The sequence below is a fragment of the Myroides indicus genome (genome assembly GCF_004364575.1).
Classification (GTDB): Bacteria; Bacteroidota; Bacteroidia; order Flavobacteriales; family Flavobacteriaceae; genus Flavobacterium; species Flavobacterium indicum_A.
This window is the reverse complement of sequence record NZ_SOAG01000015.1, coordinates 1-81,601: the sequence shown is the minus strand read 5'-3', so window position 1 is coordinate 81,601 and position 81,601 is coordinate 1. Positions and strand designations below refer to the sequence as shown.

At 33.8% G+C, this 81,601-nt stretch carries 82 protein-coding genes, 1 other RNA gene and 1 pseudogene; 36 read left to right on the top strand and 48 right to left on the bottom strand.

All coding sequences use genetic code 11. From position 1 onward, the window contains the following. The coding region (locus C8P70_RS07695; RefSeq protein ID WP_166666184.1) for a transposase at positions 1 to 234 on the top strand (234 nt) is incomplete at its 5' end. A 198-nt stretch (positions 235 to 432) separates the two neighbouring features. Here the strand turns inward: C8P70_RS07695 and rho are convergent. Continuing rightward, positions 433 to 2,250 carry a transcription termination factor Rho gene (gene rho / locus C8P70_RS07690; RefSeq protein WP_133712760.1) on the bottom strand — a complete coding sequence of 606 codons (1,818 nt, stop codon included), beginning with the start codon at positions 2,248 to 2,250 and terminating at the stop codon, positions 433 to 435. Between the two features lie 203 nt (positions 2,251 to 2,453). Here rho and C8P70_RS07685 point away from each other — a divergent pair, with 203 nt between their 5' ends. Continuing rightward, entirely contained in the window at positions 2,454 to 2,870 is a 417-nt protein-coding gene (locus C8P70_RS07685) for a DUF4293 domain-containing protein (protein ID WP_133712759.1), read from the top strand. 41 nt (positions 2,871 to 2,911) lie between these two features. Here C8P70_RS07685 and C8P70_RS07680 read toward each other — a convergent pair whose 3' ends face one another. Beyond that, positions 2,912 to 3,421, bottom strand: coding sequence for a metallophosphoesterase family protein (locus C8P70_RS07680; RefSeq protein ID WP_133712758.1), 510 nt, complete (start codon positions 3,419 to 3,421; stop codon positions 2,912 to 2,914). Positions 3,422 to 3,442: 21 nt separating this feature from the next. After that, complete coding sequence (locus C8P70_RS07675) at positions 3,443 to 4,711, bottom strand: M64 family metallopeptidase (RefSeq protein WP_133712757.1); 1,269 nt, start codon at positions 4,709 to 4,711, stop codon at positions 3,443 to 3,445. A gap of 151 nt (positions 4,712 to 4,862) precedes the next feature. Here C8P70_RS07675 and truA point away from each other — a divergent pair, with 151 nt between their 5' ends. The 4 genes from truA (at position 4,863) to C8P70_RS07655 (ending at position 9,362) form a co-directional block, all read left to right on the top strand. Further along, positions 4,863 to 5,603: a tRNA pseudouridine(38-40) synthase TruA gene (gene truA, locus C8P70_RS07670; RefSeq protein ID WP_133712756.1), complete on the top strand. Its 741-nt coding sequence runs from the start codon at positions 4,863 to 4,865 to the stop codon at positions 5,601 to 5,603. After that, a complete protein-coding gene (locus tag C8P70_RS07665; RefSeq protein WP_133712755.1) occupies positions 5,600 to 7,354 on the top strand; it encodes an ABC transporter ATP-binding protein in 1,755 nt (584 codons plus the stop codon). Before truA ends, C8P70_RS07665 begins: the two co-directional genes overlap by 4 nt. Before the next feature lie 107 nt (positions 7,355 to 7,461). After that, positions 7,462 to 8,853 carry a dihydrolipoyl dehydrogenase gene (gene lpdA, locus C8P70_RS07660; protein ID WP_133712754.1) on the top strand — a complete coding sequence of 464 codons (1,392 nt, stop codon included), beginning with the start codon at positions 7,462 to 7,464 and terminating at the stop codon, positions 8,851 to 8,853. A gap of 110 nt (positions 8,854 to 8,963) precedes the next feature. After that, positions 8,964 to 9,362: a DUF4377 domain-containing protein gene (locus C8P70_RS07655; RefSeq protein ID WP_133712753.1), complete on the top strand. Its 399-nt coding sequence runs from the start codon at positions 8,964 to 8,966 to the stop codon at positions 9,360 to 9,362. A 111-nt stretch (positions 9,363 to 9,473) separates the two neighbouring features. Here C8P70_RS07655 and C8P70_RS07650 read toward each other — a convergent pair whose 3' ends face one another. From C8P70_RS07650 to C8P70_RS07630, 5 genes are all read right to left on the bottom strand, one after another. Continuing rightward, positions 9,474 to 10,034 carry a helix-turn-helix domain-containing protein gene (locus C8P70_RS07650; RefSeq protein WP_133712752.1) on the bottom strand — a complete coding sequence of 187 codons (561 nt, stop codon included), beginning with the start codon at positions 10,032 to 10,034 and terminating at the stop codon, positions 9,474 to 9,476. 84 nt (positions 10,035 to 10,118) lie between these two features. Next, on the bottom strand, positions 10,119 to 10,319 hold the full coding sequence (locus C8P70_RS07645) for a hypothetical protein (RefSeq protein ID WP_133712751.1): 201 nt from the start codon (positions 10,317 to 10,319) through the stop codon (positions 10,119 to 10,121). 159 nt (positions 10,320 to 10,478) lie between these two features. Continuing rightward, the gene (mnmD, locus tag C8P70_RS07640) at positions 10,479 to 11,141 is read right to left on the bottom strand and encodes a tRNA (5-methylaminomethyl-2-thiouridine)(34)-methyltransferase MnmD (RefSeq protein ID WP_133712750.1); all 663 of its coding nucleotides are present in this window, start codon (positions 11,139 to 11,141) and stop codon (positions 10,479 to 10,481) included. 3 nt (positions 11,142 to 11,144) lie between these two features. After that, positions 11,145 to 11,600, bottom strand: coding sequence for a hypothetical protein (locus C8P70_RS07635; RefSeq protein ID WP_133712749.1), 456 nt, complete (start codon positions 11,598 to 11,600; stop codon positions 11,145 to 11,147). Continuing rightward, on the bottom strand, positions 11,587 to 12,102 hold the full coding sequence (locus C8P70_RS07630; RefSeq protein ID WP_133712748.1) for a DUF4920 domain-containing protein: 516 nt from the start codon (positions 12,100 to 12,102) through the stop codon (positions 11,587 to 11,589). Before C8P70_RS07630 ends, C8P70_RS07635 begins: the two co-directional genes overlap by 14 nt. Positions 12,103 to 12,362: 260 nt before the next feature. Between C8P70_RS07630 and C8P70_RS07625 the strand changes: the two genes are divergently transcribed. Together C8P70_RS07625 and C8P70_RS07615 are read left to right on the top strand one after the other, a co-directional pair. Continuing rightward, entirely contained in the window at positions 12,363 to 13,445 is a 1,083-nt protein-coding gene (locus tag C8P70_RS07625) for a branched-chain amino acid aminotransferase (RefSeq protein WP_133712747.1), read from the top strand. Positions 13,446 to 13,846: 401 nt separating this feature from the next. Then, positions 13,847 to 14,770, top strand: a complete 924-nt coding sequence (locus C8P70_RS07615; protein ID WP_166666192.1) for an SRPBCC family protein — start codon at positions 13,847 to 13,849, stop codon at positions 14,768 to 14,770. Between the two features lie 26 nt (positions 14,771 to 14,796). On the opposite strand, the gene kdsB is transcribed toward C8P70_RS07615, so the two are convergent. After that, positions 14,797 to 15,543: a 3-deoxy-manno-octulosonate cytidylyltransferase gene (gene kdsB / locus C8P70_RS07610; protein WP_133712744.1), complete on the bottom strand. Its 747-nt coding sequence runs from the start codon at positions 15,541 to 15,543 to the stop codon at positions 14,797 to 14,799. Between the two features lie 98 nt (positions 15,544 to 15,641). Then, positions 15,642 to 17,075: an ATP-dependent DNA helicase gene (locus C8P70_RS07605; RefSeq protein ID WP_133712743.1), complete on the bottom strand. Its 1,434-nt coding sequence runs from the start codon at positions 17,073 to 17,075 to the stop codon at positions 15,642 to 15,644. A 126-nt stretch (positions 17,076 to 17,201) separates the two neighbouring features. Here C8P70_RS07605 and C8P70_RS07600 point away from each other — a divergent pair, with 126 nt between their 5' ends. Then, positions 17,202 to 17,993, top strand: coding sequence for a DUF3822 family protein (locus tag C8P70_RS07600; protein ID WP_133712742.1), 792 nt, complete (start codon positions 17,202 to 17,204; stop codon positions 17,991 to 17,993). Then, the gene (gene rsmD / locus C8P70_RS07595; RefSeq protein WP_133712741.1) at positions 17,990 to 18,544 is read left to right on the top strand and encodes a 16S rRNA (guanine(966)-N(2))-methyltransferase RsmD; all 555 of its coding nucleotides are present in this window, start codon (positions 17,990 to 17,992) and stop codon (positions 18,542 to 18,544) included. Before C8P70_RS07600 ends, rsmD begins: the two co-directional genes overlap by 4 nt. On the opposite strand, the gene rnpB is transcribed toward rsmD, so the two are convergent. Further along, an RNA gene (rnpB, locus tag C8P70_RS07590) (RNase P RNA component class A) lies at positions 18,545 to 18,858 on the bottom strand. Between the two features lie 123 nt (positions 18,859 to 18,981). Here rnpB and murQ point away from each other — a divergent pair. Genes murQ through C8P70_RS07570 form a run of 4 tightly spaced genes read left to right on the top strand, consistent with a single transcriptional unit; the run spans position 18,982 to position 21,229 of the window. Beyond that, positions 18,982 to 19,800, top strand: coding sequence for an N-acetylmuramic acid 6-phosphate etherase (gene murQ, locus C8P70_RS07585; RefSeq protein WP_133712740.1), 819 nt, complete (start codon positions 18,982 to 18,984; stop codon positions 19,798 to 19,800). 2 nt (positions 19,801 to 19,802) lie between these two features. Continuing rightward, a complete protein-coding gene (locus C8P70_RS13990) occupies positions 19,803 to 20,033 on the top strand; it encodes a DUF6095 family protein (protein ID WP_133712739.1) in 231 nt (76 codons plus the stop codon). A gap of 13 nt (positions 20,034 to 20,046) precedes the next feature. Beyond that, positions 20,047 to 20,427, top strand: a complete 381-nt coding sequence (locus C8P70_RS07575) for a DNA topoisomerase IV (RefSeq protein ID WP_133712738.1) — start codon at positions 20,047 to 20,049, stop codon at positions 20,425 to 20,427. Positions 20,428 to 20,440: 13 nt separating this feature from the next. After that, on the top strand, positions 20,441 to 21,229 hold the full coding sequence (locus C8P70_RS07570) for a TerC family protein (RefSeq protein WP_133712737.1): 789 nt from the start codon (positions 20,441 to 20,443) through the stop codon (positions 21,227 to 21,229). A 36-nt stretch (positions 21,230 to 21,265) separates the two neighbouring features. On the opposite strand, the gene C8P70_RS07565 is transcribed toward C8P70_RS07570, so the two are convergent. After that, entirely contained in the window at positions 21,266 to 21,949 is a 684-nt protein-coding gene (locus C8P70_RS07565; RefSeq protein ID WP_133712736.1) for a TrmH family RNA methyltransferase, read from the bottom strand. A gap of 40 nt (positions 21,950 to 21,989) precedes the next feature. Here C8P70_RS07565 and C8P70_RS07560 point away from each other — a divergent pair, with 40 nt between their 5' ends. Further along, positions 21,990 to 22,691: an SIR2 family NAD-dependent protein deacylase gene (locus tag C8P70_RS07560; protein WP_133712735.1), complete on the top strand. Its 702-nt coding sequence runs from the start codon at positions 21,990 to 21,992 to the stop codon at positions 22,689 to 22,691. Between the two features lie 245 nt (positions 22,692 to 22,936). Here C8P70_RS07560 and C8P70_RS13795 read toward each other — a convergent pair whose 3' ends face one another. From C8P70_RS13795 to C8P70_RS07525, 7 genes are all read right to left on the bottom strand, one after another. Then, positions 22,937 to 23,086 (bottom strand): hypothetical protein, encoded by a 150-nt coding sequence (locus C8P70_RS13795; protein WP_166666191.1) that lies wholly within the window; start codon positions 23,084 to 23,086, stop codon positions 22,937 to 22,939. Between the two features lie 201 nt (positions 23,087 to 23,287). Next, positions 23,288 to 24,637 carry an adenylosuccinate lyase gene (gene purB, locus C8P70_RS07550; RefSeq protein WP_166666190.1) on the bottom strand — a complete coding sequence of 450 codons (1,350 nt, stop codon included), beginning with the start codon at positions 24,635 to 24,637 and terminating at the stop codon, positions 23,288 to 23,290. Positions 24,638 to 24,737: 100 nt separating this feature from the next. Beyond that, entirely contained in the window at positions 24,738 to 25,583 is an 846-nt protein-coding gene (locus C8P70_RS07545; protein WP_133712733.1) for a DUF2911 domain-containing protein, read from the bottom strand. A gap of 23 nt (positions 25,584 to 25,606) precedes the next feature. Beyond that, complete coding sequence (locus C8P70_RS07540) at positions 25,607 to 27,592, bottom strand: protein-disulfide reductase DsbD family protein (RefSeq protein ID WP_133712732.1); 1,986 nt, start codon at positions 27,590 to 27,592, stop codon at positions 25,607 to 25,609. Further along, positions 27,589 to 28,899 carry a tRNA lysidine(34) synthetase TilS gene (gene tilS / locus C8P70_RS07535; protein ID WP_133712731.1) on the bottom strand — a complete coding sequence of 437 codons (1,311 nt, stop codon included), beginning with the start codon at positions 28,897 to 28,899 and terminating at the stop codon, positions 27,589 to 27,591. The genes C8P70_RS07540 and tilS overlap by 4 nt, the downstream gene beginning before the upstream one ends. A gap of 120 nt (positions 28,900 to 29,019) precedes the next feature. Then, a complete protein-coding gene (locus C8P70_RS07530; RefSeq protein WP_133712730.1) occupies positions 29,020 to 30,063 on the bottom strand; it encodes an RluA family pseudouridine synthase in 1,044 nt (347 codons plus the stop codon). An 11-nt stretch (positions 30,064 to 30,074) separates the two neighbouring features. Further along, positions 30,075 to 30,668: a PASTA domain-containing protein gene (locus C8P70_RS07525; RefSeq protein WP_133712729.1), complete on the bottom strand. Its 594-nt coding sequence runs from the start codon at positions 30,666 to 30,668 to the stop codon at positions 30,075 to 30,077. Positions 30,669 to 30,794: 126 nt separating this feature from the next. Here C8P70_RS07525 and C8P70_RS07520 point away from each other — a divergent pair, with 126 nt between their 5' ends. Next, a complete protein-coding gene (locus C8P70_RS07520; protein WP_133712728.1) occupies positions 30,795 to 31,781 on the top strand; it encodes a D-alanine--D-alanine ligase in 987 nt (328 codons plus the stop codon). Between the two features lie 7 nt (positions 31,782 to 31,788). After that, a complete protein-coding gene (gene coaD, locus C8P70_RS07515; RefSeq protein WP_133712727.1) occupies positions 31,789 to 32,244 on the top strand; it encodes a pantetheine-phosphate adenylyltransferase in 456 nt (151 codons plus the stop codon). A 6-nt stretch (positions 32,245 to 32,250) separates the two neighbouring features. Here the strand turns inward: coaD and C8P70_RS07510 are convergent, their stop codons facing one another. The 8 genes from C8P70_RS07510 to C8P70_RS07475 all read right to left on the bottom strand — a co-directional run bounded on the left by C8P70_RS07510 (position 32,251) and on the right by C8P70_RS07475 (position 39,741). Continuing rightward, on the bottom strand, positions 32,251 to 32,883 hold the full coding sequence (locus C8P70_RS07510; protein ID WP_133712726.1) for a DEAD/DEAH box helicase: 633 nt from the start codon (positions 32,881 to 32,883) through the stop codon (positions 32,251 to 32,253). Between the two features lie 24 nt (positions 32,884 to 32,907). Continuing rightward, positions 32,908 to 34,080 (bottom strand): sigma-54-dependent transcriptional regulator, encoded by a 1,173-nt coding sequence (locus C8P70_RS07505; RefSeq protein ID WP_133712725.1) that lies wholly within the window; start codon positions 34,078 to 34,080, stop codon positions 32,908 to 32,910. 22 nt (positions 34,081 to 34,102) lie between these two features. Further along, positions 34,103 to 35,413, bottom strand: coding sequence for an ABC transporter permease (locus C8P70_RS07500; RefSeq protein ID WP_133712724.1), 1,311 nt, complete (start codon positions 35,411 to 35,413; stop codon positions 34,103 to 34,105). A gap of 1 nt (position 35,414) precedes the next feature. Next, positions 35,415 to 36,335, bottom strand: a complete 921-nt coding sequence (locus C8P70_RS07495; protein ID WP_133712723.1) for an ABC transporter ATP-binding protein — start codon at positions 36,333 to 36,335, stop codon at positions 35,415 to 35,417. Positions 36,336 to 36,534: 199 nt separating this feature from the next. Continuing rightward, entirely contained in the window at positions 36,535 to 37,662 is a 1,128-nt protein-coding gene (gene dnaJ / locus C8P70_RS07490) for a molecular chaperone DnaJ (protein WP_133712722.1), read from the bottom strand. 34 nt (positions 37,663 to 37,696) lie between these two features. Next, entirely contained in the window at positions 37,697 to 38,248 is a 552-nt protein-coding gene (locus C8P70_RS07485) for a nucleotide exchange factor GrpE (protein ID WP_133712721.1), read from the bottom strand. A 130-nt stretch (positions 38,249 to 38,378) separates the two neighbouring features. Next, complete coding sequence (locus tag C8P70_RS07480) at positions 38,379 to 39,278, bottom strand: TIGR01777 family oxidoreductase (protein ID WP_133712720.1); 900 nt, start codon at positions 39,276 to 39,278, stop codon at positions 38,379 to 38,381. Between the two features lie 7 nt (positions 39,279 to 39,285). Beyond that, positions 39,286 to 39,741, bottom strand: a complete 456-nt coding sequence (locus tag C8P70_RS07475) for a DUF4442 domain-containing protein (protein ID WP_133712719.1) — start codon at positions 39,739 to 39,741, stop codon at positions 39,286 to 39,288. A gap of 150 nt (positions 39,742 to 39,891) precedes the next feature. Between C8P70_RS07475 and C8P70_RS07470 the strand changes: the two genes are divergently transcribed. After that, positions 39,892 to 40,233, top strand: a complete 342-nt coding sequence (locus tag C8P70_RS07470; protein ID WP_133712718.1) for a PadR family transcriptional regulator — start codon at positions 39,892 to 39,894, stop codon at positions 40,231 to 40,233. Continuing rightward, on the top strand, positions 40,226 to 41,764 hold the full coding sequence (locus C8P70_RS07465; protein ID WP_133712717.1) for a PspC domain-containing protein: 1,539 nt from the start codon (positions 40,226 to 40,228) through the stop codon (positions 41,762 to 41,764). Before C8P70_RS07470 ends, C8P70_RS07465 begins: the two co-directional genes overlap by 8 nt. A 174-nt stretch (positions 41,765 to 41,938) precedes the next feature. On the opposite strand, the gene C8P70_RS07460 is transcribed toward C8P70_RS07465, so the two are convergent. Both C8P70_RS07460 and C8P70_RS07455 read right to left on the bottom strand, forming a co-directional pair. Next, positions 41,939 to 42,643 carry an OmpA family protein gene (locus C8P70_RS07460; protein ID WP_133712716.1) on the bottom strand — a complete coding sequence of 235 codons (705 nt, stop codon included), beginning with the start codon at positions 42,641 to 42,643 and terminating at the stop codon, positions 41,939 to 41,941. Positions 42,644 to 42,659: 16 nt separating this feature from the next. Continuing rightward, a complete protein-coding gene (locus C8P70_RS07455; protein ID WP_133712715.1) occupies positions 42,660 to 43,118 on the bottom strand; it encodes a lipocalin family protein in 459 nt (152 codons plus the stop codon). Between the two features lie 164 nt (positions 43,119 to 43,282). Between C8P70_RS07455 and htpG the strand changes: the two genes are divergently transcribed. The 11 genes from htpG to bshC all read left to right on the top strand — a co-directional run bounded on the left by htpG (position 43,283) and on the right by bshC (position 55,225). Next, positions 43,283 to 45,139: a molecular chaperone HtpG gene (htpG, locus tag C8P70_RS07450; protein WP_133712714.1), complete on the top strand. Its 1,857-nt coding sequence runs from the start codon at positions 43,283 to 43,285 to the stop codon at positions 45,137 to 45,139. 129 nt (positions 45,140 to 45,268) lie between these two features. Next, complete coding sequence (locus C8P70_RS07445; RefSeq protein WP_133712713.1) at positions 45,269 to 46,240, top strand: EamA family transporter; 972 nt, start codon at positions 45,269 to 45,271, stop codon at positions 46,238 to 46,240. Positions 46,241 to 46,369: 129 nt separating this feature from the next. Continuing rightward, the gene (locus tag C8P70_RS07440) at positions 46,370 to 46,642 is read left to right on the top strand and encodes a DUF2805 domain-containing protein (protein WP_133712712.1); all 273 of its coding nucleotides are present in this window, start codon (positions 46,370 to 46,372) and stop codon (positions 46,640 to 46,642) included. Between the two features lie 75 nt (positions 46,643 to 46,717). Continuing rightward, complete coding sequence (locus C8P70_RS07435) at positions 46,718 to 49,321, top strand: toxin-antitoxin system YwqK family antitoxin (protein ID WP_133712711.1); 2,604 nt, start codon at positions 46,718 to 46,720, stop codon at positions 49,319 to 49,321. A gap of 134 nt (positions 49,322 to 49,455) precedes the next feature. Continuing rightward, the gene (locus C8P70_RS07430; protein ID WP_133712710.1) at positions 49,456 to 49,737 is read left to right on the top strand and encodes a DUF2089 family protein; all 282 of its coding nucleotides are present in this window, start codon (positions 49,456 to 49,458) and stop codon (positions 49,735 to 49,737) included. Continuing rightward, the gene (locus C8P70_RS07425; RefSeq protein ID WP_243832686.1) at positions 49,730 to 50,347 is read left to right on the top strand and encodes a hypothetical protein; all 618 of its coding nucleotides are present in this window, start codon (positions 49,730 to 49,732) and stop codon (positions 50,345 to 50,347) included. The genes C8P70_RS07430 and C8P70_RS07425 overlap by 8 nt, the downstream gene beginning before the upstream one ends. A 19-nt stretch (positions 50,348 to 50,366) precedes the next feature. Beyond that, positions 50,367 to 51,755, top strand: coding sequence for an alpha/beta hydrolase family protein (locus tag C8P70_RS07420; protein ID WP_133712709.1), 1,389 nt, complete (start codon positions 50,367 to 50,369; stop codon positions 51,753 to 51,755). A gap of 241 nt (positions 51,756 to 51,996) precedes the next feature. Beyond that, positions 51,997 to 52,233 (top strand): hypothetical protein, encoded by a 237-nt coding sequence (locus tag C8P70_RS07415; RefSeq protein ID WP_133712708.1) that lies wholly within the window; start codon positions 51,997 to 51,999, stop codon positions 52,231 to 52,233. 63 nt (positions 52,234 to 52,296) lie between these two features. After that, on the top strand, positions 52,297 to 52,575 hold the full coding sequence (locus C8P70_RS14240; RefSeq protein ID WP_394346293.1) for an SdpI family protein: 279 nt from the start codon (positions 52,297 to 52,299) through the stop codon (positions 52,573 to 52,575). A gap of 515 nt (positions 52,576 to 53,090) precedes the next feature. Continuing rightward, entirely contained in the window at positions 53,091 to 53,429 is a 339-nt protein-coding gene (locus C8P70_RS07405) for an SdpI family protein (protein ID WP_133712706.1), read from the top strand. A gap of 206 nt (positions 53,430 to 53,635) precedes the next feature. After that, positions 53,636 to 55,225 (top strand): bacillithiol biosynthesis cysteine-adding enzyme BshC, encoded by a 1,590-nt coding sequence (gene bshC, locus C8P70_RS07400; RefSeq protein ID WP_133712705.1) that lies wholly within the window; start codon positions 53,636 to 53,638, stop codon positions 55,223 to 55,225. Positions 55,226 to 55,420: 195 nt separating this feature from the next. Here bshC and C8P70_RS07395 read toward each other — a convergent pair whose 3' ends face one another. From C8P70_RS07395 to C8P70_RS07360, 8 genes are all read right to left on the bottom strand, one after another. Next, complete coding sequence (locus tag C8P70_RS07395) at positions 55,421 to 56,116, bottom strand: sulfite exporter TauE/SafE family protein (protein ID WP_133712704.1); 696 nt, start codon at positions 56,114 to 56,116, stop codon at positions 55,421 to 55,423. Between the two features lie 7 nt (positions 56,117 to 56,123). Further along, complete coding sequence (locus C8P70_RS07390) at positions 56,124 to 56,573, bottom strand: FixH family protein (RefSeq protein WP_133712703.1); 450 nt, start codon at positions 56,571 to 56,573, stop codon at positions 56,124 to 56,126. Positions 56,574 to 56,591: 18 nt separating this feature from the next. After that, positions 56,592 to 58,013, bottom strand: coding sequence for a cytochrome c oxidase accessory protein CcoG (gene ccoG / locus C8P70_RS07385; RefSeq protein WP_133712702.1), 1,422 nt, complete (start codon positions 58,011 to 58,013; stop codon positions 56,592 to 56,594). 196 nt (positions 58,014 to 58,209) lie between these two features. Then, a complete protein-coding gene (locus tag C8P70_RS07380) occupies positions 58,210 to 59,151 on the bottom strand; it encodes a cbb3-type cytochrome c oxidase N-terminal domain-containing protein (RefSeq protein WP_133712701.1) in 942 nt (313 codons plus the stop codon). Next, positions 59,148 to 59,354 carry a CcoQ/FixQ family Cbb3-type cytochrome c oxidase assembly chaperone gene (locus C8P70_RS07375; protein ID WP_133712700.1) on the bottom strand — a complete coding sequence of 69 codons (207 nt, stop codon included), beginning with the start codon at positions 59,352 to 59,354 and terminating at the stop codon, positions 59,148 to 59,150. The genes C8P70_RS07380 and C8P70_RS07375 overlap by 4 nt, the downstream gene beginning before the upstream one ends. 19 nt (positions 59,355 to 59,373) lie before the next feature. After that, on the bottom strand, positions 59,374 to 61,557 hold the full coding sequence (ccoN, locus tag C8P70_RS07370; protein WP_133712699.1) for a cytochrome-c oxidase, cbb3-type subunit I: 2,184 nt from the start codon (positions 61,555 to 61,557) through the stop codon (positions 59,374 to 59,376). 6 nt (positions 61,558 to 61,563) lie between these two features. Then, complete coding sequence (ccoS, locus tag C8P70_RS07365) at positions 61,564 to 61,773, bottom strand: cbb3-type cytochrome oxidase assembly protein CcoS (protein ID WP_133712698.1); 210 nt, start codon at positions 61,771 to 61,773, stop codon at positions 61,564 to 61,566. Between the two features lie 82 nt (positions 61,774 to 61,855). Beyond that, positions 61,856 to 64,264: a heavy metal translocating P-type ATPase gene (locus C8P70_RS07360; protein WP_133712697.1), complete on the bottom strand. Its 2,409-nt coding sequence runs from the start codon at positions 64,262 to 64,264 to the stop codon at positions 61,856 to 61,858. 111 nt (positions 64,265 to 64,375) lie between these two features. On the opposite strand from C8P70_RS07360, the gene C8P70_RS07355 reads away from it, so the two are divergent. From C8P70_RS07355 to C8P70_RS07340, 4 genes are all read left to right on the top strand, one after another. Next, positions 64,376 to 65,059, top strand: coding sequence for a Crp/Fnr family transcriptional regulator (locus C8P70_RS07355; protein ID WP_133712763.1), 684 nt, complete (start codon positions 64,376 to 64,378; stop codon positions 65,057 to 65,059). Between the two features lie 76 nt (positions 65,060 to 65,135). After that, positions 65,136 to 66,158, top strand: coding sequence for a DHH family phosphoesterase (locus tag C8P70_RS07350; RefSeq protein WP_133712696.1), 1,023 nt, complete (start codon positions 65,136 to 65,138; stop codon positions 66,156 to 66,158). Then, positions 66,151 to 66,708 (top strand): gliding motility-associated peptidyl-prolyl isomerase GldI, encoded by a 558-nt coding sequence (gene gldI / locus C8P70_RS07345; protein ID WP_133712695.1) that lies wholly within the window; start codon positions 66,151 to 66,153, stop codon positions 66,706 to 66,708. The genes C8P70_RS07350 and gldI overlap by 8 nt, the downstream gene beginning before the upstream one ends. A gap of 1 nt (position 66,709) precedes the next feature. Then, the gene (locus C8P70_RS07340; RefSeq protein ID WP_208293391.1) at positions 66,710 to 67,795 is read left to right on the top strand and encodes a peptidylprolyl isomerase; all 1,086 of its coding nucleotides are present in this window, start codon (positions 66,710 to 66,712) and stop codon (positions 67,793 to 67,795) included. Between the two features lie 115 nt (positions 67,796 to 67,910). On the opposite strand, the gene C8P70_RS07335 is transcribed toward C8P70_RS07340, so the two are convergent. The 11 genes from C8P70_RS07335 to C8P70_RS07285 form a co-directional block, all read right to left on the bottom strand. Beyond that, positions 67,911 to 68,531 carry a WbqC family protein gene (locus tag C8P70_RS07335; RefSeq protein ID WP_133712693.1) on the bottom strand — a complete coding sequence of 207 codons (621 nt, stop codon included), beginning with the start codon at positions 68,529 to 68,531 and terminating at the stop codon, positions 67,911 to 67,913. A 9-nt stretch (positions 68,532 to 68,540) separates the two neighbouring features. After that, positions 68,541 to 70,112, bottom strand: coding sequence for a signal peptidase I (gene lepB, locus C8P70_RS07330; protein ID WP_133712692.1), 1,572 nt, complete (start codon positions 70,110 to 70,112; stop codon positions 68,541 to 68,543). 28 nt (positions 70,113 to 70,140) lie between these two features. Continuing rightward, positions 70,141 to 70,845 carry a 4-hydroxy-tetrahydrodipicolinate reductase gene (gene dapB, locus C8P70_RS07325; RefSeq protein ID WP_133712691.1) on the bottom strand — a complete coding sequence of 235 codons (705 nt, stop codon included), beginning with the start codon at positions 70,843 to 70,845 and terminating at the stop codon, positions 70,141 to 70,143. 17 nt (positions 70,846 to 70,862) lie between these two features. Continuing rightward, positions 70,863 to 71,435, bottom strand: a complete 573-nt coding sequence (locus C8P70_RS07320) for a DUF5683 domain-containing protein (protein ID WP_208293390.1) — start codon at positions 71,433 to 71,435, stop codon at positions 70,863 to 70,865. After that, complete coding sequence (locus C8P70_RS07315) at positions 71,435 to 72,337, bottom strand: ParB/RepB/Spo0J family partition protein (RefSeq protein ID WP_133712690.1); 903 nt, start codon at positions 72,335 to 72,337, stop codon at positions 71,435 to 71,437. Before C8P70_RS07315 ends, C8P70_RS07320 begins: the two co-directional genes overlap by 1 nt. A gap of 25 nt (positions 72,338 to 72,362) precedes the next feature. After that, positions 72,363 to 73,133: a ParA family protein gene (locus C8P70_RS07310; RefSeq protein ID WP_133712689.1), complete on the bottom strand. Its 771-nt coding sequence runs from the start codon at positions 73,131 to 73,133 to the stop codon at positions 72,363 to 72,365. 166 nt (positions 73,134 to 73,299) lie between these two features. After that, positions 73,300 to 74,172, bottom strand: a complete 873-nt coding sequence (locus C8P70_RS07305; protein WP_133712688.1) for an SDR family oxidoreductase — start codon at positions 74,170 to 74,172, stop codon at positions 73,300 to 73,302. A 162-nt stretch (positions 74,173 to 74,334) separates the two neighbouring features. After that, a complete protein-coding gene (locus C8P70_RS07300; RefSeq protein ID WP_133712687.1) occupies positions 74,335 to 75,402 on the bottom strand; it encodes a phytase in 1,068 nt (355 codons plus the stop codon). Next, positions 75,402 to 76,400 (bottom strand): metallophosphoesterase, encoded by a 999-nt coding sequence (locus C8P70_RS07295; RefSeq protein WP_133712686.1) that lies wholly within the window; start codon positions 76,398 to 76,400, stop codon positions 75,402 to 75,404. The genes C8P70_RS07300 and C8P70_RS07295 overlap by 1 nt, the downstream gene beginning before the upstream one ends. A 67-nt stretch (positions 76,401 to 76,467) precedes the next feature. Next, a complete protein-coding gene (locus tag C8P70_RS07290) occupies positions 76,468 to 79,305 on the bottom strand; it encodes a TonB-dependent receptor (protein ID WP_133712685.1) in 2,838 nt (945 codons plus the stop codon). 248 nt (positions 79,306 to 79,553) lie between these two features. After that, entirely contained in the window at positions 79,554 to 79,730 is a 177-nt protein-coding gene (locus C8P70_RS07285) for a hypothetical protein (protein WP_172462211.1), read from the bottom strand. 143 nt (positions 79,731 to 79,873) lie between these two features. Between C8P70_RS07285 and fumC the strand changes: the two genes are divergently transcribed. Together fumC and C8P70_RS07275 are read left to right on the top strand one after the other, a co-directional pair. Beyond that, a complete protein-coding gene (gene fumC / locus C8P70_RS07280) occupies positions 79,874 to 81,259 on the top strand; it encodes a class II fumarate hydratase (RefSeq protein ID WP_133712684.1) in 1,386 nt (461 codons plus the stop codon). 129 nt (positions 81,260 to 81,388) lie between these two features. Then, a pseudogene (locus tag C8P70_RS07275) lies at positions 81,389 to 81,601 on the top strand (IS5/IS1182 family transposase); the annotation flags it as partial.

Below are 81,601 nucleotides of genomic sequence, written 5' to 3'. Positions count from 1 at the left end.
AATCAAAAGGATTATAAACCACAATTTTATTTGTTCAAAAAACAACGAAAGAGAATTGAAACCTTGTTCTCGCAATTGTGCGACCAATTTATGATGAGACGTAATTACGCCAAGACATTTGAAGGTTTCAAAACCAGATTATTAGCTAAAATAACGGCGTTAACAGTTGTACAATTCATCAACAAAGAATATTTCAATAGGAATATCAATAACTTAAAAGTGTGTATTATTTAAAATGCACAACGGGTATTATAATATCAAAAATATTACAGAAGGCGCTACTATTCTACATATAAAGCTTTTCAGAAAACTCTCTTTTGGATCGCTTACTGCTATTTACTTGGTAACAGCTATCAAAGAATGGTTATAAAAAAAGTTACCTGATAATCTCAAGTAACTTTCTTTGCTTTTTTATGATTTTAAAATTAACTTTTAATCACTTAGTGTTTTTAAAAACTCATCATTATTTCTTGTTGATTTTACATTGTCAATGATGGACGTCATGGCTTCTACGGAATTCATATCATCAATATATTTTCTAACTGCCCATAAACGCTGTAAAGCTGCTGCATCTAACAATAAATCATCTCTTCTCGTACTTGATGAAGTAACGTCAATAGCAGGATAAATACGTTTGTTTGACAATTTTCTATCTAGTTGAAGCTCCATATTTCCGGTTCCTTTAAATTCTTCAAAAATAACTTCGTCCATTTTTGAACCGGTATCTACTAAAGCAGTAGCAAGAATACTTAAAGAGCCTCCTTTTTCTATATTTCTGGCAGCGCCAAAAAAGCGTTTTGGTTTTTGCAGGGCATTGGCATCTACTCCTCCGCTCAATACTTTTCCTGATGCTGGTTGAACTGTGTTGTAAGCCCGGGCTAAACGAGTGATGGAATCCAGTAAGATTACTACATCGTGTCCGCATTCTACTAAGCGCTTTGCCTTTTCCAAAACAATATTAGCAACTTTTACGTGTCTGTCTGCTGGTTCATCAAAGGTAGAGGCAATAACTTCAGCATTTACACTCCTTTGCATATCCGTCACCTCTTCAGGACGCTCGTCAATCAATAAGACAATAAGATAAACTTCAGGATGATTGGCAGCAATTGCATTGGCAACATCCTTAAGCAACATTGTTTTTCCAGTTTTTGGCTGAGCTACGATCATCCCTCTCTGTCCTTTTCCAATCGGTGCGAACATATCCATAATACGAGTAGAAACTGTACTGCGCCTTTCGTCCAGCTTAAATTTTTCTTTTGGAAATATAGGTGTCAGGTGTTCAAAAGAAACTCTGTCTCTGACCGTTTGCGGGTCATGACCGTTAATTTTAAGAACACGAACAAGCGGAAAAAATTTTTCTCCTTCTTTTGGAGGTCGGACAACTCCTTTTACGGTATCTCCTGTTTTTAATCCAAATAATCTGATTTGTGATTGTGACAAATAAATATCATCCGGAGAAGACAAATAATTGTAATCTGCTGAGCGCAAAAACCCATATCCGTCCGGCATCATTTCTAAAACCCCCTCACTTTCAATAATTCCGTCAAATTCATAATCAGGCTCTCTGTAGGTATTTTTTTTACCATTTTTTCCATTCTGATTATTATTGTGATTTTTTTTGTTTTCAGAATCTGTTTGAACAGGGGCTTTATCTTTATTGTTATTTTGTTCAACTGCCGCAATCTCGCGATCAGAATCTGTACTTTCAGCTTCTTTGCTTTTTGCTGATTGCTGTTCTTTCGCTTCCTTTGGAAAATTGTTGTTTTCCTTTGTATGGTTTCTTTTTGCAAAGACTTCTTTTTTATTGTCTTTACTGAATTTTTTTTGATCGGAAGAGACCACTTTTCTATCAACAACAACTTCTTTTGTATCAGGTTCAGAAGAAGAAGTTAAGCTTTCTTTTTCTAAAACAGTCTTATTTTCAAACCTTAAATTATCTGCTTTTTTAGCTTCAATTTGCGATTTTGTTGTTCTTGGTCTTTTTATTTTCTCTTTTCCTACTGAGTTTTTTTCTTCTAAAGATTTTTCTTCTGTTTTCACATTTTTTTGTTGCTCCACAGATGTAGCAACCTCTTTAGCATGTTCATTTTCAGCAGTTTTTACGGCATGCGGGTTAATTGCTTGGTAGTCCAAAATTTTATAAATCAATTCATCTTTTTTCAAGGATGCTATCTTAGCTATTTTGGCTTTCTTAGCAATTTCCTGAAGGTCTGTTACCTTCATTTTTTTTAATTCAGAAATATCAAACATAAAAATGTTTATAGATTATATGAAATATTGAGTTTTGTAATTTAAATTTAAGATTGGAAAAATTTAAAAAATAGAATTGCCGTATTATGAAGAACTTACGGCAGAACTTGTGCAATATTACGAATTAATTTTAATAAACAATAGGTTTTTCCAAAAAAGAAACATTATTTTTGTGATCGAAATCAAAATACAGCTGTATCGTTATGTTACAAAGAATCCAGTCGATTTATTTGTTTTTAGTATTTGTAGCTATGGGAATTTTACCCTTTGTCTTTCCTTTATGGAAAGATGGAGAAGGTAATAGCTTTTATTTTATGGCGGTTCCCTTCTATACAATTCTCTTCGGGCTATCTACTGCTTTGAGTGTAATTACTGTATTGGGGTACAAAAACAGACAACGACAATTTGTATTGAACCGATTGAATATAATATTAAACTTTATACTAATAGGATTATTCGTTTACCGCTCTCTAAATTTATCTGGAGAAGTCACGGAGTTGATTTCTGAGAAAGGTATTGGGATGTTCCTCCCGATTGTTTCTATCCTGTTTCTTGTATTAGCAAACAGAGCCATCAAAAAGGATGAAGATCTTGTGAAATCTGTAGATCGATTGCGATAAACCTAACATCTTAGTTTATTAGTGCGTTAAAAAGCCGAACTTTAAAGTTCGGTTTTTTTACTTTTTGACCACTCTATAATTTCAAGATTACTTATTTTTCCTTTGTCAATCTCAAATCTTAACATGGTTCGCACATGATGAAATCCGGAAATACCGGCAGCTCCCGGATTTAAATGTAACACCCTATTTATTTGATCATATTGCACTTTTAGAATATGGGAATGTCCACAAATATAAATATCCGGCTTTTTTTCAACAATTTGTTTTTTTACATGGGCTTTGTATTTTCCAGGATATCCTCCAATGTGTATCATGTAAACTTTCATTCCTTCACAATCAAAAAACAGTTCTTCGGGAAAATCTAACCGCACTTTATTATCATCTATATTTCCGTAAACTGCTTTTATCGGCTTTAATTTTTTAATCGTATCCGTTACAATTACATCTCCTATATCTCCGGCATGCCAAACCTCATCAGCTTGTCTCACGTATTTTAGAATAGATTCATCTATACAGCCATGCGTATCAGACAACAATAATATTTTCTTCATTTTTAAGTTTTAAAACAACAACTATTCTGTATAAAACAGTATTAAATCTTCTATTGCATTTTGGCAAACGGGACAAAACTCTGGATATTGATTAGTTTTCATTCTGCAATCTAAAGTTGCCTTATATATTTTTTCTCCCTTTAGTCCCTCATATACTCCTATTTTATATTTATCTGCATCTTTTTCGGGAGTTGGCACAGGTGTATCCTTTTTTAACCTGTTTTTCCATTTGCTGTCAAAATCTACTAAAGTGGTAATGTTTTTTTCCCAAGGTTCGGATCGGATAGAAATAAAATCACTTAGCACATCATTTGAGTAAAAGTATTCATCTGCCAATCCTGCAAAGCTATGACCAAATTCGTGTACTACAACGGGCTTAAAATCTTTATGTCCTGTTGTGGTTAATGTATAGGAGTTGTAGATGCCACCACCGCCATACACATCTGTATTAGCTAAAATAATAATGTGTTCATATGGGATCCCAGCTAAAATATCGTGTAATTTTTTTATTCGGTTCGTCGTTAAATATCGTTCTGAATAAAAAGTATCAAAATTAGATTCTACAGCTGTTTTTCTCCAATCGCCGGTTCGAGGCACACTGACACCTGAATCTGATGATTCACTTTTTACAGCAATAAAATTAAAGTTATTCGCATATCTGTCAAATGGTTTATGCTGCAAAATTTGTTCAATTGATATTTTTACTGCATCCATAAACTTATCCATTTCGCTTTTTGTAAAACCTTCGGCAACAAATACCACATTTATTGCTTTTGTATGATCAGTTGCTTGCTGTACATATTCGTAGTCTGTGATATCTTTTATTCCTTTCCGATGAATTAATATATCTTTTGGATTAATCTCGTGTACTACTTTGTTTTTTTCTTTTCCGTCTCTATCAAATAAAACGAGTTCTATTTTTACTTTATCTTTTGGAAACGGAACTAAAAAAACATTTTCAAAACTTTTATTCCCTTTAACCGCTTCATCTGTAGAAAGCCATTCTTGAAATAAAGTACTAAAGCTGGTGGTATAAATCAACTTATCTGTAATTTTATCAAAAACCCGTACTTGTCCATTTCCACGTAAAACATTTTGGTTTAAATGATGTGTACGCCCCGCCCATAAAGGATAAGAAGACAATTCGTCCAATAAGATAAACTGCTCTTGATTATTTCCTCCAAAAACATAATCTAACCTCAATGTCTTATGCTCAAAATACTGATTAAAATCCTGGGCTTGTACAGCAATTACAAAACACCATACAATGGCTAAAAATATTTTTTTCATCTTTTGATTTAATTTGCCAAAAGGTAAAAGTAGAGATTTTTGTTGATTTAACTGTTGATAGTTTCTGTCTTTTCGCATAGATTTTTATAAAGTCTGAAACAAGAGGACTTATAAAAATGGAGTATATTTGTACTTTATAAAACACTTCATTTTGAGATATTTTTTGGAATTTGCTTACAACGGTTCACAATATCACGGCTGGCAAACACAACCCAATGCTAAAACAGTGCAGGAAACGCTAACACAAGCAATCTCTACATTGCTTAAAACGCCTATTGAGTTGGTAGGTGCCGGCAGAACTGACACAGGAGTACATGCCAAACAAATGTTTGCTCATTTTGATAGTAATATTTCTTTTGACAATGCTGTGCTCATCCAAAAACTGAACTCTTTTTTACCTGCAGATATCGTCATCTATCATATTCATCCCGTTGCAAAAGATGCACATGCTCGTTTTGACGCTATATCCAGAACTTATGAATATCACATTCACTTTTTTAAAGATGCTTTTTGTAACACGCTGAGCTATTATCACTTTCGTCCATTAAATATAGAACTGATGAATGAGGCCGCAAAAATCTTGCTGGGATATGAAAATTTTGAATGTTTTTCTAAAAAGCATACTGATGTTTTTACATTTAACTGCACCGTTTTTAAAGCGGAATGGACAACATTGCCCAGTCAAAATCAACTAGTATTTACTATTTCTGCCAATCGCTTTTTGCGCAATATGGTTAGAGCCATTGTGGGAACATTAATTAACGTTGGCTTAGAAAAAATTACTATTTCAGATTTTCAGAAAATTATAGAAAGTAAAGATCGCAGTCAGGCTGGTTTTTCCGTTCCGGGAAAAGGCTTATTTTTAACAAAAATAGAGTACCCTTATTTATGAAACGTATAAAGTCTATATCACTCCAAAAAGTATTGCAATATGCCAAACCTTATCAAAAAAGGTTTAACTGGGTTATTGTCTTTGCTATTTCTCTTTCAGCATTTGCCGCATTGCGTCCTTATATGCTCAAGCAAACCGTAGACAGCTACGTCCAGCATCAGGATAAATATGGTTTATTAATCTATGTGGGATTAATGGGGCTCGTGCTTATTTTTGAAGTTGTATCTCAATTCTTTTTTACTTATTGGGCTAGCTGGCTAGGACAAGATATTGTAAAAGACATGCGCCAGAATCTATTCAATAAAATTTTAAGTTTTAGAATGCGCTATTTTGACAATGAACCTGTTGGTAAATTAGTAACAAGAGCAGTTTCCGATATTGAATCTATTGCCAGTATATTTAGTCAAGGGTTATTTATGATTGTAAGCGATCTGCTAAAAATGTTGGTGGTGTTGGGAATTATGTTTTACATGAATTGGAAATTGAGCTGTATCGTTATTATAGGAATGCCCGTTTTAGTTTACGCTACCCGTATTTTTCAACTCAAAATGAAATCAGCTTTTCAGGAAGTTCGCACCCAGATTGCCAATCTCAATACGTTTGTACAAGAACGCATTACAGGTATGAAAATCGTTCAGCTTTTTACACGAGAAGATATTGAATATGAAAAATTTAAAGAAATAAACGAAAAACACAATAAAGCCTGGCTTAAAAATATTCTTTATAACTCGATATTCTTCCCTATTGCAGATATTATTTCATCGCTAACCTTAGGTTTTGTAATTTGGTACGGAGGCATGTCTATCGTTGAGGGGGATAATTTAACTTCTTTTGGAGATTTGTTTGCTTACACAATGCTTATCAGCATTTTGTTTAACCCCTTGCGCCAGATTGCTGATAAGTTTAATGTAATGCAGATGGGAATCATCGCGGCAGAACGCGTTTTTACAGTATTGGAAACAGAAGAAAATATGGATGAGAGAGGCACGCTGGAAGCTTTTCAATTTAGAGGAAATATTGAATTTAAAGATGTCCGCTTTAGCTATATCAAAGATATTGAAGTATTAAAAGGAATCAATCTCCAAATTGAAGCTGGGAAAACAATTGCGATTGTAGGTTCCTCTGGAGCCGGAAAATCAACCATCATTAACTTGTTAAATCGCTTTTACGAAATTGACAGTGGTGAAATAAAAATAGACAATATCAACATTGACCATTTTACCTTATCATCACTTCGAAAGCAGATAGCAGTTGTGTTACAGGACGTTTTTTTATTTAGCGATACTATCTACAACAACATTACCCTACACAATCCTGATATTTCCAAAGAGCAGGTAATAGCAGCCGCTAAAAAAATAGGAATACATGACTTTATAAAAAGTTTACCCGAAGGGTATAATTACAACGTTAAAGAACGGGGAGTTACATTATCATCCGGACAGCGACAGCTAATTGCTTTTTTACGAGCATATGTCAGCAATCCAAGCATTTTAATATTGGATGAAGCTACTTCTTCAGTCGATACACACTCGGAAGAATTAATACAAAAAGCAACCGATTATCTAACGAAAGACAGAACTTCCATTATCATTGCACATCGTTTGGCAACCATTATTAACGCTGATGAAATTATAGTTATGGATAAGGGACAGGTAGTTGAAAAAGGCTCTCATAAACAATTATTGGAAATAGAAACCGGATATTATAAGAATCTTTACGAAGCACAATTTAAAATTGCTGAAGGAGCATAATCACAAAGTCAAGGTTTGATCTTTTTGAGGCAAACTTTAAAGAGTAAAATTTTAATAACGAAAATAAAATGATTATTTTCGTACCTTAAATATAGAAATATACATTTATGAAATTCGATATTATTGTTTTAGGAAGCGGTCCGGGAGGGTACGTAACAGCAATTAGAGCATCACAATTAGGTTTTAAAGTAGCAATTGTTGAAAAAGAAAATTTAGGAGGAATCTGTTTAAATTGGGGATGTATTCCTACCAAAGCACTTTTAAAATCGGCTCAAGTATTTGAATATTTAAAACATGCTTCTGATTATGGTCTAACCCTTAATGGTGATGTAGATAAAGATTTTGATGCTGTTATTTCCCGTTCCAGAAATGTTGCTGAAGGAATGAGCAAAGGAGTTCAATTCTTGATGAAAAAAAACAAGATCGAAGTTATTGATGGTTTTGGAAAAGTAAAACCTGGCAAAAAAGTACAAGTTACCGATAAAGACGGAAAAGTGTCTGAAATTTCTGCTGATCATATTATCATTGCTACAGGTGCCCGTTCAAGAGAACTTCCAAATCTTCCTCAAGACGGTAATAAAGTTATCGGATATCGTCAAGCTATGACTTTACCCCAACAACCTAAAAAAATGATTGTAGTAGGATCGGGAGCTATCGGGGTAGAGTTTGCTTATTTTTATAACTCGATGGGAACCGAGGTGACCATTGTTGAATTTATGCCAAATATTGTTCCCGTAGAAGACGAAGATGTTTCCAAACAATTTGAGCGCTCTTTGAAAAAAGCAGGAATAAAAATTATGACAAATGCATCTGTCGAGAAAGTTGATACCAGCGGTGAAGGTGTGAAAGCAACTGTAAAAACGGCAAAAGGCGAAGAGGTACTGGAAGCTGATGTTGTTTTATCAGCAGTGGGAATCAAAACTAATATTGAAAATATAGGCTTAGAAGAAACAGGTATTGCAACTGACAAAGATAAAATTTTAGTCAATGAGTTCTATCAAACTAATATACCTGGGTATTACGCTATTGGTGATGTTGTACCGGGACAGGCTTTAGCTCACGTTGCTTCTGCTGAAGGAATTTTATGTGTGGAAAAAATAGCTGGGCATCATGTAGAGCCTTTAGACTATGGCAATATTCCAGGGTGTACCTATGCTACTCCTGAAATAGCTTCAGTAGGAATGACCGAGAAAAAAGCCAAAGAAGTCGGATATGATATTAAAATAGGAAAATTTCCGTTCTCTGCTTCTGGAAAAGCAAAAGCTGCAGGAACCCCTGACGGCTTTGTAAAAGTTATTTTTGATGCTAAATATGGTGAATGGCTTGGATGCCATATGATTGGCGCCGGAGTTACGGATATGATTGCAGAAGCGGTAGTAGCTCGAAAACTAGAAACTACAGGATATGAAATTTTAAAAGCTGTACATCCACACCCAACTATGAGCGAAGCTGTAATGGAAGCAGTAGCTGATGCATACGGAGAAGTTATTCACTTGTGATTTTATTGTGAACACTCCTTTTGAAGTCGAAAAGGAGTGTTCATATAAGGTAATTATTATTTAGCTTAAAGTATTGTTTTTTTTAATTTACTAATAATATTTATAAGACAATGAAAAAACATATCATTACAACTATATTACTATCAATTACCTATTTAATTTCATGTAAATCTGATAAAACTAATCACGATAATCTAATCACGACAGAAGAGCAATTAATTGAAGATAATTCAATTCAAAAAATTGGTGAATTGGAAGATATTTTAACGTTGATTATTGCAGATCATCTAGAAGATTGTATCGGCGTAGCTAAAGGAAAGTGTTTATTGGTTAAAGAAAATGACGACGACGAATGGCAGTTAATGTATCAGAATATTGAAAATTTTGAATACGAAGAAGGTTTCGAATATAAATTAGAAGTCAAACGTGAAGAAATTCCCAACCCTCCGACAGATCATTCTTCTATCAAGTATATTTTAATAAGAGTAATCTCTAAAACTAAAAAGTAATATAGTTATCTTGGTTAATATTTAGTCCTGATTGGTAATTGTTGTAGCTCTATTTGTCAACCCTCATTAAGACTATAAAGCACTATTAGTTTTTGGTAAATCTTATTACTTTTATAATTTATCAATCAACTTTCTTCGTTGGCTCCCTGTTGCTTTAAAATAAGTAGGGGTTAGACCTGTTGTTTTTTTAAATTGTTTGCTTAAATGAGCTACACTGCTATAATTCAAACGATAAGCAATCTCCTTCAGATTCAATTCATCATAAACTAATAATTCTTTGACTTTTTCTATCTTTAATAAAATAAAGTATTGTTCAATAGTGAGGGACTCCAATTGAGAAAACAACTGACTAAGAGTATTGTAATCCTGATTTATGTTATCGGTTATAAATATTGACAACGGAACATCTAAACAAGCATCTCTATTTTGGACAAGATCAATTAAAATACTCTTAATTTTAGTTACTATCTGACTTTTTCTATTATCCAAAATCTCAAAGCCCAGAGTCTGTAGTTTTTTATTAAGCTCTTCCACCTGTTTAGATGTTAGTTCTTCACCTATCTCTACCTCTCCCAACTCTACTTTTTCAAGTTTATACCCCAAAGAATGTATAATGTCTTCAACAGCCATTTTGCACCTGGTGCATACCATATTTTTGATATACAAATACATCTTATAAATTTTATCAAAGATATTAATTATTAAGGAGGTTTCATATAAAAAAGCCATTTTGAAGTTTCAAAATGGCTATCTGTTTTATTGATCTATTAAGTTTAAAGATTCATACAATTCTGGTTTTTCCTGTACAAAACCATTAACCCATTTAAAAAGTCGATCTAAGTCGTAAGGTAACATCTGATGAATTGCTTTTTCTAATTCTTTGTAAAACAATTTAGGATCAAAGCTTACATTTTCTAAAATCGTTTTTGCGTAATCAAACATTAGTCTGGTTTTCATATTTACTAATTTTTAATTATTATCACTAGGTAAATATATACTCTTTTTTAGATCAAAAAAAACATACAATCGAATTTTATATTTTTTTTAATAGTATATTCATATTTTCACTCTTTTTCATTTAAAAAATACAATAAATATTTTCAAATATCGTTTATACTATTTACGGGCAATTATCATCTCCCTTTTCCCTGGAGGTCCAGGGCAAACTTCAATCAATAAGCCTGCATTCTGCATTGCTTTTTTTATCGGACTTCTACAAGCATATGTTGTTAATATTCCTCCTTGCTTTAAAGCTGCATACATTTTTTTAAAAATTTCAACAGACCATAATTGAGGCTGATAGGGATAGCCAAACACATCAAAATATATCAAATCAAAATGATCATTTGCCAGATTAACTTCTTCAAACAGACCATGAATCTTATTCAGCGTAAATTCTTGAGTAAGCCTAGTTTTTTTATTCCAAGGTGAAGTATGAAGTGCTTCAAAAATTTGTTGTCCTTCTTTTGTTTTTACTAAATCAATATAATTTAACTTTTCGGTTTCTTCAGTAGACAAAGGAAATCCTTCTACTGTGTGATATTCTATCTTTTTTTGATCCTTTTTTGCTTTCAAAGCAGTTAAAAAAGCATTTAATCCCGTTCCAAATCCCATTTCCAGAATTTTGACATTATTGTTTGCCAACCTTTCTAACCCATTTTTAATATATACATGTTCAGCTTCTCGAACAGCTCCATGTATAGAGTGATAAGTTTCTCCCCATTCTTCAATTTGTATTGTTGACGAGCCATCAGAAGTAGTAATTAATTTTCTCTTCACTTTTTAAGGTATAAACAATTTTTTAATACGAGGGATAGGTCCTCCGCATTTACTTTTATGACATTCTAAACATGAATTAACAATAGCGTTAAATTGCGATTTTTTATCTGTTTCTTTACTTTGATAAAAAGCTTTTTCAACTTCAATAAAATAACGAGCCTGCCACTCAAAAAACTCATCCTTATCAGATGGGTCAGTTAATTGAGAGCTAAAAATACTTTCGTGAATTACAGGAAATTCTCCAAAATCTGTTTCTCCTGTCAAAAGTTTAGATTTAATTCGCATATTATCAACATACATCTGTTCCATCAGCATTGCCATAGGTGAGAGTTCATACATATCAAATGGAGGCGAATTAGAATCTTGCTGTTCATCTTTCTTCTCTTTACATCCTGACAAAAATATGCTCAGTACTAAAAACAGCAGCAATAAAATTTTCTGATGTTTATTCGATCTCATCCGTTTGAGTCATTTTTTCAATTGCAATTCCATCTGCCATAAATGCATATGAAATTTTAGGTTCGGATATTTGGGCTATTTCTTCTTCACTTTTACCGGCATCTTTGGCATAATGCTTTAATTCATCAACGGAAACTACTGACAAAAAAGCTTTTCCGTCCACTATAACTTTATGTCCTGCAGCATTTTTAGGTGCAAAAAAGCCATAATCAGTAAAACGCACAAAACTTTTATGCCCTTCCCCTAAATCTACATTCATCCAACAACCCTTTTTCTGACACACTTCATTTATATCTGCTAAAAATTTAACATTTAAAGTATCACCTTCTTTTAAGTTTTGATATTGATGCAACATCTCTTCTTGCGAAAAAGTTACTTTATCTTGTTCAATTTCCGCTCCAAAAATTTCATACTCTCCTTCAGACTCTGCAATTTCTGTGTTTTGTTTACAGCTTACCATACCAAGTACCAAAAAAATAAAAGCTACAGCCACTCTTTTCATGATTTATTTGATTTGAATTTCAAACAAAGTTAATTTAAAAAAACAATCAAATTCAACTAAAACAGTCTTAATCTTTATAAATTCGAATAATTTGAACAATATTTTTTGATTAAACAATAATTATCGACTTAGTTTATATATTCTTCAACAAGATTTTAAAATACATTACTTTTTTTGCTAAATTTGCATCGTCTGTCTGTTTTTCAATAAATAGCACTTACTCAGTACAAACATAACTATCAATAAAAAATATTATTATAATGAGTTTAGCAGAAAATACAAATATTTCCATTGAAAAAATAGCAAAATCAAGAATTGATTCTATTGATTTTGAAAATTTAAAATTTGGAACAACTTTTTCAGATCATATGTTGGTTTGCCATTACAAAGACGGTCAATGGGGAGATGTTCAAATCAAACCTTACGGACCAATGTCTTTTGAACCATCTATCAACGTATTTCACTATGGGCAAGCTATATTTGAAGGAATGAAAGCTTACAAAGACAGCAATGACGATGTTTGGTTATTCCGTCCCAGAGAGAATTGGAAGCGTTTTAACAAATCTGCTGAACGCATGGAAATGCCTCAAATTGACGAAACCCGTTTTGTAGATGGTTTAAAAACTTTATTAAATTTAGATAGAGAATGGGTAAAACCAGGACAAGGAAACGCTTTATATCTACGTCCTTTTATGATTGGTACACATCCAGGTGTAGTTGCAGGTCCTTCTTCTGAATTTATGTTCTGCATCATTTGTTCTCCTGCTCGCACCTATTATTCAGGAAAAGTAAAAGTTCAAATTGCTGAACACTATAGCCGTGCTGCAAATGGCGGAGTTGGTTATACTAAATGTTCTGGAAATTATGCCGGGCAATTTTACCCAACGAAACTAGCTCAACAAAAAGGATACCAACAAGTTATATGGACTGATGATGCTACACATACCAAACTTGAAGAAGCAGGTACAATGAATGTTTTCTTCAGAATCGGAGATACGTTAATTACAGCTCCTACCAGCGAACGTATTTTGGATGGTGTGACAAGAAAAAGCTTATTGGATATTGCAAAAAGCAAAGGAATAGACATTGATGTTAGAACTATAGTTGTTCAGGAGCTACTGGATGCTCATGCAAAGGGAGAATTAAAAGAAATATTTGGCGCAGGAACTGCCGTTACTATCGGACAAATAGAAGGTTTTGCCTATCAGGAAAAATTCTATTCTCTCCCTGAAATTGCTGACGAAAATTCTTTTGCTGTCCAATTGAAAAACTCCTTACAAGGTATTCAACAAAAAACAGTTGAAGATATTTTTGGCTGGACTGAAAAAGTAGAAAAAAAGTAACAGAATTATTTATTTAAAACATAAAAAAAGCGACAGAAAATTCTGTCGCTTTTTTTATGTTCATAATTCATTGACTTTTCACTACTTTTGCTAAAAAGAAAGTTATGTTTACCAGCGGACAAATACAATTTGCTATATTTTTTGTTGTTATCTTTACTATTGTTATTGCCATAATGTATAGAAAGGATATAAATCTCCATCGGCTACACTATAAAAATAGATTTTTTATACTTATAGCCTTTATAGCTTTTATCGGATCTTTATTTATCATTAAGAAATTTCTAAAGTAATTTATCAGTTCGTTTCTATTCATGAAGATCGTCAAATATTTTTTGTTACTTCTACTTTTAGGCATTATTTCTCTTGCCGTTTTTATTTTGACACAAAGCGGTAATTTTAACGTGCATAAAAAAATCACAATTGATGCTCCACAGCAGACTGTTTTTGAATATCTTCAAGATTTGGATAACTGGTCAGATTGGACTGCAAGCAGTCTTACTCAAAATAATATTTACAATATTGAGTTAGATAACATAGGAGTTTTCAAAATTAAGAAAGAATATAGTCACCCTTACGACAGTTTATCTCAGGATATTTTGCACGATCAAATCATATCAAATATTTTTTGGAAACTTAAGCCTAATAAAAATAAAACAGATATTGAATTCCGCTTTCAAGGCACTTTAGATTTAAAAACTAAAATCATTACCTTCTTCAAAGGAACTCCAAATCAGATAGTTTCTAAAGAAATTGAAAAAAACCTCAATGCACTTGTTGTTTTCTTTATGAAACAATACAAGGAATTTGACATTGAAACGCAAGAAGTACACACTTTAGACGACACGCATTATATTTATTTTCAAAAAAACAGTTCTATCCAAAATTTAAATAAAGATATTTTGGAAGAAATAAATAACCTAAAAAACTTTTGTCTTCAGAATAAGTTAACTATAAACGGCAATCCCATAATTGTATTAAATGATCAAAAAATAAGCAATTCCATTAATTGTTTATTTGCCTTACCTATTACTGAAACCATTTTTTTGAATGAAGATGAAATTTATAAAACAGGAAATATAGTCACAACAAACCTTTTATATTTTAAAACTATTTTAAAAGGCAATTACACACACTTAGGAATTGCTATGACAGAATCACAAAGAGCGATAGAGAGAAAAAGCAATATCAATCTTATTTCCGGTTATCCTACCATCATGCAATTGGATACATCGGTTCTACAAAATAAATATCCGGCTGAATGGAAAACGCAGATATATATTCCCGTACAAGAGAAAAGTATAACGGAAACCGAAGAGCAAATCTAAAACTTGAGCTCGAAGAAAAAAACAAATCACTTTAACAACTGATTCTCTTCCAGTAGCTTTCTCGCTTTATCTAAATCTTCAGGAGTATCTATTCCGATACCTGTATGATCAGTAACTGCCATTTTTATTCGTTTCCCATATTCCAGATACCGCAGCTGCTCTAGCTTTTCTGAAGATTCTAAAAACTTAAGGGGCAATTTAGTGAATTCCAACAAAGCAGACTTTCTAAACGCATAAATCCCAATATGCTGATAATATTGCACTTGTACTTCCTTATCTCTTGGATACGGAATCACAGAACGCGAAAAATACAAAGCCATATTAGCATGATCCACAACCACTTTTACATTATTAGGATTTTCTATTGCCTCCCAATCGTCAATTGGAGTCATTAATGAAGCTAAATCCACTTTTTCAGAATAATCCTCTTTAAATATAGCAATTAGTTTCTTAAGGTTTTCTTCATTGACAAAAGGCTCGTCTCCCTGTACATTTATCACAATATCAGCTTCAATATTCTGTACTGCTTCTGCGATCCGGTCACTGCCACTTTCATGTTCCTTGAGGCTCCGCACGACTTTTCCTCCATTATTTGCTATTTCATCAAAAATCAAAGAGGAGTCAGTTACAACAAATACATCATCAAACAAACCTGTTGCAACAGTTGCTTCATACGTTCTTCTGATAATAGTTTTTCCGCCTAAATCCTGCATCAATTTAGCGGGAAAACGAGTAGACGCATATCGCGCCGGAATAACAGCAATGACTTTCATTTATATTCGTTTATTTCACCTCAAAGATAATAAAAAGACGACAGACTGTTGTAGACACTTTTTTATAATTGGATACATCATGATCCAAAATTCGTCTATCAATTTTCAAAAAAATCATCTTTAAAACCTATTAAATACAACTTGTTTTTGGCACGGGTCATCGCGGTGTAAAGCCATCGAATATAGTCCACATCAATTCCTTCAGGCAAATAAGGTTGTTCTACAAAAACAGTTTCCCATTGTCCGCCTTGTGATTTGTGACACGTAATAGCGTAAGAAAACTTTACTTGAAGAGCATTAAAGTATTCGTTCTGTTTTACTTTTTGAACCTTTTTATAATTGGTTATTTCATCTTCATAATCCAACATAATTTCCTGATACAGTTTATTGGTTTGCTCATACGTAAGCGCAGGACTTTCGCTGGTCAAGGTATCTAAAAGAACAATAGTGTCAAAAGAAGCCATATCAGGATAATCGATCATTCTTATGCGAACCGAAGCATATCTAAAGTTGTATAATTCAATGATTTTATAAATTTCCAAAATTTCAATAATGTCTCCGTTGGCAATAAAATTGGTAGAATCTGCCTCGCTTTTCAGCCAGTAATAATTATTTTTGACAACCATCAGTAAGTCTCCTGCAGATATTTCGTTTTCTTTGTCTAAAATCCTCAATCTAATTTGTTGATTGTAAGCATTCGCCCTTTTGTTAGATCGAACAATAAAAGCAGTTTCTTCCGGTCCGCTGTTAGAATAAGCAGAAAAAATAGCATCCTGAATATCATAACCTTCTTGTAAGCGAACAATATCTTTAAATCCGTTCATTTCGAACTGAAAAGTATCTGCAAAATAAGATTTTAACAAAGAGCGAAGTAAAGTTGCATTGTGCAACACACCCGACCCTTCTTCCTGACGCATTACTTCGTCCAGCTCAATTTGGTGAATTCCCATCTGATATTGCAATCCCAACCGATCAGTATCCAATGCAGGGCTCAACAGCATATTAACAGGAGGCAGTTGAGCTGTATCTCCCATAAAAATGAGTTTACAGTTATGACCGGAATAAACATAGTAAATTAAATCATCCAGTAAAGATCCGTTTGGATAAAGATGGGTGTCTGACGAAGTGGCATCACCAATCATAGAAGCTTCATCAACAATAAAAATTGTATTTCGATGTTTATTTTTTCTCAATGTAAATTGAATCCCACTTTCTGTTTTCCCTGCTTTTGTATAATAAATATGCTTGTGGATAGTAAACGCCTGACGTACCGAATATAGACTAATAACTTTAGCAGCTCTACCTGTTGGTGCAAGCATTACCGATGATTTATTAATGTGCTTCAGTTCATTTACTACAACAGATAACAACGTCGTTTTCCCCGTTCCGGCATAACCTTTTAATACAAACAGCTCATCTTGAAAATCATTAGTAACAAAATCGGCTATTTTTTGTAAAAAAACATCTTGTTTCAAGGTTAAATAAAAAGGAAATTTATGGCACAATAATGTGTAAAATTGCTGTCCGGTCATAATTATTTTTTATGCTTTACAGATTGTAAATGTCAAAGATACTAAGCTTTTTGAGGTTGGCTTAAAATGTGTTTCAAAAATGTGTAAATTTGCTCCTACAATATATACTGATTTTATATTTAAAGAATGACAAAGCATACACATAGACTATTAATACAAGTTTCTCCAGAGATATTTTCATTTATAATCAAAGAAATTGAATCTGACAAAATCTGTAGCTTTGCTTCTGAAACACTTTCTAACAACACGCCCCTTGAAGAACAGTTAGACAAATTTTTTCAACACCATAACCAGTTAGTAGAAAAATACAGTGAAACATTGGTTTTACACGACAACTCTTTTAATACTTTTGTTCCGAAAGCTTATTTTAACGAGGAAGACGCAGGAGCCTACTTACAATATAACACTAAAGTATTTTCGACAGATTTTTTCGCTTTTGATGAAATGCCTCAATTTGAGATGAATAATGTGTATGTACCGTATGTAAACATCAATAACTATCTCATTGACAAATTTGGCTCGTTTACTTATCAGAACATCAATACGGGACTTGTTAACCATATACTTCAAAAATCAAATAAAAATACAGAAACAGTAGTTTTTGTACACGTTCAAAAAAAACACTTCGAAATTATAGTCGTAAACAGCGGAAAACTTATTTTATTTAATTCTTTTGAATATCTTACTGAACAAGATTTTATCTACTATATTTTGTTTGTACTGGAACAGCTTAATTTAGACAGAGAAAAAATAAAACTTTATTTGCTGGGACAAATTGAAAAAAATGATGCTTTATTTGAACAAGCATACACTTTTATCAATTATTTAGACCTAGTGGACAAGAACACTTTTAATTTAGAGAATACAACACTACACAGCCGAACGATTAATCAACATTATATTTTACTCCATTCATGAGAATCATTTCTGGAAAACTAAAAGGTAGAAGAATTAATCCACCTAAAAATTTACCTGTAAGACCAACAACTGATATGGGTAAAGAATCTTTATTTAATATTTTAAATCATCACTTTAACTTTAACGGATTAAGCGCTTTAGATTTATTTGCCGGAACAGGGAATATCAGTTACGAGCTTGCTTCGAGAGGAGTAGAATCTATAGTAAGTGTTGATACTGATCAGGGCTGTATTAATTTTATAAAAAAAACAGCTAAAGACTTTGACCTCAACATTATTTCGCACAAAGCAGATGTTTTTAAGTTTCTTGAAAAACATCAATCGAGCTATGATCTGATTTTTGTTGATCCTCCTTATAACTTTACACAAGAACAATTTGAACAAATTATATCAAATATCTTCAACAATAATCTCCTTGACGAAGAGGGAATGCTGATTGTTGAGCATTCTAAATTCACAAAATTAGATCATTTACCGAATCTTTCCTTTGAAAGAAATTATGGTGGATCTGTATTTTCATTTTTTGAATTTGAATCTGAAAAAGAAAATTAAAATAAGAGCAGGCTTATAAGCCGGATTCTGTATGCACAAAAGCGTACACCCTTATCATTTATCTAGACTGTTAATTACTCAACAGTTCAATCTGCCTACCCCTAAAGCTTCGGGCGAGTAACCCTCAAATGCTAAATATACATGGCATTTCACCGCATAGAGTTTACCTGATTTCACTACAGCATTATCTGTACATTCTTTCTGTTGCACTGGTCCTCCTAACTAAGGTTAAGGATGGGCGTTACCCATTATGCTACTCTGTGGTGTCCGGACTTTCCTCTGATTAAACAACCAGCGATAAGGCAGCCTGCTCAGGTAACAAAAGTAGTTCTTTTTTGTTAAAGGGAAGTATAAAACTTTAATTTCGTTTTGTGATTTAAACTACTTAGAATGGAGTATTTTGACTATTTTTGTAGTGGATACATACAAAAACAAAAGTGAATTTTATTAAAACAACGGAGCAGGAATCTAATTACGACGGTTTAGAAAATATGTCTATAAGCGACATATTAACTAATATTAATCAAGAAGATCAGCTTGTTCCAATGGCTATTAAAAAAGCAATTCCTCAAATAGAAGCTGTTGTTAAAGTTATTATTACTCAATTAAAAAATGGAGGCAGGCTCTTTTATATAGGAGCAGGAACTTCGGGAAGAATGGGAATATTAGATGCTTCTGAATGCCCTCCAACCTATGGTGTTTCTCCCGATTTAGTGATCGGCATTATTGCAGGAGGAGACAAAGCCATCCGTACAGCCGTAGAAAATGCAGAAGACAATATCCTGCAAGGATGGTATGATTTGCAAACCTACAATATCAACAATCGGGATATAGTTATCGGAATTGCGGCATCAGGAATCACACCTTACGTAATTAATGCTTTGAAAGAATGCAGACAACACCATATTCCAACTGCTTGTATTACCAGTAATGCACATAGTCCTATTACAAAAGTTTGTGACTATCCTATTGAGGTAATTGTTGGCCCGGAGTTTATAACGGGCAGTTCAAGGATGAAAGCAGGTACAGCTCAAAAATTAGTTCTAAACATGATTTCCACTTCTACTATGATTCAGCTAGGAAGAGTAAAGGGAAATCGCATGGTGGATATGAAAATAACAAATGACAAACTTGCCCAGAGAGGAATTAATATGTTGCAAGAAGAATTAAAAATCAACTTTGAAGAAGCTGAAGAGCTTTTAAAGCAATATAAGAATGTACGCAAAGCAATCAGTAATTACCGTAAAAATAAATAATCATGGAGCACAATCATACTAATCGAAAATTATTACAAAAAGGCGTTTTTTATCTTGCTAGTACAGTTCCTTTGTTGTTTTTAGGACCAATAGTTATTTATAATGCATTCACAAATCAAAATCACCCTTTTTTTTATATTGTTTTAAGTATAGGATGTATAATTTGTCTGTTGGCTATGTTTTTAATTTTTAGAGGGCTAAACAACATCATGAAATCAATATTTGGAAACTAACAAAATTAAAACTATGAAATTAAAACTTTTAAGCTTTTTACCTCTGTTTATTTTTTTTGGTGCATGCTATAATCAAGAAAAAAACTGTGACAACTTCCGAACAGGAACCTTTGAATTTATAACGGAAATTAACGGAGAAACCAAAGTTTCTACTTTTGTAAGAAACGAAAATATAGAAATTGAAACTTTTGAAGGTAAGACAGATACCGCCAGTATAAGATGGGTCAACAACTGTGAATTTATACTACAAAAACTAAATCCCAAAAACATGGCTGAGCAAAAAGCCATTAATATGCGTATTATATCAACGGATGGAGATACTTGCCTGTTTGAGTATGGTCTTGTAGGAGATGATAGAAAACAAAGAGGAACTTTGCGAAAAATAGCCGACTAATAATAATTTGTTTATGGATGTACTTTTTACAGCAGACGCGATTATCGCTTTTTTAACCCTTACTTTTTTAGAAGTAGTACTCGGAATTGATAATATTATATTTATTTCGATAGTTACGGGAAAACTCCCTGAAAATCAACGAAAAAAAGCCACTAAACTGGGATTATTTTTAGCTATGTTTATGCGAATTGCATTGCTGTTTGGAGTTACCTGGCTAATTGCCATGAAAAAAACAATTTTCTCGGTTGATTGGGGATGGTTTAGCGCTCAGCTCAACGGACAAGGATTAATTTTACTAATAGGCGGTATTTTCTTAATTTATAAATCTACAAAAGAAATTCACGAAAAAGTATCCCATGTTCAACACCATACTGATATCGATCAACCAACCCAAATATCCAAAACCGTTGGAAAATCATTTGGAAATATAATTTTACAAATACTGATGATAGATATTATTTTTTCTATTGACAGTATTTTAACCGCTGTTGGAATGACCAATGGCATTGAAGGAGCTCTATATATTATGATAGCTGCTGTTGTTGTTTCCGTTGGAATTATGATGATTTTTGCTGTTCCAGTAGGCAATTTCGTCAATAAAAACCCATCCATTCAAATATTAGCTCTTTCATTCCTTATCTTGATAGGTTTTATGCTGACTACTGAAAGTATGCACTTATCTCATGCTGTTTTAGCAGGAAAAGAAATCGGAGCCGTGCCGAAAGGATATCTCTATTTTGCTATTACCTTTTCGTTGATTGTAGAATTTATCAATATGAAAATGAGAAAAAAACAAAAATAAATATGAATAAAAATTTAGCACAGTATACTCTAAATTCTAACTGTGCTGAATTTCTAAATATCTCTCTGTGATAAAATCAATGTCTTTAATAGATTTTCTTGCCCAATCAATTTGCTTCGCTAACAACTCATGCTCTGACAATTGCCAGTTAATATCCGACTCCCTTAATCTGGTTGTTAAGCTTTGAATGATAATTGCTGCAGAAACCGATATGTTTAAGCTCTCAGTAAAGCCAACCATAGGAATTGTAATATAATCATCTGCTTGTTCTATAATTTCAGGAGATAATCCGGTTTTCTCCGTCCCAAAAAAAATAGCTGCAGGTGCCGATAAATCAAACTTATCCAGGTTCTGCGCTTTACCATGCGGAGTGGTAGCAACAACTTTATACCCTTGAGCCTTAATTGAGTCTATACAACCTTGTACCGAATTATAACGATGAATATCGACCCACTTTTCTGCTCCAAGAGCAATTTGCTTGTCGATTCGTTTACCAAATTTTTGTTCAATTACACTTAAACTTTGGACACCAAAAACTTCACAACTACGCATTACAGCACTTGTATTGTGTAATTGATAAACATCCTCTGCTACGACCGTAATGTGTTTGGTTCTGTTTTCTAAAATCTCTTTAAAACGCTCTATTCTATTCTCGGTTAAAAAAGTTTCTAAATAAGCTAAGTATCCAATATCTTGATATAGCTTGTTTGAAATATTCATTATCTTTAGTTTTAAACAAAAGGGCAAAGGTAAGAATATTATGGAAAAACGTTTAGTAGTACTTTCAGGAGCGGGTATAAGTGCAGAGAGCGGAATTAAAACTTTTAGAGATGCGGATGGTTTATGGGAAGGACACGACATTATGGAAGTTGCCTCACCGATAGGCTGGGTAAAAAACAAAGAAGTAGTTTTAAAGTTTTACAACGATCGCCGCCGACAGCTTTTAACTTGCAATCCCAATGCGGCACACTATGCAATTGCTGAACTTCAACAGCATTTTAGAACAACGGTAATCACGCAAAATGTAGATGATTTACATGAACGTGCAGGAAGTAAAGATGTAATTCACCTGCATGGTGAATTGCTTAAAGTTCGAAGCGAAATCAATGAAAGCTTAATTTATCCTTGGATGGACGATTTAACTGTATTGGATCGAAACGAACAAGGACATACGTTACGTCCTCATATTGTATGGTTTGGCGAAATGGTTCCGGAATTAGAACACGCGATTTCCTATGTCGAAGAGGCGGATATTGTCCTAATTATCGGTACATCTTTACAAGTCTATCCTGCAGCTTCATTAATTAATTTTGCGAAAGCTAACTCTTTAATTTATTACATTGATCTCCATCCTGCTTCTACTAAGCATTTTAATCGCAAGATTGAAGTTATCGCTGAAAAAGCCTCTATCGGAATGGCTCTTATCAAGGAATCGCTCCTTGATCTTAGCCGAATGGCATAAAATAAAGAGATTTATATAACCTCTTTTTCATTTAATTCTAGCTCTAATTCTACTCAAAGAGATAGGTGATATACCAATATAAGACGCTATTTACTTCAACGGAACTCAAAATATTTACCTCGTCTGTAGATTCATCAGCTTTTTCTACTACTACTCCCCCTTCTTTCAGGTAAAAAAAATTGAACTACAGACAATTCTTAGTATAAATACCTAAACACAGTACCTTGTATTATTTTTCACTAGACTCATAAAGTATCTACCTTATTCCATCCTCTACATATTTGGTTGTACGAAATGGCTGTGATATAGTTTCCTACCAAAAATACAAAATCTAGAATTTCATTCTCCTTTTCATAAACATAGGCTGTACTACTTTGTATATAAACAAGTTTCATATCTAGTTTCTTTTTCTATCAGCAGCTTTTCTCTATAAAATCGTAGGCAATTATGGAAGCTCCATACCGGAGGTTCAAATATTTTTATCGTATTCTCATTTTTAAATTGGAGACAAAACTATTATCTATAAAGCAAAAGACACTTTACTTAAGTTAAGTAATAGTTTAACTATCAAAAAAAACTAAAGTATCGATTTGTAACTACCAACTTTCTATCCCCAAATAGTTATGAGGAGTAATTTGTTTTAGTTCATTTTTAATTGTATCAGATATATTCAGTGTTTCAATAAAGGAATGAATAGACTCTTTATTAATAGTTGTATTGGTCCTTGTTAAATCTTTTAAAGCTTCGTAAGGATTTGGATATCCTTCTCTTCTCAAAATAGTTTGGACTGCTTCTGCCACTACTGCCCAATTATTTTCTAAATCTTGAGTCAATTTACTTTCGTTTAACAATAGTTTATTCAATCCTTTTAAAGTCGATTCAAAAGCAATTAATGTATGTCCTAAAGGTACTCCTATATTTCGTAAAACTGTACTATCCGTCAAATCTCTCTGCAAACGAGATATAGGAAGTTTGGCTGCCAGATGTTCAAAAACAGCATTTGCTATTCCCAAATTGCCTTCTGAATTTTCAAAATCAATAGGATTTACTTTATGTGGCATTGCAGACGAACCAATTTCTCCTGGTTTTATTTTTTGTTTAAAATAATCCATTGAAACATACGTCCATATATCTCTGTTTAAATCAATCAAAATAGTATTAATACGCTTTAACGCATCAAAGAAAGCAGCAAAATGATCATAGTGTTCTACCTGAGTAGTCGGAAAAGAATGTTTTAATCCCAAGGTAAGTTCTACAAAATCAGTTCCGAACTGTTTCCAGTTATGTGCGGGATAAGCAACATGATGTGCATTAAAATTACCTGTTGCACCACCAAATTTAGCTGCAAAAGGTATATTATTCAATAGTCTTAGCTGCTCTTCTAAACGCTCTGTAAAAACATGTATTTCTTTTCCTAAACGCGTAGGTGAAGCTGGTTGTCCGTGTGTACGTGCCAGCATCGGTATGTCTTTCCACTCTACACTAAGTTCTTTCAGTTTGTTTATCAATTCAATAAAAGCAGACATGTATACCTCTTCAAAAGCATGCTTTGTCTGCAAAGGAATAGAAGTGTTATTAATATCTTGGGAGGTCAATCCAAAATGAATAAACTCTTTATATTTTTCAAGCTTAAGACTATCAAAAGCATTTTTAATAAAATATTCGACTGCTTTAACATCGTGGTTTGTTATTTTCTCTTTTTCTTTAATCCACAATGCATCTTCTGTTGAAAATTCTTGATATAATTTACGTAATTCAGGAAAAACAGAAGCTGGGACATCTTTGAGCTGAGGAATTCCATATTCACAGAGAGCAATAAAGTATTCCACCTCAACCAAAACCCTGTATTTAATCAAAGCTTCTTCCGAAAAATAACTGGCTAAAGATTTCGTTTTACTTCTATAGCGTCCATCAATTGGTGAAATAGCGTTTAATTCTGTCAGCATAATATTAAATTGTGTTGTTTAAGGGGCAAAGATACTGTTTTAACAACAGATAGAAAATAACTAAAAACTAAAAAAGATAGCTGAAGCTATCTTTTTTAAACTATTTGGACCACTCTTTTATGGCGTCTTTATTAATTTTCACATAATCCTGATTATTGGCTTTTTCTGCTAATTCTAAAGCCTTTTTAGCTGTTTCTACTGCTGCAGTTTTATCGCCGGATTTTGCCTGAATTTGCGATTTTAATCTAACAAAATAGTAAGGAACCTTATCGCCGGATTTTTCTATGGCTTGGTTTATCCATTGTAAAGCTGATTTCATATTTTTGTCTGTCAGGTAATAATATTCCGCAGCTGCATAGTAATCTACAATTGCAGGACCATCAAAAGTAGTTTCTATACTTTCCATTGCCAATTGATCCGTTGGTACTTTAAAACGAACAGGTACAATTGTTTTTTCCCATATAATTTCTAAATCTGCATAATCAATATTAACATTATTAACAGCAATAGTAAATGTTTCATTTGTTCGGTTAGAATTTAAAACTCCTACTTTAGTGGAAAGTGCTACTTTACTGTCATCCCAGTTTGCTGGCAATCCCCAATTATTGACATCTGAGTAAAAAATTACTTCCCACTCTCCTACTTTTGGGATTGTAAAAAGCGAATAAGATCCTTTTTTTAGTTTTTTCCCATCAATTTCTACATCATTGCCAAACGTAACTACCGTATTCATATTAGCTCCAGTTCTCCACAGGCGTCCATAAGGCACTAAATCTCCATATACTTGACGTCCTCGCATATTTGGTCTTGAATAATCAACTTTTACATCAGTTAAACCTACTACCTGATGAACTTCTGCTTTTGTACTAGTAGACGGGGTATGAACTTGGGCATAAGCACCAATACCCAACAAGGCAAAAGCTAATACAATAATTGTCTTTTTCATTTTAATTATTTTATCGGTTTATCTTACTTTTTTAATCCACTTTCCAACCACATTTTATATTCCTCCGCATCTGGCGTATAACCTATCGGTTCTGCTAAACGGTTTTCTTCTGCATCTAAAATCACGTAATACGGCTGTGCATTAGCGTGATATTTTTCAATTTGAAAATCACTCCATTTATTTCCGATAGTTTTTATTTTCTTGCCTGTTGTTTCTGAAATATACTGTTCGTTTTCAGGCAATTCTTTTTTATCATCAACGTATAAAGAAATCAATACAACGTCGTTTTTCAGCATTGTCAATATCGAAGGGTCTGACCAAACGTAATCTTCCATTTTCCTGCAATTAACACAAGCAAATCCTGTAAAATCAAGCAGTATCGGTTTATTTACAGATTTTGCATATTCTAATCCCTGTTGGTAATCAGTAAAAGCTATCAGGTCATGTGCTCCTAGTTTAGCTCCTTCCGGCAATGAAGAAAAATCAGCAGTTGATCCGTTTCCTCCTTTACCACCTACTCCATAAGGACTTTCAGAATAAGTCATTGGAGGCGGAAAGCCTGAAATTAATTTTAATGGCGCCCCCCACAATCCCGGAATCATATAAATAGTGAAAGTAGATACTAACAAGGCCATAAATAATCGCCCAACAGAAATTCTTTCAATCTTTGAATCATGCGGTAACTGAATTTTTCCAAACAAATAAATTGCCCAAGCACCAAACACCGCAATCCAAATAGCTAAAAACACTTCACGCTCTAACCAATGTTTTTGCAATACTAAATCAGCATTAGATAAGAATTTAAATGCTAATGCAAGTTCTAAAAATCCTAAAGAAACTTTAACTGTATTCATCCATCCTCCTGAACGAGGCATAGAATTTAACCACCCAGGAAACATAGCAAACAGCATAAAAGGTAATGCTAACGCCAACGAAAACCCTAACATACCTATTAAAGGCGCGGTTCCTCCTTTGGCAGCTGCTTCTACCAACAAGGTCCCTACAATAGGACCTGTACACGAAAAAGAAACGATAGCTAATGCTAACGCCATAAAAAAGATACCTATCAGCCCACCTCTGTCTGCCTGTCGATCTACTTTATTAGCCCATGAATTAGGCAGCATAATTTCAAAAGCTCCTAAAAAAGAGGCTGCAAATACAATTAATATTCCAAAGAAAATAACATTAAACCATACATTTGTTGATAGTGCATTTAATGCATCTGCTCCGAAAATCTTAGTAACAATTAATCCTAAAACTACATAAATAACGATGATGGACAAACCATAAGTAATTGCGTTTCTGATTCCTTTAGCCTTTGTTTTACTTTGCTTAGTGAAGAAACTTACTGTCATTGGAATCATTGGAAAAACACATGGAGTTAACAACGCTGCAAACCCGCCTAAGAAAGACCATATAAAGATTCCCCAAACACTTCTGTCTTCTGTTTTAGGTGCTATTTTTATATTTTCATCTGCCAATTTCTCACTTTTTACTACATCTTTCGTCTCTGCCTGGTCTATAGATGCTTCCTCAAAGTTTTTTACTTCTTTAGACACCAGTGTCTTTAAATCATAAACAAACAGATTACTCTGACTAATACAAACATCTTTACAAACTTGATATTCCATTTCTACCTGAATGTTAGGCGTATCAGGATTGATTAATTTTATTTCCTGGACTAGCTTAACTGGTCCTACAAAATATGTTTCATCTACTTCAAATATATCGTTGTAAACTGTTTTAGTCTCACTTTCTTTAGCATCACCAATCAATTCATAGTTTCCATCAATATTGTTATATACAAACTCCGTCGGAAGTGGTCCTCCTTCCGCTGTATATTGCGAATACATATGCCAATCGTCCTCTACGATTCCATCCCAAGTAATAATAAACTCTGTGTCTGATTTTTTTTCAATTTTAGTCTGCCATTTCGCCGGATTCATAACCTGAGCCTGAATTGATGCGAACGAAACTAAAAGCAGTAGCAAAAAAGCTATTTTTTTCATAATGTTGTTTGAATTTTTAAAATTTTGGTTGTTGTATCTTGTATTTTAAATCGGTCATCCATTCTGTTTCCTATAATCCATATGATTTTGTCTTCTGAACATAATAACCATGTGTTTTCTTTTTGAAACTGGCTGAATTTTTCATCTTTAAAATATTTATTCACCTTTTTTGTTCCGGTCATTCCAAAAGGTTTAAAGCTATCTCCCTCTTTAACCTTGCGAACTGTAAGCGGAAATTTTATTAAGTCTTCATCTACCAATATAAAAGACTTATCCAAAGCTAATTCGGCATCACAATAAGATTCAACACTTATTTTTAAAGGATAGTGCAATGGCTGATTTTGCTCTAAATAGTATTTATCTTCTTTTCTCTCTAAAACAGCTGAATACAAGATTAATTCATCACGGTTTTTTAACAATACATAGTCCTCAGAATATATTTTTTTTCCCGAATCTGAATCTAATAGATTTTTAATATCCTTCCATGCCGTAAAACCATAAGGCTGAAGCCATTTATAAAGATACGCTTTAGGCAAGGACAGTTTTTTAATTTTTTTTATATCAAAGCACAAGCTATCTTTTTTTTGAGTGACTACTTCTGCATAATGCAGCTTACTTGCGTCTTCACTCAATACAAATGTTTCTTTTAAATTTGCAATTGTATTGACAAACGATTGTTCAAAATTGCTATTTAAATCTTTTAATAGAGGAAGAATATTTTTTCTAATTTTATTCCTCAAATATTTAGTTTCACTATTTGTTCGATCTTCTCGCCATAAAATTCCTTTTTCCTGAGCGTATTCTTCTATTTCTTTTCTCGAAAAAATGAGTAACGGACGTCTGATTTTTCCATTCTGTTCGGGTATTCCTAACAGTCCTTCTAATCCTGTTCCTCTTGAAAGGTTTATCAAGAAAGTTTCCATAGAGTCATCTAAATGATGCGCAGTTAATAAAAAATCATATTGGTTTTCTTCTAATAACGAATCAAACCATCTATAGCGCAGTTCTCTGGCAGCAATCTGTATGGATACTTTTTGTTTTTGGGAATATTCTTCCGTATTGAATTCGGCTACCAAACACTCCTTTTCCATCCCTTTTGACAAATTCTCAACAAATTGTTGATCGCCATCGCTGTCTTCCCCTCTTAAATGAAAATTGCAATGAGCTACTGCAAAATCTAATTCTGCCGCTGCACATATGTGCATTAGCACTACACTGTCAATTCCTCCGCTAACCGCCAAGAGCAATCTCCCCGAATACAGCTCTGAGAAATTATTCTTAACATGTGTTTTAAATTGATTTTGCATTTCTTGTTTTTGAAACTTCCAAAGTAAACAATTTTATTTGTTTTTATAAAGCCTTAATTTCATAATTTTCAGCTAAAAGAAACAAAGCATCAAATCTCTCCTATTAACTATTCAAATATTTTATTCATATTCAAAGCTGGAATGACGAGCATAGTTTCTCCATTTCTCAATACATTCTTGCATATCTTGAGGAATTTCAGAATCAAGCCGAAAGTATTCTTTTGTTACTGGATGCTCAAAGCCTAAGGTTCTGGCATGTAAAGCTTGGCGAGGTAAAATCTGAAAGCAATTTTCTACAAATTGTTTGTATTTAGTAAAAGTTGTACCTTTTAGAATCAAATGTCCACCATAACGCTCATCATTAAAAAGGGTATGCCCAATATGTTTCATATGGACGCGAATTTGGTGTGTTCTGCCTGTTTCCAATCTGCATGAAACTAATGTTACATAACCAAATCTTTCCAATACTTTGTAATGTGTAACTGCCCACTTCCCTTTATTCTCATCTTCGTATGCAGCCATCTGCATTCGGTCTTTAGCATGCCGTCCTATATAGCTTTCTATAGTTCCTTCTTCCTCTTCTACATTCCCCCAAACCAATGCTATATATTCTCTTTCTGTCGACTTTTCTGCAAACTGACGCTGTAAATCTGTCATTGCATGCTCCGTTTTTGCCACGACCAAAAGTCCGCTTGTATCTTTATCTATACGGTGAACCAATCCCGGGCGTTCACTGCTATTTAGCGGGAGGCTTTCAAAATGATACGCCAAAGCATTCACAAGCGTACCAGTATAATTTCCATGCCCCGGATGTACCACCAACCCCGGAGTTTTATTTACAACCAACAAATAATCGTCTTCATAAACAATATTTAACGGTATATTTTCGGGAATGATAATATTTTCAAAAGGAGGCTGTTTCATCAAAACACGGACAACATCCTGCGATTTTACTTTGTGATTTGATTTAACCGGAACATCGTTTACATAAATGTTTCCATTAGCTGCTGCTTGCTGAATTTTATTCCGAGTAGCATTTTCTATTAAATTCATCAAAAACTTGTCTACCCGCAAAGGTGACTGTCCTTTTCCTGCTTCAAATCGGTAATGTTCGTATAGTTCTTCTTCAAAATCTTCAAATAGTTCTTGATTGCTTTCTTGCATTTTATCTTTTTTTAATCAATAGCCGGTGCCACATCTCGTTCTTCATCAGATAAGGTTGCTTTTCCATCTCCTAAAACAAAATCAATTCTTGAATCTTTCAATACTTTATCTCCTTGTTTTAAAGATTTTCCGTTTTGAGAAACGCCTAATACCACATCCTTTCCTATAAATGTACGATATGATTTTGTACCTTCTTTTAACCCTAATGATCTGATCGTTGCTAAAGCCTGTCTAAAAGTCAACTGTTCCAAATCCGGCATGCTAACTTTACCAAAACCAGCAGCATTAATTTTTACGTATATTTTTCTATTTTCCTTTACATCCATTCCCGCAGCAGGATCTTGCTCTATTATAGTTAATGGAGGAAGCGATTTGTCATAATCTAATGTATCCAAAACCACCATTCTTAATTTTTTCTCTTCCAACTTCTGCAAAGCCTGATCGGTATCCAGTTTATCCAGATTCGGCACTTGAATGTGCAGATCATGATTAGTAGTCGTTTTTAACCATTTTAAGGCAACGAAAGCAGCAACAAAAACTAATACAACTGCTAAAATAACAGAGCCCCAAAAAGACTTGCTTCTTAAAAAATTTAATAATCTCATAGTAATATAGATTTCATACAAAGATATAAAATCGAAAAGATTTTTTGTTTCTGGGTTTTATTTTAAATTTGTTTTAAATCTTTTGGCAGGGCAGTTACAAAAATGCCAAAATCTAAATGTTTTAATATGAAACACGTAGCTGTTGTAATGGGAGGATATTCCAGCGAATATAAAATATCTTTAGCTAGCGGTAAAGTAGTGTGCAATACGCTTGACCGCTCAAAATATATTCCTTATGCTATCCACATCTTACCGGATAGATGGGTATATGTTGATGAGGATAACACCGAATATTTTATTGATAAAAATGACTTTTCAGTTGACTACAATGGCAAAAAAATAGTTTTTGATGTAGTTTTTAATGCAATTCACGGAACGCCGGGAGAAGACGGCTTATTGCAGGCTTACTTTGAACTGATAGGAATGCCCCATACTTCCTGCGGTTTTTATCAGGCTGCGTTAACGATGAACAAACGCGATATACTTGCCGTTTTAAAACCATACGGCATCAAAACGGCTATTTCTTATTATTTAAACGAAGGCGATTATATTGATGTTGAAGCAATAATCCAGCGCGTTGGATTACCTTGTTTTGTAAAACCAAACCGCTCTGGCTCGAGTTTTGGCATTTCTAAAGCAAAATCTTCAGATGAGCTCTTACAAGCCATTGCAACTGCTTATCGAGAAGATTCGGAAATCATTATTGAAAGCTTTTTAGACGGTACTGAGGTTTCTGTTGGCGTTATAAATTATCAGGGAGAAATAACAGTACTACCTATTACAGAAATTATCTCAGAAAATGATTTTTTTGATTATGAGGCTAAATATTTAGGGAAATCTCAAGAAATCACTCCGGCGCGAATTGACTCTAAAACAAAAGAAACGATAAGAGATATTGCCTCGCGTATTTATAAAATTCTGAGAATGGAAGGTTTCTCCAGAAGCGAATTTATCATTGTTGACGGAACTCCTTTTTTATTAGAAGTAAACACTGTTCCCGGATTGACTAACGAGAGTATTTTACCCCAACAAGCAAAAGAAGCACAGATTTCATTGCCAGATTTGTTTGATAACGCAATTATTTTAGCTTTGCAAAAGCACAACAACAAATGATACTTTTATGAGAAGAGCAGTTTTTCCGGGTTCTTTTGATCCCATTACAAACGGACATTATGATATTATTAAAAGAGCACTGCCACTATTTGATGAAATCGTTGTTGCTATTGGTATTAATGCTGACAAAAAATATATGTTTTCTCTGGAAGACAGGTTGAAATTTATTGCAGAAACTTTTAAAAATGAGCCTAAAATAAAAGTAGAAACCTATGTTGGACTGACTACTGAATTTTGTCTGAAAAAAGATGCTAAATTTATTTTAAGAGGACTTCGCAACCCTGCTGATTTTGAATTTGAAAAAGCAATTGCTCATACCAATCGATTTTTAACCAAAATAGAAACTGTTTTTTTACTCACTGCTGCAAGTACTTCATTTATCAGTTCAAGTATTGTACGCGATGTTATTCGAAATAATGGTGATTACGCTAAATTGGTTCCTGACCCTGTAAGAGTAAAATAAAATCTTTTACTCTTCTTCTTCATAAAAATCAAACCATTCTGTGTCTTCGCTCATTGTTTTATCAACAAACATCTCTAATTGTTCTATATAATTTAAAGCCATGTAAAGACGTTGTGTTTTACCTATACTTTCTGATAACCTGTATAATTTGGGTTCTAAGCGATTGCGAAGCTGGATGTCGACATCGTCAATAATATACATTTTTAACTGGTTAATGTCAAAACCTGCACTGCTGAACATTTCATTCAAACGAGCAGCTGTACCTATCAGGACATCATTACCCAATGATATTTGATTTTTATCTTCATCTAAATCTGTATAATCATGTACGCCATAAATGCGCAGATTTATATTTCTGTTCAAATTTTGAAAAACCTCCTGTAGTCTTTCTACTTCAAACTTGTCTTTTACAACAATTAGCACTTGCGTAGCTATTTCCTCTGATTTTACTTTTTCCAATCTTTGCAATACAGCAATTACCATCGCTGTTGTTTTTCCCTCAGATGGAGGTGCTATTAAAACTACATCAATTCCGCTTTTTATTTTTCCAAAAGTCGTTTTTTGCAATACAGTTGGTTCAACTAAACCAATATTTGTCAAGTTTGTCTGTAAAATCGGATTTATTTTCTTTAATTTCATTCTCCTTTATTTAAAACGTACATTTTATTTATTAGCAAAAAGTTCTACATCTTCTCTTGATATTTCACTCTCACTTAAAATGATTAACCTCTCCACTACATTTCTCAATTCTCTGATATTACCTGTCCAATTGTGCTCCTGCAATAAATTAACAGCTTCCTGCGAAATCTTTTTTGGAACTGCTCCCTGTTCTTCTGCAATTTTTTTAATAAAATGATCTATTAAAATTGGAATATCTCCTTTTCGGTCTTTTAAAGAAGGGACTTCTATCAAGATTACGGCTAAACGATGGTACAAATCCTCTCTAAAACGCCCTTCTCTTATTTCCTTTTTAAGGTCTTTATTGGTAGCTGCTATTACTCGTACATCTATTTTTACATCTTTTTCTGCCCCCACGCGGGTTACGACGTTTTCTTGTAGCGCTCTCAATACTTTTGCTTGTGCCGCCAGACTCATATCCCCTATTTCATCTAAAAAAATAGTTCCTTTATTAGCGGCTTCAAACTTACCTGATCTGTCTTTTACGGCAGAAGTAAAGGCTCCTTTAACGTGTCCGAAAAGCTCGCTCTCTATTAGTTCTGAAGGAATTGCCGCACAATTGACTTCAACCAAAGGATAGCCTGCACGACTACTTTGCTGATGAATCTGATGTGCTACAAGTTCTTTACCCGTACCATTGGCTCCGGTAATCAATACTCTTGCTTCAGTTGGCGCCACTTTTGCGATAATTGCTTTTATATGGTCGATGGGTTGACTGCTTCCTATTATCTCGTATTTCTTATTTACTTTTGCTTTCAGAATTATATTTTCTTCTACTAATTTCCCTTTGTCCAAAGCATTTCTAACTGCTGTAAGCAAACGATTTAAATCAGGAGGTTTAGGAATATAATCATAAGCGCCAACACGCATTGTATTTACCGCCGTTTCCAAATCTCCATGTCCGGAAATCATAATAAACATTAGGTTAGGTCTGATTTTTTTAGCTTCAATCAGTAATTCCTCGCCATCCATTTTTGGCATTTTAATATCGCTGATTACCAAATCATAATTTGATTCGGCTATCTTTTTTAACCCCTCCTCTCCATTTTCTACACCCTCCAATATATAATCTTTCGACTCTTCTTCTAGAATCTTAATCAGCATACGACGAATAGCGTTTTCGTCTTCTACAATTAATATTTTAGATGTTTTTTTCATATTTTTTTGGGATTTCAAACTTTTAGTACTTTAACCATTTATACAATTCTTTCCACGAAGGTCGTTTGCCATACATCAAAATTCCTATTCTATAAATTTTAGAAGCAAACCATACTACCATGATAAAAGTACCAAATAACAAAGTGATTGACAACAAAACCTGCCAAATGGGTACGCCAAAAGGCAAACGCATCAGCATTACAATAGGTGAGGTAAAAGGAATCATAGAAAATACAGTTGCAATTGTACCGTGCGGATCATTGATTACAGTGACAAAACCAATATAAACTCCTAACATAAGCGGCAACATTACCGGAAATAGAAACTGCTGAGTATCCGTTTCGTTATCTACAGCTGCTCCAATCGCTGCATATAGCGAACTGTATAAAAAATAACCTCCAATAAAAAAGATCAGAAAATAAGTAAATAGCGAAGCTAACGGCAAACTCAATATTTCTCCTACGTAATTTTGTACTTCACTGATTATTTGAGCAGAAGCTTCTCCGTTTTGCTGCAACATTTCTGCCGATACTGCCGGAGAGGAAGCATTCATTCCCAACACAGAGCTAGCTATAAACAACAATACCCCTCCAACAACTCCCCAGATTATAAACTGAAGCAATCCGGCAATCGAAGTTCCGATAATTTTTCCCATCATCAGTTGAAACGGCTTTACCGAAGAAATAATCACTTCAATAATACGATTTGTTTTTTCTTCTATAACCGATCGCATTACCATACTTCCGTAGATTATGATAAACATCATAATACAGTATCCGAATAAGCTGCCTATAAGAATTTTTATTTCGTTTAACCCTTTAACCGTAGATTCTCCCGACGCTTTTTCCAGATTTAAGTTGACTTTAGCTTGTGCTTCTTCTATTTGTTTTGCATCAATTCCTTTATTCTCCAAATTAACATGGGTAATTTTCCCTGCAATCAGCGATTCAATCTGAGTTACAAATCCCAAACTGGGGCTATCATTTGAAATATAAGTTACTTTGTTTTCATATTCCTTTATATCGTCTGATTGCGGAATATAAATCAAACCGTTGTATTTTTCTTCAAGTACATTCTCTTTCAACATCTTAACATCAACAGCTGACAAATCTTGGTAATTATAGATTTCATCACTTTCAAACTGAGATACAAACCAGCCGCTTTCATCATGGACTGCAATCTGCTTTACGTCTGCTTTAAGCGAACTCAAATAACCTATTACTACAGCTAATGCTACAAAAAATAAAGGACTTACAAAAGTCATTATGATAAATGATTTATTGCGGACTTTAGCAATAAATTCTCTTTTTACTATTAATGATAAAATGCTCATCTTATTTACTTACAGTTTGAATAAAAATATCGTTTACGGTTGGTAATTTTTCCATAAAGTGAGTAACCTGTCCGTTTGCTGATAACAGATGTAACAATTCGTTAGGCATGGCGCTTCCCAAATCTATTTCCAGCTGTAACTCATTATTCAGCGATTTAAAGGAGGTTTGTTCCATCTTAAATTTTTGAGATAACTGCACCATCAAACGTTGAATATCATCTGTAAGGACTCCTACCTGATACAAATTCGTTCGGAACTCTCGTTTTACGTCTACCAGCTTTCCCTCTATCAGTTTTTGAGATTTGTTTATCAAGGCAATATAATCACACATCTCCTCTACGCTTTCCATTCGGTGCGTAGAAAAAATAATAGTTGCTCCCTTTTCTTTTAACTCCAGAATTTCATCTTTTATAAGGTTGGCATTTACGGGATCAAATCCTGAGAAAGGTTCGTCAAAAATCAATAATTTAGGCTGATGCAATACTGTAACTACAAACTGGATTTTTTGCGCCATCCCTTTAGAGAGCTCTTGAATTTTTTTATTCCACCACCCTTTAATATCCAGTTTGTCAAACCAATAATCCAACTGTTTTTTGGCTTCTGCTTTTGACAATCCCTTTAATTGTGCCAGATACATAGCCTGTTCGCCTACTTTCATGGTTTTATACAGCCCTCGTTCTTCCGGCATGTAGCCAATGTCTCTTATGTGATGTAAATTTAAAGTTTCGCCGTCAAGCAAAATCTGTCCTGAATCGGGATATGTAATTTGATTTATAATACGTATCAGTGAAGTTTTTCCGGCACCATTAGGTCCAAGCAAACCGTAAATAGTGCCTTTAGGAATCGTTAACGAAACATGATCCAAGGCTATTTTGTCTGAATACTTTTTTAAAACATCCTTTACTTCTAATATAGGTTGCATTGTCTTTAGTCGATTTTTATATTTTGGTAAAAATACTAATTCTTTCCAAGCAAATTAAGGAGAATTTAAAACATATTTTTAGAAAGAAAAGGCATAAAAAAACCCAACCTTATTATGAAATAAGGTTGGGAAAAATTGCTATGAAAAAGAAAATCCACTGTTTAATAAGTGTTTGCCAAATGTATGACATCTTTTTGAATTAAGAAAACATTTCTTTTACTTTTTCAAAAAAAGATTTATCTCCCTTCTCCGGAGAGGGTGTAAAGTTCTCGTCATCTATCATTTTTTCAAAAAATTCTTTTTGTTCTTTGGTCAGCTTTTTGGGTGTCCAAACGTTGACGTGTACTAATAGATCTCCGTTTCCATAACTATTTAAGCTCGGCAATCCTTTTCCTTTTAAACGAAGAATTTTTCCAGACTGTATTCCTTCTTCCAGTTTAATTCTTACTCTTCCACCAACTGCTTCAATTTCCTTGCTTCCACCTAATGCTGCTTCTGCAAAGCTGATATATAAATCGTAATGAAGATTATCTCCTTCTCTCTTTAGCGCTTCGTGCTCAACCTCTTCAATCACTACCAACAAATCTCCCGGAACACTATTATTGCCCGGAGCTTCGTTTCCTTTTCCGCTTACTTTTAGCTGCATACCCTCTGCAACGCCTGCCGGAATTTTGATTGATACCGGTTCATCGCTAAAAATTAATCCGTCAGCATCTGCACCAGCCGGTTTTTGATCAATAATTTGTCCGCTTCCATGGCAAGCTCCACACGGAGATGCGGTTTGCATTCTTCCGAAAACAGTATTGGCTATTTTAGTGACCTGTCCCGTACCGTTACAGGTAGGGCATGTTTTGTAGGTAACACCTTGAGCTTTTACTTTTCGTTTTACTTTTATTTTCTTTTCTACTCCGTTAGCTATGTCTTCCAACGTAAGCTTCACTTTGATTCGCAGGCTGGTTCCTTTTACCCGTCTCTGACCACCGCCACCAAAGCCGCCGAAACCGCCAAAGCCACCGCCGCCAAAAGCACTTCCGAAGATATCCCCAAACTGGCTAAAAATATCCTCCATATTCATATGACCGGCTCCGCCAAATCCTCCCGCACCTTCAAAAGCAGCATGTCCATACTGATCATATCTTGCCTTTTTATCCGGGTCGCTCAATACTTCATATGCCTCAGCAGCTTCTTTAAATTTTTCTTCAGCAACTTTATCTCCCGGGTTTTTATCAGGGTGAAATTCTATTGCTTTTTTGCGATACGCCTTTTTAATAGCTGCTGCATCGGCGCTTTTGTCGATTCCTAATATTTCGTAATAATCTTTTTTCATTTTGCTTCTATCTTAATATTTCCCTCCCGAAAGATTACTGTCCTATTACCACCTTAGGAAAACGAATAATTTTATCTCCTAATTTATAACCTCTTTCTATTACATCTACTATCTTACCCTTCATATCATCCCCTGCAGGAATTTGAGTTACTGCTTCCGACACATCGGCATCAAAGCTATCTCCTGCATTAATAATTACTTCCTCTAATCCTTTTCCTTTCAAGGTATCTTTTAATTTGGATGAAATCAACTTAATTCCTGTCAAATGGTCACTTTCTCCTTCTTTCTCCAACTCTGACACAGCTCTATCAAAATCGTCTAACACAGGAAGTAAAACTTTCATAATCTCCTCTCCGGCTGTCTTAAACAATTCCAAACGCTCTTTTGACGTTCTTCTTTTATAGTTTTCAAACTCAGCAAACAAACGGATAAATTTATCTTTTTCGTCTGCCAGTTTATTTTTCAAATCTTCTTCAACATTCGGTACCGCTGTATTTTCTACTTCTTCATTTACCTCAGTAGTTTGATCTATATCTTGCTGAATGTCTTTATTTTCGTCTTGTTTATCTTTATTTTCAGTACTCATAATTCGGAATAATATTTTGTTGTCCGCTGTCCTACAATCAAATCCTTTGCCAATTGCACTTTTATGTCATTTTGACATTATTTTATATTTTAGGATTACATAAAGAGAAATTAAGGCGTCAATCTTTGTTTCAGCTAAAAATAGCTATCAAAGCGTTTTTTAGTTTAGGGTATTTAAAGTAATATCCTTTTTTTACAATTTTACTGCACGATACATTTTGTCCGCCCAGAAGCAGTAATGATTTTTCACCCAATAACAACTTTAATAACCAAGAGGGTGTTGTCAAATAAACTTTTTTATGGAGTACCTCTGCCAGCGTATAGGTAAAGACCTGATTAGTTTCGGGTACAGGAGCTACAGCATTATAAACTCCGCTGAGCTTGTTATTAATTGCATATTCAAAAATACCAAGTAAATCTTCGATATGAATCCATGAATAATACTGTTTGCCATTTCCTGCTACACTGCCCAAATTATTCTTTGTCACTTTTGCCATGATAGGCAGTGCTCCACCGTCAGCTGACAGCACGAGTCCGATTCGGATGATACAAACTTCAATATCCTGCTTTGAAAAGCTGAGGCTTGCTGTTTCCCATTTTTGGACTACATTACCTAAAAAATTATCCGCAAGGTTAAAATTGGCTTCGGTTTGGACTTGACCTATATCTTCATAAATCCCTATCGCTGAAGCTGCTATAACCCGTTTTACTTTATGAGGTGTATTTTTTAACTTTTCGTTTAAAAAACAAGTTGGAATTACCCTGCTATCTTCAATTTTCTTTTTACCTGCTTTAGACCAGGAGCCCGATATATTAGCTCCCGCAAGATGAATAATAACTTCTACACCCTGTAAACAAGCTGTGTCGATCTCATTTTTAGAAGGATTCCAAAAAAAACCTTTATATCTGTCTGACTTTTTTATTTTATCAGCGGAAGTAGTCAAATAATGAATATCAAAACCGCGATTTAAAAGTACTTTGACTAGCTTTTTGCCGATAAAACCTGTTGCACCGGTAATTAAAATTTTCATATAGCAATTAACGTTTTAATTTTAATGTCCATTCAAAATTCATGACAGAAACCTGCTCTCCGTTTTCATTTTTCCCTACAGACTGCATCCATACAGTTACTCCTTCTCCCGTTTCTACAACCTTTGTTAGAGCCTCATCTAATTTAACTCCATCCTCACATACAAAAAAAATCTTCCCTGTGGCTTTTTTGGTAAATGTACTATTATTGTTTGCTACTAACATTGAAATTTTTTTACCGCTTTGATGTATTTTACTCATTACTAAAGCGCCCGTTGAAAGTTCTGCCGCCATAGCTTGTACCGCAAAATACATAGATTGAAATGGGTTTTGGTTTTTCCATCCGTACTTTACTGTGGTTACGGCTCTTATTTCTGATATTTCTTTTAATCTCACACCCGACCAATAAGCTGAAGGCAGCTTAAAAAACAAAAATTTATTGATATTGGAAACCGTAAACTTCATATTTAAATTGATTTTGTATAAAGTTACAAAAAAATAAAGCAATAAATTAACAACGCTCTTAAAGTTAATTTAATGTTAATATACACTACCTTGCAATACATAGTATCTTCTTTTATATATATCTTTGCATAGTAATTAAAGAATTAGATTATGAATATTGAAAATACAAAAGCCCAAATGCGGAAAGGCATATTAGAGTTTTGTATCCTTTCAATTTTAAAAGAGCGCGATTACTATACTTCTGAAATATTGGAAGAGTTAAAAAACGTGAAGCTTTTAGTAGTTGAAGGAACAGTCTACCCCCTGCTCACCCGCTTAAAAAACAATGATCTGTTATCCTATAAATGGGAAGAATCAAATTCAGGTCCACCCAGAAAATACTACAAGCTGACAGATAAAGGAGAAAAATTTTTAAATGAACTGGCTGTTACTTGGAACGAATTATCATTTGCCGTTGAAGCTATAACCACAAAAAATAATCACAATGAATAAAACATTAACTGTAAATATAGGAGGAAGTATTTTTCACATTGATGAAAATGCATTTCATAAGCTGGATCAATATCTAAACACTATAAAACAATCAATTCCTCTTGAAGAAAGAGATGAAGTAATTCACGATATAGAAATTAGAATAGCAGAGTTATTTTCAGAAAGATTAAACGATACTAATCAAGTAATAACTGTTACAGACGTACAGGAAATTATTTCTATTATGGGAAATCCTGAAGATTATGTATTAGAAGATGATAATGAATTTTCAAAACAGGAGAGTCGTTATAGAAAACAAGGCAAACTTTACCGGGATGGAGAAAAAGCTATGGTAGGAGGTGTTTTAGCCGGATTAGCACACTATTTCAAAATTGATGTTGTATGGGTTAGACTCATTTTTTTGATTTTGGTATTTTTTTACGGTACCGGAATTTTATTGTATTTTATTTTATGGATAATAATGCCGGAAGCCAAAACCACTTCTCAAATTTTAGAAATGCACGGCGAACCTATCAATATTAACACGATCGAAAAAAAAGTTAGAGAGAATGTAAATTACGTAACCGATAAGATCAATAATATTGACTACGACAACGTTAAAAGACAGACAAAAACAGCTGGTAAAAATAGCGCTAAATGGATTAGGACTATTTTTGGTATACTATTTATTTTTTGTGCAATTTCCTCTTTTATTTCGCTCGCCATTGGTTTTACCATATTTATTATAAACCAAGATTTTTTGATCACTGAAATTGCCCAAAGCGATTTCCCTGTATACACAGATATCTATCCTTATTGGGCACTTATTTGTTTGTTGGCAGGAATAACTTTTTTGCCGGTTATCGGAATATTCCTCATCGGACTTAAACTATTATATCCTCACCTAAAATACGTTTTTGCTACCTGCATCACACTATTTGTATTGTGGATTTTAAGTTTTGTTTTATTCTGCATTCCGTTTATGGATTTCAAAAATTATACTTCCAGATTTGAATACAGTAAAAATGCGATAACCATAACTCGCGACAGCATTTTTGATATACAAACTACAGATGCGTTAAAAATTGCTGTGGTTTCAGAAGATTTTTTTAATAATAATTCAGACACCCTTGCTCTTTACTCCAATTTTATACACCCTGAAAATCTAAAAGAAACACCGGTAGAAATAGAAATATTGCCAACATTTCAAGATAATATTTATACTAAAATAGAAATTGAGGGAAGCTTATTAACCCGATATACTGCAAAAGGAAAAAAACAAAGCTTAAATTATTCTCATAATTTCAATGCTATTAACTACAGACTAGCAGACAACACCTTACTTATATCTGATCAAATTTTAAATTTAACAAAGAAAGAATTCACTAATCTTAATTCCAAAATAAAGTATTATATTTATGTTCCAAAAGGAAAAAGAATTATTTTGAATCAAAATATAGAGCCTGTTTTATCTGATGATGACTTTTTGCAAAAAGGTATTCATATTTATGAGATGACAGAACAAAACGAATTAAAGTGTATTGATTGTTAATTTAAAAACGGAGAAATATGATTACGTTAATTGTTAAACTTATCAATATTGTTATTGTGCTAATTCAATCTTTCTTTTAAGAACAAAAGAACTGTAAGCAATTTGTTATCATTACAAAAAAATGGGATTGTAATAAAATCCCATTTTTTTATCTCAAGGTAAAAGTTTAATTTTTTAATAAGCAGCTGCAGCTTCTGTCTGAGCTTCGTCAATCATTTTCTCATTAGCACGAATAGCAAATTCAACACGTCTGTTTTTTGCTCTTCCCGCTTCTGTATCATTCGAAGCAATTGGATCTGCAATACCCATTCCTTCCGTTTTTATTCTCTTTGGTGAAACTCCGTTTTGTGACAAATAGGTTTTTACTGTATTTGCTCTTTGTCTGGATAATTTTAAGTTATACTCTTCTTTTCCTGTAATATCTGTATAGCCAAAAATATCGATATATGTATCTGGATTATCTTTAAAAACTTTTACAAGCTTATCTAAGTTTTGTTTTGCTTTATCAGTCAAAGTAGCTTGATTAAGATTAAAGTTTACAGAGTTTTCCCCCAAAACAAGACGAATTCCTTCTCCTACTCTTTCTACCTCTGCTCCCGGTACTGTTTCTTTAATTTCGCGAGCTTGTTTATCCATTTTATTTCCAATGACACCTCCGGCTGCTCCTCCGATTACACCACCTAAAACTGCTCCTAAAGCGCTATTCCCTCCTTTTCCTACATTATTTCCTAAAACTCCTCCTATAATTGCTCCTCCTGCAGCTCCTATTGCAGCTCCTTTTTGGGTGTTATTAGCATTTTTTATAGAATCACAGCTTGTAAAAGCTAATGAACTTACCAGCATCGTCCCTGCCAGCGCAAATGTTGTTACTTTTTTCATAATGTTGTTTTTCTTTTTAGTTTCTTTCAAAATGATAGGTTACATCATAGCTTTGTCCGCCAGCGTAAAACTTATCTACAAGTTCAAAAGAATTTGCAGACTGATTTTTCACTTTCATCTTATAGCCTGTTGTAACGTGTTTAGCCTTTACGCCTTCATCAATAAATTTAAATTCAAAATCGCTGTTTGGTGTCACTGTCCATTTAAAACTACTTTCAAAATGCGGACAGTCTCCTCCTTTGTTTAAAGAAAGTGACCCCGAATTGTTATTTGAAACAAATTTCCACTGACTGCCTTCAAAGCAATGAGCATCAGCAATATTAAACGAATTTACTTTCACATATTCTCCACCTATGTGAGTAATACTTGTCAAGGTCCAGTTTCCTTTTAAACCTAGCTGAGATTTTGTGTCCATGGTTGGTTTACACGAAACTACCATTAATCCGATAAATCCAAATACTAATAACTTTTTCATATCATTTTTTTCTCTACAATTATACAAATTTTTAACTTAAAACTCTCTTTTTTTAAAAAAAATACATTCTGACAAATTGACACTCTAATTTCTATTGGTATCTTTTTTGAGTAATTGAGTAATGTAAATTTATTAAAAAAATAAAACATCTAATTAATATAATTATGACATCTGGAAAAATTAACGTTACAGTGGAAAATATTTTTCCGCTTATCAAAAAGTTCTTGTACAGCGATCACGAAATTTTTTTAAGAGAGTTAATATCTAACGCTACAGATGCAACGCTAAAATTAAAACACCTGACTAGTATTGGCGAAGCAAAAGTTGAATACGGAAATCCTATTATAGAAGTTAGGATAGATAAAGAAAATAAGAAGCTTCACATCATTGATCAGGGAATCGGGATGACGAAAGAAGAAGTAGAAAAGTATATTAACCAAGTTGCCTTTTCGGGTGCAGAGGAGTTTTTAGAAAAATATAAAGATACTGCTAAAGATGCCGGAATAATAGGTCATTTTGGTTTAGGATTCTATTCTGCTTTTATGGTTGCCGACAAAGTAGAAATTTTTACAAAATCTTACAAAGGTGAGCCTGCAGCGCATTGGACATGTGACGGAAGTCCTGAATACAGTTTAGAAGAAACAGAAAAGACAGACCGAGGAACAGAAATTGTCCTTCACATTGCAGAAGATTCAACCGAATTTTTAGAAGATTACAAAATACGAGAGCTGCTTACCAAGTACAACAAATTTATGCCTGTACCGATTAAGTTTGGCACTCATGAAGAAGGGGAAGGCGATGACAAGAAAACGGTAGATACAATTATCAATAACCCGGCACCGGCGTGGACAAAACAACCTGCTGATTTAACAGAAGAGGACTATAAAAATTTCTATCGCGAATTATATCCGATGCAGTTTGAAGACCCTTTATTTCACATTCATCTTAATGTTGATTATCCATTTAATTTGACTGGAATACTTTATTTTCCAAAATTAAACGCGGATATGCAAATTCAAAAGGACAAAATCCAGTTATACCAAAATCAGGTTTTTGTTACCGATAACGTAGAAGGGATCGTTCCTGATTTTTTAACGATGCTGAAAGGTGTTATAGATTCTCCCGATATTCCGTTAAACGTTTCGAGATCTTATTTGCAAGCAGATGGAAATGTTAAAAAAATCTCCAACTATATTACGCGTAAAGTTGCTGACAAACTCAAATCATTATTTAACGATAACAGGGCTGACTTTGAGAGCAAATGGAACGATATAAAAATAGTTTTGGAATACGGAATGCTTTCTGAAGATAAGTTTTACGATAAAGCAGGAGCGTTTATGTTATACCCGACGGTTGATGGTAAATATTATACTTTAGAAGAGTTAAAAGAAGCCTCCAAAGAGTTGCAAACTGATAAAGATGGCAATCTGGTTATTCTATATGCTTCAAACAAAGATTTGCAAGACAGCTATATAGTTGCTGCTAAAGAAAAAGGGTATCAGGTATTATTACTAGATTCTCCAATTGTATCACACCTTATTCAAAAACTAGAAAGTGACAACGAAAAACTGACTTTTGCCCGTGTAGATGCAGATCACATTAATAACCTGATTAAAAAAGAAGAAAATCAGATTTCAAAATTGTCGGAAGACGAACAAAAAAACCTTCAAACTTTTGTTGAAAATATTATTCCAAAAGAAAAATATACGGTAAAGCTAGAAGCAATGGACAGTACAGCAGAACCATTTATTATCACTCAGCCTGAATTTATGAGAAGGATGAAAGAAATGAGTCAAACCGGTGGTGGAGGTATGTTTGGAATGGGTAATTTTCCGGAAATGTACAATTTGATCATTAACACAAACTCTGATTTAGCTTCAGATTTGATTAGTGAAAACAACGAGGAAGTTAAAAACGAGAAAATAAAACAAGCCCTGGATTTAGCCAAACTTTCACAAGGTTTACTAAAAGGAGAAGAATTGACCGCTTTTGTAAAAAGAAGTTTCAAAAACCTTAAATAATCTGAATATTTTACTTTACGGTAATATCAATCAAAGACGGCAAAGATAGTTTGCCGTCTTTTTTGTAATACTCTTTATCTTTTAGATCTAGGGAATAATTAACTAATTTTGTACTGCAAAGCATATCTTATGAAGGAGAAAAATACAGTTAAAGGAGTTTTTTTGGTAGCTATCGGTGCTTCTAGTTACGGAATGTTGGCATCTTTTGTGAAACTAGCTTATAAAGAAGGTTTTACAACTGCTGAAGTTACTTTGGCTCAGGTTTTATTAGGTCTTTTAGGCGTTTTTATTATCAATTTATGCCGAAAAAAGAAACTGAATGAAATAGATCCGTCTTTAAAAGACATCCGAAATTTAATGTTAGGCGGCACATCAATCGGACTAACTTCTGTACTGTATTATATTGCTGTTAGCTATATTGACGCCTCTATTGCCGTTGTACTTTTGATGCAATCGGTTTGGATCGGCGTGGTTATAGAAAGTTTGATTACCAAATCTTTTCCTTCTCAATTAAAAATAGCATGTGTTGTTCTTATTCTTATCGGAACAATTTTGGCAACCAATGTTTTAGGCAGCGAAATCCAATTAGATTACAGAGGAGCTATTTTTGGTTTTTTAGGAGCTTGTTCGTTTGCTGCCACAATGTATTCTACAGGAGAAATAGCCAATCATTTGGCAGCCCCAAAACGAACCATGTTTATGCTCTTTGGTGCCAGTGCAATTGTTCTCCTTTTTGCTTTTATTACACAAATAGGTCCAAATAATTTTGAAAAAATGTATTTATTTTATCAATCTTTTTCAGATAACAGTTCAAGTGTTCGCGACTTTGACTGGCGCATCTTTTATTCTTGGGGAATCCTCCTATCTTTATTTGGAACAATCTTACCTCCTATTTTTTTAAATATGGGGTTTCCGATCACAGGAGTTGGGCTAGGCAGCATCGTTTCTTCTTTGGAACTCCCTGCCTCTGTGACAGTAGCCTTCTTTTTATTAGGAGAAAATGTAATTTTTATACAATGGTTGGGAATTTTGATTATCTTATCTTCCATTGTATTAATGAATAGCCCTTTATTATTTAAAGAAAAACAAACAACTAATTAACATACAAAACTTTACATATAAAATCCTTATTTAAATATTTTTTTTGAATAGTGTTGAACATTTCATTTTTTTTATTAATATTGAAATAAAATTATTAACTATTAAAAAATCGAGATTAACTTTCATCCAATGAAAAAGGGAAAGAACATTGAGTTAGATAACGAAACATTAGATCGTATTGTAACTATGGCAAGAGAGGAAAAGAAACCTTTCGAAGCAATTAGAAATGAGTTTGGACTTAACGAAAAAGAAGTTACAGACATTATGAAAAAGAGGTTTTCCACCGATGATTATGAAATGTGGAAAAAAAGAGTGGCAACTAAAAAACCTAAACCCAAACCTCTAACAGATGATGACTATGATGATTTAGACAGTAAATATTATATTAAAAATAAATTTTAATTAAAACTTTAGACGAAGTCCTCTTTTTTAAGAGGACTTTTTTATTTTTACAGCCAATTAGCAAAAAAACAAACTATGTACAAAAAATTAATTCCGATTACCTTACTCTTCTCTGCTTCAGCATTTTCTCAGACTGTAAAAGATACGCTTTGGTTTGATAAATATGGCTACAGTACAGATTCTAACGCAGCCGAAACGTATAAAGTTTTTACTTCGGAAAATGAAAGCAATCTTTTAAATATTGAGGAATACAACTCCAAAACAAATATATTGCAATCCAAAGGTCAGGGATATAGAGATAGTAGTGATATATTAACTTACCAAGGAGAGCTCAAATATTATTCTCCGCAAGGAAAAGAAGAATCTACTTATCTTTACGAAGAGGGACAAATCAGTAAAATTTTTTCCACAAATCCTTATACAGGAGAAAAATACGAGGGTGAATTTTTAAACGGTTCTCTTTATAACGGAAAAGCCTTTCAAAAATGGCAAAATACATATTTCCAAATTGAGGTAAATGAAGGTCATTTTTCTACCTACATAATTATTGATGCCAACAATCAAAAGCACAGAATTTCCTACGAATTTGACGAGCAAAACAATATCAAAAAAGAAACTTATTATGACAGAAACGGAAAGATAGTTGCTGAAGCCACTTATTTCGATGGTATGCCTGTTGACGGAATTGTAACCAATATAAATACAGAAAACTTTTCCCTGCTTTCATTTGTAACTTATGAAGACAAAACTCTAGTTTCATCTCAGGAATTTTACCAAAATGAAAAAATTAAATCCGAAAGCGAGATACTAAACCATGAAAAAATACAAACATTTTACGATAAAGACGGAAAAGTTATCGGTAAATATTCTGCAACACTGGACGAAAACGATTATCCGCTCAATCAAAACGGAACTTTAGTTGGTTTTGATACGTATGGAAATAATCCTGATTTGATAAGCTATATTTACACTTACGAAAACAATGCTTCTAAAAAGAAAATACTCTATTATACAGATGAGCAAAACAACATTGAGAATATATCGTATTATAAAGATGAATACATTACCAAAATAGAATATTTTGATAAAAACGGAACTTTAAAAGGTGAATTAACTTACGATGAACAGGGCTATTATCCTCAAAATGGTACACAATATGAACAATATGCTACTACAGTATATAAAGACGGACAAATAATCGAAAAAACATCTTTGTATTCTAATGGCAGAATATTTGAAAAAACTGATAACAGTCAATCTATATATTACGATAAAAACGGCAAGGAACTTGGCAGACTAACGTATAAAAAAAGTGAATACGGATACAACAATCCGTATAATGGCAGCTTGTACTATAACGATGGGGAGAATATTACCACCTTATATAAATACAAAGAAGGAATAGTAGAGTACACAGCTAGTTATTCCAAATATAACGATGCTACTGTCTTGGAAGAAGAAAATTTTTACAACAATAACACGCTTGTTAAGAAAGTTAACTTTTATCCGAATGGCACCAAACAAAAAGAAGAAATATATCGGGAAAATTCATACGCTTATGAACCTGACTTAATAACGTATTTTAATGAAGAGGGGAAACTACTAAGTACATTTGCTCCTGGTGAAAAAGAAGGCACTAAATATGATTTTTTTGCAGATGGAAAAATACAATTAATAGAAAAATATAAAGGTGGTGTTATTCAATACAAAAAACAGTATGAGCTGGAAAACTCTTCATGGTGGACGGAAAATAGTGCTGATATATATCTATTTTGTGAAATTGATTACAACAAAGAAGGTAAATTTTACAGCTCTGAAGAAGAATTAATGTCTACTGCAATATATAGAAATGGCAAACCTTTTTCGGGAAAAGTATATGAAAAAGACAGCTACCTTTCAACCGAAACAGAATATAAAAACGGACAAAAAGATGGTGTTGAAATCAGTACTTATAACAACGAGATTTACTCAAAAACATATTATCAAAACGGAGAGAAGACAAAAGAAGAACTATTTAGCAACGGAATTATTCAAAGCTCTATTCCGTATGTAAATGATATTGCCGGCGGAGAAGCCGTATTTTATGATGATGAAGGAGAAGTTATTTCTACTCTAATCTACAAAGACGGACAACCTTATTCGGGTACGTATATTTCAAAAGAGAGTTATTATTCGCTGATAAAAATAACTTACGAAGAGGGAAATAAGATTTCGAAACAAATTTTTTATGATACAGATACACTCGTATTTGAAGAAAAAATACTCGAAAACGGAAACTTCAATCGCTTTGTTTATGATACCGATGGAAACATTATCTATAAATACGAAATGGATGACAGCAATCGCCTGAACGGAAACTTTGAGTATTACGAAAATGGAAAGATAAAATACAAAGCCACTATTAATAAAGGTAAACTTATAACAGGAACTGTAGCTATTCAAAGTTTTGATTATTCTTATGCTTATGGAGATTCCGATACACACACCGTTGTAAGCGTGAATAAGGATATTTTAAAACTTCAAGTTGTAAATAACACTACTAAAACAATAGAGTTTAACATGGAAGCTAAAATTAAAAAAGATAATCTTGAACTAAATCCTATCTTATCTAAAGCTATCGAAATAAACAACTTATACCCTTATAGTGAATACAACAATGAGTATTCCTCTTATTATTAAGAAAAATTTATAAATAAAAAAGCTGACTAAATTGGTCAGCTTTTTTTATTATTTTCTTTTTGAATTCAATTAAAAATAACTTTATTTTTGTTTTTATTTAATTTTATTTACTTTTGACTTAATAAAATTAAACAATGAATACAAAAAACAAACTACCTATACTTTGTCCGAGTTGCGAAAACGAACTTCGCGTTACCCAGCTTTCCTGTGAAAAATGCCAAACCGGTGTTTCGGGGTCTTTTGCCCTTCCTCTACTTCTAAAGCTTCCGCAAGACGAACTTGATTTTGTTTTGCAGTTTTTTATGACCAGCGGAAGTCTGAAACAAATGGCACAACAAATGAATATCAGCTATCCTACGGTAAGAAATAAACTAGATGACATTATTGAACGACTACAAAAACTAAAAAATGAATAACTTGAACCAAACAATTATGATAAAATTCATTACCAAACCATTCGAAAAATTTCAGGAAAAACAATTATTATTAATTGGCATTAGTACGGCATTAGTCTTTTCCCTATTACAATTATTGTCAAAATGCAGACAAATTGCAATTCTAAAAACAGTCGAGACTACAGAATACCCTAATTTCTTTCAGATTATTGCAGATAATATTATCTCTACTTTATTAATGAGCTTAGTATTATTTGCATTGGGTAAATACATCAATTCAAAAACGCGCTTTATTGATATCTTAAATACAGTACTCATTGCAAGGATTCCATTATATATTCCTATTCTATTCTCTATAAATGGCTATATGAATAATATTACAGAACCTTTGATAGAAAAAATAACTAATACCTCTGAATTTACTAATTTATCTATTCCCTTAATGTCTTTGATAGTCTTCACGATTTTTGGTTTATTGATAGTATTATTTCTCATCGGATTTGGCTATTATATATATCAAGGCTTTAAAACAGCAACGCATCTCAAAAAAACATCACAAATTATTCTGTTTATTCTTCTCATATTAATAACAGATATTATTCCAACCCGATTACTAACTACCTTATATTAATCTTATTATTTTATAGTTTATGAAAGCCTTTATCTATCTTTTTATTTTTATTGTCAGTACTTTTTTAGGGCAGGCACAGCAATATACCAAAGAGAAGCTTAATACTAAAATTGAAGGAACTTGGAATGGAAAAATTGAAATTCCAGCACAAAATCTTTCCTTTGTATTACATATAACAAATGAAAACAATCAATTAAAAGCTACTTTTGACAGCCCTGATCAAGGTGGCTTTAACATTGAAATTCCCGAAATTCGGTTTGAAAATAAAACACTTTATTTAAAGCATCCTAAAATGATGATGACGTATGAAGGACAACTTACAAATAGACAAAACATTCAAGGAACTTTTACACAAGGCGGTCAATCATTTTCTTTAAACTTAATAAAAGGCGAATTTAAACGAAACCGCCCGCAAGACCCCAAACCCCCGTTTGATTATAAATCTGAAGATATTACATTTGGAAACAAAGAAGCCGGAATTAAATTAACAGGAACCTTAACAACGCCAAGCGGAAAAGGTAAATTTCCTGCCGTGGTTTTAGTTTCGGGAAGCGGTCCCAATAATCGAGATGAAGAAGTCTTTGATCATAAGCCTTTTTTAGTTATTGCAGATTATTTAACTAAAAACGGATATGCTGTTTTAAGATATGATAAACGCGGAATTGCTACTTCTGAAGGGGATTTTGCTAAGGCTACTGTATTTGATTTTGCAAATGATACCAAAGCTGCTATTGCTTATTTAAAAGGAAGAAATGAAATTGATTCTAAAAAAATCGGTATTTTAGGACATAGTGAAGGTGGACAAGTTGCACAAATTATTGCAGCAGAAGACAGTTCTTTAAATTTTATCATTTTAATGGCAAGTCCAGGAATTAAAGGAAGCGAATTAATGGTACTTCAAAACGATGCCCTTTCAAAAGCAATGGAAATTCCAGAATTCACACGTACTTTGAATAAAGAACTAAACGAAAAAACTTATGAAATCATTATGAAAAATGATTCAAAAGAAAAAGCTGATGAAGAATTAAAAGAGTATTTTAAAACGACAGTTTATTTTAAAGATTTAAGTAATAAAGAATTGGATAAACAAATAAAAGGCTTGTATACTGATCATTTTCGTCAATTGCTATTATTTAACCCAATGGATTATCTGCCAAAAATCAACTGTAAAGTCTTAGCGATAAATGGTACAAAAGATTTACAAGTAACAAGTGCAGAAAATTTAGCTGGAATTAACAAAGGCTTAAAAATAAAAGAGAATTTAAAGATTATTTCATACGAAGGATTAAATCATCTATTTCAAACAGCCAAAATAGGTTTACCAGGTGAATACGGTTCTATTGACACTACAATAGAACCAAAAGTCTTAGAAGATATAAAAACATGGTTAAACGAAAAAGTTAAATAATTATGTAACTCCTATTCAGCGAAAAACAAAAGTTTAACCAATGGTGGCTTTGGATATTTATTATATTAACATATGTATTTCCACTTATCGATTTTGTAAAAACAAGTTATTTTAGGAGAACCCTTTGGTGAAAAACCGAAGACTAACGCCAGTTTAATTTTATTGATATTGTTTTCAATTGCAATTATTACTTTCTTTTATATGATTCAATTTAAAAACTATAATCACCAATAAAACAATTTTGTTTCATTTTTTTCCCGTGTTAAAACACACATTTTCTTTCAGCGAAATAGAAACGTATAAAATTATTAATTACGGTTTTGTAGATGGTTGGGGAATTCGATTTACAATGAAATATAGAACCGTTTATAATATAAAAGGAAACAAAGGATTGTTTATAAAGCTTAAAAATGGCAAAACATTTGTCATTGGAACACAAAAACCGAAAGAAATCAATCATATATTGGGTCAAACTTAATCAGCTAAAAAATTGATACAAATTTCATTATCTTGTTGTTTTTTGATTATCAACGGAATAATAATGCGACTTTATCCATCTCAAAAAACTAATTTATTTTACGGCTATCACAGTAAAAAAGCACATACTAATCAACAAAGCTGGAGCTTTGCACAACGTTTATTTACTATGTTTCTGATTCGAACTGGGATTATCGGAATTTTACTTTCGGCAGCGTTTTTCTCTGTTTCACTTAACATATTTGTCGAAATAGGAATTATGGTATTTTGCAACGTTTTAGCTATTTTATTAATTAAATTTAAAACTGAAAAACAACTAAATAAACTTTTACAACACGAATAATGAATTATGCTTTGCCGGTATTATTTTTCATTTCATTAGGAATGTTGATATTCTTTTATCCACTAAAAATCCCAACTGGTTTATCTGTTATAAAACTTCTGCCTCGAGTAAAGATAAGAAATCGTGAGACTTTTCGCAAAAATATAGTTCCAAAAGAGCAATAGAAACAGGAATCATTACAATTTTAAGGGATTTATCAACCTACTTTATTCCAATAAATAATGACTGGATTACTCTTGCCATAATTTTTGGCAGTCTTATTTATACCACAGAAAAAGTACTCAAAAATCATAAGTTTTTGTTAGTATGAAAAAACATCGCTAAAAACGCACTACTTTTTAACGCTAAAAACTAACCTGAAAACAAAAACAACAACAAATACTATGTATTTTTATCATTAATGTATTTATAGTTAAATTTTAAATTATTATAACCAAACATATTGCGTAATATGTTTTTTTATTTACTTTAGTAATCTATTACAAACCAAAAAACTATAATTGTTACTAAGAATCATGAAAGAACTTTATGTTGTCGGGATTATTTTTTTATGTTTAGGATTTATTAATACCTTTTTCCCTTTTAAAAAAATTGGACTTTGGGGATACAGAAGTCAAAAATCAATTGAAAATACAGAGAATTGGTCTCTTGCTCAAAAAGCCAGCGGAATGTGCATGTTAAGTTCAGGATGTTTTTTACTAATATTAGCATGGTGTATACCTCACTTGTCATTTGCACAGACGATTCAAAATATTTTAGCAGTAACGACTTGTATCATTTCTGTTTTAAATACCATTATTTATACCGAATTTTCTATGTATAAATCTGACGATTCTATTCAAAATATGATTTAGTATTTCAATTATTATTTTATTTCCTCTTTCTTAATCTTGTTTAATAACATTTCATTTGCAACAAGACTTAAACCAACTTCTTATAAATATTTTCTCTTCAAGAAAGAGAATACTTTTTGTTGAAGAGCAAACAAATATACTAACCTCTAGTTAAAGCATAAATAAGGTGTCTTAATTTTCTTTAAATTAGCAGAAAAAAAATATTTATGTCATTAAATTCTGTTACTTTTCAAAATTCTGGTTATTTTTCAAAACTGATAATTGATTACTTGAATCAAGAAAAATCAATAGCATCTCTATATAATCGGTTTCCAACTATTGAAAACTTTAAAAAGCAGATAGAAGAAAAAGAACTGAATTTTCCGACGATAAATCGCCAAATTTTACACAGAGTTCTTACAGAACAATATTCAAAAATTAAACCCAGTAATAAAACACTTAATAACATAAACGCCTTAAGTGATAGCAATACTTATACTATAACTACCGGACATCAGCTTAACTTATTTACCGGTCCGCTTTATTTTTTATATAAAATAATTTCGACAATTAATCTTTCCGAAAAACTCAACATATCTTATCCAGGCCATCATTTTGTACCAGTATATTGGATGGCAACAGAAGATCATGATTTTGAAGAAATCAACCACTTTATGTTTGAAGAAAAAGTAATTTGTTGGAATAAAGACAGCAAAGGTCCCGTGGGAAGATTGGATACTAAAGGTTTAGAAAAAGTTTTAGAAGTTTTTAAAAGCCACATAGGGTTGGGAAATAATGCGCAAAAAATAATAAAACTCTTTGAACAAGCTTATTTGAACAACTACAATCTTGCTGAAGCAACCAGGTTTCTGGCAAATGAATTATTTGGAGACTATGGATTGGTTATTATTGACGGAGATCATCGAGAGTTAAAACAGCTATTTTCGCCTTATATTGAAAAAGAGCTGATTTATCAAAGAAATATTATCGAAGTTGAAAAGAGCTTTAATTTACTTAAAGAATACACTATTCAGGTTAACCCGAGAGAAATCAACCTATTTTATATTACAGACAAGTTAAGAGAGCGAATTGTATATCAAAACGATATTTACAAAGTAAATAATACATCTATTGAGTTTAAACAAGATGAAATTCTTGAAGAATTAAAAAAATATCCCGAAAGATTTAGTCCAAATGTCATTCTAAGACCATTATATCAGGAAGTGATTCTTCCCAACCTCTGTTATATTGGCGGAGGAGGAGAATTAGCGTATTGGTTTGAATTAAAACAAATGTTTAATGCTAATGAAATTACTTTCCCTATATTGCTACTTAGGAATTCTGTACTACTAATTAATCAAAAGCAACGAAAAAAGGCTGAACAGCTAAATCTGACATGGCAGGATTTGTTTAAAAAGGCAGATCGGTTAATCCATGATAAAACACAGGAGCTTTCTCAAATTCAGTTTAATTTCAATAAACAAAAGGAATTTTTAAATACGCAGTTTGAAGAGCTAAAAACTATTGCCCAACAAACTGACAAATCCTTTATAGGAGCAGTACTAGCACAAGAAGCCAAGCAACTCAAAGGACTAAACAATCTCGAAAAACGATTAAAAAAAGCCGAAAAGAAAAATCACAAGGAACAATTGGGACGCATTACACTTTTACATACTGAATTATTTCCTAATAATAATCTACAGGAAAGAGTAGTTAATTTTTCTGAATTCTATAAAGAATGCGGAGATTATCTAATTGAAAAATTATTTCAAAAACTGAATCCTTTAAATCACGAATTTGATGTTTTGGTATTGTAATAACAAAAAGAGAACAACTTTTGTTCTCTTTCTACATTAACACCATTAAATATTGAAATATTTAATAGTAAAACACCTTTCAACAAACCTTCTTTTTCATAGCATTTTTTAAGACAGAGAAACTGTCTTTAAAATTGTTTGTTTGATATTGAGACAACACCAAAGGGTAAAAGTCACATTTTTAAAAGAAAATAATCAACATATTGCCTCTCCTCTAACAAAAAGATTTAAAGTATTCGGAGAGAGAAATGGAATATCCAATCCTAATCCTCTAATTATAAACATCATTCCGAATAAAACAATAACAAAAGGATAATACCGCATAATGTTAGATCTTGCCTTTTCTGAAAATAAATTTCGTATATATACAACAGAACTCATCAGCGGAATTGTTCCTATGCCAAACAAAATCATATACAGCATGCCTAAAAAAACGCTTTGTGTTGCTAAGGCTCCAAATAGAGCTACATAAACCATTCCGCAAGGCAGAAATCCGTTAAAAAAACCTATGAGATAAAGAGATCTAAAGCTTTGTTTTTTAAATTGACTTCCAAGCTTTTGTTTGAGTTTAGTAACAACTTTATAAAATGGTTGCAAAAAATTAAGTTCCCCCAGTTTATTTTGTGGAATAAGTACAAAAAGAATCATTAAAAAACCTGCTATTATTGATAATTGCTGTTGAAGTCCGGCTAAAAAAAATCCTTTCCCAAAAATACCGAAAACAAACCCTAAAATAGAATATGCAGATATTCTTCCTATATGATAGGCAAATATCTGCATGACTTTTTTTGAAGCATTTTTTTGGCTGACAGGCAGCATCATTGCAATAGGACCACACATCCCGATACAATGCAAGCTGCTGATTAACCCTAAAATAATTGCTGTTACCAAACCCTGATTATTTTACTGTAAGTTGCTCCGTGTTTCTATATTCTTTATCTTCGTACGACCATTCTATAGCAATATCCCAACGACCATCTACCAGCGCTGATTTAGGTATGAGCAAATTGGAAGAAGACAATGATATAGCTTTGTCAAAGTCTAATCTCTGGTTAGATGGTCTGTATAGGGATATTTTTCCATTTATTTTAGTATAGTCAAAATTATCGGGAAAAGATATTCTTATTCCTTCTGATGTACTTTCAATATTTAAAGGTTTACTGAGTTTTAAAGCACTAACTTCTCTATCATGCCTCCCGTCTACCTCAATTTCTTGTTGATAATAATTCTCTGTCACTAATTCATTATCATATCTTGTATCCACTTGCACTCTTATGACGTATTGCAAAATAAAAATCATAAATAGTGCCATTGCAATTACGATACCTGTTCCAAAATTAAATTTCATATCTTATTTATTTTAGAGTTAATCTAATGTTCTCGGACCTAAAAAATTAGTAGAGGTTGTCTGTATTAGTTTTTCCCCGTCATATACCTTAATTTTTATTTTGGTTCTATGGCTTTCCAATAGATACTGTGGTATCTCTACAAATAAAGTTCCTTCTGAATATCCTTCTTTATCTACTTTAATCATATCCTTTCCTACCAAAATAATGTCGCCTTTTTCAGGAGATTCTAATTCAAAATGAATATCATCAAAGTCTTTAGTTGTTTTATTAACTACTTTAAAGGTATATATATTACTTATATTATCTCCTTTATGCTGATAAGTTTGTCCTGCCACTCTCAATATAGTCGCTTCTACATCTGTTCTAAGAAACAAAAGTCCTATTAGCAAAAGTATTAGGATACTTAAAACCGCTGTATATCCTTTTTGGCGAGCTGTAAATTTAAATTTCTTTTTCTCTGTAATCTCAGATTCTGAAGCGTATCTTATTAATCCTCTTGGGAAACCTACGCTATCCATAATGTGATCACATTCATCAATGCAAGCAGTACAGTTAACACATTCCAACTGCGTACCATTTCTAATATCAATTCCGGTAGGGCAAACATTTACACACTGCCTGCAATCAATACAATCTCCTATCCCTAATTCTGTTCTATCTTGTCCTTTTTTAAACTTTGCTCTTCCTTTTTCTCCCTCTCCCCGCACGTGATCATAGGCAACTATAATAGACTTATCATCTAATAAAACACCTTGCAAGCGCCCATACGGACAAGCTATTATACATACTTGTTCTCTAAACCAAGTGAAAACAAAATAAAATACTCCTGTAAAAATTAGCAGACCAAAGAAATTTCCGATATGATTTCCCGGTCCGTCTTTCATCATTTGAAAAACAGCATCACTTCCTACTATATAAGCCAAAAACACATTGGCGATGAGAAAAGAAATCACAAAAAATATAAACCACTTTAATCCTCTTTTTCTTATTTTTTCTGCATTCCATTTTTGTTTCCTCAGTCTTATCTGTGCTCCTCTGTCTCCGTCTATCCAGTACTCAATACGTCTAAAAACCATTTCCATAAAAATGGTTTGCGGACAAATCCAACCACAAAAAATACGTCCAAAAGAAACAGTAAATAAAGTTACAAAAACTACTCCGATAATCATCGAAATAACCACAAGATAAAAATCCTGAGGCCAAAATGGAAATCCAAAAACATTAAACTTCCTGTCAATTACATTAAATAGTAAAAATTGATTTCCGTTTACTTTAATAAAAGGAGCCGCTATTAAAAAAACAATCAATAAATAGCTAACTATTTTTCTTTTATTATAAAATGAACCTGAGGGCTTTTTAGGAAAAACCCATGCTCTCTTTCCTTCTTTATCAATAGTTCCTATTGAATCTCTAAAACTCTCATCTTTTATTGCCGACATAAAACAAATTATTTTGAGAATAAAAGCCGTCTAAAGTGTTTTTTGTTAAATAAAATATCACATCGAATGATTATTAGGTAAATTACAAGACTCCTTTTCATTCTGTTATAACAATTACATTTAGACAGCTTTTTATATTTATAGTTTAGTTTTATAAAAGGCTTTTCCCTTTTTTAAAACCTTTTTGCGAGTAACATTACTCTTGTTCTGTTGCATCCGCATCCATCTCGTCTGTTCCTTCAGCATCTTCTAATTCCGCTTTTGACCAAACAATATCTCCTTCTGCCGCTTTTGGCTCTACCGGTGTGGTACCGTTTAAAGAAATTACATAAGATGTAAGTTTTTCAATTTCCGCTGGCTTAAACGTTGTTTTCCAAGGTACCATTCCTTTTCCCGGACGACCTCCTTCTGCAATGGTATTAAATATATTTTTTACTCCGCCTCCCAGAATCCAATGGTCATCCGTTAGATTAGGTCCAATTGATCCTCCGCCATCTGTTCTGTGACATACCGCGCAATTGGTGTCAAAAAGCTGCTTACCAGCTGCCAAATCTCCTGCATCTGTTAAATATCTTGCTTGTTCTGCCGTTAACATATCAGGAGCATTTTTTTTGTAGGCTTCTACCTGCTCTTTAGCTTCTGCCATTGCTTTTTCAAATTCAACTATCTGATTGTCTCCCTCAAATACATGATATCTCAACAAATAGATTACAGAGAATATTATAGTTGCATAAAACAATCCTACCCACCAAGGCGGCAATTCATTGTCCAACTCTTTAATTCCGTCATAATCATGCTCCATCAACAACTCTTTTTCCTCTTCAATTGCTTTAGAACGAGTCAGTTTTTTCAACAGCTTCTTAACCCAAGGAGATTCTGTAAACGGAATGGCTGCCAAACGTTCTTTTTCGGCTCGCTCTTCCGAAGTCATCAATCTGTCCAAAACTTTATTTGTTGCTGCAGATACTACCTCAACGGCAATTAATGCAAATAAAAACAAGGCAAACAATACTATCAGCATCGGATGCTTCATAAAAGCTGGCTCACTCAATGTTCCTCCTCCCAGCCATTCTATAATTGCAAAGAACAGCCCGAATAACAAAGGAACTCTTACATATACTGGAAAAAACTTTTTCATAATTTTTCGGATTTTGTATCAATAATTTGCTTTTCATCATCCATAAAAGGCATATTACTCAATTCTTTTATAGTTTCTTTTTTATAAGTAGCAACCCATATAAAAAGCAACACAAAAAAAGTAAAGAATATAAGCAGCGATATAATAGGGTATATTTCAATTCCTCCTATTGTATCCATGGTATGTTTTATAAACTTCAGCATAATCATTTAGCTTTTAATGTTATTCTTCTACTCTTTCTTTAATATCTGTACCTAACCTTTGTAAGTAAGCTATTAAAGCTACTATCTCGCGATCGCTCATCGGAACAAACTCTTCACCTTTGACCTGAGCTCTTTTTTGACTATCCTCATAAGATTTCACATAGTCAGGATCATTTTCTAAATTAATAGCAATCTGCTCAGCCTGTTCTTTCATTGTTTCTCTTGCTTGAGCAATATCTTCGTCTGTGTATGGAACGCCTAAGGTTCTCATCACTTCCATTTTCTTTTCTATGTTAGAATAATCAGCTGCTTTGTTCGCAAACATCCATTTATATCCCGGCATAATAGAATTTGGAGATGTAGATTGAGGATCGTACATGTGATTGTAATGCCAGTTGTCTGAATATTTTCCTCCAACGCGCATTAAATCCGGTCCTGTTCTTTTTGATCCCCACAAGAAAGGATGGTCATATACATATTCTCCTGATTTTGAATACTCTCCATAGCGCTCAACTTCTGAACGGAAAGGACGGATCATTTGCGAATGACAGCCCACACACCCTTCTCTGATATATAAATCTCTCCCTTCCAATTCAAGCGGTGTATAAGGTTTTATACTGGTAATTGTTGGAATATTTGATTTTACAAAGATGGTCGGAATAATCTGAACTACTCCACCAATTAAAATAGCTATTGTTGTCAATATTGTAAACTGAACCGGTCTTCTTTCTAACCAGGTATGCCATCCTTCTCCTTTTAATCTTCCGGTAGAAATTCTTGTCAATGCGGGTGCTTCTGCCAATTCATCTTCAACAGCTTTTCCTGCTTTTACCGTTTTATACACGTTGTAAATCAGAACAAAAACTCCCACTAAATAAAGCGTCCCTCCAATAGCTCTCATGGCATACATCGGCATAATAGCTGTTACTGTTTCAAGAAAGTTTCCGTATTTCAATGTTCCGTCCGGATTAAAATCTTTCCACATCAAATGCTGAGAGAACCCTGCAACATATAACGGGATTGTATATAGAATGATTCCCAGCGTACCGATCCAAAAATGGAATCCAGCCAAAGCTCTTGAATACATTTCTGTTTTTACCATTCGCGGAATTAGCCAATAGATCATTCCAAAAGTCATAAACCCATTCCACGCTAGTGCTCCAACGTGTACGTGTGCCACAATCCAGTCTGTATAATGGGCAATAGCATTCACATTTTTAAGAGATAACATTGGACCTTCAAACGTAGCCATTCCGTATCCTGTAATACCTACTACAAAGAATTTTAAAACTGGGTCAACTCTTACTTTATCCCAAACTCCTCTCAAGGTCAATAATCCGTTAATCATACCTCCCCAAGAGGGTGCAATCAACATTACGGAGAATACAACTCCTAAATTTTGTGCCCATTCCGGAAGTGCGGAATACAACAAATGGTGCGGACCTGCCCAAATATATAAGAAGATTAAAGACCAAAAGTGAATGATAGACAATCTGTAAGAATATACAGGTCTGTTAGCTGCTTTTGGCAGGTAATAGTACATCAGCCCTAAAAAAGGTGTTGTAAGAAAAAACGCCACGGCATTATGTCCGTACCACCACTGCACCAGTGCATCCTGAACTCCTGCATACACTGAATATGATTTAAAGGCACTGACAGGCAATTCCAGCGAATTAAATATATGTAATACCGCTACGGTCACGAAAGTTGCTAAGTAGAACCAGATTGCTACATATATATGTCTTTCTCTTCGCTTGATAATTGTCATTATCATATTAATACCAAAAACAACCCAGACAATGGCAATGGCAATATCAATAGGCCATTCTAATTCAGCATATTCTTTTGAAGATGTAAACCCTAAAGGGAGCGTAATTACTGCACCGATTAAGATTAGCTGCCAGCCGTAAAAGTGAATATTACTTAAAACATCACTGTACATTCTGGCTTTACACAGTCTCTGTAAAGAGTAGTAAATACCTGCAAAGATAGCGTTTCCTACAAAAGCAAAGATAACGGCGTTTGTATGCAGCGGACGTAATCTTCCAAAACTTAACCACGAAATACCGTCAGTCAGGTTAGGGAATATAAACATCACTGCCAACAATAAACCTACCAGCATCCCTACTGCGCCAAAAAAGATAGTCGCATAAAGAAACTTCTTTACAACTTTGTTGTCATAATAAAATTGTTGCACTTCCATACTTGTTTATATTTGATTTTCTTTAAATGTTTCTTCTTTTTTCGATTTCTTTTGGGATGGCTGTAAATCTTTTTTTACTTCATCGTCAAACAGTACACGCACTGAGGGTGTATAAGCATCATCAAATTGACCGCTTTTGACAGACTTAATAAAAAAATACAGGAATAGTCCAGCTACGAATACGCTGATACTGATTAATAAATAAATAACACTCATACCTAATACCTAATACCTAATACCTAATACCTAATTATATGTCAAAATTAATACCTTGTCCTGTCTTAAAACATGATATTTGTCACGTTCCTCTTTTTTTAGCTTTTATGCTCAATGTTTTCTTAGCGTAATAATTAGTCATAACCGTAACAAAACTAATAATAGAAAATGTGCTTATTGGCATTAATATCGCTGCTACCAATGGCGACATTTTATTCAATATCGAAAGCGTTATTCCTATTACATTATAGGTAAGCGCCAGCATATAACTCATTTTTATTACTTTGATCGATAATTTGGAATAGTTTAAAAATCTATCCAAAAACCTGAATTCACCTGCATCCAATATAGCATCGCTTGCCGGAGTAAATACATTTACATTCTCAGAAACAGAAACTCCTACATTACTTTGCGCCAAAGCTCCGGCATCATTTAACCCGTCACCTACCATCATCACATTTCGATTATTAGCTTGTAAATTTTTAATATATTCTAACTTTTTATCTGGTTTTTGATTAAACACAAATTCCGTACCCTTTGGCAATATTTTCTCTAATTTTTTCAACTCGCCATTATTATCACCAGACAATATAGCAATTTTATATTTATTTTTTTTAAGTTTAAAAAATAATTCTGTTAATCCTTCACGATAATGATTATTAAAAACAAATTTTCCTTTATACTCCTTATCAATACATATATGCACTGACGTTTCGTTTAACACTTTTTCTTTATTAATCTCCAATAACTCCGCTGATCCTATTTTATATTGCTTTCCATTTATAATTCCGATTAGTCCTTTTCCGGGAATTTCTTCAAAAGAATCAGGTTTTAAAGTAATCTTAGACGATAAAAAATCATAAAGTTTTCTGCTTAAAGGGTGATTGGATCCCCGAATAATATTTCGAATATCTTCTTGTTGCTGTTTTGATAAATCAACTCCTGTATATTGAATAACTGAATTAGCGCTTGTTGTTATAGTTCCCGTTTTGTCAAACACAATAGTATCTACTTTTACCATTTGCTCTACAACCGTAACATTTTTGAGATAAAACTTCTTTCTTCCCAATATCCGAATGGCATTTCCCAAGGTAAACGGGGCAGTCAAAGCCAAAGCACAAGGACAAGCAACAATAAGAATAGCCGTAACCACATTAAAAGCAATATTCCAATCTACAAATGCCCACCCGGTAAATGCCAAAAGAGAAATAGCAAGTAAAGCGGGCGTAAAATAGTGGCTTATCTTATCTGTGATCGTTTTATATTTGAAATCGGCTTTTTTCTGAAAAACATCGTTGCTCCATAACTGTGTCAGATAGCTTTGCGATACAGTATTAATTGTTTCTACCTCTACCACATCTCCCATTTGCTTGCCCCCTGCAAAAAGCTTATCACCTGATTTTTTTTCAACAGGAACAGCTTCTCCCGTTACAAAACTGTAATCGATAAATGCCCTGTCGGAAATCAAAATAGCATCAACAGGAATAAGCTCCTGATTTCGGATTAGCAAACGATCGCCTTTTTGGACATCATATACCTGCACAGACACTTCTTTATTTTCATCTGACAATTTGGTAACAGCAATAGGAAAATAAGACTTATAATCTCTTTCAAAAGACAAAAAATTATAGGTTCTCTGCTGAAAAAGTTTTCCTAACAGCATAAAGAAAACTAACATGGTCATACTGTCAAAAAATCCTGGTCCGAGATTAAAGATAATATCGACAGTGCTTCTGACAAACATCACAATTACCCCTAGAGACATAGGGATATCAATGGTATAATTTTTAGAACGAAGTCCTTTCCACGCCGAAATATGATAAGGTGAAGCAGAATAGAAAAAAACAGGCAAAGACAACAACAGTATCAACCATCTAAAAAAGCCTCTATACTGTTCCATCCAGACATCATCAATATTAAAATATTCGGGAAATGACAGCATCATTACATTGCCAAAGCTGAAAAATGCGACTCCTATTTTATAAATTAAGCTTCGGTCTACAGGTTTTTTATTTTCCTCATAATTACTCAAGCTGATATAAGGTTCATAGCCTATTTTAGTCAACAGTAAAACAATTTCTTTAAGATTTGTTTTTTCAGAATTAAAAGTAATTGTCGCTTTTTTTTCGGGAAAGTTTACCAATACCCGATAAACTCCTTCATTAAGCTTTTGTAGGTTTTCCAATATCCAGATACACGAACTACAGTGAATGTGCGGAATATAAAGAGAAATAATGGACGTAAATCCCTCATTGAATTCCAGTAACTTATCTACAATTTCAGGTTTATCTAAAAAGTCATATTTGCCTTGAGCATCTTCAGGAGTTGCTCCCGGCGAAGTCTGCATCTCATAATAACAGCTTAAATCATTCTCGTTAAATATTTCATACACTGTTTTACATCCGTTACAGCAAAATTCTTTGTCATCATAATCGATTCTATTAAATACCGTTACAGCGTTGCCACAGTGATAACAACTCTTTTTCTCCATACTATTTGCTCATTTTACCTTAGACAAATTTCTGCTTTTAATGACCTAAAATATATGACATTTATCATGAAAAAACACTATCTTTGCAGTATATCTTTAAACAGTCAAAACATGGGAAGATGTGAACAATGCATAATAAGAGAATTTAGCTCCTTAAAGGCGCTTACTCGTGAAGAACTTTTGACTATTTCGGATACAAAAACTCATTTTTTAGTGAAGAAAGGAGAAGTTATCTTTTCTGAAGGCGACAATCTCAATGGAGTGTATTGTATAAAAGAGGGTTTTTGTAAACTGACAAAGCTTAATGCAAACGGTAAAGACTCTATTGTAAAATTATCTAAAAGAGGAGATTTATTAGGGCAACGCTCTATCATCAACGAAGAAACATCAAACCTTACTGCTACCGCATTGGAAGATATGAGCATCTGTTTTATTCCTAAAAAGGAAATGATGGAATATTTTACAGAAAACAACAAATTTTCGCTGTTGGTTACGAAGGATATTTGCAATCACTTGAAGGATTCTGACAAAGGAATTGCAGATCATACGCACAAAACGGTAAAACAACGTTTGGCAAGTGTATTGCTCAAACTTGAAGAATTAGGCGGAACAAATCCTGAAAATAAAGCTTTAAATATACAATTATCCCGAGAAGATCTTGCCAATATGGTCGGTACAGCTACCGAAAGCTGTATTCGGCTGCTTTCTGACATGAAAAAGGAATCTCTTATCCAGTTGTTAGGTAAAAATATAATCTTAGTCAATAAATCAGAATTGAAAAATCTATCAGAATAAGTTTTCTTTTAGGCTTCTTCACAATAAAATAATCAATATTTCATTTTCTGTTCACAAAATAGTTTATTTTCGCAGTATGATGAACGAAAAAAAAATAGACGAATTAAAATCAATATTAGCCTCTCCTAAAAAAATAGTATTAGTACCTCATCGCAATCCGGATGGAGATGCAATGGGAGCTGCATTAGGTTTATACAGTGTATTAGTCCAGCTTCAACACGAAGTACATGTTATTTCTCCAAACGAAATTCCTCATTTTTTAAATTGGATGCCTGAGATTGGTAAAGTTTCCATTTTTGAAAACAACGAAAAAGAGGCTTTACAGATATTGAATCAGGCTGATTATATTTTTGCTCTAGATTTTAATATTCTTGCCCGTACAGGCGAAAAAATGGAAAAAGCATTAGAAAACACTGCTGCTTTTAAGATAATGATCGATCATCATCAGATGCCCGGAGATTTTGCCAAGCTTATTTTTTCAGATACAGCATTTGGTTCTACTTGCGAACTGCTCTACACGATTTTAATGCAAGCCGGCTTTTTAAAATATATAAACAAAGATGCTGCCACCTGTTTATATACCGGCATAGTTACGGATTCAGGATCCTTTAGATTTCCAAAAACAAATTCAAGCACACATAATGCTGTTGCCGATTTAATTGAAAAAGGAATAGACAATCCTCAAATCCACAATGCTTTATTTGACAACAATTCTTATAATCGATTACAGTTGCTCGGAAAAGCACTTCAAAATATGGTTCTTTTATCAGAATCAAAAACTTCCTATATTTACCTCAGCGAAAAGGATCTTCAGCAGTTTGATTATCAAAAAGGAGATACGGAAGGTTTTGTAAATTACGGCTTAACTATTACCGGAATAGATTTTACGGCTTTTTTTATAGAGCGAAAAGAAGATGCCGGAATAAAAATATCATTTCGATCACAAGGTAATTTTGATGTAAATTTATTCGCCAGACGTTTTTTTAATGGAGGAGGGCATATCAATGCAGCTGGCGGAAATTCTGATTTATCTCTTGAAGAGACCATAAACCGTTTTAAAGAAATAGTCAAAAATTACAAAAGTGAATTTTATGTATAGCTCCATCCGATTTTCATTATTGTTTTTAGTGCTCTTGCTCAGTATAGGCTGTCAGCAAAAAGAAGAAGCTCGAAGACCTCTCACTCAGTCTAAGCTAAGCAGTATTAACACTTCTATTGAACGAAACATTGAAGTTGTTAAAGACGAAGAAGGTTTTTTCAAAAATTATATTGCAACAGATACAAGCAATACATACACCAATTCAAAAAATGGCTTCTGGTATACGTATATCGCGCGTCAATTAAAAGACTCTATACGTTCGCAAACAGGAGACTTAGTAAACTATACCTATGCTGTACATTCAATAAACGACAGTTTGATTTACTCTAACAATGAAATCGGAAATTTAACTTATCGAATAGATAAAGAAGATATTTTACCGATTTTAAGACATAGCTTAAAAATGATGAAAGCCAATGAAACCATCAAGGTCTTATCACCTTCTGCTTTGGCATACGGATATGTGGGCGACCAAAAAAAAATTAGAAAAAATCAACCTTTAATATTTACGATTACTCTATTATCAATTGAATATAAAACTAATTATTAAAATGAAAAAAATGACAAGTTTAATATTAAGCTTAGTAGCGTTGGTATCCTCATGTACCTCGCAAAAATCAGACTTGCCGGATGGTTTATATGCAGATATTAAAACCAGCAAAGGCAACATTATTGTTGAATTAGAATACAAAAAAGCCCCCGTAACGGTTGCTAATTTTGTATCATTGGCTGAAGGAAAAAATCCTTTCGTAGATGAACAATACAAAAACAAACCTTATTATGACGGCATCAAATTTCACCGGGTAGTAAATGACTTTGTAATTCAGGCGGGAGATCCAACCGGAACAGGTGCAGGCGGACCAGGATATGTATTTAAAGATGAATTTGATCCATCTTTAGGTCACGACAAAGAAGGTACTTTATCTATGGCAAACAGCGGACCATTCACCAACGGCAGCCAGTTTTTTATTACTCATAAACCAACTCCTTCTTTAGACAACCGCCACTCCGTGTTCGGATACACTGTTAAAGGGATGGAGGTCGTTAATCAGATAGAACAAGGTGATCTAATTGAAAATATTAAGATAATAAGACAAGGCAAAGAAGCTAAAAAATTTGACGCTGCAAAGGTGTTTAAAAACTACTTTGAAGAAGAAGCCAAGGCTAAAAAGGAACAAGAAGAGAAACAGGCTAAAATTCAAAAAGAATACGCTTCAAAATTTGAGGAATTAAAAGCCAAAGCAACTAAAACTTCTTCCGGGCTATCTTATGTGATTACTGAAAAAGGAAATGGAGAGGCACCCAATATCGGACAAGATATTTATGTTGATTATTCAGGTTTTTTTGAAAACGGAACTATGTTCGATTCAAGCAATGAGCAATTATCTAAAGATTTTGATATTTACAATCCACAAAGAGCTGCAGCAAAACAATATATTCCTATTCCGTTCAAATTCGGAGCTAAAACAGGTTTAATCCCGGGATTTATCGAAGGAATAGAACAAATGAAGATTGGAGATAAAGCAATTATCTTTATTCCTGCTCATTTAGCTTATGGTGAAAGAGGTGCAGGACCTATTCCTCCAAATACTGATTTAGTATTTGAGCTGGAGATACATGAAACATCCGCTGATTAAGCTTTAAAACGATGAAATTCTAAAGCCTGCAAACTATAGTTTTTGCAGGCTTTGATTTTATAGTTTAAGCTACTAATATAAAAAATTTCTTAAAATAGTATTTGTAGTTTCTTTCTTATAATTTTACCCTTTGCCGTTTTAAATAATCAACTGCATGCCTTCCTTCATTAAAAAGCAAGTCTAAAATACTCAGATTATTTAAAAAACCGTATTTTTCATCAAAAACCTGTGTATAAGGTTCATATTGGTTACTGTCTTTTTTTCCATTTGCCAATTGTCTAAAATCTAATACATCTGGAGGTGGTTCTTTTAAATACTCTTCTGTAGTAGAATATGCCAAATTTATTCCTAAACAGCCTGCTACGATTTCGTGAATTTTAAAATTTAAATCCAACATAAACTCATAATTATTTTCAAAAACCAGACGAATATCATCCTCAAAATATTCAAAGTAGGGTGAAGTTCTATAAGCTGCTTCTAAACTCTTAAAATGTTGTTTTTGCCATCCAAAGGCATGTTCTATTTTGATATCTTTAAATTTTTGATGTACATTTTTAGAGTGTTTTATAGGAATATTCAGCAATTGAATACCATTAGCACTATAGATATACATTCTGTTTCTATTAGTTTGTTTTTGAAAATTATCCTCTACTTCTAATGTTATAGTATCTGTCTGCAACATAGCTACATAATGACTAATAGACGGAAAGTAAGTGGGATGAATCAAAATATTCATTAGTCAATATTAAAATTTAGATTTCTTTTTATCTTTTCTCTTTTTGTAAAAGTTATATCCGAAAATTCCGATCATCACAATCACAAAATAAGGAAAATAGGATACTTGCTTGCCGTTTCCGTTTACCGTTGTAAACATTCTTTCCCAACGGAACTTATCCAACGCTTTAGACCAAGGAACATTCTGATCCAAACTCATCCATATGAAAACGGGTTTTCCAACAATATGATCTTCAGGAACATATCCCCAAAAACGACTATCTTCTGAATTATCACGATTATCCCCCATCATAAAATAGTAATCCTGATGAAAAGTATACTGATCTGTTTGCTGATTGTCAATATAAATTTGCCCGTCTTTTATTTCAAGCTTATTATTTTCATACACCTCAATAGCTCGTTTATAAAACGGCAAATTTTCTTCTGTCAATGTTACGGTTTCTCCTTTTGCAGGAATATGGAGCGGTCCCATATTATTTTCCGTCCAATCTTGCTGAGTATGTGGAAAGACTGCTCCGTCTATTGAATTAAACGGACTTTTAATAACTTCTTTTACTGTACTGAAGGTTTTTATATATTCTACATCTTCCTGAGTCAATGCTCTGAAAAAGATAGCGTTTTGAGGGTTCTGAACATATCCGAAAGGATCTGTTATATCTAATTTTTTAGCCAAGCCTTGCAAATCCAACTGTCTACTTCCATCAGTCATCACCAAATAGCTATACTGTAATTTTGCCCTGTCATTCAGCTGAAGTTCTTTATCGTTAATATAAACTACACCATCTTTTATAGACAAATTTTCTCCCGGAAGACCAACAGCTCTTTTTACGTAATTTGTCTTTTTATCAATAGGTTTAAAAACTGCCTTTCTGCGCAAAGGATCATTAAATTGATATACTGTATCCGTTGGCCAGCTAAAAACTACAATATCATTATGTTGTATCTTTTGAAATCCAGGAATTCTAAAATAAGGCAGATGCGGTTTGGCAAAATAAGATTTCTTTCTAGTCAGTGGAATGGTATCGTGTGCCATAGGCAAAGCAACAGTTGTCATCGGCGTTCTTGCACCATAGTGAAACTTACTCACAAATAAAAAATCACCTACCAATAACGTTTTTTCTAATGAAGACGACGGGATAGTATAAGGCTGAATCACATAGGTATGGATAACCGTTGCTACTATTACTGCAAACAAAATAGAACTTACTGTTTCTCCGCTTGAAGTGGTTGGTTTCAGACTTCTGTTTTCAACATACTTAACACTACCTACATAGTTGATAAAGTAAATGTAAAGTCCCAGCGTTACAACACCTAAAATAGTATCTGCCGTAGATTTTTTTCCAAAGCTTCTTAGTGTTTCCACCCAAACTACAGGAAACATAATAAGGTTTACAATCGGAATAAACAGTAAAATTACCCACCAAACTGGGCGGTTAATAATTTTCATTAAAACAATTCCATTGTATATCGGCACAGCGGCTTCCCATGCTTTTCTTCCTGCTTTTACATATAATTTCCATGTTCCTAAAAAATGGATTATCTGTATTACAATAAAAAATAAAAACCATTCTGTAATTGTCATAATTTCTTGTTTTTAGGTGGTAAGTTAATTATTTTTTCAAATCAAGAACATCTTTCATCGAAAAAACTCCTTTTTTATTCAGAATCCACTCAGCGGCAATCACAGCTCCCAAAGCAAATCCTTCTCTATTATGCGCAGTGTGTTTTATTTCTATTTGATCAATAGCGGAATCGTAAAAAACACTATGCGTTCCAGGTACATTCTCTTTTCTGATTGCATCAATAGGAATTTCCCCTTCTAGCGCTTCGTCCAAAGTCCATTTTACATAATGAGAATTTGCAATTATTCCTTGTGCCAAGGTTATTGCGGTACCGCTCGGTGCATCTAACTTTTGGGTGTGATGAATTTCTTCTATTGAAACGTTATATTCGTTAAAACGATGCATTATTTTAGCTAACTGTTCATTGAGTTCAAAAAAAATATTTACTCCCAAACTAAAGTTGGAGCCGTATAAAAATGCTCCTTCTTTTTGAAGGCAATACGACACCATTTCACCATACTTCTCCAGCCATCCTGTAGTTCCGCAAACAATCGGTATTTGTAAATCAACACATTTCTTTATGTTCGTTACTGCCGCATCCGGAATGCTGAAATCAATAGCAACATCGGCTTTTTCCAAACCTTCAAAAGTATCTGTACTCTTTTTTCTCAATACAATTTCATGATTCCGTTCTAAGGCAATTCTTTCAATGATTTGCCCCATTTTTCCATAGCCTAGTAATGCGATTTTCATGTTGTTTAAAAATATAATTAAAAACGATATTGAATATTCACAGCATATTGATACTGCTGCGGAGTATTGTCTATTGAATTAAATTCAAAAGCAGGTTTTATGGTTAGTCTGTCGTTTACGTTGAACTGCATTAAATGCGCATCAACATTTGCATCAACTATACTTAATATATAGAAACCAAGTGTCACCACTACGGATAAATCTCTATTTCTTCTGTAAAAGTTTTGACCATCCAGTAAACGCTGATCATCTAATCGTCCGAAGGTAGAATCATCTTCATCTCTTATTCCCTGAAGTCTTTTTTTGTATTCGTTTCTATACCGATCATAATTGCGCTGATTATCTGCCCAAAAATACACCGGAACTCCGATTCCTGCATAAACTAAAGGTAGTTTCCAATATTTTTTATTGTAAATCTGTCCCAATCCCGGCACAACAGTAGTGTAAAAAGCAGCACGCGAAGGTGCCAAAGGATCCATCGGTTTATACTCTTCTTTTTTAGAAACTTTTTCTTCCCCCCCCGTTTGGGCAAATATAGTACTTTGCCAAACTCCTAAAAGAAAAACAATTATAAAAAACTTATTTTTCACTAATCCTTTAATAGTTTAATAATCCGGTTTAAATCTTCTTCCGAATGAAAGGGAATAGATATTTTTCCTTTTCCATTATTGCCGACTTTGACATCAACTTTTGCACCAAAAAAACTTCCTATTGATCTTTTATCCTCCTCAGAAACAACAAATTGAGATTCTTTTTTAAGGACACTTTGTTTTTCGTTTCCTACACCTTCTTGGTATTTTTTGACCAATGCTTCAGTTTCTCTAACGGAAAGATTTTCGGTTATAATCTGATGATAAATATTGGTTTGAACATCCAAATCTTCAATATTGATTATCGCTCTGCCATGCCCCATTGTAATGAATCCGTCCCGAATCCCCGTCTGAATAATCGGATCTAATCGTAGTAATCTCAAATAATTAGCAATCGTAGAACGCTTTTTTCCTACTCTATCGCTCACCTGTTCCTGTGTCAAGCTGATTTCTTCCATCAATCGCTGATAAGACAAGGCTATTTCTATAGGGTCTAAATCGTGGCGCTGAATATTTTCTACCAGTGCCATCGTTAACGAATCATTGTCGTTAGCTATACGGATATAAGCAGGTATAGTTTCTAAGCCAACAAGCTTAGAAGCGCGTAAACGACGCTCTCCTGAAATGAGTTGATATTTATTAAAAGCAGTTTTTCGGACTGTAATAGGCTGAATAACTCCCAATTCACGAATACTGGTTGCTAATTCATTAAGTGAATCTTCATTAAAATTAGTTCGGGGTTGAAATGGATTTATTTCAATAGATGCTATTTCCAATTCAATAATATTTCCTACTACTTTATCCGCATTATTATCCTCAATAGATTTAATATCATTTTCCGGATCTTTTAACAATGCGGACAATCCTCTTCCTAAAGCTTGTTTTTTTATTGCTTTTGCCATAACCTAACTACTTCCCTTCCTAAATTTATAACGTTTTATTTTTATTGATAATTTCTTCTGCCAAATTGATGTAATTGGTAGCTCCTTTACTTGTTGCATCATAATTGATAATGCTTTCTCCAAAACTAGGTGCTTCGCTCAACTTGACATTTCTTTGAATAATGGTATTAAATACCATATCGTTAAAGTGCTTTTGAACTTCTTCTACCACTTGGTTTGACAGTCTCAATCTAGAGTCATACATCGTGAGCAGTAAGCCTTCAATATCTAATTCGGGATTGTGAATTTTCTGAACACTTTTAATGGTATTTAGTAACTTCCCCAATCCTTCTAATGCAAAATACTCACACTGAATAGGAATAATGACAGAATCAGCAGCAGTAAGTGCGTTTAATGTCAATAGTCCTAAGGAAGGCGCACAGTCTATTATGATATAATCAAATTCATCTTTTACCGAACTCAGCGCTTCTTTAAGCATATATTCTCGGTTTTTTTTATCTACTAATTCAATTTCAATAGCAACTAAATCAATATGAGCTGGAATTAATGAAACATTAGGGGCAGTACAATCTACAATGGCTTCTTTTGGTGTATTGCTATGCTCCAAAATTTCATACGTTCCTATTTCTACTGCTTCTACATCTACTCCTAATCCCGAAGTAGCATTAGCCTGAGGATCAGCATCTATCAATAATACCTTTTTCTCAAGTGCCCCTAATGATGCTGCTAAATTTACAGACGTAGTTGTTTTTCCAACCCCCCCTTTTTGATTAGCAATAGCAATGATTTTACCCATGTTTATCCCGAATAATTTAAGTGGTAAAAATACGATTATTTATGAGTTTAGAAAATCTATTTTATCAACATTTTGCTAAATTCGCTTGTATTCACTACTTTATAAACTTTAAAGTGTTATTTTATATAAAACGACACTTTGTGAATTGAAAGGAAAAGTAAATGGTTTATTTTTTCTTTGTTATTTTTCTCAGCATATCCCACATTTCTTCGGGAACTTGATCCAATATATTAAACTCACCTGCTCCCTGTAGCCATTCCCCTCCGTCAATGGTAATTACCTCTCCATTGATATAGCTTGAAAAGTCAGAAACCAAATAGGCCGCTAAATTAGCTAGTTCTTGATGTTCTCCTACTCTGCGCAGTGGAATCTTCTTAGTCAGGTCGAATTTTTCTTTCAAATCACCTGGCAATAGGCGATCCCAAGCTCCTTTTGTAGGGAAAGGCCCTGGTGCAATTGCATTGAAACGCATCCCGTATTTAGCCCATTCTACAGCCAAACTTCTCGTCATCGCCAAAACCCCTGCTTTTGCAACAGAAGAAGGCACCACATAGGCTGATCCGGTCCAAGCATAGGTCGTCGTAATATTTAAAACGACTGTATTGCGTTGTTTTTGTTCAATCCAATGTTTTCCTAAAACCAACGTACAGTTTTTTGTCCCTTTTAATACGATATCTACAATGGTATCAAAAGCATTGGAAGATAAGCGCTCTGTTGGTGAAATGAAATTACCCGCTGCATTGTTAAGTAACACATCTACTTTTCCCCATTTATCCAATACGGCTTGTAGCATCTGTTCAACTTGGTCATAGTGTCGTACATCACAGCTTACAGGGAAACACTCCCCTCCTGTTTGTTCTTCTAGTTCTTTGGCCGTTTGTTTTAATTTATCCAAATCACGGGAAGTAATCACGACTTTCGAACCAATCTCCATAAAGTAAGCCGACATAGATCTTCCTAATCCGCTTCCTCCTCCAGTAACAATCACTACTTTATCTTTCAATGCCGTTGGTGGCAACATTTTTTCTGTATAATTCATAATTTGTTTTCTTTTTGATATCTTCTAAAGATACAAAAAAGGAAGTTGATTTTCTTTTATCGCGGTTGAAAACTTTATTTGAGGTGGTGAGGTGGTGAGATTGCCTCACCCCCTCACTTAAATAAAATAGACATCCCTCCGGATGTCTATTTTTATTTAAATCTATTTTTTTGCTTCTTCAATTTTTTCTTGAATCATCGCCCAATCGTAATAATGGAATACTTTTCCGTTACTCATCATCACCAACATTCCTTTTGGAAATTTAGGATCGAGTCCTTGAGCTGTAATCTCCAGTCCATCACATTCAATTGCTGCAACTGGGATTGTAGTTATCAATTGATGTTCGTGTGGATTATCGGAGGCTCCTTCTCTTGGGTAAATTAAGATGGAATTATCTTGTTGATTGGACACCACGATATATCCTGTTGTTGCTTCTTTTTTATAAATCGCAATGCCTTCATGGTCGCGTTTGGCATCGGTTTGTGCAAAGAAGGCAAGTTCTTGATTTCCCTTTGCTGGATCTGCATAATACTTGCGTACTCCTGCTCCTTCATCGGAATAATACACATAGCCCAACTCTTGATCTACTGCTATGGCTTCAATTTCTTTTTTTCCGCTATAAGCACCGAATTTGCGTGCCAATTGCAATTCAACCTTCCCTGCTGCATTGGTATGATAACGGTATTGCCATAAATACCCTTCAGCAGGTCCGTTTTTACGACCTACAATCGCATAAAATACCGTTGCTCCTCCTTCTTTTCCTTCATACAAAGCAATCCCCATCGGTTCATTGTACTCTTCTGTTGTTTCTCCTTCAAACACCTTTAATCCTCCTCCATCAATAGGGGTTAATTCAGGCAATTTAAAAATTCGAATCGCATTGGCGTTGCGTTCCGTTACTATTGCAACGTCAATTTTCTGGTTTTGATACGGAAAATCATACGCAATATCCACGTTATTTGGACGTGCCATATCGACGTATTGATGTACAATCTTTCCTTGTAAATCATAAGCGTAGAGTCCACCGCCATTTTCCTTATCTGTTCCGATAATTAAACTTTTTGCTTGCTCTTGTTTATTGATCCAAATAGCGGGATCATCCGTATCAAACACGGTTTGTTCCGTCACTACTACAGGTTGAATAGCATCTGGTGAAACAGGTGCTAATTTATCTTTACAGCTGGTCAATAATGCCAAGCTAAATAAGAAGTATATTGCTTTATTTTTCATTATTTTTTCTTTTGAATGGTGTGGGTATATATTACTTCTGCATCTTCTTTGTTTGCTTTTACCACTTGAACGGTCAAACTAGTATTCAAGATAGAAAAAGCCATAAATCCAGGTTCAGCTGCTGCAAAAATAGTGTGTTCCATGGTTCCTGAAGGGCGAACTTCACTCGCAGCCCCAGATAAGAATTGCGTGGTATAGCGATTTTTTGGTTTAATAATTTGCAAATCATGTTCATGTCCGCAGATATAAGCATCAACTTGATGGCGGTCAAAAAACGCGGCGAATTGCTGTTCGAATCCTTGGGTATCTTTATTTACTTTTCGCTTTCCTCCACTATACATGGGATGATGTCCTATCACAATTTTCCATTGCACATCTGCATCTGCTTGTCCTAAGGTTTGCTCTAGCCATTGCATCTGTTTCTCCGTGTCTTGTTCCTTTAAATCTCCATACTTCGAACTCTTGCGGTAATTCTCAATAAATGGATTGGTATCCATCACCACCAACAATAGTTTTTTTCCATTCTCTAATTTAAACGTTTTGCTGTAATAACGATCGGGCATATTCCAACGTCTACTGATTTTCGTATAATCGACTTGTGCTTGAACATTCCCTAAATAATCGTGATTACCTAAAGCAATATACCAATCCGCATAAAGCGATGGGTTAGTGTACACCTGTTCAAAAGAAGAAGTCCAATGATAATCTTGCGTGCTCGCTACGCCATTGGGATAAAAATTATCCCCAACCGAAACAACAAATTCACCATCGAGAACCACCATGGCATTGCCCATTTCTCGAGCTACCTCTTTTTGATAGTAATCCCCTACGCGTCCAAAATCACCTAGAACAAGGAAATTAAAACTATCTTCTTGGTATTTTAACGCAGGGATATTTTGTCCAGAATACCCTGTGCTTTTTTCGTGCTCAAAAGGCGTTTGCGCCTGAGTTAATCCTGTGAAACTAAGTAAGACTAAAGTATAAAGTATTTTCTTCATGTGTTGTAAATGAAAAAATTACAGCCAATAAAACGATTCGCTGTAATTTTCTTGTGTATGGTTTATATTATAAATCAAATTTAACCCCTAAGGTAAATTTAGGTTGGTAGTATTCCATTTGTTTTACGCGATTGCTCACCCCTTGGTAATATCTCAACGGTTGATTAGTCAAGTTATTTGCCTCAGCAAATACGCGTAAATACGACGTGATTTTATAGGATGCATTCGCATCTAAAAACAATTGCTTGTCGTAGTAGCTATCCTCAAAGCTATTTCCTCCTAATGCATCTAAATAATCTGAAGCATAATTTAAGGAAATACGAGCAGAGAAGCGTTCATTTTCCCATGAAAGCGATCCATTAAACATATGAGGGGCTGATCCAGGTAACTCCATATTTTTTCTAACCTCTCCATCCGCATTGGTAATTCCTTTTGCTTCTGAGTGTGTATACGTATAGTTCACATAGATTCCCAATCCTTTAAAGAATTTACCAGGGATAAAATCTAACTGTCTTTGAAATGCTACCTCAACCCCGAATAAATTCACTTGATCTCCATTGCGTTGTTGCATAAATTTCCAGTTTTCACCCGCTTGAATTGGATTCACTTGATCTGGGAAAGCCGCATTGAAATTATCATGGTTGAATGAATCTGAACGATAGGTATAAATGAAGTCATTTAAATTTTTGTAAAACACTCCTGCAGAGAACATCCCTACCGATTGGAAATACTTTTCTGCCATTAAATCAAAATTGTAGGCATAGGTGGCTTTCAAATCTGGGTTTCCAGCAGCAATTGCATTATCTTGAGAAATTACACTGATATAAGGAGCCAAGGCGTAATAATCGGGTCTAGCTAATGCTGTAGTGAACGCAGCTCTATAAATCCAATCTGTATCTGTTTGGTATTTAAATGTCAAACTCGGCATCACATTTGTATAGCTGTTGGTGTTGTTTATTTCTCCTACTAAATCACTTTCATCAACAATATGATTTCCAGTATAATCAATACTTGTATGTTCTACACGAGCTCCCACAATCATGGATAAATTGGCATTGAAATCTTGATCCCAACGGATATATCCTGCGTAAATTTTCTCTTTGGCTTTGTAGTTTAAAGCTAAGTATTCTTCTGGTTTTGCTTCTTTTTCAAACAAAGCGGCATTGTTTAAATCTAAACCACCTACATATTGCTTAGCAGCAAAATAACCTGGAACATATCTACTTCCTGCTTGAAAATCTTTTCCATCATAAAAATTATTCGGTACTGCTGCTAAATTTCCGATTGCATTTGGTGCAATTGGCGTGTATTCATAGAACATATTATCGCGTTCTTTGTCTTTTAGACGCAAGCGTCCTCCAAATCTCAATCGTCCTTTTTGATCTTCAATTACTGAAAATGGGATTCTAAAATTCAATTTCGCTCCAAACTCACTGTCTTTTGTAAAGTTGTGGTTTTCTGTTAGTTTTCTAAAGCTAAAGTTTTCGGGGGTATCTTTTGCTGCAGTGATTAAAGGAAAATCTCCATCTGACAAATCCTCTACCATGGCTACTTTCTTATTTTGAAAATCCAAGTAGCGCTCTCCTGGGCGGTCTTCTGAAGCACGTGCATAGTTTACCGACCAATCCATATCTAAATTACTCGACCATAAATGCTCTCCGCTTAAGGCATAGTTTTGTACGCGTTGATCTTCTAAACGTGCATTTTTATTGCGATTCGTATCGATTCCTCCTTTTGTTTCTCTACGGATATCTCCTTTGTACCCAATGATGTTATTCTCCGCATCGTATTCTGGTGTTATCCCTCTGTAACGCACGCGGTATCTATTTTCTCTATCATCTCTCCAATTGTACATCGCACTGGCATAAATTGTGTGATTTTCATTGATTTTATAATCAAATGCTCCTGAGAAACTGCGGCGTACGCGTTGTACATCATACTTTCTGATGTCGTATTCACTGATGTAAACATTGCCGTGTTCATCTTGATCCCAAACGGCTTCTACGTTGTCTGAACCAAAATCATTGCTGTTGTACGATCCGCTGAAAATCATTCCTAATTTAGAATCTAAAAAGCGATTTCCATACACAAAGCTTCCGATGTAATTTCCCTTTTCTCTGATAGGGTTATATCCTCCTGCTACCGTTGCAGCAATACGTTCTCCATAAGGGGAAGCACGAGTAATCAAATCTACAGAACCTCCGATGGCGTCAGCATCCATATCTGGGGTTAAGGTTTTATTTACTTCGATAGATGAAATCATATCTGAAGGAATTAAATCCATCTGTACATTTCGGTTATCTCCTTCAGCGGAAGGAACGCGATCTCCATTTAAAGTTACGGAGTTTAAGCTAGAAGCCAATCCTCGGATTACAATATTACGCGCTTCTCCTTGGTCATTTTGCATGGTAATCCCCGGTACGCGTTTTAAGGCATCCCCAATGTTTGAATCTGGAAAACGCCCCACTTGATCCGCAGAGATGACATTGGTTACATTGGCATTGTTCATCTGTTGATTTAATGCCTTGGCTTGCCCTTTGAGGCGATCTCCGACAATCACAATTCCTTCTAAGGTTTGTGCATCAGTAGACAAACTCAAATTGATTACGGTATTTTGTCCTGCTGTTACTTCTACTTCTTGTTCAATAGGCGCATATCCGATATAACTAACAGATAAGGTATAAGAGCCTACAGGTATATTTAAAAACTCAAAATAACCATTGCTATTACTGATGGTGTATTGTTTTCCTTTATTTAATAGTACGGCTGCTCCTGGAAGTGAACTTTTATCTGTTGTGTCAATCACTCTACCGGATACAATTCCGTGTTTTTTATCTGCATTTTGCGCGTGTAAGGTCCACGCAAAACAAAGGGTAAAAAAGAATAATAAGTACTTTACTTTCATAATGATAACATTGAATAGTTTTAGGCAAACTTAGTCCTCCCCCTACGAAACTGTGTTTCTATATCATTATGATTGTGTTTTGGTTTTGCTTGTTGTGTTAAGAAGGGGTTATGAGATTATGGGTGAGGTTTGCTCTTTGTGAGGTTTGTTGAGCCCCATACCTCATACCTGACACCTCTTTCCTCTTTCCTCATAAAATAAAAGAGGCCATGCATCGCATGACCTCTTTTATTTCGTAAAATCAAATTCTACATTTGACTTTCTTCTAACTGCTGTTTTTTAGCTTTCTTCTCTTTTAATAACTCCATTGCGCCTCCAGTTGCCCAGTAGCAAGCGAAACCAATTAAGAATATCAAAAGCCAAAACGCCATTGTAATAACGGTCATGGCAACGATGAAACCTAAATACTGTTGAAATTCAAACATTTTATTCCGGATTTTTTTGTATACGTCCCAAATATACATCCTTTTCTCGATTTTGCAATACCTCTTATTTTATTTTACACCTTCTTTAGAATCAAACTAAATAATTCAGTACCTTTAAGGTAATTTTAAATACAAATCACATCATGGACTATAGAATAGAAAAAGACACCCTTGGGGAAGTACAAGTACCAAAAGACAAATATTGGGGTGCACAAACAGAGCGTTCGAGAAACAATTTTAAGATTGGCCCAGAGGCATCCATGCCTCATGAAATTATCGAAGCTTTTGCTTATTTAAAAAAAGCAGCTGCCTATGCCAATTTTGATTTAAATGTATTGAGTCAAGAGAAACGAGATGCCATTGCACAAGTGTGTGATGAAATTATTGCTGGAAAACTAGACGATCAATTTCCTTTGGTTATTTGGCAAACGGGATCGGGTACACAGTCCAATATGAATGTCAATGAGGTGATTGCCAATCGCGCACAGGTTTTAGCTGGTTTTGGTATTGGAGAAGGAGAACCGGTATTGAAAGCCAATGATGATGTCAACAAATCACAATCGTCTAATGACACCTACCCTACGGCTATGCATATTGCAGCATATAAAGCAGTAATTGAATCTACGATTCCTGGGGTTATCCAACTAAAAAACACGCTAGCTGCCAAGGCAAAGGAATACAAAGACGTAGTAAAAATTGGACGTACGCATTTAATGGATGCAACTCCTTTAACCTTAGGGCAAGAAATTTCGGGTTATGTCGCTCAATTGGAACACGGCTTAAAGGCTTTACAACATACGTTACCTCACTTAGCGGAATTGGCTCTGGGTGGAACGGCTGTAGGAACGGGATTAAATACGCCTGTTAACTATGATGTCGTAGTGGCTAAACACATTGCGGATTTTACAAAGCTCCCTTTTGTTACAGCTCCAAACAAATTTGAGGCTTTAGCAGCTCATGATGCGATTGTAGAAACGCATGGTGCGCTGAAACAATTAGCGGTATCCCTCTATAAAATAGCCAATGATATTCGCATGCTAGCTTCTGGACCTCGTTCTGGAATCGGTGAGATTATCATTCCAGCCAATGAACCTGGGTCTTCTATTATGCCTGGTAAAGTAAATCCAACCCAATGTGAGGCTTTAACGATGGTGGCTGCTCAAGTATTGGGGAATGATGTAACGATTTCATTCAGCGGTACACAAGGACAATATGAATTGAATGTGTTCAAACCGGTGATGGCAGCTAACTTTATTCAATCGGCTAAATTATTAGGTGATGCTTGTGTTTCTTTTGATGAACATTGTGCACAAGGAATTGAACCGAACCACAAACGCATTCAGGAACTCGTTGATAACTCGTTGATGTTAGTTACGGCTCTCAATACAAAAATTGGTTACTATAAAGCAGCTGAAATTGCACAAACGGCTCACGCCAATGGTACAACCTTAAAAGAAGAGGCTGTTCGTCTGGGCTATGTAACACCAGAAGATTTTGATCTTTGGGTAGATCCGAAGAAAATGATATAATTAACTTTATATTTAAAGAGAAGCCGTCTCACAACTGAGGCGGTTTTTTTATTCAATTTTCAGCAAAAAAAGGCTAATAATTAGGATTTTAATATAAAAATATACAAACTTAACTACCTAATTATCAATGTGATAAATTATAGAATTAAAGAATACAACCAATCCCAAAACTGGTTATTTCCACCTTCTATAGAAGAATTAATTCCATCGGATCATCCTGTAAGAATCGTGAATAATGTAGTGGAGAAAATAGATTTAAAACCCTTATTAGAAACCTACAGTCGGGAAGGACATCCCAGTTATCATCCCAAAATGATGCTTAAAGTGATGGTTTATGCTTAT

Excerpts from the sequence above, each read along its gene's own strand:
- rho (WP_133712760.1), bottom strand. The coding sequence starts at position 2,250 with ATGTTTGATATTTCTGAATTAAAAAAAATGAAGGTAACAGACCTTCAG.
- C8P70_RS07685 (WP_133712759.1), top strand. The coding sequence starts at position 2,454 with ATGTTACAAAGAATCCAGTCGATTTATTTGTTTTTAGTATTTGTAGCT.
- C8P70_RS07680 (WP_133712758.1), bottom strand. The coding sequence starts at position 3,421 with ATGAAGAAAATATTATTGTTGTCTGATACGCATGGCTGTATAGATGAA.
- C8P70_RS07675 (WP_133712757.1), bottom strand. The coding sequence starts at position 4,711 with ATGAAAAAAATATTTTTAGCCATTGTATGGTGTTTTGTAATTGCTGTA.
- C8P70_RS07665 (WP_133712755.1), top strand. The coding sequence starts at position 5,600 with ATGAAACGTATAAAGTCTATATCACTCCAAAAAGTATTGCAATATGCC.
- lpdA (WP_133712754.1), top strand. The coding sequence starts at position 7,462 with ATGAAATTCGATATTATTGTTTTAGGAAGCGGTCCGGGAGGGTACGTA.
- C8P70_RS07655 (WP_133712753.1), top strand. The coding sequence starts at position 8,964 with ATGAAAAAACATATCATTACAACTATATTACTATCAATTACCTATTTA.
- C8P70_RS07650 (WP_133712752.1), bottom strand. The coding sequence starts at position 10,034 with ATGTATTTGTATATCAAAAATATGGTATGCACCAGGTGCAAAATGGCT.
- C8P70_RS07645 (WP_133712751.1), bottom strand. The coding sequence starts at position 10,319 with ATGAAAACCAGACTAATGTTTGATTACGCAAAAACGATTTTAGAAAAT.
- C8P70_RS07635 (WP_133712749.1), bottom strand. The coding sequence starts at position 11,600 with ATGAGATCGAATAAACATCAGAAAATTTTATTGCTGCTGTTTTTAGTA.
- C8P70_RS07630 (WP_133712748.1), bottom strand. The coding sequence starts at position 12,102 with ATGAAAAGAGTGGCTGTAGCTTTTATTTTTTTGGTACTTGGTATGGTA.
- C8P70_RS07625 (WP_133712747.1), top strand. The coding sequence starts at position 12,363 with ATGAGTTTAGCAGAAAATACAAATATTTCCATTGAAAAAATAGCAAAA.
- kdsB (WP_133712744.1), bottom strand. The coding sequence starts at position 15,543 with ATGAAAGTCATTGCTGTTATTCCGGCGCGATATGCGTCTACTCGTTTT.
- C8P70_RS07605 (WP_133712743.1), bottom strand. The coding sequence starts at position 17,075 with ATGACCGGACAGCAATTTTACACATTATTGTGCCATAAATTTCCTTTT.
- C8P70_RS07600 (WP_133712742.1), top strand. The coding sequence starts at position 17,202 with ATGACAAAGCATACACATAGACTATTAATACAAGTTTCTCCAGAGATA.
- rsmD (WP_133712741.1), top strand. The coding sequence starts at position 17,990 with ATGAGAATCATTTCTGGAAAACTAAAAGGTAGAAGAATTAATCCACCT.
- C8P70_RS13990 (WP_133712739.1), top strand. The coding sequence starts at position 19,803 with ATGGAGCACAATCATACTAATCGAAAATTATTACAAAAAGGCGTTTTT.
- C8P70_RS07575 (WP_133712738.1), top strand. The coding sequence starts at position 20,047 with ATGAAATTAAAACTTTTAAGCTTTTTACCTCTGTTTATTTTTTTTGGT.
- C8P70_RS07570 (WP_133712737.1), top strand. The coding sequence starts at position 20,441 with ATGGATGTACTTTTTACAGCAGACGCGATTATCGCTTTTTTAACCCTT.
- C8P70_RS07565 (WP_133712736.1), bottom strand. The coding sequence starts at position 21,949 with ATGAATATTTCAAACAAGCTATATCAAGATATTGGATACTTAGCTTAT.
- C8P70_RS07560 (WP_133712735.1), top strand. The coding sequence starts at position 21,990 with ATGGAAAAACGTTTAGTAGTACTTTCAGGAGCGGGTATAAGTGCAGAG.
- C8P70_RS13795 (WP_166666191.1), bottom strand. The coding sequence starts at position 23,086 with ATGAAACTTGTTTATATACAAAGTAGTACAGCCTATGTTTATGAAAAG.
- purB (WP_166666190.1), bottom strand. The coding sequence starts at position 24,637 with ATGCTGACAGAATTAAACGCTATTTCACCAATTGATGGACGCTATAGA.
- C8P70_RS07545 (WP_133712733.1), bottom strand. The coding sequence starts at position 25,583 with ATGAAAAAGACAATTATTGTATTAGCTTTTGCCTTGTTGGGTATTGGT.
- C8P70_RS07540 (WP_133712732.1), bottom strand. The coding sequence starts at position 27,592 with ATGAAAAAAATAGCTTTTTTGCTACTGCTTTTAGTTTCGTTCGCATCA.
- tilS (WP_133712731.1), bottom strand. The coding sequence starts at position 28,899 with ATGCAAAATCAATTTAAAACACATGTTAAGAATAATTTCTCAGAGCTG.
- C8P70_RS07530 (WP_133712730.1), bottom strand. The coding sequence starts at position 30,063 with ATGCAAGAAAGCAATCAAGAACTATTTGAAGATTTTGAAGAAGAACTA.
- C8P70_RS07525 (WP_133712729.1), bottom strand. The coding sequence starts at position 30,668 with ATGAGATTATTAAATTTTTTAAGAAGCAAGTCTTTTTGGGGCTCTGTT.
- C8P70_RS07520 (WP_133712728.1), top strand. The coding sequence starts at position 30,795 with ATGAAACACGTAGCTGTTGTAATGGGAGGATATTCCAGCGAATATAAA.
- coaD (WP_133712727.1), top strand. The coding sequence starts at position 31,789 with ATGAGAAGAGCAGTTTTTCCGGGTTCTTTTGATCCCATTACAAACGGA.
- C8P70_RS07510 (WP_133712726.1), bottom strand. The coding sequence starts at position 32,883 with ATGAAATTAAAGAAAATAAATCCGATTTTACAGACAAACTTGACAAAT.
- C8P70_RS07505 (WP_133712725.1), bottom strand. The coding sequence starts at position 34,080 with ATGAAAAAAACATCTAAAATATTAATTGTAGAAGACGAAAACGCTATT.
- C8P70_RS07500 (WP_133712724.1), bottom strand. The coding sequence starts at position 35,413 with ATGAGCATTTTATCATTAATAGTAAAAAGAGAATTTATTGCTAAAGTC.
- C8P70_RS07495 (WP_133712723.1), bottom strand. The coding sequence starts at position 36,335 with ATGCAACCTATATTAGAAGTAAAGGATGTTTTAAAAAAGTATTCAGAC.
- dnaJ (WP_133712722.1), bottom strand. The coding sequence starts at position 37,662 with ATGAAAAAAGATTATTACGAAATATTAGGAATCGACAAAAGCGCCGAT.
- C8P70_RS07485 (WP_133712721.1), bottom strand. The coding sequence starts at position 38,248 with ATGAGTACTGAAAATAAAGATAAACAAGACGAAAATAAAGACATTCAG.
- C8P70_RS07480 (WP_133712720.1), bottom strand. The coding sequence starts at position 39,278 with ATGAAAATTTTAATTACCGGTGCAACAGGTTTTATCGGCAAAAAGCTA.
- C8P70_RS07475 (WP_133712719.1), bottom strand. The coding sequence starts at position 39,741 with ATGAAGTTTACGGTTTCCAATATCAATAAATTTTTGTTTTTTAAGCTG.
- C8P70_RS07470 (WP_133712718.1), top strand. The coding sequence starts at position 39,892 with ATGAATATTGAAAATACAAAAGCCCAAATGCGGAAAGGCATATTAGAG.
- C8P70_RS07465 (WP_133712717.1), top strand. The coding sequence starts at position 40,226 with ATGAATAAAACATTAACTGTAAATATAGGAGGAAGTATTTTTCACATT.
- C8P70_RS07460 (WP_133712716.1), bottom strand. The coding sequence starts at position 42,643 with ATGAAAAAAGTAACAACATTTGCGCTGGCAGGGACGATGCTGGTAAGT.
- C8P70_RS07455 (WP_133712715.1), bottom strand. The coding sequence starts at position 43,118 with ATGAAAAAGTTATTAGTATTTGGATTTATCGGATTAATGGTAGTTTCG.
- htpG (WP_133712714.1), top strand. The coding sequence starts at position 43,283 with ATGACATCTGGAAAAATTAACGTTACAGTGGAAAATATTTTTCCGCTT.
- C8P70_RS07445 (WP_133712713.1), top strand. The coding sequence starts at position 45,269 with ATGAAGGAGAAAAATACAGTTAAAGGAGTTTTTTTGGTAGCTATCGGT.
- C8P70_RS07440 (WP_133712712.1), top strand. The coding sequence starts at position 46,370 with ATGAAAAAGGGAAAGAACATTGAGTTAGATAACGAAACATTAGATCGT.
- C8P70_RS07435 (WP_133712711.1), top strand. The coding sequence starts at position 46,718 with ATGTACAAAAAATTAATTCCGATTACCTTACTCTTCTCTGCTTCAGCA.
- C8P70_RS07430 (WP_133712710.1), top strand. The coding sequence starts at position 49,456 with ATGAATACAAAAAACAAACTACCTATACTTTGTCCGAGTTGCGAAAAC.
- C8P70_RS07425 (WP_243832686.1), top strand. The coding sequence starts at position 49,730 with ATGAATAACTTGAACCAAACAATTATGATAAAATTCATTACCAAACCA.
- C8P70_RS07420 (WP_133712709.1), top strand. The coding sequence starts at position 50,367 with ATGAAAGCCTTTATCTATCTTTTTATTTTTATTGTCAGTACTTTTTTA.
- C8P70_RS14240 (WP_394346293.1), top strand. The coding sequence starts at position 52,297 with ATGCGACTTTATCCATCTCAAAAAACTAATTTATTTTACGGCTATCAC.
- C8P70_RS07405 (WP_133712706.1), top strand. The coding sequence starts at position 53,091 with ATGAAAGAACTTTATGTTGTCGGGATTATTTTTTTATGTTTAGGATTT.
- bshC (WP_133712705.1), top strand. The coding sequence starts at position 53,636 with ATGTCATTAAATTCTGTTACTTTTCAAAATTCTGGTTATTTTTCAAAA.
- C8P70_RS07390 (WP_133712703.1), bottom strand. The coding sequence starts at position 56,573 with ATGAAATTTAATTTTGGAACAGGTATCGTAATTGCAATGGCACTATTT.
- ccoG (WP_133712702.1), bottom strand. The coding sequence starts at position 58,013 with ATGTCGGCAATAAAAGATGAGAGTTTTAGAGATTCAATAGGAACTATT.
- C8P70_RS07380 (WP_133712701.1), bottom strand. The coding sequence starts at position 59,151 with ATGAAAAAGTTTTTTCCAGTATATGTAAGAGTTCCTTTGTTATTCGGG.
- C8P70_RS07375 (WP_133712700.1), bottom strand. The coding sequence starts at position 59,354 with ATGCTGAAGTTTATAAAACATACCATGGATACAATAGGAGGAATTGAA.
- ccoN (WP_133712699.1), bottom strand. The coding sequence starts at position 61,557 with ATGGAAGTGCAACAATTTTATTATGACAACAAAGTTGTAAAGAAGTTT.
- ccoS (WP_133712698.1), bottom strand. The coding sequence starts at position 61,773 with ATGAGTGTTATTTATTTATTAATCAGTATCAGCGTATTCGTAGCTGGA.
- C8P70_RS07360 (WP_133712697.1), bottom strand. The coding sequence starts at position 64,264 with ATGGAGAAAAAGAGTTGTTATCACTGTGGCAACGCTGTAACGGTATTT.
- C8P70_RS07355 (WP_133712763.1), top strand. The coding sequence starts at position 64,376 with ATGGGAAGATGTGAACAATGCATAATAAGAGAATTTAGCTCCTTAAAG.
- C8P70_RS07350 (WP_133712696.1), top strand. The coding sequence starts at position 65,136 with ATGATGAACGAAAAAAAAATAGACGAATTAAAATCAATATTAGCCTCT.
- gldI (WP_133712695.1), top strand. The coding sequence starts at position 66,151 with ATGTATAGCTCCATCCGATTTTCATTATTGTTTTTAGTGCTCTTGCTC.
- C8P70_RS07340 (WP_208293391.1), top strand. The coding sequence starts at position 66,710 with ATGAAAAAAATGACAAGTTTAATATTAAGCTTAGTAGCGTTGGTATCC.
- C8P70_RS07335 (WP_133712693.1), bottom strand. The coding sequence starts at position 68,531 with ATGAATATTTTGATTCATCCCACTTACTTTCCGTCTATTAGTCATTAT.
- lepB (WP_133712692.1), bottom strand. The coding sequence starts at position 70,112 with ATGACAATTACAGAATGGTTTTTATTTTTTATTGTAATACAGATAATC.
- dapB (WP_133712691.1), bottom strand. The coding sequence starts at position 70,845 with ATGAAAATCGCATTACTAGGCTATGGAAAAATGGGGCAAATCATTGAA.
- C8P70_RS07315 (WP_133712690.1), bottom strand. The coding sequence starts at position 72,337 with ATGGCAAAAGCAATAAAAAAACAAGCTTTAGGAAGAGGATTGTCCGCA.
- C8P70_RS07310 (WP_133712689.1), bottom strand. The coding sequence starts at position 73,133 with ATGGGTAAAATCATTGCTATTGCTAATCAAAAAGGGGGGGTTGGAAAA.
- C8P70_RS07305 (WP_133712688.1), bottom strand. The coding sequence starts at position 74,172 with ATGAATTATACAGAAAAAATGTTGCCACCAACGGCATTGAAAGATAAA.
- C8P70_RS07300 (WP_133712687.1), bottom strand. The coding sequence starts at position 75,402 with ATGAAAAATAAAGCAATATACTTCTTATTTAGCTTGGCATTATTGACC.
- C8P70_RS07295 (WP_133712686.1), bottom strand. The coding sequence starts at position 76,400 with ATGAAGAAAATACTTTATACTTTAGTCTTACTTAGTTTCACAGGATTA.
- C8P70_RS07290 (WP_133712685.1), bottom strand. The coding sequence starts at position 79,305 with ATGAAAGTAAAGTACTTATTATTCTTTTTTACCCTTTGTTTTGCGTGG.
- C8P70_RS07285 (WP_172462211.1), bottom strand. The coding sequence starts at position 79,730 with ATGTTTGAATTTCAACAGTATTTAGGTTTCATCGTTGCCATGACCGTT.
- fumC (WP_133712684.1), top strand. The coding sequence starts at position 79,874 with ATGGACTATAGAATAGAAAAAGACACCCTTGGGGAAGTACAAGTACCA.